This window comes from Pseudomonas sp. GW821-FHT03E01 (assembly GCF_059420765.1).
Genome location: NZ_JBWKUI010000004.1, coordinates 1 through 112847 on the forward strand (window position 1 = coordinate 1; position 112847 = coordinate 112847).

A 112847-nucleotide genomic window follows, 5' to 3' on the forward strand; every position below is an offset into this window, starting at 1 on the left:
GGCGGAGTGTCAGTCGATATTGTTGTTAACTGACACTCCGCCTTCGCGGGCAAGCCTCGCTCCTACAGGGTTTAATCAGGCTGGGTGATTTGGAAGCTCGGCTGCGACGATGGCTCGCGCCGAATCATCCGCGTCATCTTCCACTCAAACGCCAGCGTCAGGCTCACCGCCGCACACGCCAGCCCCAGCGCCAACCCCCACCAGACGCCCGTCGGCCCCCAGTTCAGATGGAAGGCCATCCACCAGGCGGCCGGCGCACCAATCAGCCAATAGCAGCCCAAACCTACCAGGAACGTGGTCTTGGCATCCTTGAGTCCGCGAATGCAGCCCATGGCAATGGTTTGCGTGCCGTCGAACAGCTCGAACCACGCCGCCACCGCCAACAAGCTCACGGCCAGTTCGATGACCGGGCGAAACGCCGGGTCGTTGTGGTCGAGGAACAAGCCGATCAGCTGATTCGGCAGTAGCCAGAAGACCATCGCGAACCCCAGCATCGACACCGCCCCGAAGGCGATCCCGACCCGTCCGGCCAGCCGCGCATCCAGCAATTGCCCGGCGCCGTAATGCTGGCCGATGCGCATGGTGATCGCGTAGGAAAGCCCCGCCGGCACCATGAACGCCACCGAGACGATTTGCAGGGCGATCTGGTGCGCCGCCAGTTGCGTGCTGCCCATGGTGCCCATGCACAGCGCGGCGAAGGCAAACAGGCCGACTTCCACCGCATAGGTGCCGCCAATCGGCAGGCCCAGGCGCCACAATTCCTTCAAGTACTGACGATTGGGCCGCGACAGCCCCTGGCGCAACGGATAAGCGTCATAGGCCGGGTGCCGACGAATGTGCAGCGCGAGCGCCAGCGCCATCAGGTTGGCCACGATCGCTGTGACCAGACCGATGCCCATCAGGCCCATTTTCGGCAGGCCGAACATGCCGGTGATCAACGCATAGTTGAGCAGGAAGTTGGCCACGGTGCCGCCGAGGCTGATGACCATCACCGGCGTCGCCCGGCCGATGGCGCTGGTGAAGCCGCGCAGTGCCATGAAACTCAGGTAGCCGGGCAGGGCGAACGGCAGGATCAACAGAAACTGGCCGGCGGCCTGGACGTTGGTTGCGGTCTGGCCGAACAGCAGCAACACCGGTTTGAGGTTCCACAGCAGCAGACCCGCCACCAGCGCCATCAACCAGGCCAGCCACAAACCGGCCTGGGTCAGCCGCGCTGCGCCGATGATGTCGCCCGCGCCCTGACGAATTGCCACCAGGGTGCCGACCGCCGCGATCACGCCGATGCAGAAGATCGACACGAACGAATACGTCGCCGCGCCCAGACCGCCGCCGGCCAGCGCCTCGGGACTCAGGCGCGCCATCATCAAGGTGTCGGTGAGGACCATCAACATGTGCGCCAACTGCGAGGCAATCAACGGCCCCGCCAGCCGCAGGATGGCCCAGAGTTCAATACGCGCTGGATGCTGCATGATCATCACGCTCGATTGTCAGAGAGAACAGGAAGCGTCGATTCTCGGCGCTCTGCGGGGTTTCCACAAAGGGATAAAAAGGATGGGTAGCATGATTAAAACTCATGCTCGGGACTTTCTGATAAGTTGAGGCAATCGCGCTATAGGAGGTTTCCCAATGTCTCGTCGTCTCCCTCCCTTGTATGCCCTTCGAGCATTCGAAGCGGCGGCGCGGCATAGTTCGTTTACCCGCGCCGCCGAAGAGTTGTCGATCACGCAAAGTGCGGTCAGCCGGCACATTCGTACGCTCGAAGAGCATTTCGCCTGTCGGCTGTTTCATCGCAGCGGGCGCAACCTGCAACTGACCGAATCGGCGCGGCTGATCCTGCCGGGCATTCGCGAAGGCTTCACCGCCCTTGAGCGGGCCTGCAACACCTTGCGCGCCGAAGACGACATCCTGCGCATGAAAGCCCCGTCGACCCTGACCATGCGCTGGCTGTTGGCGCGGCTCAGTCGCTTTCGCCACCTGCGACCGGGGAACGAGGTGCAATTGACCAGCGCCTGGATGGACGTCGATACGGTGGACTTCAACCATGAACCCTTTGACTGCGCCGTCATCCTCAGCAACGGGCATTTTCCACCGGACTGGGAGACGACTTTGCTGTTCCCCGAAGAGTTGATTCCGGTGGGCGCGCCGAATCTGCTGAAGGATCAACCGTGGGACGTTGCGCGCCTGGCCAGCACCGAACTGCTGCACCCGACGCCGGACCGCCGTGACTGGCGCAACTGGCTGGAGCGCATGGGCCTGAGCGATCAGGTCTCGCTCAAGGGCGGGCAGGTGTTCGACACCTTGGAGCTGGGCATGATCGCTGCCGCCCGTGGCTACGGCGTGTCCATGGGTGATTTGCTGATGGTGGCGGAGGATGTCGCGCAGGGACGTCTGAGTTTGCCGTGGCCGACGGCCGTCGCCAGTGGTGAGAATTATTACCTGGTCTGGCCGAAAACCCGCCCGGGAGGTGAACGTTTGCGCCGGCTCAGCGATTTCCTGCAAGGCGAAGTCCGGGCCATGGAATTACCGGATGTCGAACGCCTGGGTTGAATCGATGGAGCCGCTGCGATGGCGGCCTTGAGCCATATCCCCGTTAATCACTCAAGTATTCGGCTTTGCCGCCGAAAATCTGCTGATGGAACCTTCGTACCAGGCTCCACGTTTTCCCCTCTATCAGAAATTTAGCCGAGTGCGACGGGATCAGGATGATCCGGCCCACTGGGTCAGGAGCTGTCATGTCTCAACCTCGTGCTCGGATTGCCTCACAGCTGGGTCTTGCGCTTGCCGTGATACTGGCGATTGTCATCAGCGGCAGCACCGTGTTTGCCCTGCGCTCGCTGGACGCCGCCAACCTCGCCACCCGCGAAGAGCACCTGGCCAGCGAGGCGCGGCTGCTGGCCGATCAGCTGAGCACGTTCCACGGCACGTTGCGTGAGAGTACCCAGCGCCTCAGCGGCCTGTTCGAGAAGCGCTTCAGCGCCGGTTTGAGCGTGCATCCGGATGAGCCGGTGACCGTGGCGGGCGTGCAGACCCCGGGCCTGCACCTGGGTGGCGAAGTGTTGAACAACAACTTCAAGGAAGTGGATGAGTTCAAGCAAATGACTGCCGGCGTTGCGACGCTGTTCGTGCGCAGTGGCGAAGACTTCATCCGGGTCAGCACGTCCCTGAGCAAACAGGACGGCACCCGGGCCATCGGCACATTGCTGGATCACGCTCACCCGGCTTATGCGCGCTTGATGGCCGGGCAGAGCTACGTCGGTCGCGCCTTGCTCTTCGAACGGTCCTACATGACTCAGTACACCCCCGTACGCGACAGCGGCGGTAAGGTGATTGCCGTGCTGTTCGTGGGATTCGATTACACCGACGCCCAGAACGCCCAGTTCGAAAACCTCAAGCGCTTCCGCATCGGCCAGACCGGCTCCCTGGCGTTGCTCGATGAGCAGAACAAATGGCTGGTGCCGATCGCCGGTGTGCAAGCATTGGACGTGGCCGTCCCGGCCATCGTCGGTCTGGCCAAGACACCGGGCAAGGGCGATTTCTGGAGCGACAAGTCGCAAGACTTCTACAGCATTGCCGTGCCGTTCGAAGGCGGCCCATGGTCGGTGGTGGCGAGCATGCCGAAAGCGGAAATCCGCGCGGTGACCTGGAGCGTCGGCATTCGCCTGGCCATCGGCAGCCTGTTGGCGATGTTGCTGGCGGTGGGTTCGGCGGTCTGGTTGTTGCGCAGCAAACTGGCGCCGCTGGGGGATCTGGTGCGTCAGGCCGAAGCCTTGGGTGCCGGTGATTTGAGCGTGCGCCTGAACGTGTCGAGCAACGACGAAATCGGTCAGTTGGCCCGCGCTTTCAACCAGATGAGCCAGGCCTTGTCGACCATGGTCGAGCACATTCGTAGAGCCTCGGAAGAGGTCAACAGCCGCGCCCAGGCGTTGTCCGGTCTGTCTGGCGGTGCCTATGAAGGGATGGAGCAGCAGTCCGGCGAAATCACCAGCATGGCCGGCGCCGTGGAAGAATTCAGCGCCACCTCGCTGAACATCGCCGACAACATGGGCAACACCCAGCGCCTGGCGCAGGAAAACGCACAGCAAACCCAGATCGGTCGTACGTCGATGGACGAAGCGTCCTCATCCCTGGAGCAAATCGCCGGTGCGCTGAACAGCACCGCGACGGTAATCAACACCTTGGGTCAGCGCTCCCAGGAAATCGGCGGCATCGTCGGGGTGATCACCGCGATCGCCGAGCAAACCAATTTGCTGGCGCTCAACGCTGCCATCGAAGCCGCCCGTGCCGGTGAACAAGGTCGTGGGTTTGCGGTGGTGGCCGATGAGGTGCGCAACCTGGCTTCACGCACTCGCCAGGCCACTGACGAAATTTCCGGGATGATCCAAAGTATCCAGCAGGAAACCGGCAACGCGATCAGCACCATGGAGCAGGGTAACGTGCTGATGCAGGAAGGCTTGTCGCGCAACGCCAACGTCGCCTCAGCCCTGGCGCGAATCGATGAGCAAAGTCGCTCGGCCGGTCAGCAATTCGCCGCCATCACCACCGCGACCCAGGAGCAAAGCAGCACCGCGACCTTGCTCAGCAGCAACCTGCAAAGCATTGCCTTGGCGAACAGTGAGCAGCGGGAAGTGGTGTCGAACCTGGCGGTGACTGCCAAAGAGCTGGAGAAGCTCGCGGCGGACTTGCGGCATGAGGTTGACCGGTTCCGCTAAGGCACCTCCGAAACAGCCATCGCGAGCAGGCTCGCGATGGCATCAACTCGATTCTGCGCGTTATCCACAAGCCCCGTATCGACGATCATTTGGCATTTGCCGTCGTGATCTCGATTTTTATGCTTGCTGAAACGTTTCTTCAAGTTTATAAAAATGGCACAACTCCAAGAAAGGCTGCTGCCATGACCCCGCTCAAACTCTTCGTTGCCCTCAGCGCACTGTCCGCTGCTTCCCACGCCATGGCCTGGGATTACGTCCTGCTCGATACCGACAAAGCCGCCCAGAACTGGCAGATCACCAGCCAGCAACTCGGCGTGAAAACCGACAAACCCTTCTCCGTGACCCTGCGCACCTTGCATGGCGGTCGGCAGGAGGGCGTCAGCATTGTCGACATCGATAATGGCGCGATGAAACTCTCGGTGGTGCCGACTCGCGGCATGAACGTGCTGCAAGCTTCGGTCGGCAATGTGCGCATGGGCTGGGATTCGCCGGTCAAGGAAGTGGTCAACCCGTCCTTCATCGAACTCAACGGTCGCGGTGGCCTGGGCTGGCTGGAAGGTTTCAATGAACTGGTCACCCGCTGCGGCTACGAATGGGTCGGCCATCCCGGCATGGACAATGGCGAGCTGCTGACCCTGCACGGTCGCGCCGCCAACATCCCGGCCAACAAAGTCACCCTGCACATTGATGAAAAACCGCCATACGCCATCAGCCTGCGCGGTGAACTGAAAGAGCAGGCATTCAAGAAGGTCGACTTCTCCGTCGCAACCGAACTGGTCACCGACCCCGGCAGCGTTGTGTTCGCCCTCAACGACACTCTGACCAACAACGGTGATTATCCGAAGGAATACCAAGCGCTGTATCACAGCAACTTCAGCACCCCGTTCCTGGAACAGGGCGCCCGCTTCGCCGCGCCGGTGAAGCAGGTGTCGCCGTTCAACGACAAAGCCAAGGGCGATTTGCCGGACTGGCAAACCTACCGCGCACCGACCAAGGACTACGACGAAACGGTTTACAACGTGGTGCCGTATGCCGATGCCAAGGGCGATACGTTGACCGTGCTGCATAACAAGGCCGGCAGCCTGGGTGTCTCGGTCGGCTTCAACACTCAAACACTGCCGGTGTTCTCCCTGTGGAAAAATACCGATACCCAGGGCCAGGGCTATGTTACGGGGCTGGAGCCGGGAACGAGCTTTTCCTATAACCGCCGGTATCAGCGGCCACTGAACCTGGTGCCGACAATTGCGCCGAAGGAACAGAAGCAGTTCCGTATCAGCTACAGCTTGTTGGCGGATAAGGCGGCTGTGGATAAGGCGTTGAAACGGGTGAGCGAGATTCAGGGCGGGCGCGAGACTGAAGTGCGGCAGACGCCGTTGGTTGATCTGACCAAGGGGTGATACGGACTAGAGCGTTGTTGGCCGATATTGCAGCGCTTCGGCCAGGTGTTCGCGTCTGATCCCGTCAGCCTGCTCAAGGTCCGCCAGCGTGCGCGCGACCTTGAGCAGTCGATGGGCCGCTCGCAACGACAGCGTTAAACGCTCGCAGGCGGATTCCAGCCAGTTTTCATCGGCTGTGGATAACTTACAGTGCCGGCGTAGGCCTGGCAGGTCGAGGAAGGCATTGGCGCAACTCTGGCGTTTGTGTTGCCGCTCTCTTGCATCAGCAACCAACTCGGCGGCGGTGGCTGTATCGTCGCCGGGATTCAACGCAGGATTCAACGCCGTGGCCTCACGAGCAACCGTCAGGTGCAGATCGATGCGGTCCAGCAGCGGCCCCGACAGTTTGTTGCGATAGCGCTGCACCATGTCCGGCGTGCAGGAACAACGACCACTTGGCTCGCCAAGATATCCACAGGGGCAGGGATTCATCGCAGCCACCAATTGAAAGCGCGCCGGAAAGCGAACGCGGTCCTTGGCGCGGGAAATCACGATGTGGCCGGATTCCAATGGCTCTCTCAACACCTCCAATACCTTGCGATCAAACTCTGGAAGCTCATCGAGGAACAACACGCCATGGTGGGCGAGGGTGATTTCGCCGGGTTGCGGTTTCGAGCCGCCACCCACCAGTGCCGGGCCTGAGGCGGAGTGGTGTGGCTGTCGGAAGGGACGCTGTGGCCAATGACTCAACGGCACACAACTGGCGACCGATTGAATCGCCGCGACTTCCAGTGCTTCGCTCTCGGCCAATGGCGGTAACAACCCCGGCAGACGACTCGCCAACAACGTTTTCCCCGTCCCCGGCGGACCGCTGAACAGCAGGTTATGAGCCCCCGCCGCTGCAATCAGCAAGGCTCGCTTGGCCGCAAGTTGTCCCTGAACTTCATTCAAGTCGGGATAGGGTTTGCTGGCGTAGAGCAAACCGTTGGAAGCGTAGGGTTCGATGGGCGTGTGACCATTGAAATGCGCGACCGCTTGAAGCAGATGATCCACCGCAATCACCTTCAACCCCGACGCCAGGCAGGCTTCTTCAGCGTTCGCTCGCGGGACTACCAGCGTGCGCCCGGCCTTGCGCGCCGCCAGCGCCGCCGGCAACACCCCGCGAACCGCACGCACCGCGCCCGACAGCGCCAGCTCTCCCAGGCACTCCACGTCATCCAGCGTCAACGTCGGCACTTGCACACTGGCCGACAGAATCCCCAAGGCAATCGCCAGATCGAAACGCCCGCCATCCTTCGGCAAATCGGCGGGAGCGAGATTCAAGGTGATGCGCCGCGCTGGAAATTGCAGCCCCGAATTGATGATCGCGCTACGCACCCGATCCTTGCTTTCCTTCACCGCCGCCTCGGGCAGCCCGACCATGGTCAGCGACGGCAAGCCGTTAGCCAGATGCACTTCGACGGTGACGGCGGGCGCATCCACGCCGACTTGGGCGCGGCTGTGGACGATGGATAGGGACATGGTCGTTCCTTGAGCTGACGGGGAACCGCTTCCTGCGGGTTTTTTAAAGCGTAGTAGGAGAGGGGCGCTTTAACGTGGCAGAAGAGCCGCCAAACTTTCGCAGGATGTTGCTGGGGCCGGTGAGTTGATTCCAGCCAGTTAAGCCATAACACGATCCGTAGCAGCTGGCGGAGCCGGCGCACGGCTGCGCAGCAGTCGTAAAATCAGATCACGCGGTGGATCAGGCAGACCGTACAACTTGGATTTACGACTGCTGCGCAGTCGAACGCAGCCTTCGGCAGCTGCTACAAAGGTTACGTCGCGGCTGGTATTTGGGCGTAATCAACCGAGGAGCTAGATTTCTTTGTAGGACCGGGCCTGGATAGATGAAGGACTTCGGTGAAAGAGTTCGGACGCTCTTGTCGGATCGGGGGGGATGCTTATGATCACAGCTGATCAAGCCCTAAGGAGGGGAGATGAGCAATTCTGGAATGCGGCCGATTCATCCTGGCGAAATCCTTGAAAAGGAGTTTCTAGAGCCTCTGGGCATTACGGCGACTGGTCTGGCTAGCGTGTTGAATGAAGGCACGGATGAAGTGAGTGCCCTTTTCATGCAGGAGAGAGGTATTAGTCCTGAGCTCACAAAGAAGCTATCGCGCTACCTGAAAACCACGCCCGGATTCTGGTTAAAACTGCAATCGACCTACGATCAGCGCAGGGCCGAAATCGAGCGTGGTTGAGCTTCGGGTACTTAAAAAGACTGCAGCGTCCGCGAAGCACGCTTGAACGATGGTTCCCACGCTCTGCGTGGGAACCATCCCGTGACGCTCTGCGTCACATCTGGAGCGTCCCTGGCGGCGTTCCCACGCAGAGCACGGGAACGATCAGGTTACTCGGCGTCAGCAGGTGGATTGAGCTTCGCTTCCAGCTCCGCCACTTTCGCCTCCAAGCTCTCCAACCGGGCGCGGGTCCGCGCCAGCACAACCATCTGGCTGTCGAATTCTTCACGGCTCACCAAGTCCAGCTTGCTGAAGCCGCTCTGCAACAAAGCCTTGAACTGGCTTTCGATTTCGCTTTTCGGCAGTGGGGTGTCGCCGCTGAAGAGGCGGGAGGCGGTGCCGCTCAGGGCGTCGAGGAAGTCTTTGGGCGCGAGCATGGGAAATGTCCTGTCAACAATGGCGGGCAGTGTACCACGCAGTGTCTATAGTCAATCTCGAAGGCTGGGATGCACGCTTTTCGCGCATGCGAGTGGAGAGCCACGCACTGTTGTTGTGCGTAACCGTGGCGTCAATCGGCTGGAGAGGCCTGCGTTAGCGGCCAAGGGCTTGAAATCAATGGCTTTTGGATAGATGGCAAGCTTTCTGCTTAGTCGCTGGTGACCCATGCACTGATGCAGTCGCTGTGACGAATGCAGTGCGCCAAGCGGAACGGGGGAAGTTTCGTGCGGAGTGGTTAGCTGGCGTCGGACGGGCAGGTAAAGCCGACGATGCGTTACAAAGCCAGGCACTGCGCTTAGACTTGAGTCGGGTTTGTTTTCCTGGGGCAAGTCCACCAATTCGGGAGAGAGTTTTCATGAAGCTAGTCACTGCCATCATCAAGCCGTTCAAACTGGACGACGTGCGCGAGTCGCTGTCCGAGATCGGCGTGCAGGGCATTACCGTTACTGAGGTCAAAGGCTTCGGTCGGCAGAAGGGTCACACCGAGCTGTATCGCGGCGCGGAGTACGTGGTCGATTTTCTGCCTAAGGTGAAGATCGATGTCGCCATTGACGACAAGGATCTGGACCGGGTTATCGAGGCGATAACCAAGGCCGCCAACACCGGCAAGATCGGTGACGGCAAGATCTTCGTGGTCAATCTGGAACAGGCGATTCGCATCCGTACCGGCGAAACCGATACCGACGCAATCTAAGCCGCCACAAACCCAACGCCCCAGGAGAAAACAAAATGACTCTGCGTAAATTCGCAGGGCTAGGAGCCCTGTTGTCCATCGTAATGCCTGGCCTGGCCATGGCGGCAGATCCGGTGGCGCCTCCAGTCCTCAATTCCGGCGATACCGCCTGGATGATGACCTCGACAGCCCTTGTGCTGTTCATGACCATCCCCGGCCTCGCGCTGTTCTACGGCGGCATGGTTCGTTCCAAAAACGTTCTTTCGTTGATGATGCAATGCTTCGCCATTACCGGCCTGGTCACCATCCTGTGGTTCCTTTACGGCTACAGCATGGCGTTTGACACAACGGGTATGGAAGCTAACGTCGTCAACCTCAATTCGTTTGTCGGCAGCTTCGCCAAGGCATTCCTCGCCGGCATCACGCCTGCCAGTATTACCGGCCCCGCGGCGCTGTTTCCCGAGGCGGTGTTTGTCACCTATCAGATGACCTTCGCCATCATCACCCCCGCGCTGATCGTCGGTGCTTTCGCCGAGCGGATGAAGTTCTCCGCAATGCTGGTGTTCATGGGGATCTGGTTCACCCTGGTTTACGCGCCGATTGCGCACATGGTCTGGAGCGGTCCGGGTTCGCTTTTGGGCGACTGGGGCGTGCTCGACTTCGCAGGCGGCACCGTGGTGCACATCAACGCCGGTGTGGCCGGGCTGATCGCCTGTCTGGTACTGGGCAAGCGTAAAGGCTTCCCAACCACCCCGATGGCTCCGCACAACCTCGGCTATACCCTGATGGGTGCCGCGATGCTCTGGGTTGGCTGGTTCGGTTTCAACGCCGGTTCCGCTGCCGCAGCCAACGGCACTGCCGGTATGGCCATGCTGGTGACTCAGATCGCTACCGCCGCCGCAGCCTTGGGCTGGATGTTTGCCGAGTGGCTGACCCACGGTAAACCGAGCGCACTGGGTATCGCTTCGGGCGTGGTGGCCGGTCTGGTTGCGATCACTCCGGCGGCGGGTACCGTTGGCCCGATGGGCTCGATGATCATCGGTCTGGCAGCGGGCGTGGTGTGCTTCTTCTGCGCCACGACTCTGAAACGCAAAATGGGTTACGACGACTCCCTCGACGCTTTTGGCGTGCACGGTATCGGCGGTATCCTCGGCGCGATCCTGACGGGTGTGTTCGCTGCACCGTCCCTGGGTGGTTTCGGCACCGTCACCGACATCGCGGCTCAAGTCTGGATTCAGTGCAAAGGCGTGGGCTTCACGGTGATCTACACCGCGATCGTCACCTTCATCATCCTCAAGGTGCTGGACGCTGTCATGGGTCTGCGCATCACCGAGGAAGAAGAAGCAGTCGGCATCGATCTGGCGCTGCACAACGAACGCGGCTACAACTTGTAAGCACGCCTATAAAAAATGCCCGGCTTGCCGGGTATTTTTTTGTCTTGATTTTGTCAGTGAAGGAAAGGCTGAAAGGTTTTTTCATACACGTTCAGGGGCGTTTACAACGGGTGTTTTTCTGCGGCCAATGGCTTACACGATTGAAGGAATATTAGGGCCTTTGTTTTTTCCCAGAGCGCGCTAGAATGCGCCCCGAACGTGCGGAGAACTGTATGTGGCAACAGACTCTGATTACCCTGCGGGCACGGCCCCGGGGCTTTCATCTGGTAACGGACGAGTTACTCGCCGGCTTGCCTGAACTCAAGGCGTGTCGGGTCGGTCTGTTGCATTTGTGGCTACAGCATACCTCGGCGTCGTTGACCATCAACGAGAACGCCGATCCGGCGGTACGTCGCGACTTCGAACGATTTTTCAATCGTCTGATCCCACAAGGAACGGACGACTATGAGCATAACGACGAAGGCCAGGACGACCTCCCGGCGCACTTCAAGGCCAGCGTACTTGGCTGTCAGCTCAGTTTGCCGATCTCGGCAGGCCGACTGGCGTTGGGAACCTGGCAAGGCGTTTATCTGGGCGAGCACCGTGATCATGGCGGTGCCCGTAAAGTCCTCGCCACCGTGCACGGTGAAGGGGAATAAACCGCTGGTCACCAGCGGTGGTTGAATTTTTTCCGGCGGCCTTCGACAGAAGGCAAAGCTGGGCTATAACTAATCTGCTTTTCGCAAGTCATGAGGTAGAACATGAGCGACGATGATCTGGAAAACGACGACCTCGAAGTAGGCGACGACGACGAAACCGAAGAAGGCCTGGAAGCGGCGGCTGAAGACGTCGCTGAAGACGACGGCGGTGATGTGCCCGTTCCGACTGCCAAAGGCAAAGCCAAGGCAGCGGTATCGGTCGATGAGCTGCCGAGCGTTGAAGCCAAGAACAAGGAACGCGATGCCCTGGCCAAGGCCATGGAAGAGTTTCTGGCACGGGGCGGCAAGGTGCAGGAAGTGGAGGCCAATGTGGTCGCCGATCCTCCCAAGAAGCCTGATAACAAGTACGGCAGCCGGCCTATCTAAGCGCCTGCTTCCTGCTTGCTGAAAAAAGCCCGCCGTCGCTGCGGGCTTTTTCATGGGTGAAAATCAAAAGATCGCAGCACCTCAAATATCGACTGAGTTCCAGCGGGCGAGCAGTGCAGGCAACTCGGTCAAACTGCGAATCTCGGCATCCGGCGCCTTCTCGGCTTCCCACACTTTGCCCGCCGGGTTAAACCAGATCGCTCGCAACCCCGCCTGCTGTGCTCCGGCAATGTCATCGCCAGGATGATCGCCGATATGCACCGCGGTTTCGGCGGTCGCGCCGCCCCGTTGCAACGCTTCATGAAACAGTCGCGCATCCGGTTTGGCGATGCCGATGTCTTCGGCGCACAGGGCAAACCTGAAGTAATCCGCCAGGCCCAGTCGGCGCACATCGGCGTTGCCGTTGGTCACTACACCGAGGGCGTAGTGCTTGGCGAGTGTCTCCAGCGTCGGCTCGACTTCGGGGAAAACTTCCAATTGATGCCGGGCATGCAGAAACACTTCAAAACTTTGATCAGCCAGGTCTGAGGCTTGACCATGGTCGTAACCAGCCTCTTCCAGAGCATGAAAAAGTACCCGCCGACGCAGCGCACTGATTCGGTGCTTGAGGTTCGGCTCGTTGCTCAACACCCGCTCGCGAATCGACCACAAATGCTCCACCGGCACCGCGCCCAGGTTCGGCGCATGCTCGGTCAGCCATTCACGCAATATGGCTTCGGCGCTGGCGATTACCGGGGCGGTGTCCCACAGGGTGTCGTCGAGGTCGAAGGTGATCAGTTGGATGGTCATGAATCATCGCCTTTAATGCGTTTGGCCCGTGGATGGGCGCTGTCGTAGACCGTCGCCAGGTGCTGGAAGTCCAGATGGGTGTAGATTTGGGTGGTCTTGATGTCTGAGTGGCCGAGTAGCTCTTGCACGGCGCGCAAGTCCTGAGAGGACTCCAGCAAATGGCTGGCGAAAGAGTGTCGCAACATGTGCGGGTGCAGGTTCTGCCCCAGCTCGCGCTCGCCGGCGGCCTTGACCCGCACCTGAATCGCCCGAGGACCGAGGCGCCGACCTTGCTGGCTGACAAACACTGCGTCGTCCGCCGGGTTGGTCATGGCCCGCAACGGCAGCCACAGTTCCAGTGCTTCACGAGCCTTTTGGCCCACTGGCAACAGCCGGGTCTTGCTGCCTTTACCGAGGACCTGGACCATGCCGTCAGCCAGGTCCAGCTGATCGAGGTTGAGCCCGGTCAGCTCGGAAAGGCGCAAGCCGGAGGAATAGAACAACTCCAGAATCGCCTGATCCCGACGGGCCAGAAAATCATCCTCCACCGCGCCTTCCAGCAGTTGCAGCGCACGGTCGGTATCGAGGGTTTTCGGCAGACGACGCTCGCCTTTGGGCGGTGCCAGGCCGTTGGCCGGATCGTGGTCGCATAGGCCTTCGCGGTTCAGATAATGATAGAGCCCGCGCACCGCCGACAGTAGCCGTGCCAGGCTACGGGACGATTGGCCTTGTGCATGCAAGCGGGCGATCAGGCTGCGCAGCCGCTGGATATCCAGTGCGGCCCAGCTGCCGATGTTCTGTTTGACGCACCAGCCAAGCACTTTGTCGAGGTCGCGGCGGTAGGCGTACAGCGTATGCGGCGACACTTGCCGCTCACTGCGCAGGTGTTCGCAGTAAGCGTCCAGTTGCCGTTCCACGATCAGCGTACCGAGCGCAGGGAGTTGTTGACCCGTGGCAGTACGCGACCCATGACTTCGGCGATGTAGCTGAGGAACAATGTGCCCACCGAACTCTTGTAGTGCTGCGGATCGCGGCTGGCGATGGCCAGAACACCGTGGATGCCCTGGTGGCTGATGGCGACGACGGCGGTGGAGCCGATCTGCTTGCGCTGTTCTTCGCCGAACAGGAAGTCCAGTTCATGCTCACGCAGGCTGCCGCAGACGCTCTTGTCTTCCGAGAGCAGGCCGCCGATGGCCGTTTGTGCGTCGGCGTGGGTGACCCAGCGGCCTACCGGCATCGGGTTGTCGCCCAGCAGGATCAGGCTGACGAAGGGCACCTGAAAGTCCTGGCGCAGGCTGTCTTCGACGCCGATCACCACGTCATCCAGGCTGGTCGCGTCCATCAACGTGAGAATCAGACGGCGGGTCTTGTCGAACAGGCGATCGTTGTCGCGGGCCACGTCCATCAAGTGCGAGAGACGATGACGCAACTCGATGTTGCGATCGCGCAGAATTGTCATCTGGCGTTCGACCAGCGAAATGGTGTCGCCGCGCTGGTGCGGAATGCGCAGGGCCGGGAGCAGTTCTTCATGCTCGATGAAGAAATCCGGATGAGCCTCCAGGTACGCGGCAATCGCCGCCGCCTCAAGGCTTTCGGAAGGGGATTCGTCGGGCTGTAGGGCGGGAACCTGGGGCTTGTCGGTCATGGATTTCGCTCACTCAAAGACGCACTTGTCCTTCGTATACGCGTACTGCCGGGCCGGTCATCATGACCGGTTGGCCAGGGCCTGCCCATTCAATGGACAGGCGCCCGCCGGGCAGGTCGATCAATAGCGGCGAATCCATCCACCCCTGGCTGATCGCGGCCACCGCGGCAGCACAAGCGCCGGTTCCGCAGGCCTGGGTTTCCCCGGCCCCGCGTTCCCAGACGCGCAACTGCGCGCGGTTCCGGTCGATGACCTGGAGAAAACCGACATTGACCCGTGCCGGAAAGCGCGGGTGATGTTCGATTTTCGGCCCCAGTTCATGCACCGGTGCTTTGTTGATGTCGTTGACCCGCAACACGGCATGGGGGTTGCCCATGGACACCGCAGCCAGTTCGACCATGGTGCCGTCGACGTCGACCTGATAGCTCAGGGCCTGGCTTGGGGCTTCGAACGGAATCTCGGCCGGCACCAGGCGCGGGGCGCCCATGTTGACGCTGATCTGGCCATCGTTGCGGATGTCCAGTTCGATGATGCCGCTTTTGGTCTCGACGCGAATCTGCCGCTTGGCGGTCAGGCGCTTGTCGAGCACGAAGCGGGCGAAGCATCGAGCGCCGTTACCGCACTGTTCCACTTCGGAGCCGTCGGCGTTGAAGATCCGATAGCGGAAATCCACGTCCGGGTTGCTGGGCGCCTCGACGATCAGCAACTGGTCGAACCCGATGCCGGTGTGCCGATCGCCCCATTGCTTGGCATGCTTGGGCAGAATGTGCGCGTGCTGGCTGACCAGGTCGAGAACCATGAAGTCATTGCCCAGGCCGTGCATCTTGGTAAAACGCAGCAGCATGGGGTTACTCCGGCAGCAGGCTTTCGCCAGCAAACAACTCGGCTACCGTCTCGCGGCGACGCACTTCAATTGCCTGATCACCGTCCACCAACACTTCAGCGGCGCGGCCGCGAGTGTTGTAGTTGGAACTCATGACAAACCCGTAGGCACCGGCCGAATGCACGGCCAGCAGGTCGCCTTCTTCCAGCGCCAGTTGACGATCCTTGGCCAGGAAGTCGCCGGTTTCGCAGATCGGGCCGACGATGTCGTAAGCACGCGCGGCGGTATCGCGAGGGCGCACGGCGGTAACGTCCATCCAGGCCTGGTACAGCGCCGGGCGGATCAGGTCGTTCATGGCCGCATCGACGATGGCGAAGTCTTTGTGTTCGGTGTGCTTGAGGTACTCGACCTGGGTCAGCAGCACGCCGGCGTTGGCAACGATGAAGCGGCCTGGCTCGAACACCAGCGCCAGGTCACGACCGTCGAGACGTTCGCGCACGGCCTTGATGTAGTCGGCGGCCAATGGCGGCTCTTCATCGCGATAACGCACGCCCAGACCGCCACCCAGATCGATGTGGCGCAGGTAGATGCCGCAATCGCCGAGGCGGTCGACCAGGCCCAGCAGGCGGTCGAGGGCATCGATGAAGGGCGGCAGGGTGGTCAGTTGCGAGCCGATGTGGCAATCGACGCCGACCACTTCCAGGTTAGGCAGTTGCGCGGCGCGGACGTACACGTCTTCGGCGTCGGCGATGGCGATGCCGAACTTGTTTTCTTTGAGACCGGTGGAAATGTACGGGTGCGTGCCGGCATCGACGTCCGGGTTGACGCGCAGCGAGATCGGCGCGCGAACGCCCAGCTCGGCGGCGACTACTTGCAGACGCTCGAGCTCGTCGGTGGATTCGACGTTGAAGCAGTGCACGCCGACTTCCAGGGCGCGACGCATGTCGTCACGGGTCTTGCCGACACCGGAGAACACGATCTTTTCGGGGCTGCCGCCAGCGGCCAGTACACGCTCCAGCTCGCCACGGGAAACGATGTCGAAACCGGCGCCCAAACGGGCCAGGACATTCAGTACACCCAGGTTGGAGTTGGCCTTGACCGCAAAGCAGACCAGGTGAGACGTGCCGGCCAGCGCATCGGCGTAAGCCAGGTACTGGGCTTCGATGTGGGCACGGGAGTAGACGTAGGTCGGTGTACCAAAGCGTTCGGCGATGGCGGACAGGGCAACACCTTCCGCGAACAGCTCACCGTCACGGTAGTTAAAAGCGTCCATGGCGTTCCCTTATTGGTAGACGTCGTGTTTGTGTGCTTTCGACGGAGACTGTTGCGACGACTTGGCCTGCTCTGCAGGATCCTGGCTGTCATCGGGCAGGTACAGCGGGCCTTTTTGACCACAGGCCGATACCAGGCAGGCAACCGCGACGAGCGCAGCAAGGGAAGAGATCAGGCGCTTCATGGCGAAATCCTTGAAAATGCGTTAATTGCGCCGGAGTATACCGGCCACCCGGCAGCTTGCCTATGTGACGCGGCTCCCGTCCGGCGGGCCTTTGACTGTGGCGCAGTAACTTGTCTTGCGTTGCGCAGGGATATTTCGTACCGCACCTCGTCCTTGGTGGTTATTCTTTGCAATCATCGGGGCTCGCCCGTATCTTGCGGCGCTTGAGCGTGAGTAGACACTTTTTGAGGTTCCCGTAATGAGTTTGACTGAAGCCCGTTTTCACGACCTGGTCGATGCCACCCAGCAGACGCTGGAGGATATTTTCGATGAGAGTGACCTGGATATCGATCTGGAGAGCTCGGCCGGTGTGCTCACCGTCAAGTTTGAAAACGGCAGCCAGTTGATCTTCAGTCGCCAGGAGCCGTTGCGGCAATTGTGGTTGGCGGCGGTGTCCGGCGGTTTCCACTTCGACTATGACGAAGAGAGCAAGCGCTGGATGTGTGACAAGAGCGACGAGCAACTGGGTGAGATGCTCGAGCGCATCGTCAAGCAGCAAGCCGACGTCGAACTCGATTTCGAAGGTCTGTGAGATCGTGACCCAGCCTGCGCCCGTTCGCCCGCCCAAACCGCTCTATAGCAACGTCAGCCCGGCAGTGCCTTCGCCGTGCAGCGGTGTGTGCCGGCTGGATGAGCAGAAGGTTTGCCTGGGGTGTTTTCGGCATGTCGAAGATATCCGCGAATGGCGCTCGGCCGATGATGAGCGGCGGCGGGTGATTTGTGCGCAGGCTGTACAACGCAAGATCTTGGCTTAAGGGCTTTTGTGGCGAGGGAGCTTGCTCCCGCTCGGGTGCGAAGCAGCCGCAAGGTTTTTAGGGCCGCTCCGCGCCCCAGCGGGAGCAATCTCCCTCGCCACAATGGTCAGCGCTGGGCCGTGGTCGCCCCCGGCTTGTTTATTTATTGAGCTGTGATAGTGTCCAGATACGCCTCAACCCATCGAGGCTCGTGAAAACCCCGCCTTTTTCTGGCGGGGTTTTGCTTTTTTCGTGCAGAAGAAAGGAGTCTGCCCTGATCATGACCGCACCTTCCATCACCCTTACCCGTCTGGACGTGCAACGTCTGGAGCGCCTGATCGACAGCCTGGATGACTCGCTGCCGGGCGTTATCGCGCTGCAAACCGAACTGGATCGCGCCGATACCCTGGTCGGTCACGAAGAGGTGCCGGCCGATGTCGTGACCATGAATTCTAAAGTGCATTGCCGCGAAGAAAGCAGTGGCAAGGACTACCACCTGACCCTGGTCTACCCCAAGGATGCCAACGCCGACGAAGGCAGGATTTCCATTCTGGCGCCGGTGGGCAGTGCGTTGCTCGGCCTGAAGGTTGGCCAGCACATCGACTGGCCGGCACCGGGTGGCAAGACCCTCAAACTGACCCTGCTGGAAGTTGAATCGCAGCCTGCCAATGGCGGCGCGTTCCCGGAATGAACCCCTCAGACCTGCTCGAGCGCCTCGTTCAATGCGCGCTCCAGGTCGGCCTTGTAGCGCAAATACAGATTGCTTGAACTCTGACCATCACCGAGCAGGCCCGACAGGTCCAGGTCGGTGATGTAGCAGCGATAGCGTTCGGTCTCGCGGCGCTGCTCGACGATTTCCCGGGCGACCACGCTGAACAGTTGGTCGCCATGTTCCAGCTCTGAAAATTCCCGCTGATTGCAATACAGCGTTACTTGCACCTGTCCTGGTGCGGCTTTGCCGACGATCGCCTGCACGTCATAGAACGGTTTGTTGACCGGGGTTTGCGGCGCCGGTCGGGCTTCGACCCGACGCGCCCGTGCGGAGCCTGAAGGCAATAACTGGTAATACAAAGTCTCCAGGCTCAGCGGCTGGGCGGCGTCCATCGGTAGCAAGGCGTCGCGCCGGTACTGGATCGATTGCAGGAAACGTTGCAGCGGCACCAGCAGGCTTTGTTCGTCGTGATAGGGCAAGCGTTGTTGCCACAAGGCATTGAACTCATCCAGTACGTACAGATCGGCCTGGTGTTCGTTGATCCGGTAGAACACCTGAACGCAGTCGGGTTGCCCCATGGGCAGGATCAGCGCCAGGTCGTGGTCTTCCAGTGCCATCGGGTCCAGATGCAGCGGGCTGTAGCTCGCCAGCTCTTCGCCGAGGTAGTCAAACAGTGCCGGCAGCGTGGCGAGCGCAACGTGATTGACCTGGCCGGGCACCAGCTCCAGCACGTGGTAATGCTGCTGGACCTGAATCAGGTAACGATGATTGAGTTTGCTCAGCAGCAGGTTTTGCGCGGTGTCGAGAACTTCTTCGACCCGTCGGGCAATGAATTGCGCGCGGTTGTGGCAGAAGCAACGGACCCGCAGCTTGGGCTGCTGTGGCCCGTCCGGCAGGTTGTTGAGGTAATCGCGCAGGCAGTCGAGCAGGGCGTGGGGGCCGTCAAAGCGGCTGACCAGCACCTCGTTCCAGCTGTTTAGCGTGACCTGATCCAGGGTCAGCACCAGATTTTCCCGCACGCCGGCGTAGCTCAGGGAGTCGGTGCGCTCGGTGGTCATCAAGATGTTCATGTCGCGATGGTGCTTGAGCGGATCAACGCCGACGTTCACCAGAATCAGTATTTCGCTCGGCACGCTGGCGCGCAGCAAAGGCTCTTCGGCGACGGTAGTCAGAGGCAGGGCGATGCTTTGTTGCAGGCTGCCGAGCAGGTTGAACAGTTCGAATTCGCTCAAGTCGCTGGTGCCGGGGTGCAGGGCCAGGCGGGTGCTGCTGTCGATCACGCCGTTACGGTGGCACCAGGTGAGCAGCTCGAGTAACTGGCGGCTGCGCTTGATCGGCGCAAAATGCTCCCACTCGTGAGCGGTCAGGCTGCCGTTGTACAAACCCCATTGGGTTTGCCCCGGCTCTCTCTTGTTCGGGGCTTGCACCAGCGTCAGGGTGTCTTCGGCCAGATCGGGGGCGATGCCCGGGTTGATGCATTCGACCTTGTCGGCCTTGCGCTCGAAGGCCGCGTACAACCGCCGGCCCAGCACATTGAGGTCGCGCTTGTTGATCAGGCTGACGGTCTGCTCGTTACGGGCAAACTGTGTCAGGAAGCGGTAGCTGTAATTCAGTTCGCCGACCAAGGCACGGCGCTCGGCGCTGACCTGGCGGACTTTCCACTGGCTGCGGCTGTCGAGCAACGCCAACTGACGCTGATCCCAATGCCATTCGTGGGCCAGACGTTCGAGCAGCGAACGCTGCCAGCTCTGGGTGCGACCGCTGCTGCCGGTGAGCTTGCGATTGACCTTCAGGTACAGCGCACGACGTACCAGTTCGAGCCGCTCCGGTTCGCCCCGAGCCGTGAGGTATTCCTCGATGCGCCGGTAAACCACCATGTACGGGTCCAGTTCATCGAGGTCCAGTCGATTGGCAAACACCGCCTGTTTGAAACGCAGGCTCAGGCAGTGGACTTTCGGGTGTTCACTGGCGTAGACCTCGGTCAGCAGCAGTTTGAGCACTGATTTGTAGGGCGATTCGATGCCTTTGAACAGCTGCCAGAGCCCGGCACCGATGAACTCCCCGGGAGGGATGTACGCCAGATGCCCCAGGTCCAGGGTTTCGTCGGCACGGATGAAGCGTTTGGAAAGCAGCGTGTGGGTGTAACGGTTGTACGCGGCCTCTTCGTAAACCGGCACCAGCCACCAGATGGGGGTGCGTCCGGCCAGCCAGATCGCGGTTCGATAGAACTCGTCCAGCAGCAGATAGTGCTGGGTGGTGCCACAGTCTTCCGAGCTCAACTGCGTATCGCGCTCGCCGAGCACGAAGCGGGCCGGGTCGATCAGGAAAAAGTGCGCCTCGGCGCCCTGGCTGGCGGCCCAGACTTCCAGCAACTGGCATTTCTTGCGCAGTTCAGCGAGCTCGCTTTCGCTCAGGTCCGGCCCATGACAGACCCACACGTCCATGTCGCTCTGATCGGCCTGGGCCAGAGTGCCGAGGCTGCCCATCAGGAACAGGCCGTGAATGGGGCGCGGCGGATTGCTGCCGTGGCGTGGTTTGTAGGAAAACGAGCGGGTCAGGCGTTGGGCTTCGGCGAGGGTGTTGGTATCGGGTTCGTAATTCGACAGGCCGGCCGGGGTGCTACCCGAAACGTAACCCGGCAATAGCGGATGATTGACGTGGAAAAACAGCGGCAGCAGGGTCAGCACCGTTTGCTGGCGGGTCGACAACCCTTCCATCGCACGGGCCATGCGACCCTCGTTGAGCTTCAGGAAACGGGCGCGCAGCTGGCTGAGAACCTTGCGATCGATTCCCTCGTCCAGATCGGGGCGGATTTCATGGGTGCGGGTCATGTCAGCTCAATCCGGCTCGCGGGGCTCGGACGCAGGAGGGCTCAGGGTGAGGGGCAGTTTAGCGCCTCGGCCCCGGGACTTTTAAGCTGATTTTGTTTTCCTGGCGTCAGATTTCTATCGTTTGGCGACGGCAGGTAACAGGGCCAGTCATCAAGTGTGCCCGCGGAAATCCCGTGACAGAGCTTTCCGTGGGCTACGCAGTGATGCTCAGGCTGTTTCCCGCACGGACAGAATGGTGAGAACGGTTTGCACGTTTTGTGCGGCGTCACGCCCCAGGCTGGTCAGATAACCGCCATCGGGCTGGGTGATCAATTCTTTGTCGAACAGTCTTTGTGCGGCGGCAATGGCTTTCGGGGCAGCGGTCTGATGAATTTTCAAACCTTCCTGGGAACTGTCCAGGTTGAAGAGTGCGAGGATTTCCAGTTCGGCAACCAACTCAGGGGTAAGCGACATAAGGACTCCAGACTTTCTAGGAATTAGACGATAGCGTCCCTAAGGTGAACCCGTCGGTGAGGCATGTCCAGTGCTGGCAACAGGGTTTTTCTCCCCCAGAGGCATTCCTCGGAAGGTGGTACGGACAGCGGGGGTGGTTTCTGTAGGAGCGAGCGCGCTCCTACAGGGGGGCGGGGTTATTGCTTTTCCGGCGGCAACTCTGGCAGTGCGCGCAGCGCCGTTTCATACCATTCGGTGTCGAATGCACGGTCCTCATCGAGCATGGCGTCGATCTCGTAGGCCAGCACATGGGCCATCAGGTTGAGGATTTCTTCACGCTCGTAACCCACCAGGGTCAGCTTGTTGAAGGTTGCCTTGGCCGCTGGCGGGTTGTCGCTTTCGATCTGGTTTTCGATTGCTTCGATCAGCGTCGTTTCGGCGAATTCTTCTTCGTCGTTGTCGATGTCGTTTGGCTCGCTCATGGCAGGCTCCTCAAGGAAAGGCGGCCAGTTTACCTGCATTCAGCATTGTGATGCTGCTGGCAAGAAGTGCCTGGGCGTTCTATAACTGGCGCTGCCAACCCCCTGCACGGCCTGGAGGCTATGTAATGCTCAAGCTTTATGGATTTTGCGTCAGCAACTACTACAACATGGTCAAGCTGGCGTTGCTGGAGAAGGGACTGCCGTTTGAGGAAGTACCGTTTTACCCAGGCACCAGCCCCGAGGCGCTGGCCATCAGCCCGCGCGGCAAGGTTCCGGTACTGGGCGTCGAGCAAGGTTTCGTCAACGAAACCAGCATAATTCTCGAGTATCTCGAGCAGAGCCAGAAAGGCACACCGCTGCTGCCGAGCGAGCCCTTCGAGCGAGCGCAGGCGCTGGCTTTGGCCAAGGAAATCGAGTTGTACATCGAACTGCCGGCGCGCGCCTGCTACCCCGAAGCGTTTTTCGGCATGTCAGTGCCGGAAGCGATCAAGGACAAGACCAAGGCCGAGTTGCTGCTGGGGTTCGCCTCACTGGGCCGGCACGGCAAGTTCGCCCCTTACGTGGCGGGCGACCGTCTCAGCATTGCGGATTTGTATTTCCTGTACAGCGTGCCGATGGCTTGTGCCGTGGCGCAGAAGCTGTTCGATATTGATCTGCTGGCTGAGATGCCGGCGGCCAGGGCGCTGCTGGAGCGTCTGGGGCAGAATCCGAACGTGCAGCGAATTGCGGCAGACAAGGGCGCAGCAATGCCCGCGTTTCTGGAGATGATCGCGTCGAAGAAATAGATTGTGTAACGATCTTGAGAATGCCTTTGCGGGCAAGTCTCGCGCCTGAGGGGTACGGTCCCCTGTAGGCGCGAGCGGTGCGGCGATCCGACTTGCCCGCGAAGCTTTTAACGGCTGGCGAGCAATGCCTGACCGCGAGCCACGGCAGCCTTGACCTGTGCCGGCGCGGTTCCGCCGATATGGTCACGGGCATTCACCGAACCTTCCAGGGTCAGCACGGCAAACACGTCCTGCTCGATCTGGTCGCTGAACTTGCGCAGTTCTTCCAGGCTCATTTCCGCCAGGTCCTTGCCGCTGTCTACGCCGTACTTCACCGCGTGGCCAACGATCTCGTGGCAATCACGGAACGGCAAGCCGCGACGTACCAGGTAGTCGGCCAGGTCGGTGGCGGTCGAGAAACCGCGCAGGGCCGCTTCGCGCATCATCGCGTGCTTGGGCTTGATCGCCGGGATCATGTCGGCGAAGGCTCGCAGCGAGTCGCGCAGGGTATCGGCGGCGTCGAACAGCGGTTCCTTGTCTTCCTGGTTGTCCTTGTTGTAGGCCAGGGGCTGGCCTTTCATCAGGGTCAGCAGGCCCATCAGCGCGCCAAATACCCGGCCAGTCTTGCCGCGAACCAGCTCCGGCACGTCCGGGTTTTTCTTTTGCGGCATGATCGAGCTACCGGTGCAGAAACGGTCCGGCAGATCGATGAACTGGAACTGTGCACTGGTCCACAGCACGAGCTCTTCGGAGAACCGCGACAAGTGCATCATCGCGATGCTCGCGGCCGAGCAGAACTCGATGGCGAAGTCGCGATCGGACACGTTGTCCAGGGAGTTGCCGCCAACAGCGTCGAAGCCCAGCAACTTCGCGGTGTACTCGCGGTCGATCGGGTAAGTGGTGCCAGCCAGCGCAGCACTGCCCAGCGGCATGCGGTTGGTACGCTTGCGGCAGTCCACCAGGCGCTCGTAGTCGCGGCTGAGCATTTCGAACCAGGCCAGCATGTGGTGCCCGAAAGTCACCGGCTGCGCGGTTTGCAGGTGGGTGAAGCCTGGCATGATGCTGCCGGCTTCGCGCTCGGCCTGCTCCAGCAAGCCTTTTTGCAGGCGGGTGATCTCGGCCAGGATCAGGTCGATCTCGTCACGCAGCCACAGACGAATGTCGGTGGCGACCTGGTCGTTGCGGCTACGGCCGGTGTGCAGCTTTTTACCGGTCACGCCGATGCGGTCGGTCAGGCGCGCCTCGATGTTCATGTGCACGTCTTCGAGGTCGATGCGCCAGTCGAACTGGCCGGCCTCGATTTCACCCTGGATGGTCTTCAGGCCATCGATGATGCTGTCGCGCTCGGCATCGGTCAGCACGCCGACCTTGGCCAGCATCGTGGCGTGGGCGATCGAGCCCATGATGTCGTGGCGATACAGGCGCTGGTCGAAGGTGACGGAGGCGGTGAAGCGGGCAACGAAGGCGTCGACGGGTTCACTGAAGCGGCCGCCCCAGGACTGATTGGTCTTGTCAGTGCTCATGAATTCGCTCGTATCGGCTTGAAGAAAGATGGCGTGGAACGCTGACGCGGATAATAACAGGGTTGTTAATCCTGTCGCTGACACTGGTCGATACGTTTTTTTCTCATGGGGCGATCCATACTCGAAGCCAGCGATGCGCAAATTGCGCAACGATATTTCTCATTTGAGCAATATCGTCGCGGCAACCGTCTACAGTTGGACAGTAGGATCAGCGCACTTCTCGATGCTGCAGCTGACTATAGAGAGAAGAGGGGTGTTCATATTGTGTATCAGCAAACCTTATGGCGATGCCTCGCCAACGCGGGCCTGGGCCGTCAGTCACCCGGCAGATGAAAATTTAGCCGCCGGTCTTGCGGCACTTTTTGGCCCTCGCGCTAGTCTTAGCGTGGATCGCGGTGACGGACGTCACTTCACCTGTCTACGCTATCTTTGTGCGAGACTCACGCAGGAATCCAGCGCAATATGAATGTCCTGATCGTTGATGACGAACCCCTGGCCCGCGAGCGCCTGAGCCGAATGGTCGGCGAACTCGAGGGATACAACGTCCTGGAGCCCAGCGCCACGAATGGCGAAGAGGCGTTGGCACTGATCGACAGCCACAAGCCGGATATCGTACTGCTCGATATTCGCATGCCGGGCCTCGATGGCCTGCAAGTGGCGGCACGATTGTGCGAACGCGAAACCCCGCCCGCCGTGGTGTTTTGCACAGGGCCCGATGAATTTGCCGTGGAAGCCCTACAGGCCAGCGCCGTGGGCTATCTGGTGAAGCCAGTGCGCACAGAACAGTTACATGAAGCATTGAAAAAAGCCGAACGCCCCAATCGCATCCAGCTCGCCGCCTTGACTCGTCCCGCCGCCGAAACCGGCAGCGGCCCACGCAGCCATATCAGCGCCCGCACCCGTAAAGGTATTGAACTGATCCCGTTGGGCCAGGTGGTCTACTTTATTGCCGACCACAAGTACGTGACCTTGCGCCATGAAGGTGGCGAAGTGCTGCTGGATGAGCCACTCAAGGCCCTCGAAGACGAATTCGGCGACCGTTTCGTGCGGATCCACCGCAACGCACTGGTCGCCCGCGAACGCATTGAACGGCTGCAACGCACCCCCCTGGGGCATTTCCAGCTGTTTCTCAAAGGCCTGAACGGCGACGCCCTGATCGTCAGCCGACGCCATGTGGCCGGCGTGCGCAAAATGATGCAGCAGCTTTAATCCGCCATTCAGGGCGGATTTCTACCCTGTTTTCGGACCTTGAGGGCCAGGGAGGCCATGCAGTTTCTGATACAAGTCAAAGTGGATTTGGCTGAGCTGTTATTATCTGCCGTATCTATTCAGTACGGATTGATCCATGTCCTCTCGCGAAATCCGCATCGCCACCCGCAAAAGTGCTCTAGCCCTGTGGCAGGCCGAATACGTCAAGGCTCGTCTGGAACAGGCCCATCCGGGCCTGCTCGTGACACTGGTGCCCATGGTCAGTCGCGGCGACAAGCTGCTCGATTCGCCCCTGTCGAAAATCGGCGGCAAGGGCCTGTTCGTCAAGGAGCTGGAAACCGCGCTGCTGGAAAACGAAGCTGACATCGCCGTGCACTCCATGAAGGACGTGCCGATGGACTTCCCCGAAGGCCTCGGTCTGTTCTGCATCTGCGAGCGCGAAGACCCGCGCGATGCATTTGTCTCCAATACCTTCGCCAGCCTGGATGAGTTGCCACCAGGCAGCATCGTCGGCACCTCCAGCCTGCGCCGCCAGGCTCAGTTGCTGACCCGTCGCCCGGATCTGGAAATCCGCTTCCTGCGTGGCAACGTCAACACGCGCCTGGCCAAGCTCGATGCCGGCGAATACGACGCCATCATCCTCGCCGCGGCGGGTTTGATTCGTTTGGGCTTCGAACACCGCATCACCTCGGCCATCAGTGTCGATGACAGCCTGCCGGCCGGAGGCCAGGGCGCGGTCGGTATCGAGTGCCGTAGCGCCGACACTGAGATTCATGCACTGCTCGCGCCGCTGCATCACCAGGATACGGCCATCCGCGTGACCGCTGAACGTGCCCTCAACAAACATCTGAATGGCGGCTGCCAGGTGCCGATCGCCTGCTACGCCGTGCTTGAAGGCGAGCAGATCTGGTTGCGTGGCTTGGTGGGCGATCCGAACGGCGGCCTGTTGCTCTGCGCCGAGGCCCGAGCGCCGCGCAGCGAGGCCGAGGCCCTGGGCGTGCAAGTGGCCGAAGACCTGCTGAGTCAGGGCGCCGACGCCATTCTCAAAGCAGTCTACGGCGAGGCTGGGCACGAGTGACTGGCTGGCGCCTGCTGCTGACGCGCCCTGCGGATGAATCGGCGGCGCTTGCCTGCGTGTTGGCTGACGCGGGGGTTTTCAGTAGCAGCTTGCCGCTTTTGGACATCGAGCCGATGCCGGCCTCTGCCACAATGCGCGCAGTGATTCAGGACCTGGATCACTATTGCGCGGTGATCGTGGTCAGTAAGCCGGCCGCCAGAATCGCTGTCGAGCTGCTCCACCAGCATTGGCCGCAACCGCCGGTTCTGACGTGGTTCAGCGTCGGCGCGGCAACGGCGCAGATCCTCGAGGCTAACGGGCTGGATGTGAGTTTCCCGGCCGACGGTGATGACAGCGAAGCCTTGCTTGAACTTCCACGGTTGCGCGAGGCTATCGCCCGTCCCGATCCTCGGGTGTTGATCGTGCGTGGGGAGGGTGGGCGCGAGTTGCTGGCTGAGCGTTTGCGCGAGCTTGGTGCTAGTGTCGAGTATCTGGAGTTGTACCGACGCGGCTTACCGCAGTACCCACCGGCAGCGTTGCCTGAGCGGATCGAGGCGGAACGCTTGAACGGGCTGGTGGTCAGCAGTGGACAGGGTTTTGAGCACCTGCACCGATTGGCTGGCGATGCCTGGCCGATCATGGCGCGGTTGCCGTTGTTTGTTCCAAGCCCCAGGGTCGCCGAGCTGGCACGCGCCGCCGGGGCCCAAACAGTTGTGGATTGTCGTGGCGCCAGTGCCGCGGCCTTGCTGACGGCGTTACGGGAGCACCCCGTACCCGTTTTCTAATGCAAAGGATGGATACGTGAGCAAAACAGCCTTGCCTAAAGATGACGTCCAGCCGGTGCTCGATGCGCCGGTAGAAGCACCGGTTGTAACCGGGCCACCTGCTACTGAGCCGCGCCGAGGCAATGGGCTGGCAATCGTCGCGCTGCTGTTGGGCGCTGCCGGTGTTGCCGTGGGCGGTTGGGGAGTCTGGCAGGTGCGTCACCTGCAAGCCGATAACCTGCAACAGTTGAGTCAGGTACAGGCGTTGAACGATCAGGCGCAGAGCCTGAAGCTCAACGAGCAGCGTCTGACCGCTCGCCTCGAACAAATGCCTGCCGCCGAAGAGCTCGATGCGCGCAGTCGCTTGGTCACTCAACTTCAGGGCGATCAACAGCGTTTGAATCAACGCCTGGAAACCGTCCTCGGTGCCAGCCGCAAGGATTGGCGTCTGGCCGAGGCTGAGCATTTGCTGCGACTGGCCAGCCTGCGTCTGTCGGCGTTGCAGGACATCAGCAGCGCCCAGGCCCTGGTGCAGGGGGCCGATGAGATACTCCGTGAACAGAATGACCCGGGGGCTTTTGCCGCTCGCGAGCAAGTGGCCAAAACCTTGGTGGCCCTGCGCAGTACCGAACAGCCGGATCGCACCGGGTTGTTCCTGCGACTGGGTGCCTTGCGCGATCAAGTGATCAGCCTCACCGAACTGGCGCCCGAGTACAAGGACCGTGGCGAATCCCTGCTGGGCCTGACGGCCGATGGCGACGGCGCCAGTCGCTGGGCGCAATGGTGGGATCAGATCTCGCGTTACATCCGAATCGATTTCAACGCCGACAAGAATGTCCGTCCATTGCTGGCAGGGCAGAGCCTGAGCCAGGTGCGTCTGGCCCTGAGCCTGGCGCTGGAACAGGCGCAGTGGGCCGCGCTCAACGGTCAGGCTGCGGTTTACACTCAGGCGCTGACCGAGGCGCGGGACGTGCTCAAGGGTAACTTCAATCCGGACAACCCTCAGAGCAAGATCATGCTGGAGCAGGTGGCCGAGTTGAGCAAACAGCCAGTCACGGTGGTCACGCCGGATCTGACAGGCACGTTGAGCGCCGTCCAGGCTTACCTTGAGCGACGCAACGTCAACGCCGAGGACTCAGTGAAACCTCTGGGCAAACCTGCCGCGAGCACTGCGCAGGAGGCCACACCATGAAACGTCTCTATGTGATCGTGTTCGTGGTCATCGCTGCCGCCGCCGCGTTGGGGCTGGCGATTGCCGAGCATTCCGGCTACGTGCTGATCGCCTACAAGAGCTTCCGTTACGAATCGAGCCTGTGGGCAACCCTGGCCTTGGTGGCCGTGCTGTGGCTGGTGTTCTGGGGCATCAAGGCGCTGGTCGAACTGGTGACAACTTCCGGTGGGGTGGTCAACCCTTGGTCGCGGCGCAATCGCAGTCGACGGGTGCAAGTGGCGATCGAGCACGGCCAGCTGGATTTGGCCGAGGGCCGCTGGGCCAGTGCTCAGCGTCACCTGTATCGCGCGGCAGAAGCCGAGCGTCAGCCACTGCTCTACTACTTGGGTGCTGCCCGCGCCGCGAACGAACAAGGTCTCTACCAGGAAAGCGATAACTTGCTGGAGCGCGCTTTGGAGCGACAGCCCCAGGCCGAGCTGGCGATTGCCTTGAGTCATGCCCAATTGCAGACCGACCGCGGCGACACCGACGGCGCCCTGGTCACCCTGCAAGCCATGCACGAGCGTCATCCTCATAACGTCCAGACCCTGCGCCAGTTGCAACGCCTGCATCAGCAGCGGGGCGACTGGTCGGCAGTGATTCGCTTGCTGCCGGAGTTGCGCAAGGACAAGGTGCTGCCGCCAGCCGAGCTGGCTGAACTGGAGCAACGCGCCTGGGGTGAGAATCTTTCGTTGGCGGCGCACCGGGAAGAGGACGGAACGGTCGGTTTGCAATCGCTCGCTCGTGCCTGGCAGCAGCTCACCGCCGCTCAGCGGCAGGAACCGCAACTGGTGCTCGCCTATGCCGAGCAACTGCGGCAACTGGGAGCGCAGGTCGAGGCCGAAGAGGTTCTGCGTACGGCTCTCAAGCGCAAATACGACAGTCATCTGGCACGCCTGTACGGTCTGGTTCGCGGTAGCGATCCGGCCAGACAGCTGCACACCGCTGAAGGTTGGCTCAAGGATCATCCGGCCGACCCGAGCCTGTTGCTGACGTTGGGCCGTTTGTGTCTGCAAAGCAGTCTGTGGGGCAAGGCCCGGGATTATCTGGAAAACAGTCTGCGTGTACAGCGTAATCCTGAAGCCTGCGCCGAACTGGCGCGGTTGCTGGCGCAATTGGGTGACACTGAACGCAGTAATCAGTTGTTCCAGGAGGGCTTGGGCCTGCTGGACGAGCGCTTGCTGTCGGCTCCGCTGACGGTGCCGGCTCATGCTTGATGCCGGCCTGTAGCCGCTGCCGAAGGCTGCGTTCGGCTGCGCAGCAGTCGTAAATCAGGCGCCGCAGTCGGATCAGGTGAGTCGTGTTAAACCGACTACGACTGCTGCGCAGCCGAACGCCGGCTGCGCCAGCTGCTACAGGGGGAGTCGTTCGTCAGGGCAATCCAACCGCTCCGAGTCTGCCACTGTTTTTGAGTTGTGGTCCTGGTCTGGCAAAGTCCTACAGCGGACTACATCTTATCCTCTCGACTCTGTCGGGAATTCCCTACACTTCTGGTGAAGTGTCCGTGCTGGCCTGCCTTGAAAGGCTGCTGCGCTTTCCTCTACCGTAACCGCTTGTCTCTACAGTTACGGAAAAGCCATGTCTTTGGCCTGCTCACGCTCCTTGTTTTTCATGGTTTTCATTGCAGGTGCCCTGGCCTTGGGCGTTTCCTATTACCTGGAATATGCGGTCGGCCTCAAGCCTTGCGGGTTGTGCCTGTTGCAACGGGTTTGCCTGGCGCTGCTCACGGGTGTCTGCCTGATGGCTTCGGTGCAGGGGCCTGGTCGCTTCGGATCATTCCTGTATTGGTTACTGGGTCTGCTATGCAGTGTGGCGGGTACCGTCACGGCGTGGCGGCAGGTTGTGTTGCAGAGTGATCCGGTGCATCAGCTCTCGGCATGCTCGCCCAACCTGACTGATCTGTTTGCCAGTACGCCCTGGTTGTGTGCCTTGCAACGGTTGTTCAAGGGAACCGACGACTGCGCGGAAATTTCCTGGACGCTGTTCGACCTGAGTATCCCGGAATGGAGCCTGTTGTTCTTCGTTGCGATGATGATTCTGGGCGGGTATCAATTGCTGCGCCTTGTCTGGATCGCCTGTCAGCGACCGCTCAGCGGCGAGTCGTCGCACCGGGTATTGGCGGGCGATTAAACACTTGTATGAACTTTATCTCCTGCGTACCTTGAAGCCATAGGCGCGCGGGCATAATCTGGCCCGCACGTATCATTGGAATTATGTTGCTCGTTGCTGTTCTGCCTGACCCAGACCGGATGTGCCGAGTCTTGGTCAGGCGTAGAACGGCATGACCCATTAGGGAAGAGAGATCGCCATGTTAGATAGTTGTCAGAATGCTCAGGAACGCTGGGGTGGGGTTCATAAGCTCATTGACCGCTGGCTACAAGAGCGTGAAGAGTTGATAAAGTCGTTCCACGACTTGCGAAATGCCAAACCGGCTTTTGCCGACAAGTCCTTGAACGGTCGGTTCTGCGAGATTCTTGTCGATTACGTTTCTGCCTGGCACTTCGAAGTGAGTGAGCATCTGGTCAATGAGGCCAAGGCCTTTGGCGACGATGGCGGCCTTGAACTGGCGGAGCAGATCAACCCGCGTATCGACGTGAGCACCGAGATGGCGCTGTCGTTCAATGATCATTGTCACAAGGGTGACTGCAACGACACCGAGCGTTTCGCCGAAGCGCTGGAAAAGCTGGGCAGCCAACTGCGTGAACGCTTCGAACTGGAAGATTGCCTGATCGAAGTGCTGCACACCGCCCACAAGGAAGAGAGTTCGGTTCAGGCCTGAACCCTTCCCGGCTAGACACTGAAAACGGTGCGCAATGCGCACCGTTTTTCGTTTCCGGCATTCAGCTTGTAGCACCACGCAATTCGACTTCGAATACCAGCGGCGTGAACGGCGCGATCAAGTCGCCGGCACCGTCGGCGCCATAGGCTTGCGCCGATGGAATTACCAGGCGCCATTTTGCGCCGACCGGCATATTTTGCAGCGCGCTACGCCAGCCGCTGATCACACTATCAAGACTGAACCACTGTGGCTGACTGTTCTGATCGAACACGGTGCCATCAGGTAGACGACCGATATACAGCACCTGGACTTTGCCGTTCGGTCCTGCCTTCGCGCCAGTTCCGGGAGCCAGCTCGGTCAGCAATACTCCATCTGCCAATTGACGGACGCCAGGTTTGGTTTTTTCCTCATCGAGAAAGCGCCGCTCTTTTTCGAGGGCAACTTCGCTTTGCGCGACGGCGGGTTGCTCGGCGACCTGGGCTTCGTGCTCGGCAAGAATCTGTTCGATCTGCTCGTCTTTCAGCGCTAGCGGCTTACCTTGGTAGGCTTGCTGCAAACCTTCGAGCAGTGCCTGAAGTTGCAGGTCCGGAACCTCCTGGCGCAAGCGTTCGCCAAGGCTCGCACCCAAGCTGTAAGCGAGATCGTGAGCGTCATTTGTGGTGGTTTTTTCGGCGGCCTGGACCACGGAAAAAAACATGCACAGCGATAAAAAAAGGTAGCGCGACATAGGCACTCTCCGACCTGAGATGCGCAGGATTATGCCAGTGTGAATGCTCTCGAAGGTGAACTGGTTTTGCGTAAGCGCAGAACATTTTTACTTCGTTGCAACGCAGCGCTTTCGATACTGTCAACATGCCCTAGCGGCGGTTGCAGCAGAGGTCTAGTATGAGCCGCATTCACGTCAGCCAGGAGGTAAACCATGTCGGCCACCAAGAAGCCAGTAAATACTCCGTTGCACTTACTCCAACAACTCTCGGGCAGCCTGCTCGAGCACTTGGAAAACGCTTGTTCCCAAGCCTTGGCTGATGCTGAAAAACTGCTCGCCAAACTGGAAAAGCAGCGCGGAAAAGCGCAGGAAAAACTGCATAAATCCCGCACCAAATTGCAGGACGCTGCGGCGGCCGGCAAAGCCAAGGCACAAGCCAAGGCCAAAGATGCGGTGAAAGAACTTGAGGACCTGCTTGACGCCCTCAAGGCTCGTCAGTCCGAAACTCGCAGCTACATCCTGCAACTCAAACGCGACGCTCAAGAAAGCCTGAAACTGGCCCAGGGTGTCGGTCGTGTCCAAGAGGCTGTCGGCAAGGCGTTGTCCCTGCGTTCGGCCAAGCCAGCCGCGGCACCTGCGAAGAAAGCCGCTGCCAAACCGGTTGCTGCCAAAGCACCGGCCAAGCCTGCTGCGGCTCCTGTTAAAAAAACCGCCGCCAAAGCACCGGTAAAAGCTGCAGCGAAACCAGCCGCAAAACCTGCGGCGAAAAAACCAGTCGCTGCCAGCGCTGCGAAACCAGCAGCTAAAACGACAGCTGCCAAACCTGCCGCTAAGCCAGTCGCTGCCAAAACAGCTGCCGCTAAACCCGCTGCCAAAACCACGGCTGCCAAACCCGCCGTGGCGAAAACTGCAGCTGCAAAACCGGCCGCTAAACCTGCTGCAAAACCAGCAGCCAAAACTGCCGCCAAACCTGTCGCGGCTAAAACCGCTGCAGCCAAGCCTGCTGCAAAACCGGCGGCGAAACCTGCTGCAAAAACTGCAGCCAAACCCGCCGCTAAACCGGCTGCCAAAACTGCTGCTGCGAAACCTGCCGTCGCTGCCAAGCCAGCCACTGCCGCCAAACCAGCTGTAGCGAAACCAGCAGCCAAACCTGCCGCTGCCAAACCGGCTGCAAAACCTGCCGCCAAGCCAGCAGCAAAACCGGCCGTGAAAAAGCCAGTCGTTGCTGCAAAGCCGACTGCCGCACCTGTCGCCAAGCCAGTAACCCCGGCCCCGGCTGCATCGGCTTCGCCGGCTCCGGTAGCCACTACCTCGACAGCTTCGCCTGCGCCAGCGGCATCGTCGAGCACCAGCACTACCCCAACCAGCGCTTCCTAAGTGCCGGTTACCGCGACGCGCAGCTGATGCAGCGCGTCGCGGCTCAGGATGGCGGCGCCTGCTGCCATACCTTCCAGCCAGGCCGTTAGATCGGTCGCTTCACACTGCGGCCAACTCTGCGCCAAACGCTCCAGTCGCAACAGCAAATGCCTTTCGGCTTCCATCTCCAGTGTCTTCACTTGTTCGCGCAAATCATCCAGACCGGCATCCTCGCTGGCAGCGGCTTTCCATTGCTGGCGCAAGGTGCGTAACGGTTGCACGACATCCACGTCCCAAGGCCCGGCTATATCGCGTAGCAGCTGCAGGCGTTGTTCGTTGCAGGCGACTCCACGTTGCCCCAGCCACAATCCACAGAGCAGCAGGCACACATTCACACCCGCTGCCTGCAATTGCAGGCAGGCGTGTTCAACGCCGGGACGGGCGTAAGTGTCGAGGGAAAAGCTCCACAGGTCAGAGGACATAGTGCTACTCGCGCCAGTTGCGAGCGAAGCTGGTAGACTCCGCCGCCATTATGATTCGACTTCAGAACCTGACTTTACAGCGTGGCCCGCAACGTCTGCTAGAAGACGCCGAGCTGACCCTGCACGCCGGCCACAAAGCCGGCCTCATCGGTGCCAACGGCGCCGGCAAATCGAGCCTGTTCGCCTTGCTTCGGGGCGAACTGCACCCGGACTCGGGTGACTGCTTCCTGCCGGCCGACTGGCGCATCGCCCACATGCGCCAGGAGGTCGACACCCTCGAGCGCCTGGCGGTCGACTACGTGCTCGATGGCGACCTGCGCCTGCGTCAGGTGCAACGCGACCTGGCGGCGGCCGAAGCGGCCCATGACGGTGCCGCTCAGGCCCGCCTGCACTCGGAGCTCGACAGCGCCGATGGGTACACCGCCGATGCCCGGGCTCGCAAGCTATTGGCGGGCCTTGGGTTCACCAACGAGCAAATGGACCGGCAAGTAGGAGATTTCTCCGGTGGCTGGCGGATGCGTCTGAATCTGGCGCAGGCTTTGATGTGCCCCTCGGACCTGTTGCTGCTCGACGAACCGACCAACCACTTGGACCTCGACGCCATCATCTGGCTCGAAGAGTGGCTCAAAAGCTACCCCGGCACTTTATTGCTGATTTCCCACGACCGGGACTTCCTCGATGCCGTGGTCGATCACGTAGCTCACGTAGATCAACGCAAGATCACCCTGTATCGCGGCGGTTACACCGCGTTTGAACGGGCCCGTGCCGAACGTCTGGCACAGCAACAGCAGGCGTACGAGAAGCAACAGGCGCAACGTGCGCACATGGAAAGCTACATTGCCCGCTTCAAGGCCCAGGCCACCAAGGCCCGTCAGGCCCAGAGCCGGATCAAGGCGCTGGAGCGGATGGAAGAGCTGTCCGCCGCGCACGTCGATTCGCCGTTCGATTTCGTCTTTCGCGAATCGCAGAAAATCTCCAGCCCGCTGATCGATCTATCGGACGCTCGCTTGGGTTATGGCGAAAAAACCGTGCTGGAGAAGGTCAAGCTGCAACTGACCCCTGGCGCGCGGATCGGTTTGCTCGGCCCCAACGGTGCCGGTAAATCGACCCTGATCAAGAACCTCTCCGGTGAGCTCGAGCCATTGGCGGGCCGACTGACCCGGGGCGAGAACACCGTGGTCGGTTACTTCGCCCAGCATCAACTGGATTCCCTCGATTCCAAGGCCAGCCCGTTGCTGCACTTGCAGCGCCTGGCGCCAACCGAACGTGAGCAGACCCTGCGTGACTTCCTCGGTGGTTTCGACTTCCGGGGTGCACGTATCGATGAGCCGGTGTTGAATTTCTCCGGTGGCGAAAAGGCGCGACTGGCCCTGGCGCTGATCGCCTGGGGCCGACCGAACCTGTTGCTGCTCGACGAACCGACCAACCACCTGGACCTGGAAATGCGCCTGGCGCTGACCATGGCGTTGCAGGAATTCAGTGGCGCGGTTCTGGTGGTCTCCCACGATCGTCATTTGCTTAAAAGCACCACCGACAATTTCTATCTGGTGGCAGACGGCAAGGTCGAGGAGTTCGACGGCGACCTGGAAGACTACACCCGTTGGCTGGTGGAGTACCGTCAGCGCAACGTGCCGGTCAGCAATACCCCGGTCAACCCGGACAAGACCGACAAGAAAGCCCAGCGCCAGGCCGCCGCCGCGTTGCGTCAGCAACTGGCACCGCACAAGCGCGAGGCCGACAAGCTCGAAGCCGAGTTGGGCAAGCTGCACGAGAAACTGGCGAAGATCGACGCCAGCCTCGGCGACAGCGATATTTACGAGCCGGCACGCAAGAACGAATTGCGTGATCTGCTGGCCGAGCAGGCCCGGCTGAAGGTGCGTGAAGCCGAGCTGGAAGAAGCCTGGATGGAAGCGCTCGAATTGCTCGAAAGTATGCAGGCGGAGCTGGAGGCGCTGTCTTGATGGAGGCCTTCAAGCTGCCGTTGCCGGCGATGTGGGTCGAGCCGCTCTGGCTGGTCGTGCAAATCCTGCTGATCCTGCTGGCCGGCTATGTCGCTCAGCGCGTCGTCGCTAAAGGCCTGACTCGCCTGGGCGAGCGTTACCCGTTCCCGCCGCAGTTCTTGATGCCGCTGCGTGGTGGTTTGCGTTGGCTGATCATGGGTAGCGCGCTGATCTTCGTGCTGGAGCGTCTTGGGGTGTCGGCCACGGTGCTCTGGACCGCGTTGTCCGGCTTCGTGGCGGTAGCTGCCGTGGCGTTTTTCGCCATGTGGAGCGTGCTGTCCAATCTGTTGTGCGCGATCCTGATCTTCACCGTCGGCCCATTCCGAATCGGCGATGTGGTCGAGTTGGTGGACACCACCGACAAGCCGGGCGTCAAGGGCCGGGTGGTGGCGATCAATCTGCTCTACACCACGCTGATCGAAGCCGAAGAGCTCGGTACCGGCAGTGCCATGGTGCAAGTGCCCAACAGCCTGTTCTTCCAGCGCTCGGTTCGACGCTGGCGCGGTACTGATGTATTTCCTTCAAACGGGTTCGAAAAGCAGGCTCGATAGGACGCTACCGCCGTAAACGCTGGTCGGCAGTCACTCTGTCCTGCAAAAAATCGGTAGTCATTGATCGTAAGGCGCATTAGCTTAGACGTTTGTCACGAGTCTGAGTCGAGGTGTGCAATGCTGCTTCAAACATGGCTGGCATTTTTTGCCGCCTGCTGGGTAATCAGTCTTTCCCCCGGTGCCGGCGCCATTGCGTCGATGTCCAGCGGCCTGCGCTACGGTTTCTGGCGCGGTTACTGGAACGCCCTGGGTCTGCAACTGGGCCTGGCGTTGCAAATTGCGATTGTCGCTGCCGGTGTCGGTGCGATCCTCGCGGCCTCCGCCACTGCCTTTTATGCGATCAAATGGTTCGGCGTGGCTTACCTGGTCTACCTCGCGGTCAAGCAATGGCGCGCGCTGCCCAATGAGATGAGCGACGACGCTGCCATTCGGCAGATCGGCAAGCCGATGGCGCTGGTGTTCCGCGGTTTTCTAGTGAACGTCAGCAACCCCAAGGCTTTGGTGTTCATGCTCGCGGTGCTGCCGCAATTCATCGATCCCCACGCGCCGCTGGTGGCCCAGTACCTGATCCTCGGCGTGACCATGATCTGTGTCGACCTGATCGTCATGGCCGGCTACACCGGGCTGGCGGCCAAGGTCCTGCGTTTGTTGCGCACGCCCAGGCAGCAGAAACGCATGAACCGAACCTTTGCCGGGCTGTTCATCGGCGCGGCGGCATTCATGGCGACTTTGCGCAAAGCAGCGACATAAAGCTTCAGGCACAAAAAAGGCGACCTATTGAGGTCGCCTTTTTCATTACTACAGAGTGGCCAGTCTGAGATCAGTGCAGAATCACCGGCGCCGTATCTCGCGGCAGGTTATTACGCAGCGGTGCCTGCCCCGGCTGCTCGTAACCGCCACCACCGAGCTGTTGGCTCAGTTGCGATGCCACGTCTTCACCCAGCGCCTTGGACACGTCACGCACCACCCGTGGGCGGTTCAGGGAAACCCGGATGTCCCGGCCATTCACCAGTTTGGTGTCCTGACCTTCGCCCATCGCCGTGAAGGCCGAGGTGATCTCGAAGGTCTTGGTGTTGATCAGGCTGAAGTCCGCCACCAGCGTCAACGCCAGCACCGCCGAGTAACTGTCGGTGTTGGCCAGCTCATTCATGTCGCGGGTGAAGTCGATGTCTGACACGGTGCCGAACAGCACATAGTCGGCACCCTTGAAGCTACCGGCCTTGATGCGCTTGATCACGTCATACACGTCGCCTTTGGACGATGCCGTGTAAGGCGTGCCCTGCACCAGCTGGAACATGCCGGTGCGCAGGATCTCGCCCTTGATGTCGCCGGTGAATTTGCGCAACTCGCCTTGCTCGATGTAGCTGTTGGTGGCTTCGTACTCTTCGTAACTGGAAGAACCACTGGCGCCGTAATAGCTCTGGCTATGGTTACTCTGTGCCGAAACAGTGTGGACGTATTGCTCCACGCGCTCCTGGTACGCCAGATCCGCTACTGCAACTTTCGGGGCCGCTTGCACGCTGAACGCGCAAGCCAGGGCCATCATGCCAATCCATGTGCGCATCGATTAACGCTCCGTGGTTTTGCGGATCTCTTTTTCGTCCATCCACTCGGCCAGACCGCTTTCAACGTCGATCAATTGCAGGCTGAATTTGTAGAAGACGTCCTTGTAGTCGCTGCTGCGCTTGACGATCGAGCTGATCGAACCTTCAAGACGGTATTGGGCGGCAATCATGTTGCCGGTCTTGGCCACGGTGCTCTTCTTGTACAGGCCGCTCTGGTTTTGCAGCTTGAGCTGGTCGACCTGGCTCTGCATTGCGGTGTTGTCGCTGGCGAAACGGGCGACGCCGGACTTCATCAGCTGGGTCTTGATGCTGGTAGTGATTTCGCGGGTATCGATGTACTCGCTGGTCTTGTTCTTCACGTCGTAGACCTGAACCACCGGACGGCCTTGCAGGATGCCGGACTGGGCCAGGGAGCGGGTCATGGATTCGGCGATCATCTGCAGGTCGGTGGAGCCGAACTCGTTGGTCACGGTTTCCACGGCTTTGGTGTCGCCGTAGCTGATGTTTTTGCTGCCCAGCGTCGGTGAAGTGTTGGCGCAACCGCTGGCCAGGAGGGCGATGACGGCGATGAACGAAAAGCGTGCAAACATGGGAATGCTCTCTAGAACTGAACGAATAGGTGTCGGGCTTAAGGCGTTTTGATTTCGAGACGGAAATCCACGGCTTTGGCGGTTGGCGCAATGGCCTGGATGAAACTGGTCTGCTCGCCGTACATCATCTGGCTTTTCCAGGTTTCCTCTTCGGCAACCGGGAAGCCTTCAGGGCCGAGCCAGGCAAAGCGGTAGTAGAAGGTCTTGTTGTTGTAGCTGGTGTTGCTCAGCTGTGCGTTGACCGTCATGAAGCCGTTTTCCCGCGCCACGCGCATGGCGCCGACCACGATGTTCTTGAGCTTGCCCATGGCCACGACCTTGCTGGCAGCGCTGCCTGGCTCCGGTGGTGGCGGGGTGGCGCAGCCGGCCAGCAAGGCCAGGGCGACGACAGTGATGAGTTTGAAGCGCATGCAAAGACTCCGTTCTTAAGGTTGTTTGAGGCTGGCCACGGTGGTCGGGTTGGCGCTCGGGATCACATGAGCGGCCTGGCCGCTGGCGAATACCTGATTGCCCACGGCGCGCAGGCTGATGACCTGATAGCGCTGATCCACAGTGATCTTGACCACCGAACCGCCCACGGCGCTCGGCAGGGTGACTTGGTGCTCGCCTTTCTTCAAGCGTAGACGCACGACTTGAGTGGTGTCTGGCAGGGTACGCCATGTACGGGTATCGGCACCTTCGAGCACCGCTGAAGAGATCCCGACCGCAAGACCCGCCAGTGGGTTGGTTTCGTTGATCTTCTTCTGAGCCACGCCTTTGGTCACGGCACGGACGGTGGTGCGCAGGATGATGCCCGGCATGTCATCACGCAGCGCGCGGCGGGACATGGCGGTGGTGCTGTTGAGTTGCGTCAGGTTCACCTGCTGACCGTCTACGCCGATCTGGGCGAAGGGAGCGGTCGAGGTGTCCGGCTTGATGACCGGGAACGACAGCGGTGTGATCACCACCTGGTTGCTGATCGGCAATGGCAACGGAATGCGGATCGAGTCGCGGGACGGCGCCAGGCCGCTTTGCACGACGATCAGGATGTCGCTGTCCTCGTCCTTGGCGGGTTTGTCGAGATTCACCAGCGCCTGTTCCAGCAGCGGGGTGTTCGGGCGCAATTCGGCGGCCTTGCGATAGCCCGGTGCAGCCAGGTCTTTCTCGCCCAGGGCTTCATAGACGAAACCGGCCAGGTAATGGCTGAACGCACTCTGGTAGCTGTTTTTCAGGCTGACCACTTCTGGCGCGTCGAGGCTGGCCACCGGATAACCCTGGAGATCCTTGTACTGGGTTTTGACGCCTTCCTTCTCGGCCTGCTCTTCGCTCTTGAGGTATTCCTTGTCGCGCAGGTCGGCGATCACCGCTTCACGTTCGTGAGTTTTTTTGATCGCGGTGCGCGCGCCGTCGAAGTCGTTCACCGCCAGCAGGTTGAGGGCCATCTGCGTGGTCAGCATGACTTTCTCGTAGTCGTAGCCTTCGTAGCGACGGACTTTGTCATTGACCAGGAAGCTGCCGAACTGAGCCAGGTACTTTTCGGTGTCGAGCTTGACCGAGTCTTCCCACTTGCCCACCACCTGATCGGCGCTGCTCCAGGCATTCTGGCTGCCGGACAAGTCGCCCTTGGCGCGCAGCAGTTCACCCTTCTCGAAGTAATAGAGCAGGTCTTTGTCGGCGCCGGTGTTGTTCTTTTCCAACAAGGTCAAGGCGCCGTCGACGTTGCCGGCAGCCAGTTGCTGGTTGGTTTGTGCCAGTTCGGAATCGTAGTTGCGAAAAGCCGAACAGCCGGAGAGCAAGGTGACAGCGCTGAGCGCGATCGAGGTAAGGGCGCGAGAGGCCATAGGGGGTACTTCTTCCCTGAGTATAAGCAGCCGCGCGTGCTGGTCGGGCTGTTGGGACCCATCGGCAGGGAGACTGGCGCCCTGCCAATTCCTCATAAAAAGAGGAGCTTAAATGCCGTATCGCGATAACGACGGCGCGGCATTATAAACAGGGATGCTGGCTATGTAATGGCTTTTTAATTGTATGTTTTCACAACGTGCCATTACTTATTTCTGGCCTGATACCGGCGCTGGCGAGGTTTGCACATAAGTCTTTCCGACGACGAATGCCACGGTGTTTATTGTGCGCAGGTTGATGACTTGGAAGTCGCGGTCGATGCGCAGGGTTACCGGCGGGGTGCCGGGCGCGTTCGGCGCGCTGAACAGGTGTTCACCTTTTTTCAGCCGCAGACGCGCGACCAGGGTTTTGTCCGGCAAGGTACGCCATGTGCGGGTGTCGGCCTCCTCGAATGGGTCTTCGCGCGTGACCACCAGCGATGCTTTGGCCGGGTTGCGTTGGTTTTCCTCAGCCTGGCCGATAGCCGCCATGTTGGCGCGGAACATGGCCCGCGAGATGATGGCGGGCATGTCATCACGCAAGGTGCGCAAGGCCATGTCGGTGACGCTGTTGAGTGCGGTCAGCGGCCGTTTTCGACCATCGACGATGATGTGGTCGAATGCTGGCGTGATGGTGTCCGGGATCATCACCGGGAAAGAAATCGGGGCAACGATCACCAGGTTTTCGTTGAGCCGTACCGGAATCGGCACGCGCACCGAGCTGCGTGCCGGTGCCAGGCCGCTTTGGACAATGATTAACACATCACTTTCATCGGCTTTTGCCGGCGGTTTGTCGAGATTGCGCAACGCCTGCTCGAGAAACGGCAGGTTCGGGCGCAATTCAATTGCCTGGCGATAGCCCGGCGCGGCGAGATCGCGTTCGCCGAGGGCTTCATAGGTGAAGCCAGCCAGGTAATGACTGAAGGCACTCTGATAGCCGTTTTTCAATTCGATGACGGCTGGCGCATCGAGGGTGGTCACCGGGTAGCCTTGCAGATCCTTGTAACGCACCGAAATGCCCTGGGCCTTGGCCTGCTCTTCGAGCTCTTCGTATTGCCGCTCGCGCTGGCGGGCAATCAGTGCTTCGCGTTCGTGGGTTTTCTTGATGTCGGCGCGGGCGCCGTCGAAGTCATTCGCAGCCAATTGGTTGAGGGCCATTTGCGTGGTCAGCATGACTTTTTCGTAATCGTAACCTTCGTAGCGACGCAGTTTGTCGTTGACCAGCATGGTGCCCATTTCATTGCCAAACCGTGTGAGCAGTTTCATGGCCCCGGAGGGCACCGCTTCTTCGCGCTGGAATACCATCTGGTCGGCGCTGCGCCAGGCTTTCTGGCTCTCCGGCAGCGCATTGGCGACACTAAGGATGGCGCCTTTCTCGAAGTAATAGAGCAGATCCTTGTCTTCCCAGGGATTGTGCAGCTCCACTAGGTCCAACGCACCCTGGAGGTTGCCCACCAATAGTTGGTCATTGGTCTGTTGCATCTCCTGATCATAATTTCGGTACGCGGCACAGCCACTCAGTTGTAGGGCGAAACTCAGCAGCAAAGAGAACAACAGGCAGGAGCGCATGGACGATGATTCTTCCCTGATCGGATACCGCGAGGAGATAGCAGTTTGCCGCCCAATGTACACGCCGTTATGCGGGAAATACCAACAAAGCTTGAGCGAAACTCATTGGAAGTGAACAATGTGTTACTTCGTATTTCCATTTGAGATTTATTCATGACTGGCTTCTCTCGTTTTCTGGCGTGGCTCGTGCTGCCGATGATCGCGTTCTGCAGCTTCAATGCGCTGGCCGAAACCGCGGAGGGTGCGCCCAAGGCCCTGCATTTGCTCGATTACATTGCCGCCGATTACCCGACGGCGGTCGAGGGAGGCAAGGTTATTGATGAGGCTGAGTATCTCGAACAGCAGACATTCCTGGGGGAGCTGCAAGGGTTGATCGCCGATTTGCCGGCCAAACCCCAGCGTGCCGAACTGGAGCAGGGCGTTAACGGTCTGCGCACCGCGATCGCCGCTCGCAAGGACGGCGCGGACGTCACCCGTCAGGCGCGGCAGCTGGGGGCAAAACTGGCGGTGACCTATGAAGTCAGCCAGGCTCCGGTCATTACCCCGGACCCGACCCGCGGCGCGCCGCTGTATGCCCAGCAATGCTCGGTGTGCCATGGCGATACGGGCATCGGTGACGGCCCGGCAGGTGTCGGCATGACGCCACCGCCGACCAATCTGCGCGATGCCGCGCGACTGGACCGTCTGAGCCTCTACGCGCTTTACAACACGCTGGGTATGGGCGTCGAAGGTACTGACATGCCGGCCTTCGCCGATCAGCTGGATGATCGTCAGCGTTGGGACCTGGCGACCTACATCGCCGGCTTCAGCGCCGATCCGGCCGCGGCAAAATCCGAAAAAACCTACAACATCGCCGACCTGGCGCGTCAGACGCCAGCCGAAGTGCAGGCCGTCGAAGGTCCGCAAGCGGCCGCGACCTTCCGCGCGCAACGAGCGCAACCGCCGCAGGTCAAGCGTGGCCCGGGGCAATTGCTTGAATACACGGCGGCCACGCTGGACAAGAGTATCGCCGCCTATCGCGCTGGCGAGCACGATCAGGCCTACGACCTGTCGGTGGCGGCGTACCTGGAAGGCTTCGAACTGGTTGAAAGCTCTCTGGACAACGTCGACGCCAACGTACGCAAAGACACTGAAAAGTCCCTGATGGCTTACCGTCAGTCGTTGCAGGACGGCTTGCCAGTGGCCCAGGTCGAGCAACGTCTGGAAGTGGCCAAGGCCAAGCTGAAAGAATCCGCTGGCCTGCTCGGTAGCGATGGCTTGAGCTGGTCGCTGAGCTACATTTCCGGTCTGTTGATTCTGTTGCGAGAAGGTCTGGAAGCCATTCTGGTGCTCGCGGCGGTCCTCGCGTTCCTGCGCAATACCGGCCAGCAATCGGCGGTGCGCAGCGTCAACATCGGTTGGGGCCTGGCGCTGTTGGCCGGGCTGGCGACCTGGGCGGTGGCGGCGTATGTGATTGACGTCAGCGGGGCCCAGCGTGAGCTGCTGGAAGGGGCCACTGCGCTGTTTGCCAGTGTCATGGTGCTCTGGCTCGGTGTATGGATGCACGACCGTCGCCACGCAGCGGCCTGGCAGGATTACATCAAGAGCAGCCTGGTGAGCGGCGGTGGGCGTTTCGGGTTTGCGATCCTGGCGTTCTTCTCGGTGTATCGCGAACTGTTCGAAGTGATCCTGTTTTACGAAACCTTGTGGTTGCAGGCGGGGCCTGCGGGGCATAACGCCGTAATGGCTGGCGGCGCGACGGCGCTGGTTATGCTGGTCGGTCTGGCCTGGGTGATTCTGCGCGGCTCGGCAAAGCTGCCGCTGGCACTGTTCTTCGGCATCAATGCCGGATTGCTGTGCGCGTTGTCGGTGGTGTTTGCCGGCCATGGCGTGAAGGCGTTGCAGGAAGCCGGGGTCTTCGGCACGCGGCCGGTACCGTTCTTTGACTTCGACTGGTTGGGGATCCACGCTGACGCGTATTCGCTGAGTGCCCAGGCTGTGGCGATCATTGCGATCATCGTGCTGTACAGTCGCAGCCGGATGGCCGAGAAGCGGCAGTTGCCGGCTTCTTAAAAGCATTCGCTGCGCTCATATTCGCGGGCAAGCCCGCTCCCACAGGTTCAGCGCTAACCTTATGGGAGCGGGCTTGCCCGCGATGCTTTTCAATAGAGGAAATCCAATGCGCGTATGGATCGATGCCGACGCCTGCCCTCGGGCAGCCAAGGATCTAGTGGTGAAGTTCGCCCTCAAGCGCCAGTTCGAAGTGGTACTGGTGGCCGGTCAGCCGCAGATCAAGCCGGGCCTTGCGCTGGTGAAACTGATCGTGGTGCCCAGCGGCCCGGATGCCGCCGACGATTACCTGGTGGAACACGCGGTGCCGGGGGAGTTGGTGATTTGCAGCGATGTGCCGCTGGCGGATCGGCTGGTGAAGAACGGCGTTGCGGCGCTGGATCCGCGGGGTAAGGAGTTCGATGCGCAGAACATGGGCGATCGACTCGCGGTGCGTAACCTGTTCACCGACTTGCGCGAGCAGGGGCAGATGAGCGGCGGCCCGGCGCCGTTCGGCGAGCGCGAGAAACAGGCGTTCGCCAATGCGCTGGACCGGATATTGACCCGGTTGTCGCGTAAAGCTTGAGCAAGACGGTAATGATCGTTCCCACGCGGAGTGGGAACAATCACGAGTGTTACTCGTCGTTTTCGTGGGTCAGTTCCAGTACGCGGTCGACCAATTTGTTGATGCCGGAAGCGGCTTCGCTGATCGATTGCGCGAGCATGTACGCCGGTGTGCTCACCAGCTTGCGCGCCTTGTCTTCGACAATGTCGGTCACTGCGCACTCAGCGTGGGTGGCGCCCATCTTGTTCATCGCGGCGGCGGTATCGGCATCGTTGCCGATGGTGCAGGTCACGCCCGGGCCGTAGATTTTTGCCGCCAGGGCCGGCGAGATGCAGATCAGCCCCACCGGTTTGCCAGCCTCGGCGAACGCTTCGGTCAACGCCAGGACGTCAGGTTGAACGCTGCAGCCGGCGCCTTCGACGGCAAAGTTCGACAGGTTCTTGGCCGCCCCGAAACCGCCGGGAACGATCAGCGCATCGAAGTCTTCGACGTCCGCTTCACGGATATCCTTGATGTTGCCCCGGGCGATACGCGCCGATTCCACCAGCACGTTGCGCGATTCGGGCATTTCTTCGCCAGTCAGGTGGTTGATCACATGTAACTGCGCGATGTTGGGTGCGAAGCACTGCACCTGGGCACCGCGCTGGTCCAGCCGCAGCAGGGTGATCACGCTTTCGTGGATCTCGGCGCCGTCGTACACGCCACAGCCGGAAAGGATCACTGCAATTTTTTTGCTCATGGGCTTTTCTCCAGATTCATGGCGTTAAATGTCCACTAATTTGTCACTCGTTGCCATAGGGTTAATTCGCGGCTACACCTAATCTCTGCTGAACGATTCCGATCAGGTCGCGTCATGAACTTCATTCTGTATGCGGTGCCGTTTTTCTTTGTGCTGATTGCGGTCGAGTTGTTGGCCGACCGTTGGCGCGGGGTGAGCAATTACCGCGTGGCAGACGCGATCAACAGCCTCAGCACCGGCGTATTGTCGACTACCACGGGCCTGTTGACCAAAGGTGTCGGCCTGGTCACTTATGCCTTCGCCCTGGAACATCTGGCCTTGATCGAGCTGTCGGCCGACAGTGTCTGGGTCTGGGTGTTTGCATTCGTCTTCTACGACTTCTGCTACTACTGGCTGCACCGGATGGGCCATGAGCGCAACATCCTCTGGGCCGCGCATTCGGTGCATCACCAGAGCGAGGACTACAACCTCTCCACGGCCCTGCGCCAGACCAGCACCGGGTTTCTGTTGAGCTGGATCTTCTACCTGCCCCTGGCCGTGCTCGGCGTGCCGCTGCTGGTGTTCGTCAGCGTTGCGGCGTTGAACCTGTTGTACCAGTTTTGGGTGCATACCCGGCATATTCCCAAGCTTGGCTGGTTCGAGTGGTCCTTCGTCACGCCGTCCAATCATCGGGCTCACCATGCACAGAACGCTCTCTACATGGATCGCAACTACGGCGGGGTGTTCATTATTTGGGACCGTCTGTTCGGCTCGTTCCAGGAAGAGGACGATAACGAACCGGTGATATTCGGCGTGACCACGCCGCTGGCGAGCTGGAATCCGTTGTGGGCGAACGTGCAGTTTTACGCGCAGTTGTGGGATGACGCCCGGCGCGCCGAGCGCTGGTGGGACAAGCTGCGGATCTGGTTCATGCGCACCGGTTGGCGGCCGGCGGACGTGGCGGCCAAATACCCGATGAACAAGCCGGACCTGGCTCAGTTCCGCAAATTCGAGGTGCCGCTGGACGGACGTCAGCAGTGGTATGTGGCGCTGCAGTTCTGCGTCTACATCGCCTTGGGCAGTTACTTGATGAATTTGGAGCAGAGCCTGCCGACCGCAGCCCTGGTGTTGGGTTGGGGCGCCGTGGCGTTGGGGTTGTTCGTGTTGGGTGCAGCCCTGGAGAATCGCCCGCAGGCGTTGAAGCTGGAGCTGTTGCGGCTGGTGTCGAACCTGCCGCTGGTGTGGCTGGCGCCGATGGTCGGGCTATGGCCGGGCAGCGCGGTGGGTTGGGTAGGGCTGCTCAGTTACAGCCTGCTCAGCGGTATCGGTCTCTACTGTTGTAGAAACCGCGTCACTCGATGGGCGTCGTAGGTTCGTTGGACTTGGCCTGTTCGGCTTTCAGTGCCTGCTCATCGGCGTAGATCTTTTTCGCCAAGCGGGCATTCTTGAAGCGTCGCCGCAGCCACAGGACAAAGCCCAGGACCAGCAGGGCGCCCAGCACCCACAGCTCGTACTTCTTGACACTGCCCAGCATACCTTCGAGCACCGCGCCGAAGTGATACGCAGCCGCTGCCAGCGCCGCAGCCCAGATGGCCGCGCCAATCCCGTTGAGCAGCAGATAGCGTCCCGGCGGATAGCCCGACAGACCGATTGCCACCGGCATCACGGTGCGCAAGCCATAGACAAAGCGGAAGCTCAGCACCCAGATGTCCGGGTGCTTGCGGATATGTTCCAGTGCCCGATCGCCCATCAATTGCCAGCGCGGTTTGCGCGCCAGCAATTTGCGCCCGTGCTTGCGCCCCAGGAAGTACCACAGCTGATCGCCGGCATAACTGCCGAAGAACGCCACGACCACCACCAGGTTGATGTCCATGTACCCACGGAACGCGAGGAAGCCTGCGAGTACCAGAATGGTTTCGCCTTCGAAAAACGTGCCGAGGAACAGGGCAAAGTAGCCGAAGTCATGTAGGAATTGTTGGAGCATTGTCTGGGTGCTGGCGAAATGAACGCGCAGCCTAACCCTTCGTGCACATTCATGAAAGTGTCCAAATGTGTCTCGACGTGAACATTTCCTACAAGGACAATGGAATGCGGCTACCTGTCACAGGGGTGCACACAACTGTCATACGTTGGTCATAATGGCCGCTTATAACTGTCACGCTCGCCCGCCAGCGCGGGCTCAGGAGTCTGCCGTGAGCTTTACCCCCGCCAACCGTTTGTTTCCTGCAACCCGCCTGCGTCGCAACCGTCGTGATGATTTTTCGCGTCGTCTGGTCCGTGAAAACGTACTGACCGTCGATGACCTGATCCTGCCGGTATTCGTGCTGGACGGTGAAAACCGTCGCGAAGCAGTGGCGTCGATGCCGGGCGTCGAACGCCTGACCATCGATCTGTTGCTGGAAGAAGCTGCCAAATGGGTCGAGCTGGGCATTCCGGCGCTGGCACTGTTCCCGGTGACGCCACCGGAACTCAAGTCACTGGATGCCGCCGAAGCCTGGAACCCCAACGGCATCGCCCAGCGCGCTACCCGCGCTCTGCGTGCGCAGTTCCCGGAGCTGGGTGTGATCACCGACGTCGCCCTGGACCCGTTCACCACCCACGGTCAGGACGGCATTCTCGACGAAGAAGGCTACGTAGAGAACGACATCACCGTCGACGCACTGGTTAAACAGGCTTTGTCCCACGCCGAAGCCGGCGCTCAAGTGGTGGCTCCGTCAGACATGATGGACGGCCGCATTCAGGCGATCCGCGAAGCGCTGGAGCTGGCGGGGCACGTTAATGTGCGGATCATGGCCTACTCGGCCAAGTACGCCAGTGCCTACTACGGCCCGTTCCGCGATGCGGTGGGTTCGGCGTTGAACCTGGGCAAGGCCAACAAGGCCTCCTATCAGATGGACCCGGCCAACAGCAACGAAGCCCTGCACGAAGTGGCGGCCGACTTGTCAGAAGGCGCAGACATGGTCATGGTCAAGCCAGGCATGCCGTATCTGGATATTCTTTATCGGGTCAAGGAAGCGTTCAAAGTGCCGACCTTTGTGTATCAGGTCAGCGGCGAATACGCCATGCACATGGCGGCGATCCAGAATGGCTGGTTGAGCGAAGGGGTTATCCTCGAATCCCTGACCGCTTTTAAACGTGCAGGCGCAGATGGCATCCTGACTTACTTTGCCGTCCGTGCTGCTCAATTGTTACGAGAGCAAAAATAGCCCTCCCAGGAACATTCGATGAATACCGAAGGACTCACTGAAGTTGCCGTAAAAGACGCTCAACCTGTGGTGGAGCAAATCGCTGAAACTCCGCCGGAGCTGGAGCCCGCTCCACCTGCGGTGGTGGCCGAGCCCGTTGTGGCGGCGCCAGCGATTGCCATTCCCGGTCTGGATGACAGCAGCCTGTACATCCATCGCGAGCTCTCGCAACTGCAGTTCAACATCCGCGTGCTGGAACAGGCGCTGGATGAGTCCTACCCATTGCTGGAGCGGCTGAAGTTTCTGCTGATCTTCTCCAGCAACCTGGACGAGTTCTTCGAGATTCGTGTGGCCGGCCTGAAGAAGCAGATCACCTTCGCCCGTGAACAGGCTGGCGCCGATGGCCTGCAACCGCATCAGGCCCTGGCTCGCATCAGCGAATTGGTGCACGGTCACGTCGACCGCCAATACGCGATTCTCAACGACATTCTGTTGCCGGAACTGGAAAAACATCAGGTCCGCTTCATCCGTCGTCGTTACTGGACTACCAAGCTCAAGACTTGGGTCCGCCGTTATTTCCGCGACGAGATCGCGCCGATCATCACCCCGATCGGTCTCGACCCGACGCACCCGTTCCCGTTGCTGGTGAACAAGAGCCTGAACTTCATCGTCGAGCTCGAAGGCATCGACGCCTTCGGTCGCGATTCCGGCCTGGCGATCATCCCGGCGCCGCGTCTGCTGCCGCGGATCATCAAGGTGCCGGAAGAAGTCGGCGGCCCGGGTGACAACTATGTATTCCTGTCGTCGATGATCCACGCGCACGCCGACGACCTGTTCCAGGGCATGAAGGTCAAGGGCTGCTACCAGTTCCGCCTGACCCGGAACGCCGACCTCGCGGTCGATACCGAAGACGTGGAAGACCTGGCCCGCGCCCTGCGCGGCGAGTTGTTCTCCCGTCGCTATGGTGATGCGGTGCGGCTGGAAGTGGCCGACACTTGCCCGAAACACCTGTCCGATTACCTGCTCAAGCAGTTCAACCTGCAGGAGACCGAGCTGTATCAGGTCAATGGTCCGGTCAACCTGACCCGGCTGTTCAGCATCACCGGCCTGGACAGTCATCCGGAGCTGCAATACACGCCGTTCACCCCGCAGATCCCGAAACTGCTGCAGAACAGCGAGAACATTTTCAGCGTGATCAGCAAGCAGGACATCTTGCTGCTGCACCCGTTCGAGTCCTTCACCCCGGTGGTCGACTTGCTGCGTCAGGCGGCCAAGGATCCACACGTGTTGGCGGTTCGCCAGACGTTGTATCGCAGCGGCGCCAACTCGGAGATCGTCGATGCGCTGGTGGATGCGGCGCGGAACGGCAAGGAAGTGACGGCGGTGATCGAATTGCGCGCGCGGTTCGATGAAGAATCCAACCTGCAGCTGGCCAGCCGTCTGCAGGCGGCCGGCGCCGTGGTGATTTACGGCGTGGTCGGCTTCAAGACCCACGCCAAGATGATGCTGATTCTGCGTCGCGAAGCCGGCGAGATTGTTCGCTACGCTCACTTGGGTACCGGCAACTACCACGCGGCCAACGCCCGTCTGTACACCGACTACAGCCTGCTGACCTCCGACGATGCCTTGTGCGAAGACGTCGGCAAACTGTTCAGCCAGTTGATCGGCATGGGTAAAACCCTGCGCATGAAAAAACTGCTGCACGCGCCGTTCACGTTGAAGAAGGGCATGCTCGACATGATTGCCCGGGAGACGCAATTCGCCCTCGACGGCAAACCGGCGCACATCATCGCCAAGTTCAACTCGCTGACCGATCCAAAGGTCATCCGCGCGTTGTACAAGGCCAGCCAGTCCGGGGTACGCATCGATCTGGTGGTGCGCGGCATGTGCTGCCTGCGACCGGGCATCGCCGGGGTATCGCACAACATCCACGTACGTTCGATCATCGGTCGTTTCCTGGAGCACACCCGGGTCTTCTACTTCCTCAATGGCGGTGAAGAGCAGATGTTCCTGTCCAGTGCCGACTGGATGGAACGCAACCTCGACAAGCGCGTCGAGACTTGCTTCCCGGTCGAGGGCAAGAAGCTGATTTTGCGGGTCAAGAAAGAGCTGGAGCTTTATCTTACCGACAACACCCACAGCTGGAGCCTGCAGTCGGACGGTCGCTACGTCCGTAATACACCGACTGGCAACCAGAACCCGCGCAGCGCCCAGGCCACCTTGCTGGAGCGGTTGGGCAGCCCGATTCTGGCGGTGCGTTAACGCAAACCTTGGGCGATAAAAAATGGCGATCCATGTGGATCGCCATTTTCATTTCCACCACCGTCCCTTGTAGGAGCTGGCTTGCCAGCGAATGGCTTTCAAGTCATGCATCCATTTCAAGGACGCCTTCGCCAGCAAGCCGGCTCCTACAGGACCGTGTTCGGCGACCATTTTCGGTTTTTTAGCGAACGTTCAGCACGAAGCTGACGCGGGTCAGCCATTCGGCTTCCAGGGCGAAGTCGGCCTGGGTCAACTGGTTGTCATCCAGCCAATGTTCCGGGAATAACACATCCAGGCTGTCGCCGTTGGCGTGCAGCACGACCTGTGGCATTTCCTGGGTGCCACGGATGTGGTGGAACAGAATCGCGAAGCGCAGCAGCACGCACAGGCGAATCAGCTTGATGCCGTCGTCGCCAAAATCGGCAAACCTGTCCTTGGGAATATTGCGACGGTGGCCACGCACCAGTAGCGCGAGCATCAGTTGGTCTTCGCGGGAGAACCCGGCCAGGTCCGAGTGCTCGATCAGGTAGGCGCCGTGTTTGTGGTACTGATAGTGCGCGATGTCCAGGCCCACTTCGTGGACCTTGGCCGCCCAGCTCAGCAGTTCGCGCCAGACACCGTCGTCCAGGTCCCAATCCTCGGCCACTTGATCGAAGGCATGCAGCGCCTTGCGTTCGACCCGCGCGGCTTGCTCCAGGTCGACGTGGTAGCGCTCCATCAGCGAGCTGAGCGTGCGCTCACGGACATCTTCGTGATGATGACGGCCCAGCAGGTCATAGAGCACGCCTTCGCGCAGGGCGCCTTCACAGTGGTCCATGCGTTGCAGTTCGAGGGCATCGAAGATCGCTTCGAGAATCGCCAGCCCGGCGGGAAAGATCGCCCGGCGGTCGGGCTTGATGCCTTCGAAGTCGATTTTCTCGACATCACCGAGCTTGATCAGCTTGCGCTTGAGCCAGGCCAAGCCTTCGGCGTTCACCTCGCCAGTGCCATGTCCGCCGGCCTTCAGTGCCAGGCCAATGGCGCGAATGGTGCCCGAGGAGCCGATGGCTTCATCCCAGGTCAGGCGGTGCAGGGCGTGTTCGATGCTCATGATCTCCAGCCGCGCCGCGGTGTACGCCTGGGCGTAGCGGGCCGGGGTGATCTTGCCATCCTTGAAATAGCGTTGGGTATAGCTGACGCAACCCATTTGCAGGCTTTCGCGCAGCAGCGGTTCGAAGCGCTGGCCAATGATGAATTCGGTACTGCCGCCGCCGATGTCGGCCACCAGGCGTTTGCCCGGGGTGTCGGCGAGGGTGTGGGAGACGCCGAGGTAAATCAGGCGCGCTTCTTCACGGCCGGAGATGACTTCTACCGGATGGCCGAGGATTTCTTCGGCCCGATGGATGAATTCACCGCGGTTACGGGCTTCGCGCAGGGCGTTGGTGCCGACGATCCGCACGGTGCCGGGCGGCATACCGCTGATCAGTTGGGCGAAGCGCTTCAGGCAATCGAGCCCGCGTTGCATTGATTCTTCGCTGAGTTGACGCTCTTCGTCGATGCCGGCGGCCAGCTGAACCTTCTCCCCGAGACGCTCGAGAATCCGGATTTCGCCGTTCTGGGCCTTGGCCACGACCATGTGAAAGCTGTTGGAGCCCAGGTCGATTGCGGCGATCAGGGACAGATTCTTGACTTGGGATAGCGGCATGGTCAGGGGGTCTCGGTCGATAACCTCGACATCCTGCCACGATCAAACGCTCGCGCCAACGCGCAGAGTTGAAAGCCTTGATCCAACCCTGTGGCGAGGGGGCTTGCCCCCGTTCGGCTGCGCAGCAGTCGTAAAACCTGCATGCGCGGTCTATTTGGAGTTGATGTGAATGGTTTTGGGGCTACTTCGTAGCCCAACGGGGGCAAGCCCCCTCGCCACAGGGGTGTCAGCCCGCCGCCTCCACGGTCCCAATGAAGTTCGCCAGCTCCGCCGTCTGCGGATTGGCAAACAACACCTTCGGATCTCCCACCTCATGCACCTTGCCCTGGTGCATGAACACCAATTTGTCGCCCACCTCCCGGGCAAAACGCATCTCATGGGTGACCATGATCAATGTCATACCTTCCCTGGCCAGTTGCCGGACCACGCTCAACACTTCATTGACCAGTTCCGGGTCCAAGGCCGAGGTGATTTCGTCGCACAGCAAGACTTTCGGCGACATGGCCAGCGCCCGGGCGATCGCCACCCGCTGTTGCTGGCCGCCAGAGAGTCGATCCGGGAAGGCGTCGAATTTCTCGCCCAGCCCGACCCGTTCCAGCATCTGTCGCGCCAGCTCGGTGGCTTTGGCTTTCGGCACTTTCTGCACCACTTGTGGCGCAAGCATGACGTTTTCGCCGACGGTCAGGTGCGGGAACAGGTTGAACTGCTGGAACACCATCCCGACTTTCTGCCGCAGGCTGCGCAGGTCGGCGCGGGCGGCGTCGAGGTATTCGCCGTCGACTTCGATCACGCCGTCATTGATCGATTCCAGACCATTGAGGGTGCGCAGCAAGGTGGACTTGCCCGAGCCGCTGCGACCGATGATCGCCACCACCTGGCCTTCCTCGATACTCAGATCGATGCCTTTGAGTACATGGTGGTCGCCGTAATATTTATGCAGGGCGGAAATTCTAAGCAGAGGCATGCAGTCTCCTTTCCAGGTAGCGCGCACTGAGGGACAAGGGGTAGCAGAGCAGGAAGTAACCGAGGGCGACGAGGCCGTAGACCATGAAGGGTTCGAAGGTCGCGTTGGCGAGCATGCCGCCGGTCTTGGTCAGTTCGGTGAAGCCGATGATCGAGGTGACGGCGGTGCCCTTGACCACTTGCACCGAGAAGCCCACGGTCGGCGCCACGGCGATGCGCAGCGCTTGTGGCAGGATCACGTAACGCAATTGCTCCAGCGGGTTGAGCGCCAGGCTCGATGAGGCTTCCCACTGGCCATTGGGGATCGAGTCGACGCAACCGCGCCAGATCTCCGCCAGGTAGGCGCTGGTGAACAGTGTCAAGGCAATCGCCGCCGCCATCCACGGTGAAATTTCCACACCGGCCAAGGCCACACCGAAGAACACCAGAAACAGCTGCATCAACAGCGGCGTGCCCTGGAACAATTCGATGTAGGTGCGGGCGAAGTGGCTGGGCAGGGATTTCTTTGAAATCCGCATCACCATGATCAGCAAACCGATCAGCCCACCGCCGATAAACGCCACCAGCGACAACGCCAGCGTCCATTGCAGGCCTGTGAGCAGGTTGCGCAGGATGTCCCAGAAGGTGAAATCGCTCATTGGCTGCTCCTTGCGCTGCTCTTGGATATGTAGCGGCGACCGATCCAGTTCAGCAATTGGCGGATCAGCAGCGCCATGCACAGGTAGAGCAGCGTGGTCAGGGCGTAGGTTTCAAAGGCGCGAAAGTTACGCGACTGAATGAAGTTGGCGGCGAAACTCAGCTCTTCGGTGGCGATCTGCGAACAGACCGCCGAGCCGAGCATGACGATGATGATCTGGCTGCTCAGGGCCGGCCAGACCTTGCCCAGTGCCGGCAGCAGAACCACGTGGCGGAAGGCTTCGAAACGCGACATTGCCAGGGCGGCTGCGGCTTCCAGTTGTCCGCGGGGAATCGCTTGAATGCCGGCGCGGATGATCTCGGTCGAATAGGCGCCCAGGTTGATCACCATCGCCAGCACCGCCGCCTGCCATTCGGAAATCTGCAGGCCCAGCGACGGCAAACCGAAGAAGATGAAAAACAACTGCACCAGAAAGGGTGTGTTGCGGATCAACTCGACGTAGACCCCGAAAATGCCGGCGAACGGGCGGATGTTCCACGCCCGCACCAGTGCGCCGATGATGCCCAGAGCGACCCCGAACACTGCGCCAACGGCCGTCAGCTCAAGGGTGAACAACGCACCGCGCAGCAGCAGGTCGGTGTTTTCCACCACCGGCAAGAAATCGAACTGATAAGCCATAAGTCGTCTCCCGAGCGAACGATCAGAGATCGGCCGGCAGCGGTTCTTTCAACCAGGTTTGCGAGTTCTTTTCCAGCGCACCGTCAGCCTTGGCGGTGGTGAGGATCTGATTGACCTTGTCCAGCAACGCCGGCTCGTTCTTGTTCACACCGACGTACACCGGCGAGTCCTTGAGCTTCACTTTCAGGGCCGGTACGCGTTTCGGGCTTTTCTCGCTGATGGCCACCATCACCACGTTGCCGCTGGCGATCAGGTCGACTTGCCCGGCAAGGTAGGCGGCGATGGTCGAGTTGTTGTCTTCGAAGCGTTTGATAGTCACGCCTTCGGGGGCGACTTTGGTCAGCTCAATGTCTTCGATGGCGCCACGGGTGACGCTGATGGTTTTGCCCTTGAGATCGTCCAAACCCTTGATGGCGGCGTCTGGCGGACCGAACACGGCGAGGTAGAACGGCGCGTAGGCACGGGAGAAATCGATGACTTTCTCGCGTTCAGGGTTCTTGCCGAGGCTGGAAATCACCAGGTCGACCTTGCCGGTGGTCAGGAACGGGATGCGGTTGGTGCTGTTGACCGGGGTCAGTTCGAGTTTGACCTTGAGTTGGTCGGCGAGCAGTTTGGCGGTGTCGATGTCGAGGCCGCGCGGTTTCATGTCCGGGCCGACCGAGCCGAACGGCGGGAAGTCCTGGGGCACGGCGACTTTGAGGGTGCCGCGTTTGACCACATCCTCCAGACCGTCGGCGTGGGCAGGTGCCTGGCTCAGCATCAGGCTGGCAAACAGGGCGGCGAGGAGGGCGCTGTAACGCTGGGTCATGGCAAATCTCCGGATCGGCGGGAAGTGATTTCTGCGGATCGACAGAGCACGGGCCATGCCAAGATTCGGTTTCAGGGGTTGCAGGCCACGGTTTTGCTGGTGTTTCTCGGTCTTACTGGTCTGAACAGTTAGGTGGCATTTCGCACCTTGATGGCGCAATCGTGAAAACTCCCGAACCCCCATGGGGCACGACTTGCCGGACGTCGCGAATAGCTTTACAACTAGCCGCTCATTGGCCTGGTTCGTCTGAAGAAACCATGAATTCGATCTCCCGTGCAGTACCTGAAGTGGCGCTGCAAGCCATCCGCAAACTGATCACCGAGCAAGGTTTCGGGCCGGGTGATGCCTTGCCCTCGCAACGGGACCTGGCGGTGCAATTGGGGGTCAGCCGGGCGTCGTTGCGCGAGGCGTTGTCGTCCCTGAGTGCGCTGGGCGTGATCAGCATCCAGCCGGGCAAGGGCGTGTTCGTGCAGTCACCGGTCGATCTGCCCCGGGGCGAGGCGGTGCCGGGCTGGCCATTCGCGGCCCAGGCATCGCCGCTGGACATCTTCCAGTTGCGCTATGCGCTGGAGGGTTTTGCCTCGGGTTTGGCGGCCGTGACCCTGAGCACCGAGGATCTCGATGCCCTGGAAGACAACGTCGCCGCCATGCGCAACGAACTGCGTGCCGCCAACTTCGATGCAGCGGCGCGACTGGACTTCGAGTTTCACCGGCGCATCCTCCTGGCCAGCGGCAATCAGGCGATGCTGAGCATCCTGACAGCCAGCGCCGACATCTTTCTGGAGAGCCAGAAGCTACCGTTCATCCGGGCCGAACGGGCCATGGAAACCTGGCAGGAACACCGTAAAATCCTCCGTGCACTGGCGCGCCGATCGTCCGGCGCCGCACAGAAGGCCATGCAGGAGCATGTGCGCAACGCCGCCCTGCGCACCGGGATTGCCTTCGTCGCTCCCGCCACCTCGTGACTTGAGCTATACCCAAATTCATGGGCCACCATAGCGAGACTCAATCATCTGCGGCTTCCTGAACGGGGGAAGGGCAGCTATGATGGGCCACGTTTTTTTGCTTACAACCTGGAGACTTCCATGAGCAGCGATCTTATCAAACACGTTAGCGACGCTAGCTTCGAGGCCGACGTACTCAAGGCCGAAGGCGCTGTACTGGTCGACTACTGGGCTGAGTGGTGCGGCCCTTGCAAAATGATCGCTCCTGTCCTGGACGAAATTGCCGAGACCTACAAAGGCAAGCTGACCGTTGCCAAACTGAACATCGACGAGAACCAGGAAACCCCGGCCAAGCATGGCGTGCGTGGTATCCCGACGCTGATGCTGTTCAAGAACGGCAACGTCGAAGCCACCAAGGTCGGTGCGCTGTCGAAGTCGCAATTGGCTGCTTTCCTCGACGCCAACATCTAAGCGTTGTTATAAAGCGTCATGAAAAGGCCCCGCATTATGCGGGGCCTTTTCGTTATTGAGGGCTAGACGCTCCGAAACTCAGGTGGTACATTCGGCCCCGCACTGGTTTCTCCACTGCCCCCTGCTAGCCGTCGCCGACGCACTCCTTTTCGAATAAGTACGCGATCCTGTCGCCTTCTCTGCGGCGCGGCCTCATTAAGCCAAAAGCTTAATTTCCCCCCTCCATAAATGATTACGTCATTCCTATATGAATCTGACTGAACTCAAGCAAAAGCCGATTACCGAACTGCTCGAATTGGCCGAACAGATGGGCATAGAAAATATGGCCCGTTCGCGCAAGCAGGACGTGATTTTCTCCCTGCTCAAAAAGCACGCTAAAAGCGGCGAGGAAATCTCCGGTGATGGCGTGCTGGAGATTCTCCAGGACGGCTTCGGCTTCCTGCGCTCCGCTGACGCTTCCTATCTCGCCGGCCCGGACGATATCTACGTCTCGCCGAGCCAGATCCGTCGCTTCAACTTGCGCACCGGTGACACCATCGTTGGCAAGATCCGTCCTCCGAAGGAAGGCGAGCGGTATTTCGCGCTGCTCAAGGTCGACACGATCAACTACGATCGTCCCGAGAACGCGAAAAACAAGATTCTCTTCGAGAACCTGACCCCGCTGTTCCCGACCGTGCGCATGAAGATGGAAGCCGGTAACGGTTCCACCGAAGACTTGACCGGTCGTGTCATCGACCTGTGCGCCCCGATCGGCAAAGGCCAGCGCGGCCTGATCGTTGCTCCGCCGAAAGCCGGTAAAACGATCATGCTGCAGAACATCGCGGCAAACATCGCGCGTAACAATCCTGAAGTTCACCTGATCGTGCTGTTGATCGACGAGCGTCCGGAAGAAGTGACCGAAATGCAGCGCACCGTGCGCGGCGAAGTAGTTGCCTCGACGTTCGACGAGCCGCCAACCCGCCACGTGCAGGTTGCTGAAATGGTGATCGAGAAGGCCAAGCGTCTGGTCGAGCACAAGAAGGACGTGGTGATTCTGCTCGACTCCATCACCCGTCTGGCGCGTGCCTACAACACCGTGATCCCGAGCTCCGGCAAGGTGCTGACCGGTGGTGTCGATGCCCACGCCCTGGAGAAACCGAAACGTTTCTTCGGTGCTGCACGGAACATCGAAGAAGGCGGCTCGTTGACCATCATCGCTACCGCGCTGGTTGAAACCGGTTCGAAGATGGACGAAGTGATCTACGAAGAATTCAAAGGCACCGGCAACATGGAATTGCCTCTGGATCGCAAGATCGCCGAAAAACGTGTGTTCCCGGCCATCAACATCAACCGCTCCGGTACTCGCCGCGAAGAGTTGCTGACAGCCGACGACGAACTGCAGCGTATGTGGATCCTGCGCAAACTGCTGCACCCGATGGATGAAGTCTCTGCCATCGAGTTCCTGGTCGACAAGCTGAAACAGACCAAGACCAACGACGAGTTCTTCCTGTCGATGAAACGCAAGTAAATCGAACAGGCCAAAAAGCCGGGGAAACCCGGCTTTTTGCTATCTGATTTTTGATCAACGGCAGTTCGTGGTTCTGAACTGAGGGGTTCGGCGCTAAACTGCCACCCCCGAACGCCACGGCCAAAACGAGGCTCACGCATGCAGTATCGCGACTTGCGCGACTTTATCAGCGGTCTGGAACAGCGCGGCGAACTCAAGCGCATCCAGGTTCCGGTGTCCCCAGTGCTCGAAATGACCGAGGTCTGCGACCGCACATTGCGCGCCAAAGGCCCGGCCCTGCTTTTCGAAAAGCCCACGGGTTATGACATCCCTGTGCTCGGCAATCTGTTCGGTACGCCTGAGCGCGTGGCGCTGGGCATGGGTGCAGAGGCGGTGAGCGAGTTGCGCGAAATCGGCAAGTTGCTGGCGTTCCTCAAGGAGCCCGAGCCGCCGAAAGGTTTGAAGGACGCCTGGTCCAAGCTGCCGATCTTTCGCAAGATCATCTCGATGGCGCCGAAAGTCGTCAAGGACGCGGTGTGCCAGGAAGTGGTCATCGAAGGCGACGATGTCGACCTCGCGATGTTGCCGGTGCAGACCTGCTGGCCAGGCGATGTCGGCCCGCTGATCACCTGGGGCCTGACTGTCACCAAAGGTCCGAACAAGGATCGCCAGAACCTCGGCATTTACCGTCAACAGGTGATCGGTCGCAACAAGGTGATCATGCGCTGGTTGAGCCACCGTGGCGGCGCGCTGGATTACCGCGAATGGTGCGAAAAACACCCCGGCCAGCCGTTCCCGGTGTCCGTGGCGCTGGGCGCTGACCCGGCCACCATTCTTGGCGCCGTGACGCCGGTGCCGGACAGCCTCTCCGAATACGCTTTCGCCGGTCTGCTGCGGGGCAATCGCACCGAACTGGTGAAATGCCGCGGCAACGACCTGCAAGTACCGGCCACGGCCGAAATCATCCTCGAAGGCGTGATTCATCCGGGCGAAATGGCCGATGAAGGTCCGTACGGCGACCACACCGGCTACTACAACGAAGTCGACAGCTTCCCGGTGTTCACCGTCGAGCGCATCACCCATCGGATCAAGCCGATCTACCACAGCACCTACACCGGCCGTCCGCCGGATGAGCCGGCGATTCTCGGTGTGGCGCTGAACGAAGTGTTCGTGCCGATCCTGCAGAAGCAATTCCCGGAGATCACTGACTTCTACCTGCCTCCCGAAGGCTGCTCGTACCGCATGGCCATCGTGACCATGAAAAAGTCGTATCCCGGCCACGCCAAGCGGGTAATGCTCGGTGTCTGGTCGTTTTTGCGACAGTTCATGTACACCAAGTTCGTTATCGTCACCGACGACGATATCAACGCACGGGACTGGAACGACGTGATCTGGGCCATTACCACGCGCATGGACCCCAAGCGCGACACGGTGATGATCGATAACACGCCGATCGACTACCTGGACTTCGCCTCGCCGGTCTCCGGCCTGGGTTCGAAGATGGGGCTCGATGCCACGCATAAATGGCCAGGCGAAACCACCCGTGAGTGGGGCCGGGTCATCGTCAAGGATGAAGCCGTTACCCAACGGATCGATGCCATCTGGAATCAGTTAGGAATAGATTGATGCGTGTAACCTTGCAGCCCTCCGGAGCAGTGCTTGAGATTCTGCCCGGCGAGCGGATTCTCGATGGCGCGCGGCGCCTGGGCTATGAATGCCCGCAAAGCTGTCGTAACGGCAATTGCCATGTGTGCGGCGCATTGCTGGTGGAAGGGCGGGTCGAACAGGCTGGCGATGTGCGCGACCATGGCGAGTTCTACACTTGCATTGCAGAGCCGCTGGAAGACTGCATCGTGTTGTGGGATGGCGTGCTCGCGCTGGGAGAACTGCCGGTGCGCAGCGTGTCGTGTCAGGTCATTGAATGCAGGGACGTCGGTGGCGATACCTGGCGCGTGCGTCTGCGTGCGCCAGCGGGCAAGCCGCCGCGCTATCACGCCGGCCAGTACCTGATGATCGAGCGTGAGAGTGGCGAGAAATCCGCTTTCTCCCTGGCCTCTGCACCGCATTCCGGCCGCGACCTGGAAATTCATGTGCTGGCGCGCGAAAGCAGCGCGCTGAGCCTGATCGAACAGCTCCAGCGCAACCCGATGGTGCGGATCGAGATGCCGTTCGGCGACACCCATCTGGCGGAACTGCCGAACGGTCCTCTCGTACTGATTGCTGCCGGTACCGGCATGGGCCAGATTCACAGCCTGATCGAACATTGCCGCGCCACGGGCTTCAAGCATCCGGTGCACCTGTATTGGGGCGTACGTCGTCCCGAAGACTTTTATGAGATCGAACATTGGGATGAATGGCTGAAGCTGCCCAATCTGTTCCTGCATAAAGTCGTCAGCGATCAATGCGGCTGGCAGGGGCGTTGCGGCATGTTGCATGAGGCGGTGTGTGAAGATTTCCCTGATCTGAAAGCACTGCACGTCTATGCCAGCGGCTCTCCAGCCATGGTCTATGGCACGCTCGATGCTTTGGTCGAAGCGGGGATGGATGCCCATCAAATGCGTGCCGATGTATTTGCTTACGCCCCGCGATCATAGGTGCGTGAACCGTTCTAGAAGCGCACCCCGGTTGTCACCATGGCGGCATTGAAGCCGAGCAACACCAGCTCGGCTGCCAATGGTCCGTAGTGTGCCCCGACTGAAGGAATGATCACCGGCGCGACCCCGAAGTGATTCAGAGGGATCTTGTCCTGAGACTTGCCGCTGTAACCTTGCAACAGACCACCGGTAAGTTTTATGTACACGGGATAGTCAGCGCTCTCGTAGCGTTTGCCCGCATACGCATAATATGAACGCTGGCTGAACGAGTTGCGAAAAGTTGCGCCACCAAACAACCAACCGGACGCTTGCTCGCGCTCAAGACCGATAAGGTCCTGATTGTTATTGTGGTCGGAGTCGGGGGAGAAGTGTCTGGTATAGACGCTGGCCTGCAAATACCAGGAGCCGGTGTCTTTCGCAGAGGTGTCCTCGGCCAGCGAGTGCTGCGCCGTGAGCATTAGAAGTAACCCGTAAATCCATGGTGTTTTCATTGTTCAGGCCTTTGAGGCAGTTTGGTTGCGTCTTTGGGTGGCCGTTATACGCGACGTAAAGCTGCAATGGGTAGGCGGTAAATCCGAAGGGTTTGTAGGCATTTTCTCCTAGGTGAGCTTTATCCTAGACGCGCCGAATGCTTATGTATATTTCGTTCTGGTATTTAAGAATTCTCTTAAATGATATTAGGGTATATCGCCAAGCCCTCCAGCTTCAGTATTGGATTTTTTATAGGGGGCGCAAGGTCATAGGGCGCTTAGTACTTTTCGTTTTAGTATTACTGCTATATGTTCTATGAAGTGAAAGTTGTTTATATTTTGTAATAATTGCTGGGCCAAAATTTTATTGCCATGAGCGCCATTGAATCTGCTTTTTTGAATCTGGCTTACCCTCCGCGGCTCGATCTGGGGCCGCAGCTTACACACGAACAATTGCTCAGCTCGATGCAGTCGACCATGGCGCGCCACAAGGGTGGGCCGGTCTGGTTATTCGCGTATGGTTCGCTGATCTGGCGGCCTGAATGTGCGGCGGTTGAGCGGGTGCGCGGCCGGGTGCATGGCTACCATCGCGGTTTGTACCTGTGGTCCCACGAGCATCGCGGCACGCCGGAAGTGCCGGGGCTGGTATTTGGCCTGGATCGCGGTGGTTCGTGCAGCGGGTTCGCCTATCGTTTGCCCGAAGAACAACTCGAGGCTTCACTTTATGCACTCTGGCAGCGCGAGATGCCATTCCCTTCCTATCGTCCACACTGGCTCAACTGCCGTCTTGAAAACGGAAACCAGGTTCAGGCATTGGGATTTGTATTGGAGCGGCACCTGCCCAGCTATGCCGGCAACTTGCCGGATCACGTGCTGAGCCAAGTATTCGAGAACGCTTGCGGGCGCTATGGCACTACTCGCGAGTATGTCGAGCAGACCGCCCACGCCCTGCGTAGCCACGCCATGCCAGACCGGAATCTGGAGGCGCGGCTCAAGCGCTGTAAATCAAAGGCAGATCAGGCGAGCGCTTCGCGGCCCTGACTGGCGACGTTTTTGTGGCCCAGGGTGGGTGCCAGGAACGCCATCGCCAGCAGGCAGGCAACGACCAACAGAATGAAGCCGCCATTCCAGCCGAAATAGTCCACGGTGTAGCCCATCATGGCACTGGCCGCGACGGAACCACCCAAGTAACCGAACAGGCCGGTAAAGCCTGCGGCCGTACCCGCGGCCTTCTTCGGCACCAGTTCCAGCGCCTGCAGGCCGACCAGCATCACCGGGCCGTAGATCAGGAAGCCGATGGCGAACAGCGAGATCATGTCGATCATCGGATTGCCCGGTGGATTCAGCCAATACACGATTGTCGCAACGGTCACCAACGCCATGAACACCATGCCGGTCAGGCCACGGTTGCCACGGAAGATCTTGTCCGACATCCAGCCGCACAGCAGCGTGCCGGGAATGCCCGCCCACTCGTACAGGAAGTAAGCCCACGAGGTCTTGTCGAAGTCGAAGTGCTTGACCTCTTTGAGGTAGGTCGGCGCCCAGTCCAGAATGCCGTAGCGCAGCAGGTAGACGAAAACGTTAGCCAGTGCGATGAACCAGAGCATTTTGTTGCGCAGCACGTATTTGACGAAGATGTCCTTGGCGCTGAATTCCTCTTCGTGACTGGCGTCGTAGCCTTCCGGGTAATCGTTTTTGTACTTCTCAATCGGCGGCAGGCCCGTCGACTGCGGAGTATCGCGCATCACGATGAAGGCAAACACGGCGACCAACAGCGCCACGGCAGCCGGTACGTAGAACTTGCTGTGCCAGTCGTTGAACCAGCCCATGCCGAGAATCGCCAGCGGGCCGATCAAGCCACCGCCAACGTTATGCGCGGTGTTCCAGACCGAAACCACGCCGCCACGCTCTTTCTGTGACCACCAATGCACCATGGTTCGCCCGCTCGGCGGCCAGCCCATGCCTTGCGCCCAGCCGTTGATGAACAGCAGGATGAACATCATGGTCACGCTGGAGGTGGCCCAAGGTGCGAAACCGAAAACGAACATCACCGCGGCGGACACCACCAGGCCAAAGGGCAGGAAGTAACGCGGGTTGGAGCGGTCGGACACGATGCCCATCAGAAACTTGGACAGGCCGTAGGCGATTGCAATCGCCGACATCGCCACACCCAGTTGGCCTTTTGTATAGCCTTGGGCGATCAGGTCCGGGAACGCCAGGGTGAAGTTCTTGCGCAGCAGGTAGTAACCGGCATAGCCAATGAAAATCCCGGCGAAGATCTGCCAGCGAAGGCGTCGGTAGGTGCTGTCTATTTTTTCTTCAGGCAATGGAGCCTGATGTGCGGCAGGACGAAAGAAAGCAAACATTCAAGAGCTCCAGATTTCTTGTTTTGACTGCGGATGCGAATGTTACAGTTTCGTTACCGAAAATAGCACCGGTTCGCATCGGCAAAACAGCGGAAATGTTGGAGATTGCATGTTCCTTTATGAACATGTCGCTCAGGTATAAATGAGAGTCGGTACGGGGATGACGGGGCCAGGTCGCAGGCTGCGACCTGGCTTGAAAACGATCAACGAACCTGCACGACCACCTTTCCGACCGCCTTGCGCTGGCCAAGATCGTTGATCGCCTGCGCCGCATTGCTCAGTGGATACACCTGTGACACCAGCGGTTTCAACTTGCCTTCGGCGAACCAGTGAAACAACTGCTGGAAGTTCGCCGCGTTGTCCTGTGGTTGGCGCTGGGCAAACGAGCCCCAGAACACGCCGACCACCGCGGCACCTTTGAGCAGTGCCAGGTTCACTGGCAGTTCGGGGATGCGTCCACTGGCGAAACCGACCACCAGAAGACGACCGTTCCAGGCGATGGCGCGGATGGCCTGGTCGAACAGGTCCCCGCCCACCGGGTCGTAGATCACGTCGGCGCCCTGGCCGTCGGTCAGGCGTTTGATTTCGTCCTTGAGGCTGGTTTCGCTGTAGTTGATCAGCTCATCGGCGCCGGCGGCTTTGGCCACCGCGAGTTTTTCCGCACTGCTCGCGGCGGCGATCACCCGGGCGCCCATGGCTTTGCCGATTTCCACGGCGGCGAGGCCGACGCCGCCGGACGCGCCGAGCACCAGCAAGGTTTCGCCGGGTTGCAGGTTGCCTCGTTGCTTGAGGGCGTGCATCGAAGTGCCGTAGGTCATGCTGAAAGCGGCGGCAGTGTTGAAGTCCATCGATGGCGGGATCGGCAGCACGTTGTAGCCCGGCACCGCGACCTGCTCGGCGAAACTGCCCCAGCCAGTCAGGGCCATGACCCGGTCACCGACCTTGAGGTGGCTGACCTTTTCCCCCACCGCGCTGACCACGCCAGCCGCTTCGCCACCCGGTGAAAACGGGAAGGGCGGTTTGAACTGGTATTTGCCCTCGATGATCAGCGTGTCCGGGAAATTCACCCCGGCCGCGTGCACGTCCAGCAGGATTTCGTTCTTCTTCGCAACAGGACTGGCGACGTCTTCCAGCACCAGCGATTCGGCAGGGCCGAAGGCTTTGCACAGCACGGCTTTCATCAGGGCTATTCCTTTGGGAGTGATGGCCGATAAGTGTAGGTGTGTGAGTTAACGGGTCAACGAGCATGCCCGACCCTGATAGTCAGCCATAAGCTTGTGCTTGAGCGGCGGGTCGTTATGCTAGGCCGCAAACCGGATAAGGAGCGAATTGTGAAAGCGTGGATCATGTTGATGCTGGCCCTGTCCCTGCCTGTGGCAGCGATGGCCGAAGAAGCCAAAGAAGGTGAAGCCCCGAAGGTCAACTACATCACCCTGAGCCCGCCGTTCGTGGGCAACTATGGGTTGGATGGCACGCCGAAGCTCAAGGTCTACAAGGCCGATGTGGCGCTACGGGTGACTGGTGACGAGGCGACCAAGGCGGTGAAGGCCAATGAGCCGTTGATCCGCAATCAGCTGGTGGCGTTGTTTGCCCAGCAGACCACTGAAACCATGAACAACGTCGAAGCCAAGGAAAAGCTGCGTCAGGAAGCCTTGAAGCAGACCCAGCAAGTGATGAACGACGAAACCGGCAAGCCGGTGGTTGAGGATCTGTTGTTCAACAACCTCATTATCCAGTAAGGCTTTTGTTGTCTGGGGCGGCCCCTTCGCGGGCTTGCCTGCGAAGGGCGACTCGGCCCTTCAGGACGCCAGGCTCTTGCGAAACCGCAGCAGTGCAATGGTAAAGAACAGCAGGCCGATGGCGCTCAATGCCAGCAAGTCCGGCCAGACCACGCCAATGCCGGCGTCGCGAAACAGTATCGCGGCGCTGAGGCTGACGAAGTGCGTCGATGGCGAGCCCTGCATCACCCATTGCAGCCATTGCGGCATGCTGTCGAGGGGCGTACTGCCCCCGGAAAGCAGCAACATCGGGATAATCACCGGAATCGCCAACAAGCCGAACTGCGGTGTCGAGCGGGCGAGGGTCGCGAGGAATATCCCCAGCGCCGTGCTGGCGAACAGATAAACCGCCGTTACCAGCAAGAAAAAGCTCATGGAGCCAGCCAGCGGCACGCCAAGGGCGCCTTTGACAATGACTTCCAGCGACACCCAGGTGCACAGCACCACCACCAGCATGTTGCTCCAGACTTTCGCCAGCATGATTTCCAGTGCCGTCAGCGGCAGCACCAGCAAATGGTCGAGAGTGCCGTGTTCGCGTTCACGCAGCAGCGCCGTGCCCGTCAGGATGATGGCCAGGATCGTGATGTTGTTGACGATCTGAATCACCGCCAGGAACCAGCCACCCTCCAGATTGGTATTGAACAGCGCTCGTGTTGTCAGCCGCACGGGTGTCTGGCTCGCCGCATCGCCCTGGCCACTGTAGGTCAACAGCTCGCGCTGGAAAATCCTCCCGATATAGCCTGCCCCCATGAACGCCTGGCTCATGGCCGTGGCGTCGACGTTAACCTGCACCGCCGGCTGGTGGCCGCCCAGCAGATCGGCCTGAAAATTGGCTGGAACATTGATCACGAAGGTGTACCGCCCGTTGTCCAGCACCTCGTCCAGTTGACCATAAGGCAACGGCACCGGTGGTTGAAATTCCGGCGGCCGCAGAATCTGGGCCAGTTGGCGTGACATGGGGCTGTGATCTTCATCGACCATGGCCACACTGGCGTTGTGCACACCGATCACTGAGCCCGCGGCCGGCATGTAGATCGCCACTGTAAAGGCGTAAAACAGGAACAGCAGCAACACACTGTCATGTCGCAGGCTGGTGAGTTCCTTGAGGCCAAGACGCAGGATGTGCGCGAGCTTATGCATCAGACCTCCTGCTTTTTCAGCATGGTCAGGCTGAGCCCGGTGAACCCGAGAAAGAACCCGAACAGCGCCAGGCATTGTGGCCACAACTGCCGGATATCCAGCGCCTTGGTAAAGGTGCCGACAGCGATATCGAGAAAATAGCCTGCCGGAAACAGCATCCCCATGACCGCGGCGGCGCCATCAAGGGACGACCGTGGCACGATCAGACCGGAAAACTGGATGGTCGGCAGACTGGTGATGATCATGGTGCCGAGAATGGCGGCGATCTGGGTTCGGGTGAACGCCGAAATCAACAGACCCATGCTGGTGGTCGCCAGCACGTAGAGCAACCCGCCGAAGGCCAGGGTCAATGCGCTGCCCTTGAAAGGGACGCCGAACAGCCAGCGGTTCATGGCTGTCAGCACGGCGAGATTGATCAGACTGACGGCCAGATACGGCACCTGTTTACCTAACAGAAACTCCAGGCGGGTCAGCGGAGTGGCGTAGAAGTTGGTGATCGAGCCCAGTTCCTTCTCCCGCACAATGCCCAGCGCAGTCAGCATGGCCGGGATGAACGCCAGGATCAGCGCCATCACTCCAGGGCCGATGGCGTTGACGCTGACGACATCCTGGTTGTAGCGGAAACGGGTTTCCAGTTTGGCTGGCGCTTGCCGGGATGGTGCGGGACTGGACTGATCCGCCAGTTGCTCCAGGTTGGCCTGGTGTACCGCTTCCACATAGTTGCGGCTGGTTTCAGCGCGAAACGGCATACCGCCGTCGAGCCAGGCCGCCACCGTAGGCTGGCGACCGGCGAACAGATCCCGACCGAATCCGGGGGGAATCTCCAGCGCCAGTTTGATTTCCGAGCGTTGCAGTCGTCGATGCAACTGCGCCGGATCGCTTATCGGGGGTTGTTCGTCGAAGTAACGGGAGCCGCGGAAGGCCTCCAGATAAGCCCGGCTTTGCGGGGTCTGGTCCTGGTCGTAGACCGCGAAGGCGAGTTTCTCCACGTCCAGGGAAATGCCATAGCCGAAAATCACCATCATGAGCATCGCCCCGAGCAGAGCGAAGGCCAGGCGTACTCTATCGCGCAGCAGTTCCTTGCCTTCACGGCTCGCCAATGCCCGCAGTCGCCCAAAGCTGAAGCGACGGTCTTTCATCGATGGGGTGGGTGCGAGCGTTGTGTCGATGGGCGTTGGTGGCGCCTCTGTCGCGCCCGGGCTCTGGGCCTGTTCCAGGCAGGTGACGAACGCGGCCTCAAGTGTCTGGCCGTTGAACTGCTGTTGCAGTGCTGCCGGGGTGTCGCAGGCCAAAACCTTGCCTGCGTGCATCAATGAGATGCGGTCGCAACGCTGGGCTTCGTTCATGAAGTGGGTGGACAGGAAGATCGTCACCTCCTGTTCACGGGACAGTTCGATCAGCAGTCGCCAGAAATCGTCCCGCGCCGCCGGGTCGACGCCGGAGGTAGGTTCGTCGAGGATCAGCACTTCCGGGCGATGCAGCACCGCCACTGCCAGGGATAATCGTTGGCGCAGACCCAGCGGCAATGCACCGGACGGCTGATGGGCGACGCTGGCCAGGCTGAAGCGCTGGATCAGTTCGTCGATGCGCTGAGTGCTGTCGGCCTGGGGCAGATCGAACAGTCGCGCATGCAGGTCCAGGTTCTGCCGAACGCTGAGTTCGCCATAGAGCGAGAAGCTCTGAGACATGAAGCCGACGCGCTTGCGGGTGGCCAGATCCTTGGCGTTCACCGGGTTGCCCAGCAGCGTGGCACTGCCTTCGCTGGCCGGGATCAGTCCGGTGAGCACTTTCATGGTGGTGGTTTTGCCGCAACCGTTGGAGCCCAGAAACCCGAAGATCTCGCCGCGGCCGATGGCGAAGCTGACTTTATCCACAGCGGTGAAATCGCCGAAGCGCAGGGTCAGGTCATGGGCCTGGATGGCGATGTCGGCCGTAGCGTTGGTTCGGGGAGGGATCACTAGCGGCTGGTTGTCGTGGCCGGTGTCGCCCTGAAAGTGGGTGAAGGCTTCATCGAGCTTGCCGCTGGGGGTTACCGCCGCCAGATCGCGGCTCAAACCGGCGGCGATCAGCTTGCCGTCATCGAGCATCAGGCAATGCTCGAACTGCTCGGCCTCTTCCATGTACGCGGTGGCGACCAGTAGTGTCAGTTGCGGGCGTTGGCGCCGAACGTCATCGATCAACTCCCAGAAATGCCGTCGGGACAAAGGATCGACGCCAGTAGTCGGTTCATCGAGGATCAACAAGTCCGGCTCATGGATCAGTGCGCAACAGAGTCCGAGCTTCTGTTTCATTCCGCCCGACAGCTTGCCGGCCGGGCGCTCGGCAAACCGCAGTAGATCGGTGGCCAGCAGCAGGCTGTGCATGCGCTGATCGCTTTCGGCCCTGGACAGCCCGAACAGTGTGGCGAAGAAGTGAATGTTCTCGCGGATCGACAGATCAGGGTACAGGTTGCCGCCCAGGCCTTGAGGCATGAACGCGATGCGCGAGTAGAGGCTGTTGCGGTGGCGCCGGTCCTGGATCGAGCCACCGAGCACTTCCAGTTGGCCCTCCTGTAGCGTCTTCACGCCGGCGATCAATCCCAGCAGGCTGGATTTACCGGCGCCATCCGGGCCAATCAATCCGCACCGAGTACCGGTGGGCAGACTGAGCGTGATGTCGGTCAGCGCATGCTGTTCGCCATAGCGGTGCTGAAGGCGGGTGGCATGCAGTGCCAGGCCGGTCATTGAAGATTGGCCGGCCAGTCAATGGGAGCGGTGCGCACGTAGCCGTTGCCGGGCATCCCCGGTTTGGCCTGGGGCACGGCGCTGGGGCGGGTCAGGCGCAGCTTGACCCGAAACACCAGTTTCTGACGTTCGTCGCGGGTCTCGACTTCTTTGGGCGTGAACTGCGATTTGGCCGCCACGAAGCTGATTTTTGCCGGCAATGGCTGGTCGGGCAGGGCGTCCAGCAGGATCCGCGCTTCATCGCCGACCGCCAGGCGTCCGGCGACGGATGCTGCAAGGTAGAGATTCATGTATTGATCGTTCGGGTCAATCAGCAGCAACACTCGCCCACCGGCGCCGAGCACTTCTCCGGGTTCGGCCATGCGAAGCTGAATCACCCCGTCGATAGGGGCCCGCAAGCTGCTGTCGTCGATTTCGCTGGTTAACTGAGCCACTTGTGCCTGCGCCGCGCCAATGGCTGCGCCGACGGCGGACACCTGGGCGCGGGCCGCAGTAACAGCTGCGTTGGCGGTGTCGAAGCGTGACTGCTGTTGGTCGATGATCTGGCCGCTGGCGAAACCGCGATTGAACAACGCCTGGGAGCGCTTGAGCTCTTGCTGGGCTAGCAGTTGCTCGCTCTGGCGCAGTTTCACATTGGCCTGGGCCGCGGAAAGATTTTCCCGGGCGCGTATCACTTCGGCTTCAGCCTGGTTGCGCTGTGCTTCGAGGGTACGGGTGTCCATGCGGGCCAACAGTTGCCCCTGGGTTACCTTGTCGCCTTCGTCCACCAGCACTTCAGCCAATCGACCGGGTGTTTTGCTGGCGATCTGCACTTCAGTGGCTTCAAGTCGACCATTGCCGACAGACAACCCTTGGGGCAGTCGGTTAACGGTCGACCGCCAATAACCAAACCCTCCGGCGGCCAGCAATACAGCCCCCAGCAAAAAAACGAAGAAAAGCGAAGAGCGGCTGTGCGTCGACATGTCTGCATCCTGCGTCTATTGCGTCCCAGTCTGACAGGAAAGTGCTAGGGCGACTTGATGTCAGTCAACTGAGGGGTAAGCCTGACCGTTTGGCAAGGTAAGCCAGATTCACAGGCTGTAGCGCAGTATTTAGCGCAGATTAAGCACCACTGCCCATTGCTCGGCTGTCACCGGCATTACCGACAGGCGCGAGCCTTTCTGCACCAGTGGCATCTCGGCGAGTGCCGTTTGCTGCTTCAGATAATCGAGTTTAAGCACCTTGGAAAACGTCTCGACGTGAGCGACATCGATCGCGCTCCAGGCGTTTTTCTCGGCAGTGGCCTTCGGATCGAAGTAATGACTCTCGGGCTCCAGCGCCGTCGGGTCCGGATACGCCGCCTCGACGATCTTTCCGACCCCGGCAATCCCTGGCTCAGGGCAGCTGGAGTGATAGAAGAAAAACTCGTCGCCGACTGCCATGGCCCGTAAAAAGTTGCGCGCCTGGTAGTTGCGAACCCCGTCCCAGCGCGCTCGCCCAAGCTTCTCCAGGTCTTTGATGGAGAGTTCGTCGGGCTCGGATTTCATCAGCCAATAAGCCATGGTTTTGCTCCTTGCGAGGTGGGTGGACAAGTGGTCAGGCAATTTTATGACAAACCGACAGTCGGTTGACGCCAGCGTTTGCGTGTCGGTTCACGTTGTCGCAAAATGCCGGCCTTCTTAGCTTGACGCTGCTGCACGGCCTACAAACGGAAACCGCTGCTGTCATCGTGTTGATGTGCCTTGAGGGGGGCAATCGATGAAACGCAAACCGGATTTATTATGGATATTGGTTATTTTGTTCGGTTTGGGCGTCGTGACCACCGGCTACGCCCAAAGCCTGTGGGCCAACAAGACCGATGCTCCCGTCGAGATCGCGCAGCAACAGCCGTCGGCCTTCAAGCGCTGAGCCCGTCTTTTGGACGCCGCTGATATCAGTGGCGTCTAGTCCGCGAAATACCACGCCTTGTCAGTGACCGTGCCCTGCAACGGCACATCCCAGCTCGCCTGAGCCAATCGTTGAACCTTCTGACATTCATGGGCCAAGCCCAGCAGCGTCGGCTTGTGCCAGCTTTTTCGGCGCGCCAGGTACGCCAGGCTTCGGTCGTAGAAGCCGCCGCCCATACCCAGGCGTCCGCCGACATCGTCAAACCCCACCAGCGGCAGCAACACCAGATCCAGCGCCCAGACCTTGCGTTGCCGGGCGATATTGGCCCGTGGTTCTGGAATACGGAAACGGTTGGGTTTGAGTTTTTCACCGGGACGAATCCGCTGGAACACCATTTTGGTTCGCGGCCAGGCGCTGAGTACCGGCAGGTACGTCGCCTTGCCCCGACGTTGCGCGGCACGCATCAACAGGCGCGGGTCGATTTCACCGTCGGTGGGCAGATACAGGGAGATGTGTTTTGCGCGGCGGAACAGTGGGTGCTGGGCCAATTGCTTATACAGCCCGCGAGCGGCCTCGCGCTGCTGACTGGGGGTCAGTGCGCGGCGGGCCTTGCGCAGCATGCGTCGAAGTTGCGGTCGGGGCAGCAGCGCAGGTTCGGTCATGGATTCAGGCTTCAGAAAGTGCGAGTACTAAAAGCGTACCCGTAAACATGCCGATGCCGGTATGAAAACCGGCATCGGATTGAAATCAGGCTCCCCGGATGAACCGCTGCTGACTTAGCCCTTGAACCCGAAAGTTCAAGGTGGAAGATGCAGTAGGCTTTAAGGCTTTCCGTCTAGCGGACATGCACACCAGCCCAACGTGCAACCTCCAGGGTAGTGCGAATCGGCTCAGGGACGTGGTCAACTGGCAAGCACCCCAGGGAGTGATGCGAGTATAACTCAAGCGGCCTGGCGAATCAGCCCTTGGTGACATCCGGATCGGTCGACAGCGCCAGGTCGACGCGGTCCAGCAGGTCGCGAACCTGTTCGCGGGTCGAGCTGCTGGCCTGCACATCCGGACGTTCTTCCTTGTGCAGAAGGTCGTGCGTGATGTTCAGCGCAGCCATCACGGCAATGCGGTCGGCGCCGATGACTTTGCCGCTGCTGCGGATTTCGCGCATCTTGCCGTCCAGGTAGCGGGCGGCGCTGATCAAGTTGCTGCGCTCTTCCTGGGGGCAGATGATCGAATATTCTTTATCGAGGATCTGCACGGTAACGCTATTGCTTGAACTCATGAGTCTTGCTCCAGGGCCTTGAGGCGCGAAATCATCGATTCGACCTTACGCCGGGCGATTTCATTTTTTTCAATGAGGTGCGCGCGTTCCTCGCGCCAGGTCTTTTCTTGAGCTAGTAAGAGTGCGTTTTGACTCTTTAGTTGCTCGACTCGGGTAATCAGCAGCTCGAGTCTGGCCATCAGCGCTTGCAGGTCGGTGTCTTCCATTGTGTCCACGTGTTCGTCTGATGGGAGGTAGCTGGCGGACAGCCTTTAATAGTCTTGGCGAGTCTGTCGATGTAGGATACAAGGCCTTCATTCTAGACATAGCGCCGTCTGGCGCCTAGCTACCCATGCCCATTCAGAATTCTCCGTACCAAGCCTTCGCCACCCTGCTGAGTACCAGCGGCCATCCCGTCTCGCCTGCCGAGTTGCACGGCCTGCTGCTCGGCCGTAGCTGCGCCGGTGCCGGTTTCGATGCCGACAGCTGGCTGGCAGACGCCGCCGAGCTGCTCGAAGGCGAGCCGCAAGACAACGTTCGCAACGCCTTGATCGGCCTGCAAGAGATGGTCAAGGGCGAGCTTACCAGCGACGACATGACCGTTGTTCTGCTGCTGCCGAGCGACGACGCGCCGCTCACCGAGCGCGCAGCCGCGCTGGGCCAGTGGTGCCAGGGCTTCCTCACTGGCTTCGGCCTGACCCGTCGCGAATATGCCCTCAGCGCTGAAGCGACTGAAGTGCTGCAGGATCTGGCCGCCATTTCTCAGGTGCAAGACGCCCTGGAAGAGTCCGACGACGGCGAAAGCGACTACATGGAAGTCATGGAGTACCTGCGCGTCGCACCGTTGCTGCTGTTCACTGAAACCAAGAAAACCGACGAAGCAGCCGCCAAACCGTCGTTGCATTAATCGCGAGCCAGGAAAAGCCATCTGCCCATGATTCATATCCCGAAATCGGAATACAGCCGTCGCCGCAAGGCCTTGATGGCGCAGATGGAACCCAACAGCATCGCCATTCTGCCCGCCGCTGCGGTTGCCATTCGCAACCGTGACGTCGAGCACGTTTACCGTCAGGACAGCGACTTCCAGTACCTCAGCGGCTTTCCCGAGCCTCAGGCCGTTATCGTTTTGATTCCCGGTCGCGAACATGGCGAATACATCCTGTTCTGCCGTGAACGCAATGCCGAGCGTGAGCTGTGGGACGGCCTGCGCGCCGGCCAGGAAGGCGCGATCCGCGACTTCGGCGCCGACGACGCTTTCCCCATCACCGACATCGACGACATCCTGCCGGGCCTGATCGAAGGCCGCGACCGGGTGTATTCGGCCATGGGCAGCAATCCGGAATTCGATCGGCACCTGATGGACTGGATCAACGTGATCCGCTCCAAGGCGAATCTCGGTGCCCAGCCGCCGAACGAATTCGTTGCCCTGGATCATCTGCTGCACGACATGCGCCTGTATAAATCGGCGGCAGAAGTGAAGGTGATGCGCGAAGCCGCGCGGATTTCCGCCCAGGCGCATATCCGGGCGATGCAGGCCAGCCGTGCCGGTTTGCATGAGTTCAGCCTCGAAGCCGAGCTCGACTACGAGTTCCGCAAGGGCGGGGCGAAGATGCCGGCCTATGGTTCGATCGTCGCCGCCGGGCGCAACAGCTGTATCCTGCATTACCAGCAGAATGACGCGGTGCTCAAAGATGGCGATCTGGTGCTGATCGACGCCGGTTGCGAGATCGACTGCTATGCCAGCGACATCACCCGCACCTGGCCGGTCAACGGCAAGTATTCACCGGAACAGAAGGCGATCTACGAGCTGGTGCTGGCTTCCCAGGAAGCGGCGTTTGCCGAAATCGCACCGAACAAACACTGGAATCAGGCGCATGAAGCCACGGTTCGCGTCATTACCGCGGGCCTTGTGAAGTTGGGCCTGTTGCAGGGCGAGGTCGATGAACTGATCGCCAGCGAAGCCTACAAGGCGTTCTACATGCACCGCGCCGGCCACTGGCTGGGCATGGATGTGCATGATGTCGGCGAGTACAAGGTCGGCGGCGAATGGCGCGTGCTGGAAGTCGGCATGGCGCTGACGGTCGAGCCGGGCATCTACATTGCCCCGGACAACCAGAGCGTGGCGAAGAAATGGCGCGGCATTGGCGTGCGCATCGAGGACGACGTGGTGGTCACCAAAACCGGTTGTGAAATCCTGACGAACGGCGTGCCGAAAACGGTCGCCGAGATCGAGGCCTTGATGGCCGCCGCACGGACACAAGCGGCATGAGTCGAGTCAATCTGGCAATCATCGGCGGCGGCCTGGTTGGCGCCAGCCTTGCGTTGGCGTTACAGGCCGGGGCCAAGGCCCGTGGCTGGAAGATCGTGCTGATCGAACCCTTTGCCCCCGGCGATACGTACCAACCGAGCTATGACGCTCGCTCTTCAGCGCTGTCGTTCGGCGCCCGGCAGATTTATCAACGGCTGGGCGTGTGGCAGGAAATCTCTCGCCGCGCCGAGCCGATCAAGCAGATTCATGTCTCCGACCGTGGGCGTTTTTCCACGGCGCGGTTGTCGGCGATGGAAGAGGGCGTTCCAGCACTGGGTTATGTGGTGGAAAACGCCTGGCTCGGCCAATGCCTCTGGCACAGTCTGGACAAGGATGTGATCAGTTGGCGTTGCCCGGCGGAAGTCACCGCCATGGAGCCGCTGACCGACGGCTATCGCCTGACGCTCAACGATGAAACCCTGGTGGAATGCGACCTCGCGGTGTTGGCCGATGGCGGCCGTTCGGGCCTGCGTGAACAGTTGGGGATCGGCATCAAGAAGCGCCCGTACAACCAGAGCGCGCTGATCGCCAACATCACTCCGAGCGAAGCGCACAACGGCATGGCCTTCGAACGCTTCACTGACGACGGCCCAATGGCTTTGTTGCCGCTGCCGGAAAACCGCTGCGCCCTGGTCTGGACCCGTCTGGGCATGGACGCGCAACGGTTGGCGGCCCTTGATGACCGCAGCTTTCTCAACGAGTTGCAGGGCGTGTTCGGTTATCGCCTCGGCACGCTGAAACAGGTCGGCGCCCGCAATTTATATCCGCTGTCGCTGATCGAAGCCGAGGAGCAAGTCCGCCCACATCTGGCGATCCTCGGCAACGCCGCGCACAGCCTGCACCCGATTGCCGGACAAGGCTTCAACCTGTCCCTGCGCGATGCCCAGGCCTTGGCCGACACCTTGCTGAGCAGCGAGACCGCGCTCGGCGATTTCACCACGTTGCAGGCTTATCGCGAGCGCCAGCGTCTGGACCAGAACCTGACCGTGGGCTTCTCCGATCAGGTCACCCGGTTGTTTGGCAGCACCCAGCCGCTGGTTTCCCTGGGGCGCAACATCGGCCTGCTCGGTCTCGATCTGCTGCCGCCGGCCAAGCGCTGGTTCGCCCGGCAGGCCATGGGCCTGGGTACACGTCCCGATGTTTAAGCGGGCGCACCTGCACATCAATATTCATGACGACGCGAGCACTTCGGTGACGCGCGTCGAGAGAACCCTTTACCTGCGGCTCAAGCCGCAAGAGAGACAGGCCTAAAGCATGGAAATGCGCGCAGATCTGCTGATTGTCGGGGCCGGAATGGTCGGCAGTGCCCTGGCGCTGGCGTTACAAAACAGCGGGCTTGAAGTCCTGCTGCTGGACGGCAGCCCTTTGAGCGTCAAACCCTTCGATGGCCAAGCGCCGTTCGAGCCGCGGGTGAGCGCCCTGTCGGCGGCCAGCCAACGAATACTCGAACGCCTGGGCGTGTGGGACGGCATCGCCAACCGGCGCAGCAGTCCTTACACCGACATGCACGTCTGGGATGGCAGCGGCACCGGGAAGATCCATTTCTCGGCGACCAGCGTACATGCCGACGTACTCGGGCATATCGTCGAGAACCGTGTGGTTCAGGACGCCTTGCTCGACCGGCTGCACGACTGCGACCTCGGGATGCTGGCCAATGCGCGTCTGGAGCAGATGCGCCGTTCCGGTGACGATTGGCTGCTGACCCTGGCCGATGGCCGCACCTTGCGGGCACCGTTGGTGATCGCGGCGGATGGCGCCAACTCGGCGGTGCGGCGCCTGACCGGCGTTGCGACCCGCGAATGGGATTACATGCACCACGCGATCGTCACCAGTGTGCACTGTTCCAAACCGCATCAAATGACCGCGTGGCAGCGTTTCACCGACAACGGCCCGCTGGCGTTTCTACCGCTGGAACGTGACGGTCAGCAGGATTGGTGCTCGATTGTCTGGTCGACCACGCCGAGCGAAGCCGAACGCCTGATGGCGCTGGACGACGAAAGCTTCTGCAAGGAGCTGGAGCGGGCCTTTGAAGGCTGCCTCGGCACGGTGCTCAGCGCCGACCCGCGTCTTTGCGTGCCGCTGCGTCAGCGTCATGCCAAGCGTTACGTGGCAGAAGGTCTGGCGCTGATCGGCGACGCGGCCCACACCATCCATCCGCTGGCCGGACAGGGCGTGAACCTCGGTTTCCTCGATGCCGCAGTGCTGGCCGAAGTGCTGCTGCAAGCGGCCGCGCGCGGTGAGCGATTGGCGGATGTGAAAGTGCTCAGTCGCTATGAGCGTCGGCGCATGCCCCACAACCTGGCGTTGATGGCGGCGATGGAAGGGTTCGAACGGCTGTTCCAGGCCGATCCGTTGCCGGTGCGCTGGTTGCGCAATACCGGATTGAAGATGGTCGACCAGATGCCCGAGGCCAAGGCGTTGTTCGTGCGCGAAGCGCTTGGGTTGATTGGGGATTTGCCGGCGTTGGCCAAGGCCTGAAGCCCACTCGCCACATTGTGATTCATTCGATTGTGCAACATCTGGTAACTCCTCCGCCCAGTGTTCGATTGAGAAGCGAAATGTGAGTCCTTATCATTTGGCCTCACTTCCCATTTCGAGAGACCGCTTCCATGTTGGCACCCAAGCGTCTACTGACCGCACTGGCCCTGACCCTGATAGGCAGCACCGCCGCCCAGGCTGCCGACGCGGTGGTGGTTTACTCCTCGCGTATCGATGAGCTGATCAAACCGGTCTTCGATGCCTACACCCAGAAAACCGGCGTACAGGTGAAGTTCATCACCGACAAGGAAGCGCCGTTGATGCAGCGGATCAAGGCCGAGGGCGAAAACGCCACTGCCGACCTGCTGCTGACCGTCGATGCCGGCAACCTCTGGCAGGCCGAGCAGATGGGCATCCTCCAGCCGTTCACCTCCAAGGTGATCGACGCCAACATCCCGCTGCAATACCGCGCATCCTCCCATGCCTGGACCGGCCTGAGCCTGCGGGCGCGGACCATCGCCTACTCCACCGACCGGGTGAAACCCGGTGAGCTGACCACCTACGAGGCGCTGGCCGACAAACAGTGGGAAGGCCGCCTGTGCCTGCGCACGGCGAAGAAGGTCTACAACCAGTCCCTGACCGCCACCATGATCGAAGTCCATGGCGCCGAGAAAACCGAGAAGATCCTCAAAGGCTGGGTCAACAACCTGTCCACCGACGTGTTCTCCGACGACATCGCCGTGCTGGAAGCGATCAATGCCGGTCAGTGCGACGTCGGCATCGTCAACACTTACTACTATGGCCGTCTGCACAAGCAGAAGCCGGACCTGCCGGTGAAACTGTTCTGGCCGAATCAGGGCGACCGTGGCGTGCACGTCAACCTGTCGGGTATCGGCCTGACCAAACATGCACCGCACCCGGAAGCCGCCAAGGCGCTGGTGGAGTGGATGACCACGCCTGAAGCGCAGAAGATTTTCGCTGACGTGAACCAGGAGTTCCCGGCCAACCCTGCCGTTCCGCCTTCGGGTGAAGTCGCGAGCTGGGGCAAGTTCGTGGCCGATACCTTGCCAGTGGAAATCGCCGGCAAGCGTCAGGCTGAAGCGATTCGGATGATGGATCGGGTCGGCTGGAACTGAGTCTGCTGCTTTAAAGATCAAAAGATCGCGGCCTGCGGCAGCTCCTACCGGGTAAATACCATCCCGACGTAGGAGCTCCCGTAGGCTGCGATCTTTTTGCGGTTTGCATACACTTCGTTGATTTACCCGAGAGCTTTTCCTTGGCCCACCCCGCCCAACGCCGCTGGTATCCCCTGGTCTTCGCCATCGCTGCGCTGGTCCTGCTGCCCCTGAGCGTCCTGCTTCTTTCCTGGCAAACCATCGATCAGCAGATCTGGTCCCACCTGTGGGGTACGCAGATGCCGCGGCTGCTGGGCAATACCCTCACGCTGGTCGTCGGCGTTGGCATCGGCGTGACGCTGTTGGGCGTCAGCCTCGCCTGGCTCACCAGCCTCTGTGAGTTCCCGGGGCGGCGGTGGCTGGACTGGGCGTTGATGCTGCCGTTCGCGATTCCTGCCTACGTGCTGGCCTTTGTCTTTGTAGGCCTGCTGGATTTCGCCGGGCCGGTGCAAACCCTGTTGCGCGAATGGTTCGGCAGTGGTCTGAGGCTGCCGCGAGTGCGTTCCACCGGCGGCGTGATTCTGGTGCTGGTGCTGGTTTTCTATCCCTACGTTTACCTGTTGGCGCGCACTGCATTTCTGGCTCAGGGCAAAGGCCTGATGGAAGCGGCGCGAGTCCTTGGGCAATCCCCGTGGCAGGCGTTCTGGCGAGTGGCGTTGCCCATGGCTCGCCCGGCGATCGGCGCGGGGGTGGCGTTGGCGCTGATGGAAACCCTGGCGGATTTCGGTGCGGTGTCGGTGTTCAACTTCGATACGTTCACCACCGCCATTTACAAGACCTGGTACGGCTTTTTCAGTCTCTCCACCGCCGCGCAACTGGCCAGCCTGCTGCTGTTAGTGGTGATGGTGGTGTTATATGGCGAACGCCGTGCCCGCGGCGCCAACCGGGCGGGCAACGAACGGCCGCGGGTCAAGGCGCTGTATCACCTGCATGGGGTCAAGGCGCTGGCGGCGATGAGCTGGTGTGGTCTGGTGTTCGCCTGCGCCTTCGTCATTCCTGTGCTGCAACTGCTGGTGTGGTTCTGGCAACGCGGGCGCTTTGATCTGGACGAACGTTATGCCGGGTTGATCGTGCACACCCTGTACCTGGGCGGCATGGCGGCGTTGATTACTGTCAGCGTCGCGCTGCTGCTGGCGTTTGCCCGTCGATTGGCACCGACCCGGGCGATCCGTTCCGGCATCAGCCTGGCCAACCTCGGCTACGCACTGCCGGGCTCGGTATTGGCGGTATCGATCATGCTGGCGTTCAGTTATCTGGATCGCGAACTGGTGATTCCGCTGTCGGGCTGGCTTGGCGGCGCGGGCAAACCGTTGCTGCTGGGCAGTCTGTCGGCGTTGTTGCTGGCCTATCTGGTGCGATTCATCGCCGTGGCTTACGGGCCGCTGGAAAGCAGCCTGGCGCGTATACGGCCTTCTTTGCCCGAAGCAGCACGTAGCCTTGGCGTCAGTGGGCCACGACTGTTTTTCAAAGTGTATCTGCCGCTGCTGCTTCCGGGCACGTTGAGCGCTGCGTTGCTGGTGTTCGTCGACGTGCTCAAGGAAATGCCCGCGACCCTGCTGATGCGCCCGTTCGGCTGGGACACGCTGGCGGTGCGGATCTTTGAAATGACCAGCGAAGGCGAGTGGGCGAGGGCCTCGTTGCCGGCACTGACCCTGGTTCTGGTCGGGCTGTTGCCGGTCATCGGATTAATCAGAAGGTCGGCGCATCGAAACGGCTAGGTGTCAGTCCTACACCTTGCGGCTACAATGCGCGGCATTCGGTGCGGTCCGTCTTTCAGACCGGGTTGCTGAAATCGGCTGAAAGCCTTTATTTCAAGGCATTTCACCCCGTACAGCGGCTGTCCGCACCTTCGCCACGCCCGGAAGGAGAAACCCATGGGACAGCGCACGCCTCTGTATGACCTTCATCTCGCCCTCGGCGCGAAGATGGTCGATTTTGGCGGTTGGGATATGCCTCTGCATTACGGCTCGCAGGTCGAGGAACACCATCAGGTGCGCCGCGATTGCGGGGTTTTCGATGTATCCCATATGACCGTGATCGATGTCGACGGCCCCCAGGCCAAGGCCTGGCTGCAATACTTACTGGCCAACGACGTCGAGCGCCTGCACAGCCCCGGCCGTGCCTTGTACAGCGCCATGCTCAACGAGCACGGCGGTATCGTCGATGACATGATCGTCTATCGCCTCGATGACGGATATCGGCTGGTGGTCAACGCCTCCACCCGCAATCAGGACCTGGCCTGGATGCAGGCTCATCTCGGCGACTTCGATGTGCAGCTCAACGAGCGTTCCGAGTTGGCGATGCTGGCCATTCAAGGCCCTCACGCCCGGCACAAGATTGCCGAACTGGTGACCCAGTCCCGCGCTACGTTGATCCAGCAGCTCAAACCTTTCGAAGGTCAGGCCGACGGTGACTGGTTCATCGCCCGCACCGGTTACACCGGTGAGGACGGTCTGGAAATCGTGCTGCCGGCCGATCAGGCGCCGGGGTTTTTCAACGATCTGGTGGGCGCAGGAATTTCCCCGATCGGCCTCGGGGCGCGCGATACCTTGCGGGTCGAAGCCGGCATGAACCTGTACGGTCAGGATATTCATCAAGACGTTTCGCCATTGGCTTCCAACATGGCCTGGAGCATTGCCTGGGAACCGGCCACGCGCCAGTTCCTTGGCCGTACCGCCCTGGAGGCCGAGCAGGCCGCTGGCGTGCAGCACAAACTGGTCGGTCTGGTCCTTGAAGAACGTGGCGTTTTGCGAGCGCATCAGGTGGTTCGCATCGCCGATGTTGGCGAAGGGGAGATCACCAGTGGTAGTTTCTCTCCTACGCTTAGCAAGTCGATTGCACTGGCGCGCGTGCCGGCGGCCACCGCCGACCGCGCTGAAGTGGAAATCCGTGGCAAGTGGTACCCGGTTCGAGTGGTCAAGCCGACCTTCGTACGCCATGGCAAAACCTTGATCTAACCTTTTTTGGCGGTCAATGACTGCCGACATTTTTCTTGAGGACACAGAACATGAGCGAAATCCCTGTCGACCTGCGTTTTGCCGAAAGTCACGAATGGGCCCGTCTAGACCATGATGGCGGCGTGAAAGTGGGTATTTCAGACCATGCTCAGGAAGCCTTGGGTGATGTAGTGTTCGTCGAGTTGCCGGAGATCGGCAAAGTGTTCGCTGCCGGTGAAGCGGCGGGTGTCGTCGAGTCGGTCAAGGCTGCGTCGGATATCTACTCGCCGGTCTCCGGCACAGTCATTGCCGTCAACGAAGAGTTGGCCAACAGCCCGGAACTGGTCAACAGCGCGCCTTATGACAGCTGGTTCTTCAAACTCGAGCCAAGCGATACCTCTGAGCTGGACAAGCTGCTCGACCCGATGGCCTACAAGGCCGCCATCGGCGAGTAATGCCCGCTTTGCAGGAGCTGTCTTCGGCAGCTCCTGCAAAGGCCGAATCAAGTCCGCAACACGGCTTTCACCGCAGCCACCGAACGCTCGACATCCGCTTTATCCATGGCCGTGAACATCGGCAGCGAGACGATCAGTCGTCCGACCCGTTCGGCGACCGGGAACATGCCTTCCTTGAACCCGCGTTCGCGGTAAAGACTCAGCAGGTGGATCGGCGGGTAGTGATAGCCGATACCCACTCCCAGTGCCTGCATCTGCTCCATGAAAGTGGCCCGTGCCGGTTTGCCATCCTGGCGTTCCGGGAGCACCAGTTGGAACAAATGCCAATTGCTGTTCTCGAAATCCGCCGGGGGCAGTTGAGCACCGTACTGCGCTTCGAAGTCCTCGCCGAAGCAAGCGAAGTAATGTTTGGCCAGCTCACGACGATGAGCGGTGATCGCTTCGATGTGGGCAAACTGCCCCAGGCCAATGGCTGCCGCGACATCGGTCATGTTGAACTTGCCGCCCAGCACATCAACGTCCAGCCCGTCGAAACCGCTGCGGGTGACGCCCTGCAAGCGGTACTTTTCCGCCAGCCGCGCTTCCTCGGCGTTGTTCAGTACCAGGCAACCGCCTTCTGAACAGGTGACGTTCTTGTTCGCCTGGAAACTGAAGGACACGAAATCGCCAGTCGCACCGATTCGCTGGCCGTTCCAGCTCGAACCCAATGCTTGGGCGGCATCTTCCACCACTCGCAAACCATGCTTTTTTGCAATCGCGTAAAGGCGCGTCATGTCCACGGGCAGTCCCGCGAGAAACACCGGGATGATGGCTTTGGTGCGTGGGGTAATCGCTGCTTCAAGCTGCGTCAGGTCTATATTGCGGGTGACTGGGTCGATGTCGGCAAACACCGGCGTGGCGCCAACTTCCAGAATCACGTTGGCGGTGGCCACCCAGGAAATCGGCGTGGTGATCACTTCATCACCCGGTCCGACGCCGGCAATTCGCAATGCGATCTCCATGGTGCAGGTGCCGGAATTGAACGTACGCACTGGGCGCCCGCCGAAATATTCCGAGAGTTGCGCTTCAAAAGCCTGCACCTTGGGGCCGCTGGTAATCCAGCCCGAGCGCAGCACATCGCCGACAGCGGCAATCGTGGCTTCATCGATGGTGGGTTTGGAGAAGGGCAGGAAAGACAGTTGGCTCATAAATGTGGATACCCGATCAGCGAACGTTTGTAGGCGCCGAGCATAATGATCCGGATTGACCGACAGCGCCACGCCATCCGTGCCGGTATCGACTGCTATGCTGGTTTGACCGAGTTGCATCGACGCTGAGCGCCAGTCATGAGAGAGCCCGTCATGTCCCAGTTGCCGTCCTTGAGCCAGTTACGCGACCCCAATACCTTCCTGCGCCGCCACCTCGGGCCCGATGCCGCCGAGCAGCAGGCGATGCTCGACAGCCTGGGCCTTGGCAGCCGCGTCGAGTTGATCGAGCAGACGGTGCCGCCGGGAATCCGCCTGAACCGACCGCTGGACCTGCCGCCGGCCCTCGATGAGGTAGCCGCACTGGCCAAACTGCGCGGCTACGCCGAACAGAACCAGGTCTGGACCAGCCTGATCGGCATGGGGTATCACGGCACCCTCACGCCAGCCGTCATCCTGCGCAACGTTCTGGAAAATCCCGGTTGGTACACCGCTTACACGCCTTACCAACCGGAGATTGCCCAAGGCCGGCTCGAAGCGCTGTTGAATTTCCAGCAACTGACCATCGACCTGACCGGCTTGGAACTGGCCAACGCCTCGCTGCTGGATGAAGCCACGGCGGCCGCCGAGGCCATGGCGCTGGCCAAGCGTGTCGCCAAGTCCAGAAGCAATCTGTTCTTCGTCGACGAAAACTGTCACCCGCAGACGATTTCTGTGGTGCAGACCCGGGCCGAAGGGTTCGGTTTCGACCTGGTCATCGACGCTGTGGATAACTTGAAGCAGCATCAAGTGTTCGGCGCGTTGCTGCAATATCCCGACACCCATGGCGAAATTCGCGACCTGCATCCGCTGATCGATCATCTGCATGCTCAGCAAGCCTTGGCCTGCGTCGCCACCGACCTGCTCAGCCTGTTGTTGCTGACTCCGCCGGGAGAGTTGGGCGCCGATGTGGTGTTCGGTTCATCCCAGCGCTTCGGCGTGCCCATGGGGTACGGCGGCCCGCACGCGGCGTTTTTTGCCAGCCGCGACGAGTACAAACGGGCGATTCCCGGGCGGATCATCGGCGTGTCGAAAGATGCTCGCGGCAATGTCGCCCTGCGCATGGCCCTGCAAACCCGCGAGCAACACATTCGCCGGGAGAAGGCCAACTCGAATATCTGCACCGCCCAGGTGCTGCTGGCCAATATCGCCAGTTTCTATGCGGTCTACCATGGTCCGGAAGGGCTCAAAAATATTGCCCAGCGTGTCCATCGGCTGACCTGCATCCTCGCCGCCGGCCTGGAACGCCATGGCGTTACACGTGTGAACCAACAGTTCTTCGACACGCTGACCCTGGAGGTCGGTGGCACTCAGACCGCGATCATCGAAAGTGCCCAGGCGGCGCAGATCAACTTGCGCATTCTCGGTCGCGGGCGGTTGGGCCTGAGCCTCGACGAAACCAGTGACGAAACCACCGTGGCGAAGCTGTTCGATGTGTTTCTCGGTGCCGATCATGGGCTCAACGTCGAGGAACTGGATGCTGAGACCCTGGCGTCCGGCATTCCTGCAGGATTGCAGCGCAGTACGCCTTATCTGCGTCATCCGGTGTTCAACGCCCATCACAGCGAAACCGAAATGCTGCGTTACTTGAAGCAGCTGGAAAACAAAGACCTGGCGCTCAATCAGTCGATGATCCCGCTGGGCTCCTGCACCATGAAGCTCAATGCCACCAGCGAGATGATCCCGATCACCTGGCCGCAGTTTGCCAACCTGCACCCGTTCGTGCCGAAAGAGCAGGTGGTGGGTTATTCCTTGATGATCGAGGAACTGGAACGCTGGCTCTGCGCGATCACCGGTTTCGATGCAATCTGCATGCAGCCCAACTCGGGCGCCCAGGGCGAGTACGCCGGGTTGCTGGCAATCCGCAGATATCACGAGAGCCGTCATCAGGGCGCGCGGGATATCTGCCTGATCCCGTCTTCGGCCCACGGCACCAACCCGGCCTCGGCGCAAATGGCCGGGATGCGGGTGGTGATCGTCGAGTGCGACGAGGCGGGTAATGTCGATCTGGAAGACCTTAAAGAAAAGGCCATCGAGGCGGGGGACAAACTCGCCTGCCTGATGGCGACTTATCCTTCGACCCATGGGGTCTACGAGGAAGGCATCAGCGAGATCTGTGAAGTTATCCACCGCCATGGCGGTCAGGTATACATGGATGGCGCCAACCTCAACGCGCAAGTCGGGTTGGCGCGGCCGGCAGACATCGGCGCCGACGTGTCGCACATGAACCTGCACAAGACTTTCTGTATTCCCCACGGCGGTGGTGGGCCGGGGATGGGCCCGATTGGTGTCCGGGCGCACCTGGCGCCGTTTGTCGCCAATCACCCGGTGGTGCCGATCGATGGCCCGCTGCCGGGGAACGGAGCGGTAAGCGCAGCCCCTTGGGGCAGTGCAAGCATTCTGCCGATCAGCTGGATGTACATCGCGATGATGGGGCCGCAACTGGCGGATGCGAGTGAGGTGGCGATCCTCGCCGCGAATTACCTGGCGCAGCATTTGTCCGGGGCGTTCCCGGTGCTTTACACCGGGCGCAACGAGCGCGTGGCCCACGAATGTATCCTCGACTTGCGTCCGCTCAAGGTGCTGACCGGGATCAGCGAAGAAGACGTTGCCAAACGCCTGATGGACTACGGCTTCCATGCGCCGACCATGTCATTCCCGGTGCCGGGGACGTTGATGGTCGAACCGACCGAGAGTGAATCGAAGGCGGAACTGGACCGTTTTATCGATGCGATGCTGAGCATTCGCGCGGAAATCAACGAGGTGCAGAACGGCAACTGGCCGGCGGAGGACAACCCGCTGAAGCGTTCGCCGCATACCCTGGCCGACATCACCGGTGTCTGGGAGCGGCCGTACAGCATCGAGCAGGCGGTGACGCCGGATGCACACACCAAGGCCCATAAGTACTGGCCGGTGGTGAACCGTGTGGACAATGTCTACGGCGATCGCAACCTGTTTTGCGCGTGTGTGCCGGTGGATGAATACCGCTGAAGTCACTCGCCCCGACAAATCAGGGGTGAAAAAATGCCGCTCATTTAGAGCGGCATTTTTTGTTCAGCAACGAACCTTACTTCGAGGCGATGGCATTCTTCGCCAGGATGGCGTTCGCCAGTTCCATGTCCGTGGCTTGCAGGCCAGGGTTTTCAGCGCGGACTTTCTGCATGGCGGCTTCCAGATAGGGGCCGCGAATGGCGCCGTCACTGGCGACAAAGCTACCGGCGTCGTCCTGGGCGGCGACGATCAGCTTGTGATCCCTGGAGGTCAGGTAGGACGTACCGGTGGTGGCACCGGAAGTAAGGACGTTACGCAAAAAGCTGTCATCAGCCATCGCCGAACCGACTTGAAGGGACAACACGGCGACGGTAGCGACAGCAAGTTTGAGACGCATAAAAGGTGACTCCACTGGGTTTTAACTGCGGCCTTTGATTGCCAATAACCCAATCGAGTTCCGTGACGTTAGTCGGCCCGCTCCACCAGTAAAATCGCCCCTTGTTGCCCGATCACCCGAACACGGCTGCCGGACGCGGCATCAGGCCCTCGGGCCATCCACACACCGTCGGCGACCTTGATCTTGCCGCGGCCATCGACAATCGCTTCAGTGACCACGAACACCTTGCCGATCAGCTCTTGCCCTCGCAGGTTCAGGTTCGGCTGATCGCTGGCCCGCACCACACTGCGCTGACGTCTCCACCAGTACAGGGCGGTGAGGATCGAAAAAACGGCAAACAACAGCACCTGCCATTCCCAGGGTAAACCCGGTATCAGGAACTTCAGCACGCCGACGGCGGCGGCTGCCATGCCGATCCACAGCAGATAACCGCCGGCACCGAACACCTCGAGGATCAGCAACAGCGCACCCAGGGCCAGCCAGCTCCAGAACGAGAACAGTTCCATGGGCGGCGACCTCAGCCTTTCTTGCCGTCGAAGGTGGCCTTGACGATTTCGCCGATGCCGCCGACTGCACCAATCATCGAACCGGCTTCGAGCGGCATCAGGATCACTTTGCTGTTGTTGGCCGAGGCCAGTTTGCCCAAGGCATCAATGTACTTCTGTGCGACGAAGTAGTTGACCGCCTGCACGTTACCGCCGGCGATGGCTTCGGACACCACTTTGGTGGCCTGGGCTTCGGCCTGGGCCTGACGTTCCCGGGCCTCGGCTTCGAGGAACGCCGCCTGACGACTGCCCTCGGCTTCGAGAATCTGCGCCTGTTTCTTGCCTTCGGCGGTGAGGATCGCCGAAGCGCGCAAACCTTCGGCTTCCAGAATCTGTGCGCGCTTGATCCGCTCGGCTTTCATCTGGCCGGACATGGCGGCCATCAGGTCGGCGGGAGGGCTGATGTCCTTGATCTCGATCCGGGTGATCTTGATGCCCCACGGCGCCGTGGCTTCGTCGACGGTGCGCAGCAGTTTTTCGTTGATGTTGTCGCGCTGGCTGAGCATCGCGTCCAGCTCCATGGACCCGAGCACGGTGCGGATATTGGTTTGCAACAAATTGCGCACGGCATGTTCGAGGTTGTTCACCTCGTAGGCGGCCTGGGCAGTATTGACCACCTGGAAGAAGCACACGGCGTCGATCTGCACGGTGGCGTTGTCGGCGGTGATGACTTCCTGGGGCGGAATGTCCAGCACGCTTTCCATCACGTTGATCTTGCGGCCGATGCGGTCCATCACCGGAATGATGATGCTCAGGCCTGGCTTGAGGGTGTTGGTGTAACGGCCGAAGCGTTCGACCGTCCATTCAAACCCTTGGGGCACCACTTTGAAACCCATGAAAAGAATGGCCACGACCAGCGCGACGAAGAGAATCAGTGCAATGCTCATAACGGTCCCTGTCCAGTCTGGATTGAGTTGCGATGACCAGAGTGTAGGGCAAAAGGTTTGGATGCGACTTGGGGGAAGTATCCGAGCGCAATCTGTAACCTATTTCTGCTCACTCTGCGGTGTCACCCGCAACACCTCTTCAATCGTGGTCAACCCCGCCGCTACTTTCTGCGCCCCCGACAACCGCAAACTGCGCATGCCTTCCTTGAACGCCTGACGCCGGACCGCCAGCAAGTCGGTGTCGGGGTTGATCAGCGCTTTGATGCCATCCGTCAGCTGCATGATTTCGTAAACCCCGGCGCGACCGCGATAGCCGGTTTCGCGGCATTCCAGGCAACCGATGGCGCGCTGGGCATTGGTCGGCAGTGGCGCTTGCCAAGGCCGGGTCAGGGTTTGCCAATCGTCTTCGCCCAACGTCAAGGGGGCCTTGCAGTGAGGGCATAACGTACGCACCAGGCGCTGGGCCATGACCCCGAGTACCGTGGCCTTGATCAGGTAATGCGGCACGCCGAGTTCCAGCAGGCGGCTGATGGCACTCGGGGCATCGTTGGTGTGCAATGTCGACAGCACCAGGTGCCCGGTGAGTGCCGCCTGAATTGCCATCTCGGCGGTTTCGAGGTCGCGGATCTCGCCGATCATGATGATGTCCGGGTCTTGTCGCATCAGCGCGCGCACGCCGGCGGCAAAGGTCAGGTCGATGTTGTGCTGGACCTGCATCTGGTTGAACGCCGGTTCGACCATTTCGATCGGGTCTTCAATGGTGCAGAGGTTGACCTCCGGCGTCGCCAGTTTTTTGAGGGTGGTGTACAGCGTGGTGGTCTTGCCCGAACCGGTTGGCCCGGTCACCAGAATGATGCCATTGGGCTGGCGGATCATGTCTTGCCAGCGGCGCAGGTCCTCGGCGGAAAAACCCAGTTGATCGAAGTCCTTGAGCAGCACTTCCGGGTCGAAGATCCGCATCACCATCTTCTCGCCGAACGCTGTCGGTAATGTCGACAACCGCAGCTCGACTTCGCCGCCGTCCGGGGTCTTGGTCTTGACCCGGCCGTCCTGGGGTTTGCGTTTTTCCGCAACGTTCATCCGCCCCAGGCTTTTCAGGCGACTGACGATGGCCATGGTCACCTGCGGCGGGAATTGATAGACGTTGTGCAGCACGCCGTCGATGCGAAAGCGCACCGTGCCTTGCTCGCGCCGGGGTTCGATGTGGATATCGCTGGCCCGCTGCTGGAACGCGTACTGGAACAGCCAATCGACGATGTTGACGATGTGCGCATCGTTGGCGTCCGGCTCCTGGTCGCTGGCGCCGAGGTTGAGCAATTGTTCGAAGTTGCCCAGGTTGCTTGTCTTCTGATCGGCGTTGGTGGCGCCGGTGACCGATTTAGCCAGGCGGAAAAACTCCACGCTGAAGCGCTGGATATCCACCGGGTTGGCCACCACGCGCTTGATCGGCAGTTTCAATACGTGGGTCAGGTCGACTTCCCAGCCGCTGACGAAGGGCTGGGCGCTGGCCACGGTGACGGCATCACGGTCGATGGCCACCGCCAGAATCTTGTGGCGTTGGGCGAAGGCATAGGACATCAGCGGCGTAATGGCGGCGACGTTGATTTTCAGTGGGTCGATGCGCAAGTAAGGCTGGCCGGCCTGCTGGGACAGCCACAGCGTCAGGCTTTCCAGATCGAGGTGTTTACCGGGACGGCTGAGATCGTCCAGATGTTGGCTGGCGATGAACTCCAGCGGATGTTGCTGAGCATTGGTGGCGTGACGGCGGCGGGCGTTGAGTGCGTGTTCGGCAGAGTCCTGGCTGACAAAGCCCTGGGCGACCAGTTCACGCAGCAAATCGTTAAGGTCCAGCCAGCGGTCCTGAGTGGCAAGTTGAACGGACATGCGGGCTCCTTATGAACAACCGTTCGCAAAGGATAGCTGGGCACCCGCAGACCGTTGGGCCACTACCCGACCAACACGTGTCGGGTTTTTTCAGGGGAGGGGGTCAGCCCGCTGCCTGCGCCGGCTCCTGCCACGCCGAATCGGCCGCTTGCAGATTCACCGAGCAGACGCTGATCAGGTTACGCAGTTTTTCCGCGATCACCTGGGCTCGGTGCCAGCTCAGGCCGTCCATGACGATGTCGATCGACAGCAGATCGTCCAGGCGCTGCACGTTGACCTGCTGCGGCGTCAGAAACTGCAAGGCGAACAGATTGAGCGCGCGGCACAGCAGATCCGGCTCGGCCTCGGCCAGCAGTTGGTATTGAACGCGGCAGTGGGCGTTGCTGACGTTCCAGACATCGGCGCGGGCGGGCGGGGTGTTCACGGCTTCGAGGGGCGGCATGGTCAGGCTCCAAAATCATTGGAGGAATTTTTACATTCGGTGTGGGGTATTTCTTATCTATGATTGGGCTTGTTGACGATTTATCGAATCGATCAATTCAAGATCATATTAATTTCAGGTTTTTCTATGCATAGCGAGCTGGATGGCTACGACCGCAAGATTCTCGCGTTGCTGCAAGAGGACGCTTCGCTCTCCAGCGCGCAGATCGCCGAACAGGTGGGACTCTCGCAGTCGCCCTGCTGGCGGCGGATCCAGCGGATGAAGGAGGAGGGGATCATTCGCGGTCAGGTGACGTTGCTTGACCGCAAGAAAATCGGCCTGAACACGCAGATCTTCGCCGAGATCAAACTCAACGCCCACGGACGTTCGAACTTCACTGAGTTCACCGAAGCGATTCGCGGTTTTCCCGAAGTGCTGGAATGTTATGTGCTGATGGGATCGGTGGATTTCTTGTTGCGGATCGTCACGGCAGACATCGAGGCTTATGAGCGTTTCTTCTTCGAGAAACTGTCGATGGTGCCGGGGATACAGGAGGTCAACTCGATCGTGGCTTTGTCGGAAATCAAATCCACGACGAGTTTGCCGGTGTTGCGTTGATGATGTTCGAGGGCCTTTGTGGCGAGGGAGCTTGCTCCCGCTGGAGTGCGAAGCGCTCCTAATCCGGCCATTGCGGTATGCCAGACAAACCGCGATGCCCGGATTACGACTGCTTCGCAGCCGAACGGGAGCAAGCTCCCTCGCCACAGGTGTTGGGTGTTACATGCGCAATAGCATTTTCCAGGCGCGATTCTGATACACCGCAATCGCCTGCTGCTTACGCGCATCCAGCGACTCATCGGTGATCGGCTCGTTAGCCAGCAGGGCAAGCTGTTTCAGCTCACCGTACAGGCGATCCATTTCCGGGATGTCCAGCACGCTACGGGCGTGGTGCAGCCAGGCCTGGATACGCTCGATGCGCGGCAGTTGCTCGGCCAGGTCTTCCGGCTGTTGCTGGTAACGCTGCAGTTGCAGCGAGTTGGCTTCTTCGCCCAGAAGGCGTGGCAGCCAGCTGCCCAGTTGCGCGGCGCCCTGGCGATTGCCACGGGTGTTGCGATCGGCAGCCCAGGTACGGGCCAGCAACCAGCGCGAAGTGTTCAGCGAGAACAGGCCCCAGCGCGGATCTTCCAGCTCTTCGAGGAACTGCTCCGGCGCGGCTTTGCGCACGTCTTCGTCGTCCAGGCCGGCCTGTACCAGCGGGCGCCAGTCTTCCAGCAAGGCATCCAGCGCGACCCGCAGATCGTGAGTCGACTGACGCGGCGCGGCTTGACCGAGGCTACTGATCAGCGCGCGCATTTCAGCGAGGTTTTCGACCCAGTCCTGCAGCAGGCGCCAGTGGCCATTAAAGCGATATTGCTCGGCCAGGCGCTGGCTGCTGCCAAGCAAATGCCAGCACAAGGCGGCGAACGCATCGTCCAGTGGCATTTCGGCGGTGATCTGCGGCGCCGGCAAGCTCAGCGAGTAGCTGTTGGCGTCGAACAGGCGATAACCGCGTTCGGCCTTGCTGATGTCGCATGGCATCAGCGGCAGGGTCGCGGCCAGTTCGGCGGCCAGTTCCAGCAGTGCGGCCGGCTCGCCTTCGCGCAGTTCCAGTTCCAGCTCGCAGATTTCTTCTTTCTGCTTGCCGACCACCACGTGGCCCAGGTCCAGCGCGGCTTCGATGACCACTTTGGTCTTGCCACGGCCCCAGGCGATTTCCGCGCGTTCACGCACGAAATCGGTGGTGAAGATGGCTTTCAGGGTTTTCTTGTCCAGTTCGGCCAACTGCTCGGGCCAGCATTCGCCGTCGAGCTTCTTCACGTCGAGTTTGGCTTTGGGCAGGTGCCAGTCGTACTCGTGACGTTCGGACAGACCGGCGACGCTCTGGCCGCGGGTCTTGAGGGTCTGAATCACTTCTTCGCCATCGCGGCGCAGGCGCAGGGCAACCTTGGCGCGGGCCAGGTCGCGCTCGGGCGTGTCGAAGTACTGGTTCATCAACTCACGGCGTTCCCAGCCACTTTTGTTGCGTTTCTTCAGTAACGGGTGCTCGCGCAGGGCGGCGAGGGTTTCGCGGCTGACGCGGAGTTTGATTTCGGTTTCTTTCTGCATGGCCGGAAAATCCAGGATCGGGAGCGCAGCCGGGGAAATGTGTGGCTGCCAAGGTCGTGCAGTGTACAGGACTCAAGGGTTGTAGGGTCTGTTGACGCTTGGTGACGGCCGCGACGGTTTATTCCTGTCGCCGGATGGCTCTATGATGGACTTCAATTCGGGAGTTGGGAGTCAGCGATGCCTTTGCCGTCCATGAAAGATCAGTTCGCTGCGCTGATCGCCGCGCCGTCCGTCAGCTGTACCCAACCGAATCTGGATCAAACCAATCGGCCGGTCATCGACTTGTTGGCGACATGGCTCGGGGAGCTGGGTTTTGCCTGCGACATCCAGCAGGTCAGCTCCGGCAAGTTCAACCTGCTGGCCAGTTTCGGTTCCGGTCCCGGCGGCCTGGTGCTGGCCGGTCACAGCGATACGGTGCCGTACGACGCGGCGCTGTGGCAGACCGATCCGCTGAAACTGACGGAAGTGGATGGCCGTTGGGTCGGTCTGGGCAGTTGCGACATGAAGGGCTTTTTTGCCCTGGCCATCGAAGCCGTCAAACCCTTGCTCGAGCAACCATTCAAGCAACCCTTGCTGATTCTTGCGACCTGCGATGAAGAAAGCTCGATGTCCGGTGCGCGTGCCTTGGCCGAAGCCGGGCGACCACTAGGTCGTGCGGCGGTGATTGGCGAGCCGACGGGGTTGAAACCGATCCGTCTGCACAAAGGCGTGATGATGGAGCGCATCGATATCCTCGGTCAGAGCGGTCACTCCTCGGACCCGAGCCTGGGCCATAGCGCCCTTGAAGCCATGCACGATGCCATCGGCGAACTGCGCGGCTTGCGTCTGGCGTGGCAGCGGGAATTTCGTAATCCACAGTTCAGTGTGCCGCAGCCGACGATGAATTTCGGCTGCATTCACGGTGGCGATAACCCCAACCGCATCTGCGGCCAGTGCTCGCTGGAATTTGACTTGCGTCCGCTGCCGGGCATGGACCCCAGTGCCCTGCGCGCGGCGATTTTGCAGAAGCTCAACCCTATTGCCGCACGGCACCAGGTGAAGATCAATTACGCGCCATTGTTCCCCGAAGTGCCGCCATTCGAGCAGGCCGAGGACTCGGAATTGGTGAGGGTCGCCGAAAAGCTCACCGGCCATCGCGCCGAAGCAGTGGCGTTCGGCACAGAAGCGCCTTATCTTCAGCGCCTTGGCTGTGAAACACTGGTCTTGGGCCCCGGCGATATCGCCTGCGCCCACCAACCGGGGGAATACCTCGAAATGTCACGTTTGCAGCCTACCGTGCATCTATTACGTCAACTGATCGAACATTACTGCCTGACGCCGGCGTCGCTCGTATAAATTGCCAGTGTCACTACCCGTACTTATGAGGAGAGCGCGCGTGTCGCCAAGCCTGTTCCGACGATAACCATCAGCCCGCTGTGCGTTTACTGCGTTACTCTTTTTTCGGCTGCTATTTATTACAGGCCCAGGTTCATGCCCGAATACGTCAATTGGCTTCGTCACGCTTCGCCTTACATCAACGCCCACCGCGATTGCACCTTCGTCGTCATGCTGCCCGGCGACGGTGTGGAGCACCCGAACTTCGGCAATATCGTCCACGACCTGGTGCTGCTGCACAGCCTGGGCGTGCGACTGGTGCTGGTTCACGGTTCGCGTCCGCAAATTGAAACCCGCCTCGCTGCTCGCGGCCTGACCCCGCACTACCACCACGGCATGCGCATCACCGATGCGGCGACGCTGGAGTGCGTGATCGATGCGGTCGGCCAACTGCGCATCGCCATCGAAGCGCGGTTGTCCATGGACATGGCCTCGTCGCCGATGCAGGGCTCGCGCCTGCGGGTGGCCAGCGGCAATCTGGTCACTGCGCGGCCGATCGGCGTGCTCGAAGGTGTCGATTATCACCACACCGGCGAAGTGCGCCGGGTCGACCGCAAGGGCATCAATCGCCTGCTGGACGAACGCTCCATCGTGCTGTTGTCGCCGTTGGGTTACTCGCCGACCGGCGAAATCTTCAACCTCGCCTGCGAAGACGTCGCGACCCGCGCGGCCATCGACCTGGGCGCAGACAAGTTGCTGCTGTTCGGCGCCGAGCTCGGTCTGCTGGATGAACAGGGTCGTCTGGTTCGCGAGTTGCGTCCGCAACAAGTGCCGGCACACCTGCAACGCCTGGGCAGCAACTATCAGGCCGAGCTGCTGGATGCGGCCGCTGAGGCATGCCGGGGCGGTGTGGCGCGCAGTCATATCGTCAGCTACGCCGAAGACGGCGCGCTGCTGACCGAACTGTTCACCCGTGACGGTGGCGGTACGCTGGTGGCCCAGGAGCAATTCGAGGTGGTGCGCGAGGCGGCCATCGAGGACGTCGGCGGTTTGCTGGACTTGATCAGCCCGCTGGAAGAGCAGGGCATTCTGGTACGCCGTTCCCGCGAGGTGCTGGAGCGTGAGATCGAGCAGTTCAGTGTGGTCGAGCGTGAAGGCATGATTATCGCCTGCGCGGCGCTGTATCAGATTGCCGATTCGGATGCGGGGGAGCTGGCGTGCCTGGCGGTGAACCCGGAGTACCGTCATGGCGGTCGCGGTGATGAATTGCTGGAGCGCATCGAAACCCGCGCCCGGGCTCAGGGCCTGAAAACCCTGTTCGTGCTCACCACCCGGACCGCCCACTGGTTCCGTGAGCGGGGTTTCGTGCCGAGCAGCGTCGATCGCTTGCCGTCGGCGCGGGCGTCGCTTTACAACTATCAGCGTAATTCGAAGATCTTCGAAAAAGCCCTCTGACTGAGCGGCTGTGATCGTTCCCACGCTCCGCGTGGGAATGCAACCCGGGACGCTCCGCGTTCCATCGAGAGCCGAACGCAGAGCGTCCGAAGAGGCATTCCCACGCAGAGCGTGGGAACGATCATCACTCAGTGACGTATTTGGCGCTGACATACGGCGAATAATCCGGCAGCACCGTTTCTACCTTCCCTTGCTCCCGCAAGAACTTCGCCATCTCTCCAATCGTCTTCGTCGTGCCGCCAATGCACCGCGGTCTGCTGCGCGGCGCTGACCACTTACGAACCGCGATTGAAACGACGCCAATCGACTTTATGGCCTATGGTTTCTCGAATCGCCGTCGGCTCGAAGGCCTGCGGTGGGGGGGGACGCCGGTTTGATAGCCGAACGCGAGCGTCGTCGCCTGAGTGGAAAGAGAAAATATTAGCGATACACAAACTGTAACAAATTGACTAGATAGTGCGCGTTTAGCCATGATGGCGTCGCCTTTTCGATAGGGATTGACGCGTACGGGATGTGCCAAAGCCAATGGGAATAAAAAAAGGCTGGTAAATACCCTTTAGGAATTAGCTTTTGGGCCAATGCCGTTATATCCGGTTCGATGAGCCGCCGGCAGGGACTCAATATTCGACGTTAGACCTTGGTCGTAGACACACATGGTTACGATTGACTTGGTAGTCACGGTCTGGCGCTAATCGCGCATCTGTGGATCCAGGGCTCTCGACCCAAGACCAAAGAACACAAAAATTAGAAAACGAGAGGAGCGAAACATGAATAAGTCCACCTTAGCCCTGGCTGTGGCCGTGGGGGTTTTGGCGCAGCAGGCAGGCGCAGCGGGTTTCCTGGAAGATAGCAAGGCTTCCGTCAGTTCTCGCACGATGTATTACGACGCTGACGTACGTGAAGGAGCGAGCACTCCTGCTAACAGACAGCGAGAAGCCGCTGAGGGTCTCAAGTTCGATTACCTGTCCGGGTTCACCCAGGGTACCGTTGGTTTCGGTATCGACGCCCAGGCACTGGTCGGCATCCATCTGGATGGCGGCAGGGGACATCACCCGCTCGGTAACAGCAACTCCTTCTTCCCGAGCGACGGCGACAGGTCCGCCGACGAGTGGAGTCGTCTGGATGGCAACGTCAAGGCGCGCTTCTCGAAGACCGAGGCCCACTTGGGTGGCGCTTTGGCACCTAACTTGCCGATCCTGATCGCGAACGACAGCCGTGTGCTGCCGCAGACCTTTGACGGTGGCACCATCACCTCGAAGGAAATTGACAATGTGACCTTCAACTTGGGTCAACTGGAGCACGCGTCGGGTCGCGCCTCCTCCAACAGGACTGGCCTGGCAGTCGCTGGCGGTACTCATGACAGCAACCAGTTCCGTTACGCCGGTGCTGACTGGAAAGTCACCAAAGACCTCACGCTGCAGTACTACTACGCGAACCTGGAAGACTACTACAAGCAGAACTTCCTCGGCCTGGTGCACGTCTACCCGATCGCCCCGAACCAGTCGTTCAAGACTGATATTCGTTATTTCGACAGCAGCTCCGATGGCAAGAACGGCGACGTCGGCTACCGCTTCAACAACAACAATGGCTACGCCAAGAATCCAGGCGAGGTCGATAACAAGACCTGGAGCGCGACGTTCACCTACACCCTGGGTGGCAGCGCGTTCCTGCTTGGTCATCAGCGTGTCAGCGATGACGGCGGCTTTGTCTTCTTGAACCAGGGCAGCCTGATCGATAGCAAAGGTCGTCCAGAAGGTGCCGGTGGCGCCAGCTTCTACTCGTTCACCGACGCCACCGTGGGCAGCTTCATCCGTGCCGGTGAAAACACCACGTACGGTCAGTACTCCTATGACTTCGCCTCACTGGGCGTGCCAGGTTTGAAAGCTTCGATTGCTTACCTCGATGGCCGAGACATCAAGGCAACCAACGGCGTGGGTAAAGACCTGAATGAGCACGAGACCGACGCGCGTGTGGACTACGTGATTCAAACGGGCCCACTCAAAGGGTTTGGCACGACTCTGCGTCACGGTACTTACAGCGGTAATACCAGCACCGCTGACCAAGACCAGACCCGTCTGATCTTCAACTACACCTACAGCTTCCTGTAATAACCCTCAAAAAAAGCCTCGCCTGTTGGCGAGGTTTTTTTTGGTGTGTTTTTTTATATTCCAAAAAAATAGCTTAAGTTGATTATTTATTCTTTTTTGTTTTTTACCCAAGTCTATAAAATGAATCCATCAGGTACTCATTGGCAGCGACACGAGTATCGGATTCAGCACCCCCGATTTTGAAGATCAAGGAATTGGTTCATGAGCCGATACCTTATGTCCCGGCATGGATATATATGCCTAAATGGCATTAAAAAATACTGCAATAAATCTTTTGGTTTGTCATGTCGGCAAAAACAAGGGGGCTGACCACCCGGCGCTCATTGCGCATCTTTGGATCCGGGCACTCGACCAGGACCAGGAACCCAGAATTAGAAATGAGAGGAGCGAAACAATGAACAAGTCCACCTTGGCCCTGGCTGTGGCCGTAGGGGTTTTGGCGCAGCAGGCAGGCGCCGCCGGTTTCATCGAAGACAGCAAGGCTACATTGGGGCTGCGTAACTTCTACATCAACACCGATAACCGCGATTCCGACGCGGGTACCGCCAAGGTCAAGGCCAACGGCGTTCAAAGCAAGAACGAGGAATGGGGCCAAGGTTTCGATCTGCGCTTCACTTCCGGCTACACACAAGGCACTGTCGGCTTCGGTATCGATGCCATCGGCCTGTTGGGCGTGCGTCTGGACACCGGTGGCGGTACTAACGGCGCCACTTCGACTTCTTACGGCGGCACTGTTTTCCCAAGTGAGTCCAACGGCAAAGCGGTTGATAACTTCTCCAGCCTGGGCCTGACTGCCAAAGCCAAGATTTCCCAGACCGAATTGAAGTTGGGTACCCTGCAGCCAAAACTGCCGGTGATCGTGACCAACGACGGTCGTCTGCTGCCGCAAACCTTCCAGGGCGGTCAGATCACCTCGAACGAAATCAAAGACCTGACACTGGTCGGCGGTCAGATCGAGCACGCCAAGGGGCGTAACTCCAGCAACAACGAAGAGTTGTCGATCGCTGGTGCCAACGCTCACACTGCTGCCGGTCGTGACAGCAACAAGTTCATCTATGGCGGTGGCGACTACAAAATCACCAAGGACCTGACCGCCCAGTACTACTACGGCAACCTGGAAGATTTCTACAAGCAGCACTTCCTGGGTCTGGTTCACAACTGGTCGATTGGTCCAGGTGTGCTGAAGTCTGACTTCCGTTACTTCAACAGCCGTAACGATGGCGCCAACGGCCATGACTCTGCCTATTTCACTACAGGTGACTACGGAACCGGCATTACCAAAGGTAAAGTCGACAATAACCTGTATAGCGGTCTTTTCCTGTACTCGGTTGCCGGTCACACCTTCGGCGGCGGTTACCAGGTCAGCAATGGTAATAGCGACTTCCCTTGGCTGAACCAGGGTGATGGCTCGTCGGCTTACCTGACTACCGACAGCCAGATCGCCAAGTTTGCCCGTGCTGGCGAACGTACCTGGCAAGCTCGCTACGCGTTCGATTTTGCCAAAGTCGGCGTCCCAGGCCTGACTGCGGGCATGGTTTATCTGCGTGGCGATAACATCGACACAACCGGTAAAGTGGGGGCAGCTCAGACTAGCGTCAACGCAACTGGCCGTTCCGAGTGGGAACGCGACCTGACCCTGGCGTACGTAGTACAAGAAGGTCCGTTGAAAAACCTGGGCCTCACCTGGAAAAACGCCATGTGGCGCAACGACATCCCAGGTCAGCGCGACCAGGACGAAAACCGTCTGATCGTCAGCTACTCGATCCCGCTGTTGTAATAGCGCTCGCATAACCGACGAAAAAAAGCCCCGCCCGGCATCACGCCGGGCGGGGCTTTTGCGTTTTCAAGGCGGGCTCACCCCCGTAAACCCTCCTTGAAGTTCCCTTTTTGCAACAACTCAAGGCCTTCTCGAACCTTGGGATCGATGTTCGTCCCGATGGCGGATCAGGTCCAGTGAACAGATCTTTAATATTTCTTTATGATCTAAATAAATTGATATTTATTCTTTTTAATTAAATTGGAACGCAGGCACAGTTGAGCTCAACAAGCACTCACCAGGAGCAGCACCATGAGCCTCAGACTTGGCGATATCGCCCCCGATTTCGAACAGGATTCCAGCGCCGGCACCCTCCGTTTCCACGAATGGCTGGGCGATAGCTGGGGCGTGCTGTTTTCCCATCCGGCAGACTTTACGCCGGTGTGCACCACCGAGCTGGGCTTCACCGCCAGGCTCAAGGATGAATTCGCCCAGCGCGGCGTCAAAGCCATTGCCCTTTCCGTGGACCCGGTGGATTCGCATCACAAGTGGATCGAGGACATCAACGAAACCCAGAACGCCATCGTCAATTTCCCGATCCTCGCCGATGCGGACCGTAAAGTGTCCGACCTGTACGACCTGATCCATCCGAATGCCAACGACACTTTGACCGTGCGCTCGTTGTTCGTGATCGATCCGAACAAGAAGATCCGGCTGACCATCACTTACCCGGCGAGTACCGGCCGTAACTTCAATGAGATTCTGCGGGTAATCGATTCGCTGCAGCTCACCGACAACTACAAGGTGGCCACACCGGCCAATTGGCAGGACGGTGATGAGGTGGTGATCGTGCCGTCGCTCAAGGACGAAGATGAAATCCAGCGACGTTTTCCCAAGGGTTACCGTGCGGTGAAACCGTACCTGCGCCTGACGCCGCAGCCGAATCGTTAACGTCAAAAGATCGTTCCCACGCAGAGCGTGGGAACGATCATGTCTACCAAAGCAGGGGATTTTCAGGCCGTTTCGACGGCCTGTTTTTTTGTCCGGAAAAAGACAAACAGCATATTCACTTAAGATATAACCAAATGAATAAATATGATTTATGGATATATGAATCACCTGTTAAGGTCATTCCATCGACGCGAGATCGCAAGCTGCGAATCGCCAACACCGCTCAAGGAATTGTCTGAATGCTGGTCGTCTCACTCGGTGGCAGCCCCAGCCTACGCTCCCGTTCCGGGGTGTTGCTGGAGCGCGCCAAACGCTGGTTGCAAGAGCAAGGTGTGGAAGTGGTGAGTTATCAGGTACGGGACTTCCCGGCTGAAGATTTACTGCATGCCCGTTTCGACAGCCCGAAGGTGATCGATCTGTTGCAACAGATTGATAACGCCGACGGCCTGCTCATCGCCACACCGGTTTACAAAGCCTCGTTCTCCGGCGCGTTGAAAACCGTACTGGATTTGCTGCCCGAGCGCGCTCTGGCCCACAAAGTGGTTCTGCCCATGGCGACCGGCGGCAGCATCGCCCACATGTTGGCGGTGGATTACGCGCTCAAGCCAGTGCTGTCGGCGTTGAAGGCCCAGGAAATGCTCCACGGGATTTTCGCCGTAGACAGTCAGATCGCTTACGGCGAAGGCAGCACCCAGGCGCAGTTGGCTCCCGAGCTTGCACAACGACTGAGTGAATCGCTGGAGCTGTTCTACAGCGCCATGGCTCGCCGGCCCAAGCCGCTCGATCCAAACCTGTTGAACGAACGTTTGTTGAGTGCTCGCTGGAGCATTTAAGCCAGCCCTCAAGCAACATCTGAATTTGAAGTACTCACCTTACTGGCCCGCTAACGGGCAAGCAGGTGCAGCCAAAACCCAACTGCAAAAAGGAGAGCGCCATGCGCCCTGTCATTTTGCGTCGTGGTCTGGTCGCTCTGTTTGCTGCGGCTGTGTCCTTCGGCGTCATTACTCAAGCCCAAGCCGAGACTTTGCGAATCGGCTATCAGAAATACGGCACCCTGGTGCTGCTCAAAGCCAAAGGCACTCTGGAAAAACGCCTCGCCGCCCAAGGTGTGGACGTGCAATGGACGGAGTTCCCCGGCGGCCCGCAACTGCTTGAAGGCCTGAACGTCGGCTCCATCGACTTCGGCGTCACCGGCGAAACGCCTCCGGTTTTCGCCCAGGCCGCGGGCGCCGATCTGCTCTACGTCGCTTATGAACCGCCAGCGCCCCACAGCGAAGCGATCCTGGTGCCGAAGGGCTCGCCGATCAAATCGGTGCAGGAACTCAAGGGCAAGAAAGTCGTGCTCAACAAAGGCTCGAACGTGCACTACCTGCTGGTGCGTGCGCTGGAAGACGCCGGCCTCAAATACACCGATATCCAGACCGTGTTCCTGCCGCCCGCCGATGCCCGCGCCGCATTCGAGCGCGGCAGCGTCGATGCCTGGGTGATCTGGGACCCGTACCAGGCTGCCGCCGAACAGCAACTGCAAGCGCGCACCTTGCGCGATGGCAAAGGCATCGTCGACAACCATCAGTTCTATCTGGCGACCAAGCCTTATGCGCAGAAAAATCCTCAAGTGATCAAAACCCTGGTGGAAGAAGTGCGCGCGGTCGGTGAATGGTCCCGGGCCAACCCCGAGGACGTCACCCGACAGGTTTCGCCACTGCTCGGCCTGCCAGCGGACATCACCCTGACTTCGGTGAAGCGCCAGGGCTACGGCGCGCTGTTCCTGACCCCTGAGGTGGTCGCCGCCCAACAGAAAATCGCCGACAGCTTCTACCAGCTCAAGCTGATTCCCAAGCCCTTGAGTATCAAGGACGTGATCTGGACGCCACCGGCAGCCGTCGCCAAAGCGCCGTAATTCGATTCCCCAAGGAGACCACTCCATGAGCCTCAATATCTTCTGGTTCCTGCCTACCCACGGCGACGGCCATTACCTTGGTACCGCCGAAGGCGCTCGCGCCGTCGACCACGGTTACTTGCAACAAGTCGCGCAAGCGGCGGATCGTCTGGGTTTCGGCGGGGTGCTGATTCCCACCGGTCGCTCCTGCGAAGATTCGTGGCTGGTGGCTGCCTCGCTGATCCCGGTGACCCAGCGTTTGAAATTCCTCGTCGCCCTGCGCCCCGGGATCATTTCCCCGACGGTGGCGGCGCGTCAGGCCGCGACCCTGGATCGTCTGTCCGGCGGCCGTGCGCTGTTCAACCTGGTCACCGGTGGCGATCCGGAAGAACTGGCCGGCGACGGTCTGTTCCTCAGTCACGAAGAGCGCTATCAGGCCTCGGTGGAATTCACCCGCATCTGGCGCCGGGTACTGGAAGGCGAAACCGTCGATTACGACGGTCAGCACATCAGCGTGAAGGGCGCCAAGTTGCTCTATCCGCCGATCCAGCAACCGCGTCCGCCGCTGTATTTCGGCGGCTCGTCGGAAGCGGCGCAGGATCTGGCGGCGGAGCAGGTCGAAATGGTCCTGACCTGGGGTGAGCCACCGGCCGCCGTTGCCGAGAAAATCGCACAGGTTCGCGCCAAAGCCGCGAAGCTCGGGCGCACCGTGCGTTTCGGTATTCGCCTGCATGTGATCGTTCGCGAAACCAACGCCGAGGCGTGGCAAGCGGCGGATCGACTGATCTCTCATCTGGACGATGACACCATTGCCCGCGCCCAGGCTTCTCTGGCGCGTTTCGATTCGGTCGGCCAGCAACGCATGGCCGCTTTGCATGGCGGCAGTCGCGACAACCTGGAAGTCAGTCCCAACCTCTGGGCCGGTGTCGGTCTGGTGCGCGGCGGGGCCGGTACGGCGCTGGTCGGCGATGGTCCGACCGTGGCCGCTCGGGTGAAGGAATACGCCGATCTGGGCATCGATACGTTCATCTTCTCCGGTTATCCACACCTGGAAGAATCCTATCGGGTGGCCGAGTTGCTGTTCCCGCACCTGGACATCGAGCGCCCGGAACTGCCGAAAAGCGCCGGTTACGTCAGCCCGTTCGGCGAGATGGTGGCCAACGACATTCTTCCCAAAGCCGCGTCCCAGAGCTGAGGCGTGGCCATGAAGAAAACTATCCACAGCCTCGCACCCTGGGTGTTGCCGATTCTGTTGCTGGCGGTATGGCAGTTGTCGGTGTCGGAGGGCTGGTTGTCGACGCGGATTCTGCCGGCGCCCATCGCGGTGATCGAAGCCGGTGTGAGCCTGTTCCGCAGCGGTGAAATCTGGACTCACCTGGCTATCAGCGGCTGGCGCGCGGCACTCGGGTTCGCCATCGGCGGCGGCATTGGCCTGGCGCTGGGCTTTATCACCGGCCTGTCGAAGTGGGGCGAACGCCTGCTCGACAGTTCGGTGCAGATGATCCGCAACGTACCGCACCTGGCGCTGATTCCGCTGGTGATCCTGTGGTTCGGCATCGATGAGTCGGCGAAGATTTTCCTGGTGGCGTTGGGCACGTTGTTCCCGATCTACCTCAACACGTACCACGGCATCCGCAACGTCGATCCGGCGCTGGTGGAAATGTCCCGCAGTTATGGCCTGTCCGGTTTCAGCCTGTTCCGTCAGGTGATCCTGCCGGGTGCGCTGCCTTCGATTCTGGTCGGCGTGCGTTTTGCCCTGGGCTTCATGTGGCTGACCCTGATCGTCGCCGAAACCATCTCCGCCAACGCCGGCATCGGCTACCTGGCAATGAATGCCCGGGAATTCTTGCAGACCGACGTAGTGGTACTGGCGATTCTGTTGTATGCCGTGCTCGGCAAACTCGCTGATCTCGCGGCCCGTGGACTTGAACGCGTGTGGCTGCGCTGGCATCCGGCCTATCAGGTTGCCAAGGGAGGTGCCGCATGACGGCTCAACAACCTCCACGCCTGCTGCGCGGAATCCCGCTGGCAGCGCGCAAGCTGCAAAAGACCTTCGGTTCGCGGCAAGTGCTGCGTGAAATCGACCTGCACATTCCTGCCGGGCAGTTTGTGGCGGTGGTCGGGCGCAGCGGTTGCGGCAAAAGCACCTTGCTGCGCTTGCTCGCCGGTCTCGACAAACCTACGGCTGGCGAGTTGTTTGCTGGCTCCGCGCCGCTGAGTGCCGCCCGGGAAGACACCCGGCTGATGTTCCAGGAAGCGCGGTTGCTGCCGTGGAAGAAGGTCATCGACAACGTCGGTCTCGGGCTCAAGGGCAACTGGCGGCCGCAAGCACTGGACGCGTTGGAGTCGGTCGGCCTGGCGGACCGCGCCCACGAATGGCCGGCGGCACTGTCCGGTGGCCAGAAGCAACGCGTGGCCCTGGCCCGCGCGCTGATCCATCAACCGCGCCTGCTGTTGCTCGACGAACCGCTGGGGGCACTGGATGCCCTGACCCGTATTGAAATGCAGCAACTGATTGAACGGCTCTGGCAGAAGCACGGTTTCACCGTGTTGCTGGTGACCCACGACGTCAGTGAGGCGGTGGCGATTGCCGATCGGGTGATTCTGATTGAAGAGGGCGAAGTCGGCCTCGACCTGGCAGTCGAATTGCCGCGCCCTCGGGTTCGCGGCTCCCATCGGCTGGCGGCGCTGGAAACCGAAGTGCTCAACCGCGTGCTGTCGGTACCCGGCCAACCGCCGGAACCGGAACCTGTTTCACCATTGCCCACGCAATTGCGCTGGGCTCAATAACGTTAAAACTCATCCAACGACAGGAATCAACATCATGACTATCAAAGCCATCAACGTTCGTAACCAGTTCAAAGGCTCGATCAAGGAAATCGTGCTCGGCGACGTCCTCTCGGAAATCGACGTGCAGACTGCCTCCGGCATCGTCACTTCGGTGATTACCACTCGTTCGGTGAAAGAGCTGGAACTGGTGGTCGGCAGCGAAGTGATCGCGTTTGTGAAATCCACCGAGGTGTCGATCGCCAAGTTGTAAGTGCGTGCGCCAACAACAACCCCGGAGGGTGTGAGCCCTTCGGGGTTTTTTATGCGTGCAGTGGTAGTGGTGGTGTATTCGAAGGCCGCGATTTTTTAAAGCGCTACGCGCTTGGGCAGGTACGGCGGCAAATACAGCCCGAGGTAGGCATCAAACACCCGCATCCCTTCTTCAGCCATGCGCGGCGTGATCTGCCCATGTTGCTGCACCGAGCGCGCATACACTCGATCTCCCAGCTCCATGGCCAGGGCAAACACATCGACATCTGTCGGCAGCCTTGGCAGCTCGAAGTGATGGTCGAACAGTTTGTGCATCAGGTCGCCGAGTTCGATGTCGTGCTGGCGGTCAGCCTGGGTGACTTCGGTCAGACCGTGCTGGGCGAGGATGAGTTGGCGGGCAGCGGCGTCTTCGTCGTAGATGTCGAGCATGCGTTGCTCCACCAGTCGCGACAGATCGCGCCAGCCGTTGAGGGCGTGGTGGTCGATGGGCGCTTGCAGGCAAGCACGGAACGCGGCGTGGACGTCGGCGGTCAGGGCTTCGAGCAGGGCCGGGACGCTGGCGAAAAAGTGGTAGACGGAGGAGGGCGGGATCTCTGCGCGTTCAGCGACGCTGTAGATCGACAGACTGGCCACGCCCTCGGCGGCCAGCAGCGTGCGGGCGGCATCGAGTATCGAGTCGATCCGGGCCTGGCTGCGTGCGCGGGGTTTGCGTGGGGTGGCGAGTCGGGTCATTGAAGTCTCCTGCAGGGCAGCGGGCATTGTACGCAGAGCGCAGAGATGATCCATACCCCGTTGGAGTGCGCAGCAGTCCCCAATCCAGCTAACTCGGTATCCCTGATACAACGAGATTGCCGTTTTTGGGCTGCTACGCAGCCCAACGGGGGCAAGCCCCCTCGCCACAATGTTTAGTGGTTGGCCATAAAAAAACGCCGCAGGCGGTAAGGCCGGCGGCGTTGTTTTTACGGCAACCGTTTACACGGTATGCAGGTACCAGTTGTACTCGAGGTCGGAGATGGAGTGTTCGAACTCCTCCAGCTCGCTCTCTTTACAGGCGACGAAGATATCGATGTATTTCGGATCGATGTACTTGGCCATGACTTCGCTGTCGTCCAGCTCGCGCAGTGCATCGCGCAGGTTGTTCGGCAGGCTTTGCTCGTTCTGCTCGTAGCTGTTGCCTTCCACGGGCGCGCCCGGCTCGATCTTGTTGACCAGGCCGTGGTGCACGCCGGCCAGGACCGAGGCCATCAGCAGGTACGGGTTGGCATCGGCGCCAGCCACACGGTGTTCAATGCGCACGGCATCGGAGGAGCCGGTTGGTACGCGAATCGCCACGGTGCGGTTGTCCAGGCCCCAGCACGGCGAGTTCGGCACGTAGAACTGCGCGCCGAAACGACGGTAGGAGTTGACGTTCGGGCAGAGGAAAGCCATCTGCGCCGGCAGGGTCTCGAGCACACCGCCGATCGCGTGACGCAGTGCGGCGTTCTGCTCGGGATCCTCGCTGGCAAAAATGTTTTTGCCATCTTTATCAAGAATCGAGATGTGGACGTGCAGACCATTACCCGCCTGGCCTGGATAAGGCTTGGCCATGAAGGTGGTGTCCATCTCATGGTCGTAGGCGATGTTTTTGATCAGACGCTTGAGCAGCACCGCGTAGTCGCAGGCCTTTATAGGGTCGGCCACGTGGTGCAGGTTCACTTCGAACTGCGCCGGGGCGCTTTCCTTGACGATCGCGTCGGCAGGGATGCCTTGCTCTTTCGCACCTTCCAGAATGTCCTGGAGGCAGTCGACATATTCATCCAGATCGTCGATCAGGTAGACCTGGGTCGAGTGCGGACGTTTGCCGGAGATCGGCGAGCGCGGCGGTTGCGGGCGACCGTTCACGTTTTCCTGGTCGATCAGGTAGAACTCCAGTTCGAACGCGGCGCAGATGGTCAGGCCCATCTCATCGAACTTGGTCACCACTTGACGCAGGACTTCGCGCGGGTCGGCGAAGAAAGGTTCACCTTCGAGTTCGTGCATGGTCATCAGCAGTTGCGCAGTCGGGCGCTTCTGCCAGGGCTCATTGCACAGGGTGTCGGGGATTGGATAGCAGATTCGGTCAGCATCGCCGATGTCCAGGCCCAGGCCGGTGCTTTCCACCGTCGAGCCATTGATATCCAGAGCAAATAGAGAGGCCGGCAGGTTGATGCCTTTCTCGTAAACCTTGTGGAGGCTGGTGCGTTCGATGCGCTTGCCGCGCACCACACCATTCATATCCGCAATCAGAAGGTCAACGTACAGAACCTCAGGATGTTCCTTAAGGAACGCGTTCGCTTCGTTAAGCTGAACGGCACGCGGGGGTACCGACATGATGCAACACCTTTGTTGTTAAAAATATCAATCATTGATCTTTTCAGATTCCAGTCAACCCGAACGGCATGCCGAAGTCAAGCGAGGCCTTTTTTGCCCTAAAAAAGCGCTCGAAAGGCTTTTTTGAGGCACTTTGGGGCGTATTTTTGTCTTCTGACGTCTTGGCGCCCGCGGGCTTGAGCGGGCCGTGTTGTATTTTTTACGGGGGTGTTGTGTAAAAAAATGAACAAGGCTAAGCTCGATTCAAACCCATAACAGCAATAATACCGGGGTGCTTCATGTCTCGCCTGCCGTTAATCGGCGTCACCGCCTGCTCAAAGCAGATCGGTCTGCATGCTTATCACATCAGTGGCGACAAATACGTACGCGCCGTGGCTTCAGCTGCCAAAGGCCTGCCGTTGATTCTTCCATCCCTGGCAGATCGACTGGCGCCGTCCGATATTCTGGACGCTCTGGACGGCATTCTTTTTACAGGCTCTCCTTCTAATATAGAACCGTTTCACTACAACGGCCCGGCCAGCGCGCCGGGTACTGCTCATGATTCTGCACGCGATGCCACCACTCTCCCGCTGATCCGCGCCGCTGTCGAGGCTGGCGTTCCCGTGCTCGGTATCTGCCGCGGCTTCCAGGAAATGAATGTGGCGTTCGGTGGCAGCCTGCATCAGAAGGTCCACGAGGCCGGTCCCTTCATGGACCACCGTGAAGACGACAGCCTGCCGCTCGAAGGGCAGTACGCCCCCAGTCACCCGGTACACGTCCAGCCGGGTGGTGTACTTGCGGGGCTGGGCCTGGCGAGCGACATTCAAGTCAACTCGATTCATGGTCAGGGCGTCGAGCGGCTGGCGCCGGGCCTTCGTGTGGAAGCTGTGGCGCCCGATGGGCTGATCGAAGCGGTCTCTGTGATCGAAGGCAAGGCTTTTGCTTTAGGCGTGCAATGGCATCCCGAATGGCAGGTAAGCTTGAATCCTGACTACCTTGCGATTTTCCAGGCATTTGGCGATGCCTGCCGCAAGCGCGCATTACAACGCGACGCCGATGCGTCAAACAACGCCTGACTTATAAAAGTCAGGAAACTCAAGCCTAAGAGGCATTTATGAGTAACAACCTCGACCAGCTCACCGATTGGTTGAAAGACCACAAGATCACAGAAGTCGAATGCATGATTGGCGACCTGACCGGCATCACCCGGGGCAAGATCTCGCCGACCAATAAGTTCATCGCCGAAAAAGGCATGCGCCTGCCCGAAAGCGTTCTGTTACAGACCGTGACCGGCGACTATGTCGAAGACGACATCTATTACGAACTGCTCGACCCGGCCGACATCGACATGGTCTGCCGCCCCGACCAGAACGCCGTGTTCCTGGTGCCCTGGGCCATCGAACCCACCGCCATCGTGATCCACGACACCTACGACAAGCAGGGCAACCCGATCGAGCTGTCGCCGCGCAACGTGCTCAAGAAGGTACTGAAACTCTACGCCGACCACGGCTGGCAGCCGATCGTGGCGCCGGAAATGGAGTTCTACCTCACCAAGCGCAGCGATGACCCGGACTACCCGTTGCAACCGCCGATTGGCCGTTCCGGCCGTCCGGAAACCGGTCGCCAGTCGTTCTCCATTGAAGCGGCGAACGAATTCGACCCGTTGTTCGAAGACGTCTACGACTGGTGCGAATTGCAGGAGCTGGACCTCGACACGTTGATCCACGAGGACGGCACTGCGCAGATGGAAATCAACTTCCGTCACGGCGATGCCCTGTCCCTGGCCGACCAGATTCTGGTGTTCAAACGCACCATGCGAGAAGCCGCACTCAAGCACAACGTGGCGGCGACCTTCATGGCCAAGCCCATGACTGGCGAGCCGGGCAGTGCCATGCATTTGCACCAGAGCATCATCGACATCGAGACCGGCAAAAACGTCTTCTCCAATGAAGACGGGACCATGAGCCAGCTGTTCCTCCATCACATCGGCGGTTTGCAGAAATTCATCCCTGAGTTGCTGCCGCTGTTCGCGCCCAACGTCAATTCGTTCCGCCGCTTCCTGCCGGATACCTCGGCACCGGTGAACGTGGAGTGGGGCGAAGAGAACCGCACCGTGGGCCTGCGGGTTCCGGATGCCGGGCCGCAGAACCGTCGGGTGGAAAACCGTCTGCCGGGTGCCGACGCCAACCCTTACCTGGCCATCGCCGCCAGCCTGTTGTGCGGCCTGATCGGGATGCTCGAAGGGCATAACCCGAGTGCCCCGGTGGTGGGGCGTGGTTACGAGCGGCGCAATCTGCGCCTGCCGTTAACCATCGAAGACGCGCTGGATCGTATGGAAAACAGCAAGACCATCGAAAAGTATCTGGGCAAGAAATTCATCACAGGCTACGTCGCGGTCAAGCGGGCCGAGCATGAAAACTTCAAGCGCGTGATCAGTTCGTGGGAGCGGGAGTTCCTGCTCTTCGCCGTCTGATGCGCCGGGCGCGACAAGGGGCGTGATTGCCCTCTGACGTCGCGCCGTCACTGCAATCCAAGGAGAATTCGCATGACCAGCAACAACCCGCAAACCCGTGCATGGCAAACCCTGAGCAATGATCACCACCTGGCCCCGTTCAGCGACTTCAAGCAGCTGAAAGAGAAAGGCCCGCGGATCATCACCAATGCCAAGGGTGTTTACCTCTGGGACAGCGAAGGCAACAAGATCCTCGACGGCATGGCCGGTCTGTGGTGCGTCGCGATCGGCTATGGTCGCGATGAACTGGCCGATGCCGCCGCCAAGCAAATGCGCGAACTGCCTTATTACAACCTGTTCTTCCAGACCGCTCACCCGCCGGTGCTGGAGCTGGCCAAGGTCATCGCTGAAATCGCGCCTGAAGGCATGAATCATGTGTTCTTCACCGGTTCCGGTTCTGAAGGCAACGACACCATGCTGCGGATGGTTCGCCACTACTGGGCGATCAAGGGCCAGCCGAAGAAGAAAGTCATCATCAGTCGCAAGAACGGCTATCACGGCTCCACCGTGGCCGGCGCGAGCCTGGGTGGCATGACGTACATGCACGAACAGGGCGATTTGCCGATCCCGGGCATCGTCCACATCGCCCAACCGTATTGGTTCGGTGAAGGCGGTGACATGACGCCACAAGAGTTCGGTATCTGGGCGGCCAATCAGCTGGAAGAGAAGATTCTGGAAATCGGCGTCGACAACGTCGGTGCCTTTATTGCCGAGCCGATCCAGGGCGCCGGCGGCGTGATCATTCCGCCAGACAGCTACTGGCCGCGCATCAAGGAAATCCTCGCCAAGTACGACATCCTGTTCGTGGCCGACGAGGTGATCTGCGGTTTCGGTCGTACCGGTGAGTGGTTCGGTACCGATTTCTACGACCTCAAGCCCCACATGATGACCATCGCCAAAGGTCTGACGTCCGGCTACATCCCGATGGGTGGCCTGATCGTGCATGACGATGTGGTCGAGGTGCTCAACGAAGGTGGTGATTTCAACCACGGTTTCACCTATTCCGGGCACCCGGTGGCCGCGGCGGTGGCGCTGGAAAACATCCGCATCCTGCGCGATGAGAAAATTGTCGAGCATGTGCGGGCAGAAACGGCACCTTATTTGCAAAAGCGTCTACGGGAACTGAACGATCACCCGTTGGTGGGGGAAGTGCGTGGGGTCGGTCTGTTGGGGGCTATCGAGCTGGTTCAGGACAAGGCCACTCGCAAGCGTTACGAAGGCAAGGGCGTCGGCATGATCTGCCGGCAGTTCTGCTTCGACAACGGCCTGATCATGCGCGCCGTTGGCGACACCATGATCATTGCTCCGCCACTGGTGATTACACCGGCTGAAATCGACGAGTTGGTGACCAAGGCGCGCAAGTGCCTGGACCTGACCCTGAGTGCGTTGCAGGGCTAAGTGCTAGGCTCTGAGCGAGGTGCAATGTCTGCACTTCGCTCAGTGCAAACAAAGGATGGGGCTTTCCTTGAAAGCCTGCCTTGGATCTTGCCAGACTAACGGTTGTTCGGATGCCCTGTAACAGGCTGCTGAGCACGTGGTTAAAAAGAAAAACTGGAGCATTACCCATGAAGGCATTAGGTATGAAGATAACTGGCAAGACCCTCCTCGCCATGTCCCTGATGGGCGTGATGGCGGGCGCCGTTCAGGCCGACGATAAAGTGCTGCACGTGTACAACTGGTCCGATTACATCGCACCGGACACCATCGCGAACTTCGAAAAAGAGTCCGGGATCAAGGTGGTGTACGACGTATTCGACAGCAACGAAACCCTGGAAGCCAAGTTGCTGGCAGGCAAGTCCGGTTACGACGTTGTCGTACCGTCGAACAACTTCCTCGCCAAGCAAATCAAGGCCGGTGTTTACCGGGAGCTGGACAAGTCCAAGCTGTCCAACTACGGCAACCTGAACAAATCACTGCTTAAAGCGGTTTCCGTCAGTGACCCGGACAACAAACATGCCTTCCCTTACATGTGGGGCTCGATCGGGATCGGTTACAACCCTGAGAAAGTCAAGGCAGCACTGGGCGTCGACACGATCGATTCCTGGGACACCCTGCTCAAGCCTGAAAACATTGCCAAGCTCAAGGGCTGCGGCGTGAGCTTCCTGGATTCGCCGACCGAAATGCTGCCGGTCGCCCTGCATTACCTGGGTCTGCCAACCGACAGCCAGAAGAAAGAAGACATCAAGAAAGCCGAGGAGCTGTTCCTCAAGATTCGTCCTTCGATCACCTACTTCCACTCCTCGAAGTACATCTCGGACCTGGCCAACGGCAACATCTGCGTAGCCGTCGGCTATTCGGGTGACGTCCAGCAAGCCAAGTCCCGTGCTGCCGAAGCCGGTGACAAGGTGAAAGTCAGCTACGCCATTCCAAAAGAAGGCGCTGGCAGCTTCTACGACATGGTCGCAATCCCCAAGGATGCGGAAAACGTCGAGGGGGCCTACAAGTTCATGAACTACCTGCTGCAACCGAAAGTAATGGCTGACATCACCAACGCTGTGCGTTTCCCTAACGGTAATGCTGAAGCCACCCAGTATGTGAGCAAGGACATCACTTCGGATCCGGGCATCTATCCGACTCCTGAAGTACAGGCCAAGCTGTATGCGATCGCTGATTTGCCAGCCGCCACCCAGCGTGAACTGACCCGCAGCTGGACCAAGATCAAATCCGGTAAATAAGTAATAAACCCTGTAGCAGCTGCCGAAGGCTGCGTTGAGGTCCGAAGGACCTCCGCTTTTCGACAGCACAACTGCTTCGCAGTTGAACGCAGCCTGCGGCCGCTGCTACAGGATCTTCATAAAGTTTGCTGGAACGGTTTTTCGAGGGTAAGTTGCGCGCCGGTTTTGTTGTCAGGCAGCCATGGCTGTCATGTAGCGCGGGGCAACTTGGGCCCAACTAATTTTAGAGGACCTCCACTTGCCTGTTTTTTCTTTGTTGCGCAATGCCCTGCTGGTCGGCGCCGGGCTGACGCTTGCCGTCAGTGCCCAGGCCACCGGCACGGTGCATATTTATAACTGGTCGGACTACATCGGTGAGACCACCCTGGCCGACTTTCAGAAAGACGCCGGTATCAAGCCGATTTACGACGTATTCGATTCCAACGAAACCCTGGAAGGCAAATTGCTGGCCGGGCGTACCGGTTACGACGTGGTCGTGCCGTCCAACCATTTCCTTGGCAAGCAGATCAAGGCCGGCGCTTTCCAGAA

Annotated in this window: 108 protein-coding genes and 1 other RNA gene (1 of these 109 running past the window's edge); 62 read left to right on the top strand and 47 right to left on the bottom strand. The window is 60.1% G+C overall.

What is annotated here, in order from left to right; translation table 11 throughout:
- Positions 1–71: 71 nt before the first annotated feature.
- Positions 72–1469 (bottom strand): NorM family multidrug efflux MATE transporter, encoded by a 1398-nt coding sequence (locus AC07VO_RS07770; protein ID WP_018927512.1) that lies wholly within the window; start codon positions 1467–1469, stop codon positions 72–74.
- A 157-nt stretch (positions 1470–1626) separates the two neighbouring features.
- Here AC07VO_RS07770 and AC07VO_RS07775 point away from each other — a divergent pair, with 157 nt between their 5' ends.
- The 3 genes from AC07VO_RS07775 to AC07VO_RS07785 all read left to right on the top strand — a co-directional run bounded on the left by AC07VO_RS07775 (position 1627) and on the right by AC07VO_RS07785 (position 6106).
- Complete coding sequence (locus tag AC07VO_RS07775; protein WP_019580487.1) at positions 1627–2547, top strand: LysR substrate-binding domain-containing protein; 921 nt, start codon at positions 1627–1629, stop codon at positions 2545–2547.
- Positions 2548–2732: 185 nt separating this feature from the next.
- A complete protein-coding gene (locus AC07VO_RS07780; RefSeq protein ID WP_086944353.1) occupies positions 2733–4709 on the top strand; it encodes a methyl-accepting chemotaxis protein in 1977 nt (658 codons plus the stop codon).
- 182 nt (positions 4710–4891) lie between these two features.
- The gene (locus AC07VO_RS07785) at positions 4892–6106 is read left to right on the top strand and encodes an aldose 1-epimerase family protein (protein WP_018927517.1); all 1215 of its coding nucleotides are present in this window, start codon (positions 4892–4894) and stop codon (positions 6104–6106) included.
- Positions 6107–6112: 6 nt separating this feature from the next.
- On the opposite strand, the gene AC07VO_RS07790 is transcribed toward AC07VO_RS07785, so the two are convergent.
- Complete coding sequence (locus tag AC07VO_RS07790; protein WP_086944354.1) at positions 6113–7606, bottom strand: YifB family Mg chelatase-like AAA ATPase; 1494 nt, start codon at positions 7604–7606, stop codon at positions 6113–6115.
- Positions 7607–8061: 455 nt separating this feature from the next.
- Between AC07VO_RS07790 and AC07VO_RS07795 the strand changes: the two genes are divergently transcribed.
- Positions 8062–8325 (top strand): HigA family addiction module antitoxin, encoded by a 264-nt coding sequence (locus AC07VO_RS07795; RefSeq protein WP_086944355.1) that lies wholly within the window; start codon positions 8062–8064, stop codon positions 8323–8325.
- A 149-nt stretch (positions 8326–8474) separates the two neighbouring features.
- On the opposite strand, the gene AC07VO_RS07800 is transcribed toward AC07VO_RS07795, so the two are convergent.
- The gene (locus tag AC07VO_RS07800) at positions 8475–8741 is read right to left on the bottom strand and encodes an accessory factor UbiK family protein (protein WP_007894783.1); all 267 of its coding nucleotides are present in this window, start codon (positions 8739–8741) and stop codon (positions 8475–8477) included.
- A gap of 416 nt (positions 8742–9157) precedes the next feature.
- Between AC07VO_RS07800 and glnK the strand changes: the two genes are divergently transcribed.
- The 4 genes from glnK (at position 9158) to sutA (ending at position 11933) form a co-directional block, all read left to right on the top strand.
- Positions 9158–9496: a P-II family nitrogen regulator gene (glnK, locus tag AC07VO_RS07805; protein WP_002555808.1), complete on the top strand. Its 339-nt coding sequence runs from the start codon at positions 9158–9160 to the stop codon at positions 9494–9496.
- Positions 9497–9531: 35 nt separating this feature from the next.
- Positions 9532–10869, top strand: a complete 1338-nt coding sequence (locus AC07VO_RS07810; protein ID WP_018927528.1) for an ammonium transporter — start codon at positions 9532–9534, stop codon at positions 10867–10869.
- Between the two features lie 212 nt (positions 10870–11081).
- A complete protein-coding gene (locus tag AC07VO_RS07815) occupies positions 11082–11507 on the top strand; it encodes a secondary thiamine-phosphate synthase enzyme YjbQ (protein ID WP_018927529.1) in 426 nt (141 codons plus the stop codon).
- Between the two features lie 102 nt (positions 11508–11609).
- Positions 11610–11933 (top strand): dormancy-specific transcriptional regulator SutA, encoded by a 324-nt coding sequence (sutA, locus tag AC07VO_RS07820; RefSeq protein ID WP_018927530.1) that lies wholly within the window; start codon positions 11610–11612, stop codon positions 11931–11933.
- An 81-nt stretch (positions 11934–12014) separates the two neighbouring features.
- Here sutA and AC07VO_RS07825 read toward each other — a convergent pair whose 3' ends face one another.
- The 6 genes from AC07VO_RS07825 to lptM are packed head-to-tail and all read right to left on the bottom strand — an operon-like array spanning position 12015 to position 16625.
- Positions 12015–12722: an HAD family hydrolase gene (locus AC07VO_RS07825; RefSeq protein ID WP_019650117.1), complete on the bottom strand. Its 708-nt coding sequence runs from the start codon at positions 12720–12722 to the stop codon at positions 12015–12017.
- A complete protein-coding gene (xerC, locus tag AC07VO_RS07830; RefSeq protein WP_019580498.1) occupies positions 12719–13618 on the bottom strand; it encodes a tyrosine recombinase XerC in 900 nt (299 codons plus the stop codon). Before xerC ends, AC07VO_RS07825 begins: the two co-directional genes overlap by 4 nt.
- A 2-nt stretch (positions 13619–13620) precedes the next feature.
- Positions 13621–14346 carry a DUF484 family protein gene (locus tag AC07VO_RS07835; protein ID WP_064621066.1) on the bottom strand — a complete coding sequence of 242 codons (726 nt, stop codon included), beginning with the start codon at positions 14344–14346 and terminating at the stop codon, positions 13621–13623.
- Positions 14347–14359: 13 nt separating this feature from the next.
- On the bottom strand, positions 14360–15190 hold the full coding sequence (gene dapF / locus AC07VO_RS07840; RefSeq protein ID WP_018927533.1) for a diaminopimelate epimerase: 831 nt from the start codon (positions 15188–15190) through the stop codon (positions 14360–14362).
- Between the two features lie 4 nt (positions 15191–15194).
- A complete protein-coding gene (gene lysA / locus AC07VO_RS07845; RefSeq protein ID WP_018927534.1) occupies positions 15195–16442 on the bottom strand; it encodes a diaminopimelate decarboxylase in 1248 nt (415 codons plus the stop codon).
- A gap of 9 nt (positions 16443–16451) precedes the next feature.
- On the bottom strand, positions 16452–16625 hold the full coding sequence (gene lptM / locus AC07VO_RS07850; RefSeq protein WP_007941283.1) for an LPS translocon maturation chaperone LptM: 174 nt from the start codon (positions 16623–16625) through the stop codon (positions 16452–16454).
- A 238-nt stretch (positions 16626–16863) separates the two neighbouring features.
- Between lptM and cyaY the strand changes: the two genes are divergently transcribed.
- From cyaY to rnk, 3 genes are all read left to right on the top strand, one after another.
- Entirely contained in the window at positions 16864–17196 is a 333-nt protein-coding gene (cyaY, locus tag AC07VO_RS07855; protein ID WP_018927535.1) for an iron donor protein CyaY, read from the top strand.
- Between the two features lie 4 nt (positions 17197–17200).
- Positions 17201–17419 (top strand): DUF1289 domain-containing protein, encoded by a 219-nt coding sequence (locus AC07VO_RS07860; protein ID WP_081625749.1) that lies wholly within the window; start codon positions 17201–17203, stop codon positions 17417–17419.
- 259 nt (positions 17420–17678) lie between these two features.
- Positions 17679–18089 (top strand): nucleoside diphosphate kinase regulator, encoded by a 411-nt coding sequence (gene rnk / locus AC07VO_RS07865; protein WP_007941285.1) that lies wholly within the window; start codon positions 17679–17681, stop codon positions 18087–18089.
- Between the two features lie 5 nt (positions 18090–18094).
- On the opposite strand, the gene AC07VO_RS07870 is transcribed toward rnk, so the two are convergent.
- From AC07VO_RS07870 to AC07VO_RS07880, 3 genes are all read right to left on the bottom strand, one after another.
- Positions 18095–20941 carry a class I adenylate cyclase gene (locus tag AC07VO_RS07870; RefSeq protein WP_086944356.1) on the bottom strand — a complete coding sequence of 949 codons (2847 nt, stop codon included), beginning with the start codon at positions 20939–20941 and terminating at the stop codon, positions 18095–18097.
- Between the two features lie 207 nt (positions 20942–21148).
- Positions 21149–21394, bottom strand: coding sequence for a TIGR02647 family protein (locus AC07VO_RS07875; protein ID WP_007894898.1), 246 nt, complete (start codon positions 21392–21394; stop codon positions 21149–21151).
- 176 nt (positions 21395–21570) lie between these two features.
- Complete coding sequence (locus AC07VO_RS07880) at positions 21571–21855, bottom strand: hypothetical protein (RefSeq protein ID WP_018927538.1); 285 nt, start codon at positions 21853–21855, stop codon at positions 21571–21573.
- Positions 21856–21980: 125 nt separating this feature from the next.
- Between AC07VO_RS07880 and AC07VO_RS07885 the strand changes: the two genes are divergently transcribed.
- The gene (locus AC07VO_RS07885; protein WP_018927539.1) at positions 21981–22640 is read left to right on the top strand and encodes a glutathione S-transferase family protein; all 660 of its coding nucleotides are present in this window, start codon (positions 21981–21983) and stop codon (positions 22638–22640) included.
- 107 nt (positions 22641–22747) lie between these two features.
- On the opposite strand, the gene argH is transcribed toward AC07VO_RS07885, so the two are convergent.
- Positions 22748–24142, bottom strand: a complete 1395-nt coding sequence (gene argH / locus AC07VO_RS07890; RefSeq protein ID WP_086944357.1) for an argininosuccinate lyase — start codon at positions 24140–24142, stop codon at positions 22748–22750.
- A 462-nt stretch (positions 24143–24604) separates the two neighbouring features.
- Here argH and AC07VO_RS07895 point away from each other — a divergent pair, with 462 nt between their 5' ends.
- The 7 genes from AC07VO_RS07895 (at position 24605) to AC07VO_RS07925 (ending at position 31161) form a co-directional block, all read left to right on the top strand.
- Positions 24605–25351 (top strand): LytR/AlgR family response regulator transcription factor, encoded by a 747-nt coding sequence (locus AC07VO_RS07895; protein WP_086944358.1) that lies wholly within the window; start codon positions 24605–24607, stop codon positions 25349–25351.
- 136 nt (positions 25352–25487) lie between these two features.
- Positions 25488–26429: a hydroxymethylbilane synthase gene (hemC, locus tag AC07VO_RS07900; RefSeq protein WP_018927542.1), complete on the top strand. Its 942-nt coding sequence runs from the start codon at positions 25488–25490 to the stop codon at positions 26427–26429.
- On the top strand, positions 26426–27193 hold the full coding sequence (locus tag AC07VO_RS07905) for a uroporphyrinogen-III synthase (RefSeq protein ID WP_018927543.1): 768 nt from the start codon (positions 26426–26428) through the stop codon (positions 27191–27193). The genes hemC and AC07VO_RS07905 overlap by 4 nt, the downstream gene beginning before the upstream one ends.
- A gap of 16 nt (positions 27194–27209) precedes the next feature.
- Positions 27210–28364, top strand: a complete 1155-nt coding sequence (locus AC07VO_RS07910; RefSeq protein ID WP_018927544.1) for a uroporphyrinogen-III C-methyltransferase — start codon at positions 27210–27212, stop codon at positions 28362–28364.
- Positions 28361–29599: a heme biosynthesis protein HemY gene (locus AC07VO_RS07915; protein ID WP_495007508.1), complete on the top strand. Its 1239-nt coding sequence runs from the start codon at positions 28361–28363 to the stop codon at positions 29597–29599. The genes AC07VO_RS07910 and AC07VO_RS07915 overlap by 4 nt, the downstream gene beginning before the upstream one ends.
- 361 nt (positions 29600–29960) lie before the next feature.
- Positions 29961–30512: a disulfide bond formation protein B gene (locus AC07VO_RS07920; protein WP_086944359.1), complete on the top strand. Its 552-nt coding sequence runs from the start codon at positions 29961–29963 to the stop codon at positions 30510–30512.
- A 178-nt stretch (positions 30513–30690) separates the two neighbouring features.
- Positions 30691–31161, top strand: coding sequence for an Rsd/AlgQ family anti-sigma factor (locus AC07VO_RS07925; protein WP_064621058.1), 471 nt, complete (start codon positions 30691–30693; stop codon positions 31159–31161).
- Between the two features lie 61 nt (positions 31162–31222).
- Here the strand turns inward: AC07VO_RS07925 and AC07VO_RS07930 are convergent, their stop codons facing one another.
- The gene (locus tag AC07VO_RS07930) at positions 31223–31888 is read right to left on the bottom strand and encodes an FKBP-type peptidyl-prolyl cis-trans isomerase (RefSeq protein WP_018927548.1); all 666 of its coding nucleotides are present in this window, start codon (positions 31886–31888) and stop codon (positions 31223–31225) included.
- 192 nt (positions 31889–32080) lie between these two features.
- Here AC07VO_RS07930 and AC07VO_RS07935 point away from each other — a divergent pair, with 192 nt between their 5' ends.
- Positions 32081–33244, top strand: coding sequence for an AlgP family protein (locus tag AC07VO_RS07935; RefSeq protein WP_064621057.1), 1164 nt, complete (start codon positions 32081–32083; stop codon positions 33242–33244).
- On the opposite strand, the gene AC07VO_RS07940 is transcribed toward AC07VO_RS07935, so the two are convergent.
- Positions 33241–33705, bottom strand: coding sequence for a TIGR02444 family protein (locus AC07VO_RS07940; RefSeq protein WP_086944360.1), 465 nt, complete (start codon positions 33703–33705; stop codon positions 33241–33243). The genes AC07VO_RS07935 and AC07VO_RS07940 overlap by 4 nt on opposite strands.
- 50 nt (positions 33706–33755) lie before the next feature.
- Between AC07VO_RS07940 and AC07VO_RS07945 the strand changes: the two genes are divergently transcribed.
- From AC07VO_RS07945 to AC07VO_RS07955, 3 genes are all read left to right on the top strand, one after another.
- On the top strand, positions 33756–35666 hold the full coding sequence (locus AC07VO_RS07945) for an ATP-binding cassette domain-containing protein (protein ID WP_064621055.1): 1911 nt from the start codon (positions 33756–33758) through the stop codon (positions 35664–35666).
- Entirely contained in the window at positions 35666–36256 is a 591-nt protein-coding gene (locus AC07VO_RS07950) for a mechanosensitive ion channel family protein (RefSeq protein WP_019650132.1), read from the top strand. Before AC07VO_RS07945 ends, AC07VO_RS07950 begins: the two co-directional genes overlap by 1 nt.
- 117 nt (positions 36257–36373) lie before the next feature.
- Positions 36374–37006, top strand: coding sequence for a LysE family transporter (locus tag AC07VO_RS07955; RefSeq protein WP_018927553.1), 633 nt, complete (start codon positions 36374–36376; stop codon positions 37004–37006).
- A gap of 70 nt (positions 37007–37076) precedes the next feature.
- On the opposite strand, the gene AC07VO_RS07960 is transcribed toward AC07VO_RS07955, so the two are convergent.
- The 5 genes from AC07VO_RS07960 to AC07VO_RS07980 all read right to left on the bottom strand — a co-directional run bounded on the left by AC07VO_RS07960 (position 37077) and on the right by AC07VO_RS07980 (position 41836).
- Entirely contained in the window at positions 37077–37820 is a 744-nt protein-coding gene (locus AC07VO_RS07960) for a hypothetical protein (protein WP_018927554.1), read from the bottom strand.
- Positions 37821–37823: 3 nt separating this feature from the next.
- A complete protein-coding gene (gene lpoB, locus AC07VO_RS07965) occupies positions 37824–38411 on the bottom strand; it encodes a penicillin-binding protein activator LpoB (protein WP_007941608.1) in 588 nt (195 codons plus the stop codon).
- A 38-nt stretch (positions 38412–38449) separates the two neighbouring features.
- Entirely contained in the window at positions 38450–38821 is a 372-nt protein-coding gene (locus AC07VO_RS07970) for a YcfL family putative periplasmic lipoprotein (RefSeq protein ID WP_018927555.1), read from the bottom strand.
- A 15-nt stretch (positions 38822–38836) separates the two neighbouring features.
- Positions 38837–40231, bottom strand: a complete 1395-nt coding sequence (locus AC07VO_RS07975) for a COG3014 family protein (protein ID WP_086944362.1) — start codon at positions 40229–40231, stop codon at positions 38837–38839.
- A gap of 207 nt (positions 40232–40438) precedes the next feature.
- Positions 40439–41836, bottom strand: a complete 1398-nt coding sequence (locus tag AC07VO_RS07980; protein ID WP_064621051.1) for a COG3014 family protein — start codon at positions 41834–41836, stop codon at positions 40439–40441.
- A 153-nt stretch (positions 41837–41989) separates the two neighbouring features.
- Here AC07VO_RS07980 and AC07VO_RS07985 point away from each other — a divergent pair, with 153 nt between their 5' ends.
- The gene (locus AC07VO_RS07985) at positions 41990–43888 is read left to right on the top strand and encodes an FTR1 family protein (protein ID WP_086944363.1); all 1899 of its coding nucleotides are present in this window, start codon (positions 41990–41992) and stop codon (positions 43886–43888) included.
- A 106-nt stretch (positions 43889–43994) separates the two neighbouring features.
- Positions 43995–44450 carry a YaiI/YqxD family protein gene (locus AC07VO_RS07990; protein WP_064621049.1) on the top strand — a complete coding sequence of 152 codons (456 nt, stop codon included), beginning with the start codon at positions 43995–43997 and terminating at the stop codon, positions 44448–44450.
- A gap of 49 nt (positions 44451–44499) precedes the next feature.
- On the opposite strand, the gene elbB is transcribed toward AC07VO_RS07990, so the two are convergent.
- Positions 44500–45168, bottom strand: coding sequence for an isoprenoid biosynthesis glyoxalase ElbB (gene elbB, locus AC07VO_RS07995; protein WP_064621048.1), 669 nt, complete (start codon positions 45166–45168; stop codon positions 44500–44502).
- Positions 45169–45282: 114 nt separating this feature from the next.
- Here elbB and AC07VO_RS08000 point away from each other — a divergent pair, with 114 nt between their 5' ends.
- Positions 45283–46518, top strand: coding sequence for a sterol desaturase family protein (locus tag AC07VO_RS08000; RefSeq protein ID WP_086944364.1), 1236 nt, complete (start codon positions 45283–45285; stop codon positions 46516–46518).
- On the opposite strand, the gene AC07VO_RS08005 is transcribed toward AC07VO_RS08000, so the two are convergent.
- Positions 46499–47131, bottom strand: coding sequence for a DedA family protein (locus AC07VO_RS08005; RefSeq protein WP_064621046.1), 633 nt, complete (start codon positions 47129–47131; stop codon positions 46499–46501). The two genes, AC07VO_RS08000 and AC07VO_RS08005, sit on opposite strands and share 20 nt — an antisense overlap.
- A 208-nt stretch (positions 47132–47339) precedes the next feature.
- Between AC07VO_RS08005 and hemB the strand changes: the two genes are divergently transcribed.
- Both hemB and ppk1 read left to right on the top strand, forming a co-directional pair.
- Positions 47340–48353 (top strand): porphobilinogen synthase, encoded by a 1014-nt coding sequence (gene hemB, locus AC07VO_RS08010; RefSeq protein WP_018927563.1) that lies wholly within the window; start codon positions 47340–47342, stop codon positions 48351–48353.
- Between the two features lie 18 nt (positions 48354–48371).
- A complete protein-coding gene (gene ppk1, locus AC07VO_RS08015) occupies positions 48372–50594 on the top strand; it encodes a polyphosphate kinase 1 (protein ID WP_018927564.1) in 2223 nt (740 codons plus the stop codon).
- A 181-nt stretch (positions 50595–50775) separates the two neighbouring features.
- Here ppk1 and ppx read toward each other — a convergent pair whose 3' ends face one another.
- The 5 genes from ppx to AC07VO_RS08040 all read right to left on the bottom strand — a co-directional run bounded on the left by ppx (position 50776) and on the right by AC07VO_RS08040 (position 55364).
- On the bottom strand, positions 50776–52278 hold the full coding sequence (ppx, locus tag AC07VO_RS08020; protein WP_018927565.1) for an exopolyphosphatase: 1503 nt from the start codon (positions 52276–52278) through the stop codon (positions 50776–50778).
- 226 nt (positions 52279–52504) lie between these two features.
- Positions 52505–53242: an amino acid ABC transporter ATP-binding protein gene (locus AC07VO_RS08025; RefSeq protein WP_018927566.1), complete on the bottom strand. Its 738-nt coding sequence runs from the start codon at positions 53240–53242 to the stop codon at positions 52505–52507.
- On the bottom strand, positions 53229–53879 hold the full coding sequence (locus tag AC07VO_RS08030; protein WP_007899375.1) for an amino acid ABC transporter permease: 651 nt from the start codon (positions 53877–53879) through the stop codon (positions 53229–53231). The genes AC07VO_RS08025 and AC07VO_RS08030 overlap by 14 nt, the downstream gene beginning before the upstream one ends.
- On the bottom strand, positions 53876–54556 hold the full coding sequence (locus AC07VO_RS08035; RefSeq protein ID WP_018927567.1) for an amino acid ABC transporter permease: 681 nt from the start codon (positions 54554–54556) through the stop codon (positions 53876–53878). The genes AC07VO_RS08030 and AC07VO_RS08035 overlap by 4 nt, the downstream gene beginning before the upstream one ends.
- Positions 54557–54578: 22 nt before the next feature.
- Positions 54579–55364, bottom strand: coding sequence for a transporter substrate-binding domain-containing protein (locus AC07VO_RS08040; RefSeq protein ID WP_028939126.1), 786 nt, complete (start codon positions 55362–55364; stop codon positions 54579–54581).
- 257 nt (positions 55365–55621) lie between these two features.
- On the opposite strand from AC07VO_RS08040, the gene AC07VO_RS08045 reads away from it, so the two are divergent.
- The 5 genes from AC07VO_RS08045 (at position 55622) to AC07VO_RS08065 (ending at position 60859) form a co-directional block, all read left to right on the top strand.
- Positions 55622–56329: a FadR/GntR family transcriptional regulator gene (locus tag AC07VO_RS08045; RefSeq protein WP_018927569.1), complete on the top strand. Its 708-nt coding sequence runs from the start codon at positions 55622–55624 to the stop codon at positions 56327–56329.
- A gap of 120 nt (positions 56330–56449) precedes the next feature.
- Positions 56450–56779: a thioredoxin TrxA gene (gene trxA / locus AC07VO_RS08050; protein ID WP_003206727.1), complete on the top strand. Its 330-nt coding sequence runs from the start codon at positions 56450–56452 to the stop codon at positions 56777–56779.
- Between the two features lie 247 nt (positions 56780–57026).
- On the top strand, positions 57027–58286 hold the full coding sequence (gene rho / locus AC07VO_RS08055) for a transcription termination factor Rho (RefSeq protein ID WP_007899384.1): 1260 nt from the start codon (positions 57027–57029) through the stop codon (positions 58284–58286).
- Between the two features lie 138 nt (positions 58287–58424).
- On the top strand, positions 58425–59891 hold the full coding sequence (gene ubiD, locus AC07VO_RS08060) for a 4-hydroxy-3-polyprenylbenzoate decarboxylase (protein ID WP_019580527.1): 1467 nt from the start codon (positions 58425–58427) through the stop codon (positions 59889–59891).
- Positions 59891–60859, top strand: a complete 969-nt coding sequence (locus tag AC07VO_RS08065) for a CDP-6-deoxy-delta-3,4-glucoseen reductase (protein ID WP_018927572.1) — start codon at positions 59891–59893, stop codon at positions 60857–60859. The genes ubiD and AC07VO_RS08065 overlap by 1 nt, the downstream gene beginning before the upstream one ends.
- Positions 60860–60873: 14 nt before the next feature.
- Here AC07VO_RS08065 and AC07VO_RS08070 read toward each other — a convergent pair whose 3' ends face one another.
- Positions 60874–61317: a hypothetical protein gene (locus tag AC07VO_RS08070; protein WP_019580529.1), complete on the bottom strand. Its 444-nt coding sequence runs from the start codon at positions 61315–61317 to the stop codon at positions 60874–60876.
- A 384-nt stretch (positions 61318–61701) separates the two neighbouring features.
- Here AC07VO_RS08070 and AC07VO_RS08075 point away from each other — a divergent pair, with 384 nt between their 5' ends.
- Entirely contained in the window at positions 61702–62370 is a 669-nt protein-coding gene (locus AC07VO_RS08075) for a gamma-glutamylcyclotransferase (protein WP_018927574.1), read from the top strand.
- On the opposite strand, the gene glpT is transcribed toward AC07VO_RS08075, so the two are convergent.
- Together glpT and AC07VO_RS08085 are read right to left on the bottom strand one after the other, a co-directional pair.
- Positions 62346–63695, bottom strand: coding sequence for a glycerol-3-phosphate transporter (gene glpT, locus AC07VO_RS08080; protein ID WP_018927575.1), 1350 nt, complete (start codon positions 63693–63695; stop codon positions 62346–62348). The genes AC07VO_RS08075 and glpT overlap by 25 nt on opposite strands.
- 203 nt (positions 63696–63898) lie before the next feature.
- The gene (locus AC07VO_RS08085; RefSeq protein ID WP_018927576.1) at positions 63899–64876 is read right to left on the bottom strand and encodes an NADPH:quinone oxidoreductase family protein; all 978 of its coding nucleotides are present in this window, start codon (positions 64874–64876) and stop codon (positions 63899–63901) included.
- Between the two features lie 150 nt (positions 64877–65026).
- On the opposite strand from AC07VO_RS08085, the gene AC07VO_RS08090 reads away from it, so the two are divergent.
- Positions 65027–65434, top strand: coding sequence for a flagellar basal body-associated protein FliL (locus AC07VO_RS08090; protein WP_019580533.1), 408 nt, complete (start codon positions 65027–65029; stop codon positions 65432–65434).
- Positions 65435–65494: 60 nt separating this feature from the next.
- Here the strand turns inward: AC07VO_RS08090 and AC07VO_RS08095 are convergent, their stop codons facing one another.
- From AC07VO_RS08095 to AC07VO_RS08110, 4 genes are all read right to left on the bottom strand, one after another.
- Entirely contained in the window at positions 65495–66613 is a 1119-nt protein-coding gene (locus AC07VO_RS08095; RefSeq protein WP_018927578.1) for an ABC transporter permease, read from the bottom strand.
- On the bottom strand, positions 66613–69336 hold the full coding sequence (rbbA, locus tag AC07VO_RS08100) for a ribosome-associated ATPase/putative transporter RbbA (RefSeq protein ID WP_495007509.1): 2724 nt from the start codon (positions 69334–69336) through the stop codon (positions 66613–66615). The genes AC07VO_RS08095 and rbbA overlap by 1 nt, the downstream gene beginning before the upstream one ends.
- On the bottom strand, positions 69333–70298 hold the full coding sequence (locus AC07VO_RS08105; RefSeq protein WP_086944367.1) for an HlyD family secretion protein: 966 nt from the start codon (positions 70296–70298) through the stop codon (positions 69333–69335). Before AC07VO_RS08105 ends, rbbA begins: the two co-directional genes overlap by 4 nt.
- Positions 70299–70427: 129 nt before the next feature.
- On the bottom strand, positions 70428–70877 hold the full coding sequence (locus AC07VO_RS08110; RefSeq protein ID WP_064621039.1) for an EVE domain-containing protein: 450 nt from the start codon (positions 70875–70877) through the stop codon (positions 70428–70430).
- Positions 70878–71073: 196 nt separating this feature from the next.
- Here AC07VO_RS08110 and AC07VO_RS08115 point away from each other — a divergent pair, with 196 nt between their 5' ends.
- Positions 71074–71223 (top strand): hypothetical protein, encoded by a 150-nt coding sequence (locus AC07VO_RS08115; protein ID WP_007899400.1) that lies wholly within the window; start codon positions 71074–71076, stop codon positions 71221–71223.
- Between the two features lie 35 nt (positions 71224–71258).
- Here the strand turns inward: AC07VO_RS08115 and AC07VO_RS08120 are convergent, their stop codons facing one another.
- The 4 genes from AC07VO_RS08120 to AC07VO_RS08135 form a co-directional block, all read right to left on the bottom strand.
- Positions 71259–71864 (bottom strand): 5-formyltetrahydrofolate cyclo-ligase, encoded by a 606-nt coding sequence (locus AC07VO_RS08120; RefSeq protein WP_018927583.1) that lies wholly within the window; start codon positions 71862–71864, stop codon positions 71259–71261.
- Positions 71865–71951: 87 nt separating this feature from the next.
- Positions 71952–72130, bottom strand: a non-coding RNA gene (ssrS, locus tag AC07VO_RS08125) — 6S RNA.
- Positions 72131–72160: 30 nt separating this feature from the next.
- A complete protein-coding gene (locus AC07VO_RS08130; protein WP_086944368.1) occupies positions 72161–72478 on the bottom strand; it encodes a cell division protein ZapA in 318 nt (105 codons plus the stop codon).
- On the bottom strand, positions 72475–72684 hold the full coding sequence (locus AC07VO_RS08135) for a TIGR02449 family protein (RefSeq protein WP_007940359.1): 210 nt from the start codon (positions 72682–72684) through the stop codon (positions 72475–72477). Before AC07VO_RS08135 ends, AC07VO_RS08130 begins: the two co-directional genes overlap by 4 nt.
- A gap of 125 nt (positions 72685–72809) precedes the next feature.
- On the opposite strand from AC07VO_RS08135, the gene AC07VO_RS08140 reads away from it, so the two are divergent.
- The 8 genes from AC07VO_RS08140 (at position 72810) to gcvH (ending at position 81809) form a co-directional block, all read left to right on the top strand.
- On the top strand, positions 72810–73364 hold the full coding sequence (locus tag AC07VO_RS08140; RefSeq protein ID WP_007940361.1) for a YecA/YgfB family protein: 555 nt from the start codon (positions 72810–72812) through the stop codon (positions 73362–73364).
- Positions 73365–73391: 27 nt separating this feature from the next.
- Positions 73392–74726, top strand: a complete 1335-nt coding sequence (gene pepP, locus AC07VO_RS08145) for a Xaa-Pro aminopeptidase (RefSeq protein ID WP_086944369.1) — start codon at positions 73392–73394, stop codon at positions 74724–74726.
- A complete protein-coding gene (gene ubiH, locus AC07VO_RS08150) occupies positions 74723–75910 on the top strand; it encodes a 2-octaprenyl-6-methoxyphenyl hydroxylase (RefSeq protein WP_064621037.1) in 1188 nt (395 codons plus the stop codon). The genes pepP and ubiH overlap by 4 nt, the downstream gene beginning before the upstream one ends.
- A gap of 115 nt (positions 75911–76025) precedes the next feature.
- Positions 76026–77243: a 2-octaprenyl-3-methyl-6-methoxy-1,4-benzoquinol hydroxylase gene (locus AC07VO_RS08155; protein WP_173861167.1), complete on the top strand. Its 1218-nt coding sequence runs from the start codon at positions 76026–76028 to the stop codon at positions 77241–77243.
- Positions 77244–77374: 131 nt separating this feature from the next.
- Entirely contained in the window at positions 77375–78379 is a 1005-nt protein-coding gene (locus tag AC07VO_RS08160; RefSeq protein ID WP_086944371.1) for an extracellular solute-binding protein, read from the top strand.
- Positions 78380–78519: 140 nt separating this feature from the next.
- A complete protein-coding gene (locus AC07VO_RS08165; RefSeq protein ID WP_064621034.1) occupies positions 78520–80136 on the top strand; it encodes an ABC transporter permease in 1617 nt (538 codons plus the stop codon).
- Positions 80137–80292: 156 nt separating this feature from the next.
- A complete protein-coding gene (gene gcvT / locus AC07VO_RS08170) occupies positions 80293–81375 on the top strand; it encodes a glycine cleavage system aminomethyltransferase GcvT (protein ID WP_086944372.1) in 1083 nt (360 codons plus the stop codon).
- A gap of 50 nt (positions 81376–81425) precedes the next feature.
- The gene (gene gcvH, locus AC07VO_RS08175) at positions 81426–81809 is read left to right on the top strand and encodes a glycine cleavage system protein GcvH (RefSeq protein ID WP_018927591.1); all 384 of its coding nucleotides are present in this window, start codon (positions 81426–81428) and stop codon (positions 81807–81809) included.
- Between the two features lie 47 nt (positions 81810–81856).
- On the opposite strand, the gene AC07VO_RS08180 is transcribed toward gcvH, so the two are convergent.
- Entirely contained in the window at positions 81857–82996 is a 1140-nt protein-coding gene (locus tag AC07VO_RS08180; RefSeq protein ID WP_064621367.1) for a DegT/DnrJ/EryC1/StrS family aminotransferase, read from the bottom strand.
- A gap of 153 nt (positions 82997–83149) precedes the next feature.
- Here AC07VO_RS08180 and gcvP point away from each other — a divergent pair, with 153 nt between their 5' ends.
- Positions 83150–86023, top strand: coding sequence for an aminomethyl-transferring glycine dehydrogenase (gene gcvP, locus AC07VO_RS08185; RefSeq protein ID WP_086944373.1), 2874 nt, complete (start codon positions 83150–83152; stop codon positions 86021–86023).
- 76 nt (positions 86024–86099) lie between these two features.
- On the opposite strand, the gene AC07VO_RS08190 is transcribed toward gcvP, so the two are convergent.
- The 5 genes from AC07VO_RS08190 to AC07VO_RS08210 all read right to left on the bottom strand — a co-directional run bounded on the left by AC07VO_RS08190 (position 86100) and on the right by AC07VO_RS08210 (position 90178).
- Positions 86100–86420 (bottom strand): DUF2388 domain-containing protein, encoded by a 321-nt coding sequence (locus AC07VO_RS08190; protein ID WP_018927594.1) that lies wholly within the window; start codon positions 86418–86420, stop codon positions 86100–86102.
- Between the two features lie 68 nt (positions 86421–86488).
- Positions 86489–86926 (bottom strand): NfeD family protein, encoded by a 438-nt coding sequence (locus tag AC07VO_RS08195; protein WP_018927595.1) that lies wholly within the window; start codon positions 86924–86926, stop codon positions 86489–86491.
- A gap of 11 nt (positions 86927–86937) precedes the next feature.
- Positions 86938–87852 carry an SPFH domain-containing protein gene (locus tag AC07VO_RS08200; protein ID WP_007940374.1) on the bottom strand — a complete coding sequence of 305 codons (915 nt, stop codon included), beginning with the start codon at positions 87850–87852 and terminating at the stop codon, positions 86938–86940.
- A 99-nt stretch (positions 87853–87951) separates the two neighbouring features.
- Positions 87952–89736: a type IV pilus assembly ATPase TfpB gene (tfpB, locus tag AC07VO_RS08205; RefSeq protein WP_028939117.1), complete on the bottom strand. Its 1785-nt coding sequence runs from the start codon at positions 89734–89736 to the stop codon at positions 87952–87954.
- A gap of 103 nt (positions 89737–89839) precedes the next feature.
- Positions 89840–90178: an ACT-like domain-containing protein gene (locus AC07VO_RS08210; RefSeq protein WP_019650166.1), complete on the bottom strand. Its 339-nt coding sequence runs from the start codon at positions 90176–90178 to the stop codon at positions 89840–89842.
- Positions 90179–90304: 126 nt separating this feature from the next.
- Between AC07VO_RS08210 and AC07VO_RS08215 the strand changes: the two genes are divergently transcribed.
- Positions 90305–90775 carry an Lrp/AsnC family transcriptional regulator gene (locus AC07VO_RS08215; protein ID WP_018927598.1) on the top strand — a complete coding sequence of 157 codons (471 nt, stop codon included), beginning with the start codon at positions 90305–90307 and terminating at the stop codon, positions 90773–90775.
- Positions 90776–90934: 159 nt separating this feature from the next.
- Here the strand turns inward: AC07VO_RS08215 and AC07VO_RS08220 are convergent, their stop codons facing one another.
- Positions 90935–92302, bottom strand: a complete 1368-nt coding sequence (locus AC07VO_RS08220) for a CYTH domain-containing protein (protein WP_018927599.1) — start codon at positions 92300–92302, stop codon at positions 90935–90937.
- A 177-nt stretch (positions 92303–92479) separates the two neighbouring features.
- On the opposite strand from AC07VO_RS08220, the gene argE reads away from it, so the two are divergent.
- The 11 genes from argE to AC07VO_RS08275 all read left to right on the top strand — a co-directional run bounded on the left by argE (position 92480) and on the right by AC07VO_RS08275 (position 104805).
- A complete protein-coding gene (argE, locus tag AC07VO_RS08225; protein ID WP_086944375.1) occupies positions 92480–93637 on the top strand; it encodes an acetylornithine deacetylase in 1158 nt (385 codons plus the stop codon).
- A gap of 135 nt (positions 93638–93772) precedes the next feature.
- Positions 93773–95071 (top strand): amino-acid N-acetyltransferase, encoded by a 1299-nt coding sequence (gene argA, locus AC07VO_RS08230; RefSeq protein ID WP_019580550.1) that lies wholly within the window; start codon positions 93773–93775, stop codon positions 95069–95071.
- A 767-nt stretch (positions 95072–95838) separates the two neighbouring features.
- On the top strand, positions 95839–97179 hold the full coding sequence (locus AC07VO_RS08235) for an OprD family outer membrane porin (RefSeq protein WP_064621028.1): 1341 nt from the start codon (positions 95839–95841) through the stop codon (positions 97177–97179).
- A 394-nt stretch (positions 97180–97573) separates the two neighbouring features.
- Complete coding sequence (locus AC07VO_RS08240; RefSeq protein ID WP_064621027.1) at positions 97574–98956, top strand: OprD family porin; 1383 nt, start codon at positions 97574–97576, stop codon at positions 98954–98956.
- Positions 98957–99247: 291 nt separating this feature from the next.
- Positions 99248–99886 (top strand): peroxiredoxin, encoded by a 639-nt coding sequence (locus tag AC07VO_RS08245; protein ID WP_018928623.1) that lies wholly within the window; start codon positions 99248–99250, stop codon positions 99884–99886.
- 239 nt (positions 99887–100125) lie between these two features.
- A complete protein-coding gene (gene ssuE / locus AC07VO_RS08250; RefSeq protein WP_086944376.1) occupies positions 100126–100719 on the top strand; it encodes an NADPH-dependent FMN reductase in 594 nt (197 codons plus the stop codon).
- A 101-nt stretch (positions 100720–100820) separates the two neighbouring features.
- A complete protein-coding gene (locus AC07VO_RS08255) occupies positions 100821–101786 on the top strand; it encodes a sulfonate ABC transporter substrate-binding protein (protein ID WP_018928625.1) in 966 nt (321 codons plus the stop codon).
- 25 nt (positions 101787–101811) lie between these two features.
- A complete protein-coding gene (gene ssuD, locus AC07VO_RS08260) occupies positions 101812–102960 on the top strand; it encodes an FMNH2-dependent alkanesulfonate monooxygenase (RefSeq protein WP_018928626.1) in 1149 nt (382 codons plus the stop codon).
- Positions 102961–102969: 9 nt separating this feature from the next.
- The gene (gene ssuC / locus AC07VO_RS08265) at positions 102970–103752 is read left to right on the top strand and encodes an aliphatic sulfonate ABC transporter permease SsuC (protein WP_019580555.1); all 783 of its coding nucleotides are present in this window, start codon (positions 102970–102972) and stop codon (positions 103750–103752) included.
- Entirely contained in the window at positions 103749–104555 is an 807-nt protein-coding gene (gene ssuB / locus AC07VO_RS08270) for an aliphatic sulfonates ABC transporter ATP-binding protein (protein ID WP_086944378.1), read from the top strand. The genes ssuC and ssuB overlap by 4 nt, the downstream gene beginning before the upstream one ends.
- Before the next feature lie 34 nt (positions 104556–104589).
- On the top strand, positions 104590–104805 hold the full coding sequence (locus tag AC07VO_RS08275) for a TOBE domain-containing protein (protein ID WP_003229256.1): 216 nt from the start codon (positions 104590–104592) through the stop codon (positions 104803–104805).
- Positions 104806–104900: 95 nt separating this feature from the next.
- Here the strand turns inward: AC07VO_RS08275 and AC07VO_RS08280 are convergent, their stop codons facing one another.
- Positions 104901–105536, bottom strand: a complete 636-nt coding sequence (locus tag AC07VO_RS08280; RefSeq protein ID WP_018928629.1) for a TetR/AcrR family transcriptional regulator — start codon at positions 105534–105536, stop codon at positions 104901–104903.
- Positions 105537–105776: 240 nt separating this feature from the next.
- Positions 105777–107153 carry a glutamine synthetase family protein gene (locus AC07VO_RS08285; RefSeq protein WP_018928630.1) on the bottom strand — a complete coding sequence of 459 codons (1377 nt, stop codon included), beginning with the start codon at positions 107151–107153 and terminating at the stop codon, positions 105777–105779.
- A 278-nt stretch (positions 107154–107431) separates the two neighbouring features.
- Here AC07VO_RS08285 and AC07VO_RS08290 point away from each other — a divergent pair, with 278 nt between their 5' ends.
- The 5 genes from AC07VO_RS08290 to AC07VO_RS08310 all read left to right on the top strand — a co-directional run.
- Positions 107432–108208: a gamma-glutamyl-gamma-aminobutyrate hydrolase family protein gene (locus AC07VO_RS08290; protein WP_064621023.1), complete on the top strand. Its 777-nt coding sequence runs from the start codon at positions 107432–107434 to the stop codon at positions 108206–108208.
- Positions 108209–108246: 38 nt separating this feature from the next.
- Positions 108247–109605, top strand: coding sequence for a glutamine synthetase family protein (locus tag AC07VO_RS08295; protein WP_018928632.1), 1359 nt, complete (start codon positions 108247–108249; stop codon positions 109603–109605).
- 72 nt (positions 109606–109677) lie between these two features.
- Positions 109678–111042, top strand: coding sequence for an aspartate aminotransferase family protein (locus tag AC07VO_RS08300; protein ID WP_018928633.1), 1365 nt, complete (start codon positions 109678–109680; stop codon positions 111040–111042).
- Positions 111043–111224: 182 nt separating this feature from the next.
- Positions 111225–112319, top strand: coding sequence for a polyamine ABC transporter substrate-binding protein (locus AC07VO_RS08305; RefSeq protein ID WP_018928634.1), 1095 nt, complete (start codon positions 111225–111227; stop codon positions 112317–112319).
- Between the two features lie 238 nt (positions 112320–112557).
- Positions 112558–112847: the 5' end (the start) of a polyamine ABC transporter substrate-binding protein gene (locus tag AC07VO_RS08310; protein WP_086944379.1), read on the top strand. The gene runs 808 nt beyond the window's last position; the window shows 290 of its 1098 coding nt (coding positions 1–290); it begins with the start codon at positions 112558–112560; the stop codon falls past the right edge of the window.

Bases quoted from the DNA above. Each gene is read 5' to 3' on its own strand.
- AC07VO_RS07770 (WP_018927512.1), bottom strand. From the start codon at position 1,469: ATGCAGCATCCAGCGCGTATTGAACTCTGGGCCATCCTGCGGCTGGCG.
- AC07VO_RS07775 (WP_019580487.1), top strand. From the start codon at position 1,627: ATGTCTCGTCGTCTCCCTCCCTTGTATGCCCTTCGAGCATTCGAAGCG.
- AC07VO_RS07780 (WP_086944353.1), top strand. From the start codon at position 2,733: ATGTCTCAACCTCGTGCTCGGATTGCCTCACAGCTGGGTCTTGCGCTT.
- AC07VO_RS07785 (WP_018927517.1), top strand. From the start codon at position 4,892: ATGACCCCGCTCAAACTCTTCGTTGCCCTCAGCGCACTGTCCGCTGCT.
- AC07VO_RS07790 (WP_086944354.1), bottom strand. From the start codon at position 7,606: ATGTCCCTATCCATCGTCCACAGCCGCGCCCAAGTCGGCGTGGATGCG.
- AC07VO_RS07795 (WP_086944355.1), top strand. From the start codon at position 8,062: ATGAGCAATTCTGGAATGCGGCCGATTCATCCTGGCGAAATCCTTGAA.
- AC07VO_RS07800 (WP_007894783.1), bottom strand. From the start codon at position 8,741: ATGCTCGCGCCCAAAGACTTCCTCGACGCCCTGAGCGGCACCGCCTCC.
- glnK (WP_002555808.1), top strand. From the start codon at position 9,158: ATGAAGCTAGTCACTGCCATCATCAAGCCGTTCAAACTGGACGACGTG.
- AC07VO_RS07810 (WP_018927528.1), top strand. From the start codon at position 9,532: ATGACTCTGCGTAAATTCGCAGGGCTAGGAGCCCTGTTGTCCATCGTA.
- AC07VO_RS07815 (WP_018927529.1), top strand. From the start codon at position 11,082: ATGTGGCAACAGACTCTGATTACCCTGCGGGCACGGCCCCGGGGCTTT.
- sutA (WP_018927530.1), top strand. From the start codon at position 11,610: ATGAGCGACGATGATCTGGAAAACGACGACCTCGAAGTAGGCGACGAC.
- AC07VO_RS07825 (WP_019650117.1), bottom strand. From the start codon at position 12,722: ATGACCATCCAACTGATCACCTTCGACCTCGACGACACCCTGTGGGAC.
- AC07VO_RS07835 (WP_064621066.1), bottom strand. From the start codon at position 14,346: ATGACCGACAAGCCCCAGGTTCCCGCCCTACAGCCCGACGAATCCCCT.
- dapF (WP_018927533.1), bottom strand. From the start codon at position 15,190: ATGCTGCTGCGTTTTACCAAGATGCACGGCCTGGGCAATGACTTCATG.
- lysA (WP_018927534.1), bottom strand. From the start codon at position 16,442: ATGGACGCTTTTAACTACCGTGACGGTGAGCTGTTCGCGGAAGGTGTT.
- lptM (WP_007941283.1), bottom strand. From the start codon at position 16,625: ATGAAGCGCCTGATCTCTTCCCTTGCTGCGCTCGTCGCGGTTGCCTGC.
- cyaY (WP_018927535.1), top strand. From the start codon at position 16,864: ATGAGTTTGACTGAAGCCCGTTTTCACGACCTGGTCGATGCCACCCAG.
- rnk (WP_007941285.1), top strand. From the start codon at position 17,679: ATGACCGCACCTTCCATCACCCTTACCCGTCTGGACGTGCAACGTCTG.
- AC07VO_RS07870 (WP_086944356.1), bottom strand. From the start codon at position 20,941: ATGACCCGCACCCATGAAATCCGCCCCGATCTGGACGAGGGAATCGAT.
- AC07VO_RS07875 (WP_007894898.1), bottom strand. From the start codon at position 21,394: ATGTCGCTTACCCCTGAGTTGGTTGCCGAACTGGAAATCCTCGCACTC.
- AC07VO_RS07880 (WP_018927538.1), bottom strand. From the start codon at position 21,855: ATGAGCGAGCCAAACGACATCGACAACGACGAAGAAGAATTCGCCGAA.
- AC07VO_RS07885 (WP_018927539.1), top strand. From the start codon at position 21,981: ATGCTCAAGCTTTATGGATTTTGCGTCAGCAACTACTACAACATGGTC.
- argH (WP_086944357.1), bottom strand. From the start codon at position 24,142: ATGAGCACTGACAAGACCAATCAGTCCTGGGGCGGCCGCTTCAGTGAA.
- AC07VO_RS07895 (WP_086944358.1), top strand. From the start codon at position 24,605: ATGAATGTCCTGATCGTTGATGACGAACCCCTGGCCCGCGAGCGCCTG.
- hemC (WP_018927542.1), top strand. From the start codon at position 25,488: ATGTCCTCTCGCGAAATCCGCATCGCCACCCGCAAAAGTGCTCTAGCC.
- AC07VO_RS07915 (WP_495007508.1), top strand. From the start codon at position 28,361: ATGAAACGTCTCTATGTGATCGTGTTCGTGGTCATCGCTGCCGCCGCC.
- AC07VO_RS07920 (WP_086944359.1), top strand. From the start codon at position 29,961: ATGTCTTTGGCCTGCTCACGCTCCTTGTTTTTCATGGTTTTCATTGCA.
- AC07VO_RS07925 (WP_064621058.1), top strand. From the start codon at position 30,691: ATGTTAGATAGTTGTCAGAATGCTCAGGAACGCTGGGGTGGGGTTCAT.
- AC07VO_RS07930 (WP_018927548.1), bottom strand. From the start codon at position 31,888: ATGTCGCGCTACCTTTTTTTATCGCTGTGCATGTTTTTTTCCGTGGTC.
- AC07VO_RS07935 (WP_064621057.1), top strand. From the start codon at position 32,081: ATGTCGGCCACCAAGAAGCCAGTAAATACTCCGTTGCACTTACTCCAA.
- AC07VO_RS07940 (WP_086944360.1), bottom strand. From the start codon at position 33,705: ATGTCCTCTGACCTGTGGAGCTTTTCCCTCGACACTTACGCCCGTCCC.
- AC07VO_RS07945 (WP_064621055.1), top strand. From the start codon at position 33,756: ATGATTCGACTTCAGAACCTGACTTTACAGCGTGGCCCGCAACGTCTG.
- AC07VO_RS07950 (WP_019650132.1), top strand. From the start codon at position 35,666: ATGGAGGCCTTCAAGCTGCCGTTGCCGGCGATGTGGGTCGAGCCGCTC.
- AC07VO_RS07955 (WP_018927553.1), top strand. From the start codon at position 36,374: ATGCTGCTTCAAACATGGCTGGCATTTTTTGCCGCCTGCTGGGTAATC.
- AC07VO_RS07960 (WP_018927554.1), bottom strand. From the start codon at position 37,820: ATGCGCACATGGATTGGCATGATGGCCCTGGCTTGCGCGTTCAGCGTG.
- lpoB (WP_007941608.1), bottom strand. From the start codon at position 38,411: ATGTTTGCACGCTTTTCGTTCATCGCCGTCATCGCCCTCCTGGCCAGC.
- AC07VO_RS07970 (WP_018927555.1), bottom strand. From the start codon at position 38,821: ATGCGCTTCAAACTCATCACTGTCGTCGCCCTGGCCTTGCTGGCCGGC.
- AC07VO_RS07975 (WP_086944362.1), bottom strand. From the start codon at position 40,231: ATGGCCTCTCGCGCCCTTACCTCGATCGCGCTCAGCGCTGTCACCTTG.
- AC07VO_RS07980 (WP_064621051.1), bottom strand. From the start codon at position 41,836: ATGCGCTCCTGCCTGTTGTTCTCTTTGCTGCTGAGTTTCGCCCTACAA.
- AC07VO_RS07985 (WP_086944363.1), top strand. From the start codon at position 41,990: ATGACTGGCTTCTCTCGTTTTCTGGCGTGGCTCGTGCTGCCGATGATC.
- AC07VO_RS07990 (WP_064621049.1), top strand. From the start codon at position 43,995: ATGCGCGTATGGATCGATGCCGACGCCTGCCCTCGGGCAGCCAAGGAT.
- elbB (WP_064621048.1), bottom strand. From the start codon at position 45,168: ATGAGCAAAAAAATTGCAGTGATCCTTTCCGGCTGTGGCGTGTACGAC.
- AC07VO_RS08000 (WP_086944364.1), top strand. From the start codon at position 45,283: ATGAACTTCATTCTGTATGCGGTGCCGTTTTTCTTTGTGCTGATTGCG.
- AC07VO_RS08005 (WP_064621046.1), bottom strand. From the start codon at position 47,131: ATGCTCCAACAATTCCTACATGACTTCGGCTACTTTGCCCTGTTCCTC.
- ppk1 (WP_018927564.1), top strand. From the start codon at position 48,372: ATGAATACCGAAGGACTCACTGAAGTTGCCGTAAAAGACGCTCAACCT.
- ppx (WP_018927565.1), bottom strand. From the start codon at position 52,278: ATGCCGCTATCCCAAGTCAAGAATCTGTCCCTGATCGCCGCAATCGAC.
- AC07VO_RS08025 (WP_018927566.1), bottom strand. From the start codon at position 53,242: ATGCCTCTGCTTAGAATTTCCGCCCTGCATAAATATTACGGCGACCAC.
- AC07VO_RS08030 (WP_007899375.1), bottom strand. From the start codon at position 53,879: ATGAGCGATTTCACCTTCTGGGACATCCTGCGCAACCTGCTCACAGGC.
- AC07VO_RS08035 (WP_018927567.1), bottom strand. From the start codon at position 54,556: ATGGCTTATCAGTTCGATTTCTTGCCGGTGGTGGAAAACACCGACCTG.
- AC07VO_RS08040 (WP_028939126.1), bottom strand. From the start codon at position 55,364: ATGACCCAGCGTTACAGCGCCCTCCTCGCCGCCCTGTTTGCCAGCCTG.
- AC07VO_RS08045 (WP_018927569.1), top strand. From the start codon at position 55,622: ATGAATTCGATCTCCCGTGCAGTACCTGAAGTGGCGCTGCAAGCCATC.
- trxA (WP_003206727.1), top strand. From the start codon at position 56,450: ATGAGCAGCGATCTTATCAAACACGTTAGCGACGCTAGCTTCGAGGCC.
- rho (WP_007899384.1), top strand. From the start codon at position 57,027: ATGAATCTGACTGAACTCAAGCAAAAGCCGATTACCGAACTGCTCGAA.
- ubiD (WP_019580527.1), top strand. From the start codon at position 58,425: ATGCAGTATCGCGACTTGCGCGACTTTATCAGCGGTCTGGAACAGCGC.
- AC07VO_RS08065 (WP_018927572.1), top strand. From the start codon at position 59,891: ATGCGTGTAACCTTGCAGCCCTCCGGAGCAGTGCTTGAGATTCTGCCC.
- AC07VO_RS08070 (WP_019580529.1), bottom strand. From the start codon at position 61,317: ATGCTCACGGCGCAGCACTCGCTGGCCGAGGACACCTCTGCGAAAGAC.
- AC07VO_RS08075 (WP_018927574.1), top strand. From the start codon at position 61,702: ATGAGCGCCATTGAATCTGCTTTTTTGAATCTGGCTTACCCTCCGCGG.
- glpT (WP_018927575.1), bottom strand. From the start codon at position 63,695: ATGTTTGCTTTCTTTCGTCCTGCCGCACATCAGGCTCCATTGCCTGAA.
- AC07VO_RS08085 (WP_018927576.1), bottom strand. From the start codon at position 64,876: ATGAAAGCCGTGCTGTGCAAAGCCTTCGGCCCTGCCGAATCGCTGGTG.
- AC07VO_RS08095 (WP_018927578.1), bottom strand. From the start codon at position 66,613: ATGCATAAGCTCGCGCACATCCTGCGTCTTGGCCTCAAGGAACTCACC.
- rbbA (WP_495007509.1), bottom strand. From the start codon at position 69,336: ATGACCGGCCTGGCACTGCATGCCACCCGCCTTCAGCACCGCTATGGC.
- AC07VO_RS08105 (WP_086944367.1), bottom strand. From the start codon at position 70,298: ATGTCGACGCACAGCCGCTCTTCGCTTTTCTTCGTTTTTTTGCTGGGG.
- AC07VO_RS08110 (WP_064621039.1), bottom strand. From the start codon at position 70,877: ATGGCTTATTGGCTGATGAAATCCGAGCCCGACGAACTCTCCATCAAA.
- AC07VO_RS08115 (WP_007899400.1), top strand. From the start codon at position 71,074: ATGAAACGCAAACCGGATTTATTATGGATATTGGTTATTTTGTTCGGT.
- AC07VO_RS08120 (WP_018927583.1), bottom strand. From the start codon at position 71,864: ATGACCGAACCTGCGCTGCTGCCCCGACCGCAACTTCGACGCATGCTG.
- AC07VO_RS08130 (WP_086944368.1), bottom strand. From the start codon at position 72,478: ATGAGTTCAAGCAATAGCGTTACCGTGCAGATCCTCGATAAAGAATAT.
- AC07VO_RS08135 (WP_007940359.1), bottom strand. From the start codon at position 72,684: ATGGAAGACACCGACCTGCAAGCGCTGATGGCCAGACTCGAGCTGCTG.
- AC07VO_RS08140 (WP_007940361.1), top strand. From the start codon at position 72,810: ATGCCCATTCAGAATTCTCCGTACCAAGCCTTCGCCACCCTGCTGAGT.
- pepP (WP_086944369.1), top strand. From the start codon at position 73,392: ATGATTCATATCCCGAAATCGGAATACAGCCGTCGCCGCAAGGCCTTG.
- ubiH (WP_064621037.1), top strand. From the start codon at position 74,723: ATGAGTCGAGTCAATCTGGCAATCATCGGCGGCGGCCTGGTTGGCGCC.
- AC07VO_RS08155 (WP_173861167.1), top strand. From the start codon at position 76,026: ATGCGCGCAGATCTGCTGATTGTCGGGGCCGGAATGGTCGGCAGTGCC.
- AC07VO_RS08160 (WP_086944371.1), top strand. From the start codon at position 77,375: ATGTTGGCACCCAAGCGTCTACTGACCGCACTGGCCCTGACCCTGATA.
- gcvT (WP_086944372.1), top strand. From the start codon at position 80,293: ATGGGACAGCGCACGCCTCTGTATGACCTTCATCTCGCCCTCGGCGCG.
- gcvH (WP_018927591.1), top strand. From the start codon at position 81,426: ATGAGCGAAATCCCTGTCGACCTGCGTTTTGCCGAAAGTCACGAATGG.
- AC07VO_RS08180 (WP_064621367.1), bottom strand. From the start codon at position 82,996: ATGAGCCAACTGTCTTTCCTGCCCTTCTCCAAACCCACCATCGATGAA.
- gcvP (WP_086944373.1), top strand. From the start codon at position 83,150: ATGTCCCAGTTGCCGTCCTTGAGCCAGTTACGCGACCCCAATACCTTC.
- AC07VO_RS08190 (WP_018927594.1), bottom strand. From the start codon at position 86,420: ATGCGTCTCAAACTTGCTGTCGCTACCGTCGCCGTGTTGTCCCTTCAA.
- AC07VO_RS08195 (WP_018927595.1), bottom strand. From the start codon at position 86,926: ATGGAACTGTTCTCGTTCTGGAGCTGGCTGGCCCTGGGTGCGCTGTTG.
- AC07VO_RS08200 (WP_007940374.1), bottom strand. From the start codon at position 87,852: ATGAGCATTGCACTGATTCTCTTCGTCGCGCTGGTCGTGGCCATTCTT.
- tfpB (WP_028939117.1), bottom strand. From the start codon at position 89,736: ATGTCCGTTCAACTTGCCACTCAGGACCGCTGGCTGGACCTTAACGAT.
- AC07VO_RS08210 (WP_019650166.1), bottom strand. From the start codon at position 90,178: ATGCCGCCCCTCGAAGCCGTGAACACCCCGCCCGCCCGCGCCGATGTC.
- AC07VO_RS08215 (WP_018927598.1), top strand. From the start codon at position 90,305: ATGCATAGCGAGCTGGATGGCTACGACCGCAAGATTCTCGCGTTGCTG.
- AC07VO_RS08220 (WP_018927599.1), bottom strand. From the start codon at position 92,302: ATGCAGAAAGAAACCGAAATCAAACTCCGCGTCAGCCGCGAAACCCTC.
- argE (WP_086944375.1), top strand. From the start codon at position 92,480: ATGCCTTTGCCGTCCATGAAAGATCAGTTCGCTGCGCTGATCGCCGCG.
- argA (WP_019580550.1), top strand. From the start codon at position 93,773: ATGCCCGAATACGTCAATTGGCTTCGTCACGCTTCGCCTTACATCAAC.
- AC07VO_RS08235 (WP_064621028.1), top strand. From the start codon at position 95,839: ATGAATAAGTCCACCTTAGCCCTGGCTGTGGCCGTGGGGGTTTTGGCG.
- AC07VO_RS08240 (WP_064621027.1), top strand. From the start codon at position 97,574: ATGAACAAGTCCACCTTGGCCCTGGCTGTGGCCGTAGGGGTTTTGGCG.
- AC07VO_RS08245 (WP_018928623.1), top strand. From the start codon at position 99,248: ATGAGCCTCAGACTTGGCGATATCGCCCCCGATTTCGAACAGGATTCC.
- ssuE (WP_086944376.1), top strand. From the start codon at position 100,126: ATGCTGGTCGTCTCACTCGGTGGCAGCCCCAGCCTACGCTCCCGTTCC.
- AC07VO_RS08255 (WP_018928625.1), top strand. From the start codon at position 100,821: ATGCGCCCTGTCATTTTGCGTCGTGGTCTGGTCGCTCTGTTTGCTGCG.
- ssuD (WP_018928626.1), top strand. From the start codon at position 101,812: ATGAGCCTCAATATCTTCTGGTTCCTGCCTACCCACGGCGACGGCCAT.
- ssuC (WP_019580555.1), top strand. From the start codon at position 102,970: ATGAAGAAAACTATCCACAGCCTCGCACCCTGGGTGTTGCCGATTCTG.
- ssuB (WP_086944378.1), top strand. From the start codon at position 103,749: ATGACGGCTCAACAACCTCCACGCCTGCTGCGCGGAATCCCGCTGGCA.
- AC07VO_RS08275 (WP_003229256.1), top strand. From the start codon at position 104,590: ATGACTATCAAAGCCATCAACGTTCGTAACCAGTTCAAAGGCTCGATC.
- AC07VO_RS08280 (WP_018928629.1), bottom strand. From the start codon at position 105,536: ATGACCCGACTCGCCACCCCACGCAAACCCCGCGCACGCAGCCAGGCC.
- AC07VO_RS08285 (WP_018928630.1), bottom strand. From the start codon at position 107,153: ATGTCGGTACCCCCGCGTGCCGTTCAGCTTAACGAAGCGAACGCGTTC.
- AC07VO_RS08290 (WP_064621023.1), top strand. From the start codon at position 107,432: ATGTCTCGCCTGCCGTTAATCGGCGTCACCGCCTGCTCAAAGCAGATC.
- AC07VO_RS08295 (WP_018928632.1), top strand. From the start codon at position 108,247: ATGAGTAACAACCTCGACCAGCTCACCGATTGGTTGAAAGACCACAAG.
- AC07VO_RS08300 (WP_018928633.1), top strand. From the start codon at position 109,678: ATGACCAGCAACAACCCGCAAACCCGTGCATGGCAAACCCTGAGCAAT.
- AC07VO_RS08305 (WP_018928634.1), top strand. From the start codon at position 111,225: ATGAAGATAACTGGCAAGACCCTCCTCGCCATGTCCCTGATGGGCGTG.